General features: G+C 45.2%; 106 protein-coding genes and 1 riboswitch (1 of these 107 only partly in view). Of the genes, 39 read left to right on the forward strand and 67 right to left on the reverse strand.

The window, feature by feature from the left end:
- Positions 1–1,280, forward strand: partial view of a translocation/assembly module TamB domain-containing protein gene (locus tag L5L91_RS00230; protein WP_263235347.1) — the 3' portion only. It extends 2,710 nt beyond the left edge of the window; only the last 1,280 of its 3,990 coding nucleotides appear in the window; its start codon lies off the left edge, out of view; its stop codon occupies positions 1,278–1,280.
- Positions 1,281–1,471: 191 nt separating this feature from the next.
- On the opposite strand, the gene rplY is transcribed toward L5L91_RS00230, so the two are convergent.
- Complete coding sequence (gene rplY / locus L5L91_RS00235) at positions 1,472–1,759, reverse strand: 50S ribosomal protein L25 (protein ID WP_028760163.1); 288 nt, start codon at positions 1,757–1,759, stop codon at positions 1,472–1,474.
- Positions 1,760–2,062: 303 nt separating this feature from the next.
- Here rplY and L5L91_RS00240 point away from each other — a divergent pair, with 303 nt between their 5' ends.
- The gene (locus tag L5L91_RS00240; RefSeq protein WP_106650352.1) at positions 2,063–2,494 is read left to right on the forward strand and encodes a hypothetical protein; all 432 of its coding nucleotides are present in this window, start codon (positions 2,063–2,065) and stop codon (positions 2,492–2,494) included.
- Here L5L91_RS00240 and L5L91_RS00245 read toward each other — a convergent pair.
- The 10 genes from L5L91_RS00245 to L5L91_RS00290 form a co-directional block, all read right to left on the reverse strand.
- Positions 2,445–2,993, reverse strand: coding sequence for a DUF882 domain-containing protein (locus tag L5L91_RS00245; RefSeq protein ID WP_028760165.1), 549 nt, complete (start codon positions 2,991–2,993; stop codon positions 2,445–2,447). The genes L5L91_RS00240 and L5L91_RS00245 overlap by 50 nt on opposite strands.
- A gap of 154 nt (positions 2,994–3,147) precedes the next feature.
- On the reverse strand, positions 3,148–4,626 hold the full coding sequence (locus L5L91_RS00250; protein ID WP_411568913.1) for a L,D-transpeptidase family protein: 1,479 nt from the start codon (positions 4,624–4,626) through the stop codon (positions 3,148–3,150).
- 324 nt (positions 4,627–4,950) lie between these two features.
- The gene (mdoH, locus tag L5L91_RS00255) at positions 4,951–7,134 is read right to left on the reverse strand and encodes a glucans biosynthesis glucosyltransferase MdoH (RefSeq protein WP_105252289.1); all 2,184 of its coding nucleotides are present in this window, start codon (positions 7,132–7,134) and stop codon (positions 4,951–4,953) included.
- Between the two features lie 23 nt (positions 7,135–7,157).
- A complete protein-coding gene (locus L5L91_RS00260; protein ID WP_049821716.1) occupies positions 7,158–8,786 on the reverse strand; it encodes a glucan biosynthesis protein G in 1,629 nt (542 codons plus the stop codon).
- A 490-nt stretch (positions 8,787–9,276) separates the two neighbouring features.
- A complete protein-coding gene (locus L5L91_RS00265) occupies positions 9,277–10,674 on the reverse strand; it encodes an ATP-binding protein (RefSeq protein WP_173245233.1) in 1,398 nt (465 codons plus the stop codon).
- 84 nt (positions 10,675–10,758) lie between these two features.
- Positions 10,759–11,418, reverse strand: a complete 660-nt coding sequence (locus L5L91_RS00270; RefSeq protein WP_028760171.1) for a response regulator transcription factor — start codon at positions 11,416–11,418, stop codon at positions 10,759–10,761.
- Between the two features lie 20 nt (positions 11,419–11,438).
- Positions 11,439–12,347, reverse strand: a complete 909-nt coding sequence (locus L5L91_RS00275) for an FAD:protein FMN transferase (protein ID WP_263178587.1) — start codon at positions 12,345–12,347, stop codon at positions 11,439–11,441.
- A gap of 130 nt (positions 12,348–12,477) precedes the next feature.
- Positions 12,478–13,797 carry a DUF3570 domain-containing protein gene (locus L5L91_RS00280; RefSeq protein ID WP_263235351.1) on the reverse strand — a complete coding sequence of 440 codons (1,320 nt, stop codon included), beginning with the start codon at positions 13,795–13,797 and terminating at the stop codon, positions 12,478–12,480.
- A 164-nt stretch (positions 13,798–13,961) separates the two neighbouring features.
- Positions 13,962–14,180, reverse strand: a complete 219-nt coding sequence (locus tag L5L91_RS00285; RefSeq protein ID WP_028760174.1) for a DUF4266 domain-containing protein — start codon at positions 14,178–14,180, stop codon at positions 13,962–13,964.
- 3 nt (positions 14,181–14,183) lie between these two features.
- Positions 14,184–14,651, reverse strand: coding sequence for a TlpA disulfide reductase family protein (locus tag L5L91_RS00290; protein ID WP_263235353.1), 468 nt, complete (start codon positions 14,649–14,651; stop codon positions 14,184–14,186).
- A 384-nt stretch (positions 14,652–15,035) separates the two neighbouring features.
- Between L5L91_RS00290 and hyaA the strand changes: the two genes are divergently transcribed.
- The 11 genes from hyaA to hypA all read left to right on the forward strand — a co-directional run bounded on the left by hyaA (position 15,036) and on the right by hypA (position 27,364).
- Positions 15,036–16,172 (forward strand): nickel-dependent hydrogenase small subunit, encoded by a 1,137-nt coding sequence (gene hyaA / locus L5L91_RS00295; RefSeq protein WP_263235355.1) that lies wholly within the window; start codon positions 15,036–15,038, stop codon positions 16,170–16,172.
- A gap of 3 nt (positions 16,173–16,175) precedes the next feature.
- Positions 16,176–17,879 (forward strand): nickel-dependent hydrogenase large subunit, encoded by a 1,704-nt coding sequence (gene hyaB / locus L5L91_RS00300; protein WP_028760177.1) that lies wholly within the window; start codon positions 16,176–16,178, stop codon positions 17,877–17,879.
- 19 nt (positions 17,880–17,898) lie between these two features.
- The gene (gene cybH, locus L5L91_RS00305; RefSeq protein ID WP_263235357.1) at positions 17,899–18,573 is read left to right on the forward strand and encodes a Ni/Fe-hydrogenase, b-type cytochrome subunit; all 675 of its coding nucleotides are present in this window, start codon (positions 17,899–17,901) and stop codon (positions 18,571–18,573) included.
- Between the two features lie 7 nt (positions 18,574–18,580).
- On the forward strand, positions 18,581–19,138 hold the full coding sequence (locus L5L91_RS00310) for a HyaD/HybD family hydrogenase maturation endopeptidase (protein ID WP_105252281.1): 558 nt from the start codon (positions 18,581–18,583) through the stop codon (positions 19,136–19,138).
- A 3-nt stretch (positions 19,139–19,141) separates the two neighbouring features.
- Complete coding sequence (locus tag L5L91_RS00315) at positions 19,142–21,058, forward strand: NiFe hydrogenase (RefSeq protein WP_263235360.1); 1,917 nt, start codon at positions 19,142–19,144, stop codon at positions 21,056–21,058.
- The gene (gene hypF / locus L5L91_RS00320; protein ID WP_411569324.1) at positions 21,051–23,570 is read left to right on the forward strand and encodes a carbamoyltransferase HypF; all 2,520 of its coding nucleotides are present in this window, start codon (positions 21,051–21,053) and stop codon (positions 23,568–23,570) included. Before L5L91_RS00315 ends, hypF begins: the two co-directional genes overlap by 8 nt.
- A gap of 187 nt (positions 23,571–23,757) precedes the next feature.
- Complete coding sequence (gene hypB / locus L5L91_RS00325; protein ID WP_263235366.1) at positions 23,758–24,555, forward strand: hydrogenase nickel incorporation protein HypB; 798 nt, start codon at positions 23,758–23,760, stop codon at positions 24,553–24,555.
- Positions 24,555–24,800 carry a HypC/HybG/HupF family hydrogenase formation chaperone gene (locus tag L5L91_RS00330; RefSeq protein WP_028760183.1) on the forward strand — a complete coding sequence of 82 codons (246 nt, stop codon included), beginning with the start codon at positions 24,555–24,557 and terminating at the stop codon, positions 24,798–24,800. The genes hypB and L5L91_RS00330 overlap by 1 nt, the downstream gene beginning before the upstream one ends.
- Positions 24,801–24,862: 62 nt before the next feature.
- Entirely contained in the window at positions 24,863–26,002 is a 1,140-nt protein-coding gene (gene hypD / locus L5L91_RS00335) for a hydrogenase formation protein HypD (RefSeq protein ID WP_263181845.1), read from the forward strand.
- Positions 25,995–27,011, forward strand: a complete 1,017-nt coding sequence (hypE, locus tag L5L91_RS00340; protein WP_028760185.1) for a hydrogenase expression/formation protein HypE — start codon at positions 25,995–25,997, stop codon at positions 27,009–27,011. The genes hypD and hypE overlap by 8 nt, the downstream gene beginning before the upstream one ends.
- Positions 27,011–27,364 (forward strand): hydrogenase maturation nickel metallochaperone HypA, encoded by a 354-nt coding sequence (gene hypA, locus L5L91_RS00345; RefSeq protein WP_168824038.1) that lies wholly within the window; start codon positions 27,011–27,013, stop codon positions 27,362–27,364. The genes hypE and hypA overlap by 1 nt, the downstream gene beginning before the upstream one ends.
- Before the next feature lie 153 nt (positions 27,365–27,517).
- On the opposite strand, the gene lpxM is transcribed toward hypA, so the two are convergent.
- The 4 genes from lpxM to pheS form a co-directional block, all read right to left on the reverse strand.
- Positions 27,518–28,456, reverse strand: a complete 939-nt coding sequence (gene lpxM / locus L5L91_RS00350) for a lauroyl-Kdo(2)-lipid IV(A) myristoyltransferase (RefSeq protein ID WP_263160942.1) — start codon at positions 28,454–28,456, stop codon at positions 27,518–27,520.
- A gap of 104 nt (positions 28,457–28,560) precedes the next feature.
- Positions 28,561–28,857 (reverse strand): integration host factor subunit alpha, encoded by a 297-nt coding sequence (ihfA, locus tag L5L91_RS00355; RefSeq protein ID WP_006081370.1) that lies wholly within the window; start codon positions 28,855–28,857, stop codon positions 28,561–28,563.
- A 3-nt stretch (positions 28,858–28,860) separates the two neighbouring features.
- Positions 28,861–31,248, reverse strand: a complete 2,388-nt coding sequence (gene pheT / locus L5L91_RS00360) for a phenylalanine--tRNA ligase subunit beta (RefSeq protein ID WP_263235368.1) — start codon at positions 31,246–31,248, stop codon at positions 28,861–28,863.
- 15 nt (positions 31,249–31,263) lie between these two features.
- A complete protein-coding gene (gene pheS, locus L5L91_RS00365; RefSeq protein WP_006081368.1) occupies positions 31,264–32,247 on the reverse strand; it encodes a phenylalanine--tRNA ligase subunit alpha in 984 nt (327 codons plus the stop codon).
- A 469-nt stretch (positions 32,248–32,716) separates the two neighbouring features.
- On the opposite strand from pheS, the gene L5L91_RS00370 reads away from it, so the two are divergent.
- Complete coding sequence (locus L5L91_RS00370) at positions 32,717–34,237, forward strand: methyl-accepting chemotaxis protein (protein ID WP_105253108.1); 1,521 nt, start codon at positions 32,717–32,719, stop codon at positions 34,235–34,237.
- 174 nt (positions 34,238–34,411) lie between these two features.
- On the opposite strand, the gene L5L91_RS00375 is transcribed toward L5L91_RS00370, so the two are convergent.
- On the reverse strand, positions 34,412–34,852 hold the full coding sequence (locus tag L5L91_RS00375) for a YcgN family cysteine cluster protein (RefSeq protein WP_219250509.1): 441 nt from the start codon (positions 34,850–34,852) through the stop codon (positions 34,412–34,414).
- Between the two features lie 143 nt (positions 34,853–34,995).
- On the reverse strand, positions 34,996–35,274 hold the full coding sequence (locus L5L91_RS00380; protein WP_028760191.1) for a YcgL domain-containing protein: 279 nt from the start codon (positions 35,272–35,274) through the stop codon (positions 34,996–34,998).
- A 122-nt stretch (positions 35,275–35,396) separates the two neighbouring features.
- On the opposite strand from L5L91_RS00380, the gene minC reads away from it, so the two are divergent.
- The 3 genes from minC to minE are packed head-to-tail and all read left to right on the forward strand — an operon-like array spanning position 35,397 to position 37,159.
- Positions 35,397–36,062, forward strand: coding sequence for a septum site-determining protein MinC (gene minC, locus L5L91_RS00385; RefSeq protein WP_212599830.1), 666 nt, complete (start codon positions 35,397–35,399; stop codon positions 36,060–36,062).
- A gap of 27 nt (positions 36,063–36,089) precedes the next feature.
- A complete protein-coding gene (gene minD / locus L5L91_RS00390) occupies positions 36,090–36,899 on the forward strand; it encodes a septum site-determining protein MinD (protein WP_006086391.1) in 810 nt (269 codons plus the stop codon).
- A gap of 2 nt (positions 36,900–36,901) precedes the next feature.
- Positions 36,902–37,159 (forward strand): cell division topological specificity factor MinE, encoded by a 258-nt coding sequence (gene minE, locus L5L91_RS00395; RefSeq protein WP_028760193.1) that lies wholly within the window; start codon positions 36,902–36,904, stop codon positions 37,157–37,159.
- Between the two features lie 92 nt (positions 37,160–37,251).
- Here the strand turns inward: minE and rnd are convergent, their stop codons facing one another.
- The 7 genes from rnd to tsaB all read right to left on the reverse strand — a co-directional run bounded on the left by rnd (position 37,252) and on the right by tsaB (position 44,073).
- On the reverse strand, positions 37,252–38,361 hold the full coding sequence (gene rnd / locus L5L91_RS00400) for a ribonuclease D (RefSeq protein ID WP_212599829.1): 1,110 nt from the start codon (positions 38,359–38,361) through the stop codon (positions 37,252–37,254).
- Positions 38,362–38,431: 70 nt separating this feature from the next.
- Positions 38,432–40,105: a long-chain-fatty-acid--CoA ligase FadD gene (gene fadD, locus L5L91_RS00405; protein ID WP_263199047.1), complete on the reverse strand. Its 1,674-nt coding sequence runs from the start codon at positions 40,103–40,105 to the stop codon at positions 38,432–38,434.
- Positions 40,106–40,309: 204 nt separating this feature from the next.
- A complete protein-coding gene (locus L5L91_RS00410; protein WP_263235372.1) occupies positions 40,310–41,173 on the reverse strand; it encodes an alpha/beta fold hydrolase in 864 nt (287 codons plus the stop codon).
- A 21-nt stretch (positions 41,174–41,194) separates the two neighbouring features.
- A complete protein-coding gene (locus L5L91_RS00415) occupies positions 41,195–42,007 on the reverse strand; it encodes a class I SAM-dependent methyltransferase (RefSeq protein WP_263166453.1) in 813 nt (270 codons plus the stop codon).
- A 210-nt stretch (positions 42,008–42,217) separates the two neighbouring features.
- The gene (locus L5L91_RS00420; protein ID WP_263199053.1) at positions 42,218–42,946 is read right to left on the reverse strand and encodes a M50 family metallopeptidase; all 729 of its coding nucleotides are present in this window, start codon (positions 42,944–42,946) and stop codon (positions 42,218–42,220) included.
- Positions 42,939–43,253 carry a hypothetical protein gene (locus L5L91_RS00425; RefSeq protein ID WP_263199054.1) on the reverse strand — a complete coding sequence of 105 codons (315 nt, stop codon included), beginning with the start codon at positions 43,251–43,253 and terminating at the stop codon, positions 42,939–42,941. Before L5L91_RS00425 ends, L5L91_RS00420 begins: the two co-directional genes overlap by 8 nt.
- Positions 43,254–43,359: 106 nt before the next feature.
- Positions 43,360–44,073 (reverse strand): tRNA (adenosine(37)-N6)-threonylcarbamoyltransferase complex dimerization subunit type 1 TsaB, encoded by a 714-nt coding sequence (gene tsaB / locus L5L91_RS00430; protein ID WP_263199055.1) that lies wholly within the window; start codon positions 44,071–44,073, stop codon positions 43,360–43,362.
- A gap of 351 nt (positions 44,074–44,424) precedes the next feature.
- Between tsaB and hemB the strand changes: the two genes are divergently transcribed.
- Positions 44,425–45,408, forward strand: a complete 984-nt coding sequence (gene hemB, locus L5L91_RS00435) for a porphobilinogen synthase (RefSeq protein WP_263235374.1) — start codon at positions 44,425–44,427, stop codon at positions 45,406–45,408.
- Between the two features lie 149 nt (positions 45,409–45,557).
- Here hemB and L5L91_RS00440 read toward each other — a convergent pair whose 3' ends face one another.
- Entirely contained in the window at positions 45,558–46,463 is a 906-nt protein-coding gene (locus tag L5L91_RS00440) for a bifunctional methionine sulfoxide reductase B/A protein (protein WP_263160931.1), read from the reverse strand.
- 325 nt (positions 46,464–46,788) lie between these two features.
- Between L5L91_RS00440 and L5L91_RS00445 the strand changes: the two genes are divergently transcribed.
- Both L5L91_RS00445 and ylqF read left to right on the forward strand, forming a co-directional pair.
- Positions 46,789–47,628 carry an isopenicillin N synthase family dioxygenase gene (locus tag L5L91_RS00445; protein WP_263181839.1) on the forward strand — a complete coding sequence of 280 codons (840 nt, stop codon included), beginning with the start codon at positions 46,789–46,791 and terminating at the stop codon, positions 47,626–47,628.
- A 150-nt stretch (positions 47,629–47,778) separates the two neighbouring features.
- Positions 47,779–48,720: a ribosome biogenesis GTPase YlqF gene (gene ylqF, locus L5L91_RS00450; RefSeq protein WP_011919190.1), complete on the forward strand. Its 942-nt coding sequence runs from the start codon at positions 47,779–47,781 to the stop codon at positions 48,718–48,720.
- A 301-nt stretch (positions 48,721–49,021) separates the two neighbouring features.
- On the opposite strand, the gene L5L91_RS00455 is transcribed toward ylqF, so the two are convergent.
- The 6 genes from L5L91_RS00455 to L5L91_RS00480 all read right to left on the reverse strand — a co-directional run bounded on the left by L5L91_RS00455 (position 49,022) and on the right by L5L91_RS00480 (position 56,488).
- The gene (locus tag L5L91_RS00455; RefSeq protein ID WP_263138280.1) at positions 49,022–49,399 is read right to left on the reverse strand and encodes an SH3 domain-containing protein; all 378 of its coding nucleotides are present in this window, start codon (positions 49,397–49,399) and stop codon (positions 49,022–49,024) included.
- Between the two features lie 334 nt (positions 49,400–49,733).
- Positions 49,734–51,722 (reverse strand): GMC family oxidoreductase, encoded by a 1,989-nt coding sequence (locus L5L91_RS00460; RefSeq protein ID WP_263138279.1) that lies wholly within the window; start codon positions 51,720–51,722, stop codon positions 49,734–49,736.
- The gene (locus tag L5L91_RS00465) at positions 51,719–52,249 is read right to left on the reverse strand and encodes a hypothetical protein (protein ID WP_219250513.1); all 531 of its coding nucleotides are present in this window, start codon (positions 52,247–52,249) and stop codon (positions 51,719–51,721) included. The genes L5L91_RS00460 and L5L91_RS00465 overlap by 4 nt, the downstream gene beginning before the upstream one ends.
- A gap of 19 nt (positions 52,250–52,268) precedes the next feature.
- Entirely contained in the window at positions 52,269–53,585 is a 1,317-nt protein-coding gene (locus tag L5L91_RS00470; protein ID WP_263235376.1) for a hypothetical protein, read from the reverse strand.
- Positions 53,586–54,574: 989 nt separating this feature from the next.
- Positions 54,575–55,042, reverse strand: coding sequence for a GNAT family N-acetyltransferase (locus tag L5L91_RS00475; RefSeq protein WP_028760209.1), 468 nt, complete (start codon positions 55,040–55,042; stop codon positions 54,575–54,577).
- A 516-nt stretch (positions 55,043–55,558) separates the two neighbouring features.
- Positions 55,559–56,488: a DNA ligase gene (locus L5L91_RS00480; protein WP_263163072.1), complete on the reverse strand. Its 930-nt coding sequence runs from the start codon at positions 56,486–56,488 to the stop codon at positions 55,559–55,561.
- Between the two features lie 280 nt (positions 56,489–56,768).
- Between L5L91_RS00480 and L5L91_RS00485 the strand changes: the two genes are divergently transcribed.
- Positions 56,769–57,140: a diacylglycerol kinase gene (locus L5L91_RS00485; RefSeq protein ID WP_028760259.1), complete on the forward strand. Its 372-nt coding sequence runs from the start codon at positions 56,769–56,771 to the stop codon at positions 57,138–57,140.
- A gap of 10 nt (positions 57,141–57,150) precedes the next feature.
- Here the strand turns inward: L5L91_RS00485 and hdfR are convergent, their stop codons facing one another.
- Positions 57,151–58,020 carry an HTH-type transcriptional regulator HdfR gene (gene hdfR / locus L5L91_RS00490; RefSeq protein WP_212599819.1) on the reverse strand — a complete coding sequence of 290 codons (870 nt, stop codon included), beginning with the start codon at positions 58,018–58,020 and terminating at the stop codon, positions 57,151–57,153.
- A 108-nt stretch (positions 58,021–58,128) separates the two neighbouring features.
- Here hdfR and L5L91_RS00495 point away from each other — a divergent pair, with 108 nt between their 5' ends.
- The 3 genes from L5L91_RS00495 (at position 58,129) to L5L91_RS00505 (ending at position 60,837) form a co-directional block, all read left to right on the forward strand.
- Complete coding sequence (locus tag L5L91_RS00495) at positions 58,129–58,578, forward strand: DUF413 domain-containing protein (protein ID WP_028760261.1); 450 nt, start codon at positions 58,129–58,131, stop codon at positions 58,576–58,578.
- A gap of 20 nt (positions 58,579–58,598) precedes the next feature.
- A complete protein-coding gene (locus L5L91_RS00500; RefSeq protein ID WP_113941500.1) occupies positions 58,599–59,600 on the forward strand; it encodes a RimK family alpha-L-glutamate ligase in 1,002 nt (333 codons plus the stop codon).
- A 373-nt stretch (positions 59,601–59,973) separates the two neighbouring features.
- Positions 59,974–60,837: a hypothetical protein gene (locus L5L91_RS00505; protein ID WP_028760263.1), complete on the forward strand. Its 864-nt coding sequence runs from the start codon at positions 59,974–59,976 to the stop codon at positions 60,835–60,837.
- Between the two features lie 139 nt (positions 60,838–60,976).
- On the opposite strand, the gene L5L91_RS00510 is transcribed toward L5L91_RS00505, so the two are convergent.
- Entirely contained in the window at positions 60,977–62,599 is a 1,623-nt protein-coding gene (locus L5L91_RS00510; protein ID WP_263163074.1) for a M28 family metallopeptidase, read from the reverse strand.
- 210 nt (positions 62,600–62,809) lie between these two features.
- Here L5L91_RS00510 and L5L91_RS00515 point away from each other — a divergent pair, with 210 nt between their 5' ends.
- Positions 62,810–63,835 (forward strand): GGDEF domain-containing protein, encoded by a 1,026-nt coding sequence (locus L5L91_RS00515; protein ID WP_263235378.1) that lies wholly within the window; start codon positions 62,810–62,812, stop codon positions 63,833–63,835.
- Between the two features lie 105 nt (positions 63,836–63,940).
- On the opposite strand, the gene L5L91_RS00520 is transcribed toward L5L91_RS00515, so the two are convergent.
- The 3 genes from L5L91_RS00520 to pdsO all read right to left on the reverse strand — a co-directional run bounded on the left by L5L91_RS00520 (position 63,941) and on the right by pdsO (position 67,895).
- Entirely contained in the window at positions 63,941–64,648 is a 708-nt protein-coding gene (locus L5L91_RS00520) for a class GN sortase (RefSeq protein WP_263163076.1), read from the reverse strand.
- A gap of 10 nt (positions 64,649–64,658) precedes the next feature.
- Positions 64,659–66,977: a marine proteobacterial sortase target protein gene (locus tag L5L91_RS00525; RefSeq protein WP_263235380.1), complete on the reverse strand. Its 2,319-nt coding sequence runs from the start codon at positions 66,975–66,977 to the stop codon at positions 64,659–64,661.
- An 87-nt stretch (positions 66,978–67,064) separates the two neighbouring features.
- Entirely contained in the window at positions 67,065–67,895 is an 831-nt protein-coding gene (gene pdsO, locus L5L91_RS00530) for a sortase-associated OmpA-like protein PdsO (protein WP_263235383.1), read from the reverse strand.
- 258 nt (positions 67,896–68,153) lie between these two features.
- On the opposite strand from pdsO, the gene pdsR reads away from it, so the two are divergent.
- The 3 genes from pdsR (at position 68,154) to L5L91_RS00545 (ending at position 72,528) form a co-directional block, all read left to right on the forward strand.
- Positions 68,154–68,846 carry a proteobacterial dedicated sortase system response regulator gene (pdsR, locus tag L5L91_RS00535; RefSeq protein ID WP_006081337.1) on the forward strand — a complete coding sequence of 231 codons (693 nt, stop codon included), beginning with the start codon at positions 68,154–68,156 and terminating at the stop codon, positions 68,844–68,846.
- A gap of 93 nt (positions 68,847–68,939) precedes the next feature.
- Positions 68,940–71,099 (forward strand): proteobacterial dedicated sortase system histidine kinase, encoded by a 2,160-nt coding sequence (pdsS, locus tag L5L91_RS00540; RefSeq protein ID WP_263235385.1) that lies wholly within the window; start codon positions 68,940–68,942, stop codon positions 71,097–71,099.
- Positions 71,100–71,328: 229 nt separating this feature from the next.
- A complete protein-coding gene (locus L5L91_RS00545) occupies positions 71,329–72,528 on the forward strand; it encodes a cystathionine beta-lyase (RefSeq protein ID WP_263163080.1) in 1,200 nt (399 codons plus the stop codon).
- 183 nt (positions 72,529–72,711) lie between these two features.
- On the opposite strand, the gene L5L91_RS00550 is transcribed toward L5L91_RS00545, so the two are convergent.
- Both L5L91_RS00550 and yegD read right to left on the reverse strand, forming a co-directional pair.
- Positions 72,712–73,200 carry a CreA family protein gene (locus L5L91_RS00550; RefSeq protein WP_131525552.1) on the reverse strand — a complete coding sequence of 163 codons (489 nt, stop codon included), beginning with the start codon at positions 73,198–73,200 and terminating at the stop codon, positions 72,712–72,714.
- Positions 73,201–73,245: 45 nt separating this feature from the next.
- Positions 73,246–74,712: a molecular chaperone gene (gene yegD / locus L5L91_RS00555; RefSeq protein ID WP_263235390.1), complete on the reverse strand. Its 1,467-nt coding sequence runs from the start codon at positions 74,710–74,712 to the stop codon at positions 73,246–73,248.
- A 376-nt stretch (positions 74,713–75,088) separates the two neighbouring features.
- Here yegD and ppk1 point away from each other — a divergent pair, with 376 nt between their 5' ends.
- The 6 genes from ppk1 (at position 75,089) to atcC (ending at position 81,751) form a co-directional block, all read left to right on the forward strand.
- Positions 75,089–77,260, forward strand: a complete 2,172-nt coding sequence (gene ppk1, locus L5L91_RS00560) for a polyphosphate kinase 1 (protein ID WP_028760273.1) — start codon at positions 75,089–75,091, stop codon at positions 77,258–77,260.
- Between the two features lie 42 nt (positions 77,261–77,302).
- The gene (ppx, locus tag L5L91_RS00565) at positions 77,303–78,847 is read left to right on the forward strand and encodes an exopolyphosphatase (protein WP_028760274.1); all 1,545 of its coding nucleotides are present in this window, start codon (positions 77,303–77,305) and stop codon (positions 78,845–78,847) included.
- 402 nt (positions 78,848–79,249) lie between these two features.
- The gene (locus L5L91_RS00570; RefSeq protein WP_006081330.1) at positions 79,250–79,534 is read left to right on the forward strand and encodes a J domain-containing protein; all 285 of its coding nucleotides are present in this window, start codon (positions 79,250–79,252) and stop codon (positions 79,532–79,534) included.
- A 23-nt stretch (positions 79,535–79,557) separates the two neighbouring features.
- Complete coding sequence (gene atcA / locus L5L91_RS00575; protein ID WP_115015148.1) at positions 79,558–80,085, forward strand: cold adaptation protein AtcA; 528 nt, start codon at positions 79,558–79,560, stop codon at positions 80,083–80,085.
- Positions 80,085–80,843, forward strand: a complete 759-nt coding sequence (atcB, locus tag L5L91_RS00580) for a cold adaptation protein AtcB (protein ID WP_263235394.1) — start codon at positions 80,085–80,087, stop codon at positions 80,841–80,843. Before atcA ends, atcB begins: the two co-directional genes overlap by 1 nt.
- Positions 80,844–80,854: 11 nt before the next feature.
- Entirely contained in the window at positions 80,855–81,751 is an 897-nt protein-coding gene (atcC, locus tag L5L91_RS00585; RefSeq protein WP_263235396.1) for a cold adaptation protein AtcC, read from the forward strand.
- 197 nt (positions 81,752–81,948) lie between these two features.
- On the opposite strand, the gene L5L91_RS00590 is transcribed toward atcC, so the two are convergent.
- Both L5L91_RS00590 and L5L91_RS00595 read right to left on the reverse strand, forming a co-directional pair.
- Positions 81,949–82,341 (reverse strand): DUF6678 family protein, encoded by a 393-nt coding sequence (locus L5L91_RS00590; protein WP_263235398.1) that lies wholly within the window; start codon positions 82,339–82,341, stop codon positions 81,949–81,951.
- A 689-nt stretch (positions 82,342–83,030) separates the two neighbouring features.
- A complete protein-coding gene (locus L5L91_RS00595; RefSeq protein ID WP_263163089.1) occupies positions 83,031–84,347 on the reverse strand; it encodes a hemolysin family protein in 1,317 nt (438 codons plus the stop codon).
- Positions 84,348–85,090: 743 nt separating this feature from the next.
- Here L5L91_RS00595 and L5L91_RS00600 point away from each other — a divergent pair.
- Complete coding sequence (locus L5L91_RS00600; RefSeq protein WP_028760280.1) at positions 85,091–85,333, forward strand: thioredoxin family protein; 243 nt, start codon at positions 85,091–85,093, stop codon at positions 85,331–85,333.
- Between the two features lie 706 nt (positions 85,334–86,039).
- On the opposite strand, the gene L5L91_RS00605 is transcribed toward L5L91_RS00600, so the two are convergent.
- The 4 genes from L5L91_RS00605 to L5L91_RS00620 form a co-directional block, all read right to left on the reverse strand.
- Positions 86,040–88,874: an ExeM/NucH family extracellular endonuclease gene (locus tag L5L91_RS00605; protein WP_263163091.1), complete on the reverse strand. Its 2,835-nt coding sequence runs from the start codon at positions 88,872–88,874 to the stop codon at positions 86,040–86,042.
- 283 nt (positions 88,875–89,157) lie between these two features.
- Entirely contained in the window at positions 89,158–89,673 is a 516-nt protein-coding gene (locus L5L91_RS00610; protein WP_173496570.1) for a GDYXXLXY domain-containing protein, read from the reverse strand.
- Positions 89,674–89,684: 11 nt separating this feature from the next.
- Entirely contained in the window at positions 89,685–90,848 is a 1,164-nt protein-coding gene (locus tag L5L91_RS00615) for a DUF4401 domain-containing protein (protein ID WP_263235400.1), read from the reverse strand.
- Positions 90,835–91,932 carry a DUF2157 domain-containing protein gene (locus L5L91_RS00620; protein ID WP_263235402.1) on the reverse strand — a complete coding sequence of 366 codons (1,098 nt, stop codon included), beginning with the start codon at positions 91,930–91,932 and terminating at the stop codon, positions 90,835–90,837. The genes L5L91_RS00615 and L5L91_RS00620 overlap by 14 nt, the downstream gene beginning before the upstream one ends.
- 137 nt (positions 91,933–92,069) lie before the next feature.
- On the opposite strand from L5L91_RS00620, the gene L5L91_RS00625 reads away from it, so the two are divergent.
- Positions 92,070–92,885, forward strand: coding sequence for a substrate-binding periplasmic protein (locus L5L91_RS00625; protein WP_263235405.1), 816 nt, complete (start codon positions 92,070–92,072; stop codon positions 92,883–92,885).
- Positions 92,886–92,952: 67 nt separating this feature from the next.
- On the opposite strand, the gene L5L91_RS00630 is transcribed toward L5L91_RS00625, so the two are convergent.
- The 13 genes from L5L91_RS00630 to L5L91_RS00690 form a co-directional block, all read right to left on the reverse strand.
- Positions 92,953–93,348 (reverse strand): hypothetical protein, encoded by a 396-nt coding sequence (locus tag L5L91_RS00630; protein ID WP_105252761.1) that lies wholly within the window; start codon positions 93,346–93,348, stop codon positions 92,953–92,955.
- A 328-nt stretch (positions 93,349–93,676) separates the two neighbouring features.
- Entirely contained in the window at positions 93,677–94,081 is a 405-nt protein-coding gene (locus tag L5L91_RS00635; protein ID WP_105252762.1) for a hypothetical protein, read from the reverse strand.
- A gap of 32 nt (positions 94,082–94,113) precedes the next feature.
- Positions 94,114–94,578 (reverse strand): GNAT family N-acetyltransferase, encoded by a 465-nt coding sequence (locus tag L5L91_RS00640; protein WP_028760288.1) that lies wholly within the window; start codon positions 94,576–94,578, stop codon positions 94,114–94,116.
- Positions 94,579–94,597: 19 nt separating this feature from the next.
- Positions 94,598–95,203 (reverse strand): GNAT family N-acetyltransferase, encoded by a 606-nt coding sequence (locus L5L91_RS00645; RefSeq protein WP_198572706.1) that lies wholly within the window; start codon positions 95,201–95,203, stop codon positions 94,598–94,600.
- Positions 95,204–95,599: 396 nt separating this feature from the next.
- Positions 95,600–96,223, reverse strand: a complete 624-nt coding sequence (locus tag L5L91_RS00650) for a 2OG-Fe(II) oxygenase (protein ID WP_173496565.1) — start codon at positions 96,221–96,223, stop codon at positions 95,600–95,602.
- A 193-nt stretch (positions 96,224–96,416) separates the two neighbouring features.
- The gene (locus tag L5L91_RS00655; RefSeq protein WP_263185969.1) at positions 96,417–96,914 is read right to left on the reverse strand and encodes a GNAT family N-acetyltransferase; all 498 of its coding nucleotides are present in this window, start codon (positions 96,912–96,914) and stop codon (positions 96,417–96,419) included.
- A 30-nt stretch (positions 96,915–96,944) separates the two neighbouring features.
- Positions 96,945–97,493 (reverse strand): NAD(P)H nitroreductase, encoded by a 549-nt coding sequence (locus tag L5L91_RS00660; protein WP_263185968.1) that lies wholly within the window; start codon positions 97,491–97,493, stop codon positions 96,945–96,947.
- A 185-nt stretch (positions 97,494–97,678) separates the two neighbouring features.
- Complete coding sequence (locus L5L91_RS00665) at positions 97,679–98,272, reverse strand: DoxX family protein (RefSeq protein ID WP_263185967.1); 594 nt, start codon at positions 98,270–98,272, stop codon at positions 97,679–97,681.
- An 81-nt stretch (positions 98,273–98,353) separates the two neighbouring features.
- The gene (locus L5L91_RS00670; RefSeq protein ID WP_263235407.1) at positions 98,354–99,211 is read right to left on the reverse strand and encodes a DUF6279 family lipoprotein; all 858 of its coding nucleotides are present in this window, start codon (positions 99,209–99,211) and stop codon (positions 98,354–98,356) included.
- A gap of 193 nt (positions 99,212–99,404) precedes the next feature.
- Positions 99,405–100,517 carry a phosphotransferase gene (locus L5L91_RS00675; protein ID WP_263235411.1) on the reverse strand — a complete coding sequence of 371 codons (1,113 nt, stop codon included), beginning with the start codon at positions 100,515–100,517 and terminating at the stop codon, positions 99,405–99,407.
- Positions 100,517–101,170 (reverse strand): nicotinamide riboside transporter PnuC, encoded by a 654-nt coding sequence (gene pnuC, locus L5L91_RS00680; RefSeq protein WP_173245362.1) that lies wholly within the window; start codon positions 101,168–101,170, stop codon positions 100,517–100,519. Before pnuC ends, L5L91_RS00675 begins: the two co-directional genes overlap by 1 nt.
- 46 nt (positions 101,171–101,216) lie before the next feature.
- Complete coding sequence (locus L5L91_RS00685; RefSeq protein WP_028760297.1) at positions 101,217–101,477, reverse strand: hypothetical protein; 261 nt, start codon at positions 101,475–101,477, stop codon at positions 101,217–101,219.
- Between the two features lie 97 nt (positions 101,478–101,574).
- Entirely contained in the window at positions 101,575–103,794 is a 2,220-nt protein-coding gene (locus L5L91_RS00690; RefSeq protein ID WP_263235416.1) for a TonB-dependent receptor, read from the reverse strand.
- A gap of 54 nt (positions 103,795–103,848) precedes the next feature.
- A riboswitch (TPP riboswitch) is annotated at positions 103,849–103,987 on the reverse strand.
- Positions 103,988–104,184: 197 nt separating this feature from the next.
- Here L5L91_RS00690 and L5L91_RS00695 point away from each other — a divergent pair.
- Entirely contained in the window at positions 104,185–104,865 is a 681-nt protein-coding gene (locus L5L91_RS00695; RefSeq protein WP_012196926.1) for a Crp/Fnr family transcriptional regulator, read from the forward strand.
- 67 nt (positions 104,866–104,932) lie between these two features.
- Here L5L91_RS00695 and tsgA read toward each other — a convergent pair whose 3' ends face one another.
- The 6 genes from tsgA to hinT all read right to left on the reverse strand — a co-directional run bounded on the left by tsgA (position 104,933) and on the right by hinT (position 109,093).
- Positions 104,933–106,108: an MFS transporter TsgA gene (tsgA, locus tag L5L91_RS00700; protein WP_263235420.1), complete on the reverse strand. Its 1,176-nt coding sequence runs from the start codon at positions 106,106–106,108 to the stop codon at positions 104,933–104,935.
- 50 nt (positions 106,109–106,158) lie between these two features.
- The gene (gene deoD / locus L5L91_RS00705) at positions 106,159–106,863 is read right to left on the reverse strand and encodes a purine-nucleoside phosphorylase (RefSeq protein ID WP_012196924.1); all 705 of its coding nucleotides are present in this window, start codon (positions 106,861–106,863) and stop codon (positions 106,159–106,161) included.
- 300 nt (positions 106,864–107,163) lie between these two features.
- The gene (locus L5L91_RS00710; protein ID WP_263138248.1) at positions 107,164–107,559 is read right to left on the reverse strand and encodes a YcfL family protein; all 396 of its coding nucleotides are present in this window, start codon (positions 107,557–107,559) and stop codon (positions 107,164–107,166) included.
- A gap of 169 nt (positions 107,560–107,728) precedes the next feature.
- Positions 107,729–108,226 carry a PaaI family thioesterase gene (locus L5L91_RS00715; protein WP_168823948.1) on the reverse strand — a complete coding sequence of 166 codons (498 nt, stop codon included), beginning with the start codon at positions 108,224–108,226 and terminating at the stop codon, positions 107,729–107,731.
- The gene (locus L5L91_RS00720; protein ID WP_263163108.1) at positions 108,213–108,740 is read right to left on the reverse strand and encodes a PaaI family thioesterase; all 528 of its coding nucleotides are present in this window, start codon (positions 108,738–108,740) and stop codon (positions 108,213–108,215) included. The genes L5L91_RS00715 and L5L91_RS00720 overlap by 14 nt, the downstream gene beginning before the upstream one ends.
- Positions 108,737–109,093: a purine nucleoside phosphoramidase gene (gene hinT, locus L5L91_RS00725; RefSeq protein ID WP_263163110.1), complete on the reverse strand. Its 357-nt coding sequence runs from the start codon at positions 109,091–109,093 to the stop codon at positions 108,737–108,739. The genes L5L91_RS00720 and hinT overlap by 4 nt, the downstream gene beginning before the upstream one ends.
- Before the next feature lie 144 nt (positions 109,094–109,237).
- Here hinT and L5L91_RS00730 point away from each other — a divergent pair, with 144 nt between their 5' ends.
- Positions 109,238–111,004, forward strand: coding sequence for a M61 family metallopeptidase (locus L5L91_RS00730; RefSeq protein WP_263235422.1), 1,767 nt, complete (start codon positions 109,238–109,240; stop codon positions 111,002–111,004).
- Positions 111,005–111,121: 117 nt separating this feature from the next.
- Here the strand turns inward: L5L91_RS00730 and L5L91_RS00735 are convergent, their stop codons facing one another.
- Positions 111,122–111,757: a LuxR C-terminal-related transcriptional regulator gene (locus L5L91_RS00735; protein ID WP_028760305.1), complete on the reverse strand. Its 636-nt coding sequence runs from the start codon at positions 111,755–111,757 to the stop codon at positions 111,122–111,124.
- A gap of 297 nt (positions 111,758–112,054) precedes the next feature.
- Between L5L91_RS00735 and L5L91_RS00740 the strand changes: the two genes are divergently transcribed.
- Positions 112,055–112,801, forward strand: a complete 747-nt coding sequence (locus L5L91_RS00740) for a cytochrome b/b6 domain-containing protein (protein WP_263235424.1) — start codon at positions 112,055–112,057, stop codon at positions 112,799–112,801.
- 98 nt (positions 112,802–112,899) lie between these two features.
- Here L5L91_RS00740 and cctA read toward each other — a convergent pair whose 3' ends face one another.
- The 3 genes from cctA to L5L91_RS00755 all read right to left on the reverse strand — a co-directional run bounded on the left by cctA (position 112,900) and on the right by L5L91_RS00755 (position 115,301).
- Positions 112,900–113,250 carry a tetraheme c-type cytochrome CctA gene (gene cctA, locus L5L91_RS00745; RefSeq protein WP_105252823.1) on the reverse strand — a complete coding sequence of 117 codons (351 nt, stop codon included), beginning with the start codon at positions 113,248–113,250 and terminating at the stop codon, positions 112,900–112,902.
- Positions 113,251–113,760: 510 nt separating this feature from the next.
- The gene (locus tag L5L91_RS00750) at positions 113,761–114,843 is read right to left on the reverse strand and encodes an AI-2E family transporter (protein WP_263235426.1); all 1,083 of its coding nucleotides are present in this window, start codon (positions 114,841–114,843) and stop codon (positions 113,761–113,763) included.
- A 224-nt stretch (positions 114,844–115,067) separates the two neighbouring features.
- A complete protein-coding gene (locus L5L91_RS00755) occupies positions 115,068–115,301 on the reverse strand; it encodes a sulfurtransferase TusA family protein (protein ID WP_263175986.1) in 234 nt (77 codons plus the stop codon).
- Between the last annotated feature and the right edge of the window lie 42 nt (positions 115,302–115,343).

The raw sequence follows: 115,343 nt of genomic DNA on the forward strand, positions 1-115,343 counted from the left end.
CAGGTTATGCCAATATCAAGCAAATCAACTTGCAGCCACTTGGGGAGTTTTTCCCTCAATTAAATACAGTGCAAGGTTTGCTGACGAGTCAACTTAACTTTGCGGGTAGCCTAGATGCGCCTGAAGTATCGGGGAGCATGGCCTTAACTGAGGGCGCCTTAGCCCTAACAGCAAACCCAACATTAATCGACAAAATTGACATGTCGATGTCATTTGCGGGTCAACAAGCGCAGCTTAAGGGACGCTGGATGATGGGCAATGGTTTAGGCAGAGTGAATGGTCAACTGCAATGGCCCCAAGGTCAATTTAGTGGCGAGTTAGCCCTCGAAGGCGATAAGCTCGCCGTGATCCAACCGCCACTGGCTATTCTCGATGTCTCCCCCGATATCAACTTAACCTTCAACAGTAAGCAACTGGCAGTAAAAGGAAAAATAGCTGTGCCTTCGGGCAACATTAAAATTGTGCCATTAGCGGAAGGCGGTGTCGCAGCCTCCGAAGACGTGGTATTTGACGATTCCATTGCCGCCACTCAGCCTAAAACTAGCCCCTACGCCATCGTTGCAGATCTGAATATCAGTGTGGGGAACGAACTCAGAATTGATGGTATGGGCCTCAAAGGTAAACTCCAAGGGACCTTAAAGCTACAGCAGCAAGCTTTCCGTCCTCCTTTGCTCTTCGGTAATATCAAAGTCAATCAAGGTAGCTACAAGTTTATGGGCCAAACCCTAAAAATCCGCACTGGTGAAGTGCAATTTGTGGGGCCAACGTCATTACCAAACCTGAATATTGAAGCAATACGGGAAATTAAGACTGAAGACTTAGTGGCAGGTGTACGCGTCACAGGCACGCCATCACGCCCAGTAGTGACCTTATTCTCCAATCCCGCCAAAGAGCAGGCCGAAATCTTGTCTTACATTATCAAAGGCAGTGGCTTTAACAGCGCCAACAATGAGCAAAATAACTCGCTGATGATGGGCGCGGCACTCGGTTTAGGTTCACAAGTGGGCGGCGGCGCAATTAACAACCTAGGGAATACCGCGACAGGACTCATTGAAGAGTTTGGTTTCTCTAACGTGCAACTCGACACTAATGATGAAGGGCGTGTGGCGATCAGTGGCTTTATCGGCGATAACTTAATGGTGAAATACGGAGTAGGTGTATTTAACCCTGGTTACGAAATGACAGTCAGGTATTACTTGCTCTCACAACTCTATCTAGAAACCGTGTCAGGCACTTTAGGCCAATCACTTGATATCTATTACAACTTCAATATCAAGTAACCATATGAATACCAAGATATTGACACTACAAAATTAGCATCCAATCACTCTAACCAAACAATCTCAAAATACGGGTTACAGTATGTTGAGGTTGTTTGGGTAAAGCCTAAGTGTCTACCCATAAATACAAACAACTAAAAATTAGTCACAAAAAAAGCGCCCTTAGGCGCTTTTTGCTTCAGTTACGACAATTAAGCGTAAACGAAGTCAACATGTTCAATGATTGGCTTGAACACGTGGCGTTGCATAGCTTGTGCACGAACACCCACTTCTTTACCATCAACAACGATAGTCAGAGTAGAAGTGTAGAAGTCAGCATTAGCTTGAATGTTAATGATATCTTTGTGATCAAAAACAATAGAAACTGGCTCTTTGCCTTGGCCATAAATAACAGCAGGTACTTTACCAGCATGGCGTAGGCGGCGGCTCGAACCTTTCCCTATTTCAGTGCGGGTTTGTGCTTGGATAGTGTAAGACATGTGTTTCTCACTTAAATTTAGAGTAAAAAGTTGCCGGCATTTTCGACCAATGACGGCTCATATAAAGCGCGCGAATACTAACATAGATACCCAAGGCACACAAGAATACCGCAAGCCCTCTATTTATCGGCTTCAGCGTTAGCAAAACAGACCGCTATTTATCAAATTGAGGAACTTGTATCTTGGCTGTTACGGCAGAGAAAAGGCTTTGATCTCAAACAAAAAACACGAGATCTAGATCACACTGGGAAATTGAGAAGCCTGTTAAGCTCGGGCAAATTTCGATAACTGCTGTGTCAAAAAATGCGTCATGCGCTATACCAGTTACAACAAGAAAATAGACTTTCATGCCAACTGGCCCGTGAACTCGTCTCTCTTATCGAAACCGTTCCTTATCAGCAAAATACCCTCGAATTAAAATTCTTAGAATTGCTTGCCTGTACCCAACAAAAAAACCGCAGCTTGATCTTACTTATGCAAATTATTGAGTCCGTCGATATTGAGTCGCAGAGGCAAAGACAATATCAATTTTCACAACGTCTCAGCCTATTGATCTGTGATTGGCAACAACATAGAGAAATGAACAAACTCAATCAACAATTTATCCCGCTGCTCAGACATTACTTGATCGAATCGCAAGCCTTGGAACAAGATTTTTATCAGCAGATCCAACAACAGATCATTGCTACCAGTGCCTTACCGGACCACAATCGACGTGCACAAAGCCAGAATTAGGATAATAACCCACACCACCGAGTTTCAGGGATAAAGCCGCTTCTCTGAGGGTTTTTAGTTTAACGCTAGGGATCGCTATGTCCATCGCCATGCCGCGCATGTGATAACTCTTCTTAGCAACTCCGCCACTGTGGCTCACGAGCATGGCATTGGTTTTTGGTGAACGGTAACCGGAAATCACATGGATTTCATCATTGGTATTCAAGGTTGTTTTGAGTGAGTGGAGTAAATCAAATAAGCGCTTATCCATAGGCGCTGCCACATTCTGACGATGATCCCGCAGCAAATGATTAAAATTGTCTAACACCTTGCTCTGATAATGACCATCTACCCAATAACTACCGTCATCACGCTCGCCAGTATGACGATTAAACAAACTTAACTCGCGGATCCCTTTGGTTGAACGGCTGGCAACCGCTTTTGAGGGAATAAAGGAACATAATGCCACACCACTAAGGCCTAACAATAACTGCCTACGGGCAGGACATATTAAAGTCACATGATCACCTTTTGTATGCTTTTTGGTCACTAGTAAGGCAAATTATACTGAATAAGCCCTAAGATCAAGTTTTGCCAACCCCATTCTGAGTAGGATTTCAAAATGCCAAGCGAGTTCAGATGCTTATCTTGCTCAACTTTACAGCACAAAAACGTTAATGTTGTTCCAAAACCGTGGCAGGCACAGCATTCGTCAGCTCAGGTTCCAAATCATAAATGTCGCGACGGTATTGCTCCTGCCCACTATCGTCTAACCATGCAGTCCAGTAAACCAGATGCACGGGCAACTTTTCGGAAAGTGAAAACCACTGAGGTTCAGTAATACCAGGGGCTAACTTGTCCCATAAACGTTTGTCTTTTACTAAATGCTCTTTAAACCACTGGGCTAATTCAGTGGCTTTTTCAATACGAATACACCCAGATGATAGTGCCCTATCGTCCTTTTTAAAGAGACTTGGCTCAGAAGTTCCATGTAAATAGACACTGAAACTGTTATCAAAGTGAAACTTATATTTACCTAATGCATTCTTCGCCCCAGGGCGTTGTACAAGCTGATAGGGAAACGAAGCGCTGGCTAAGGCCTGCCATTCCTCTGGCATGCGTTGTACCCGTTGACCGTTATAATCGTACACATCAAATTGACGTTCATTAAGATAATGACCATTTCGCTGAATTTGCGGCAGAATGTCCCGCCGTAAAATGCTGCTAGGCACTCGCCAACTAGGGTTAAGCACCACGCTAGAAATCTGACTGTCCAAAATCGGTGTTTGCCGAGAAGATTTACCCACAATGACCTTGGAACTTAACACTGGCGTACCATTATCGACCAACGTCATCTCAAAAGCGGGCACATTAATCAGCAAATAACTCGGCTCTAATTTACGTTCAAACACTCTTTGTCGAATAGTGTTTTTAGCTAATAGTACCGCCCTCGCCCTTGGCGATTGGTTCACCCAAAATAAGGTCTGCTTACCTATCACCCCGTCCTGTTTTAGCCCATGCTTTTGCTGAAAGCGCTTAATGCCAATCATAAGTTCTTCGGTATAAACTTGATTCACTCTAGGCTCAGTGGCTAAGTCTCCCAATATCCACATACGCTTTGCTATGGTATCAACGATCTGATGACTCATTCCTAAGGTTAACTTTTCATCTAGCACTAAAGTTTCCCATGGTTCAATTGTGTCCAATTGCACTAAATGGGCGATTTGCTTAAGCACCCTTTGATATTGGGGATCCACTGGAATAACGGATGAAACCGTCCCTGGGGCTCCAGCGTTGTTACATTCAGCGGATGTCATCACATAATGCCAGTAACCGGTAACATCAGCTTGGATTCGTACTAAATCAGCAGTAGATAAGGTATTAGGAGAAAGTGTTAAGTCACGATAATGCTGGCCAAATACTGGATTAACGCCGGCGAGATCCAATAGCAACACCTCTGGCACTAAGGCCGCAAGCGGCAGCACAGCAGTAAGATCTTCAGCTTTACCCTCAAGATTTGGCTGCGCAGCAATACTCGAATTTGATGTCAGGGATTGAGCGCCATCAGCTGCACTTACCTTTGGCACTAAAATTATTGGAATACAGAAAAAAAGACTGAGTAATAGTTGCGCTAGATAACGCCTCGTCGGCATCGGGTTAATCTGCAATGCTTTCAAGTTCGCGATGTGGAACTCCTGCTCTATCAATTCGAGTTCTCTCACGTTTAGCGTTACACGCATGGATGGGGGCAAATAGCGAATGATCTTTTTCAATATCATAAATACTCCCTTAGCTATTTTTAAGGTCACCTGAGAGCCAGCGGTTATATCAGTTAACAACACTGTTATATGACTATTCCATGGAGATCAATTAATTACTAGGGGTTAACTCCAGATAATGAAAAGAAAAATGCCACTGAGGTCGTCAGTGGCATTGATATCAAACAAACTCGCATAAATATGCTGAGCAAGTGCTCGTTAGCAAAAAGACACGAGATCTTCTTCGACAAATTGCTCTGGTAATTTCTGTAGGCTACGTAACATCAAAGGATTTGCCAACACCATCGCCATTTCTTGACGATTGAGTAAAGCTAATGCGCTCTGTTGACAACGAGCTTCATGCACCTTCACATGCACTATGGCTTCCATCGCTTCAATTGGTGTACCCGCAGCACGCAAAGGCTGTTTATCCACCATGGCTAAATGCAATTCCATCAACGCAGGGTCTTTAAGTACCTGTGCTAACGTCCAAGGCTCAGCAATGTGTCTTTGGTAAGCGGCGCGCGCTTCTTGCGCTTGCAGACAAATTTGCGCAGGGTTACGTTCTTCTGGTGTTGCAAGAATACCAGCACGCTTGAACACTTCGCCAATTTTAACTGAACCTGTCCATGCCGAAATAGGCACAGCAATCCACAGACCGATCAACGCCGGACTCATCCAAGCTAACAAAGTCAAAGAATCCAAAATAGCCGCATAACCTAACATCACACCTGCCAGCATATGCCAGCGGTGACGATAGATTAACGTCATCCAAGGCATACTGCCGTCATCACGACGTTGCGGCGACCAACCACTGTCCCGCCCCATCAGAATTGACATCACAGCACCACAATGGATAAACATCATGATAGGTGCAATCAGCGCTGAAAGTATGACCTCAAAGATCACACTGAATATCGCTTTAATTCGACCACCAACACTGCGAGCAAACTCACCGTCTTTAAGCAGCAACAAGACCCCGAATACTTTAGGGCCAAACAAAACCCCCATAGTAATGTAGAACAATCTTAATGCCCTATCCGAGTCCATGATGGGCCAAGTCGGGAACAGTGAAAATTGATCGGTGAAATATTCAGGTCGAATAAAGTGTGCCTGCAAAGCCAACATCAAACCGGTCAAAATCAACATCAACCAGAAAGGAGATGACAAATAAGCCATGATACCCGTCAGTAAATGTAAACGGCTTACCCAGTGCAAACCTTTAGTCGGCAAAATACGCGAATGCTGCAAGTTACCTTGGCACCAGCGGCGATCACGCACGGCTAAGTCGATAATCGACGGTGGACATTCTTCGTATGAACCCGGTAAGTCATAGGCAATGACCACACTCCAGCCAGCACGGCGGATCAGCGCAGCTTCAACAAAGTCATGGCTCATGATATGACCACCAAAAGGTGGCTTACCCTTAAGGTTGGGTAATCCAGCCGCGGTCATAAAGGCTTCGGTGCGGATAATGGCGTTGTGGCCCCAGAAGTTACCTTCTTTTTGTACCCACCAGCCTAAACCGGTACCAATTACGGGACCATAAATGCGCGCTGCAAATTGCTGTAAACGGGCCATTAAAGTGGTGCCATTGATCAACGACGGAATCGTTTGGATCAAACCCGCATCAGGATCGGCCTGCATGCGCTGAGCTAAGCCAGTGATGGTTGAAGACTCCATCAAACTGTCGGCATCAAGCACTAACAAGTGATCATAACGCGACCCCCAACGACGGCAAAAATCGGCTACGTTACCCGCTTTACGGGCGACGTTTTTACGACGGCGACGGTAATACACCCGCGAATGCTTATGGGTTTCTTGACGTAGCACCAGAAATGCCTGCTCTTCGAGTAAAGCAATATCGGGATCGGTAGTATCACTTAAGATAAACCAATCAAAAGCATGACCATGACCCGTTTGCGACAAGGTTTCAGCCATCACTGAAACCGCCGAGAATACCCTATCAGGAGATTCATTATAGGTCGGCATCAAAATCGCGGTGCGCGTATGCAGTTCAGTCACTTGCAAATCTTTTGCCCGCGGTTTTCGCAGTAAAATTAAAAAACCTGCAATACCGCTACAAAACGCCAAAGCAATCCAGCAGAAGTTAACCGCAAACAGCACTAGCACTAAATATTCCAGAGGAGTAATTCCGCCAATGCTAAATACCGCCCCCATTTCATAGATAGCAAACAAAGATAATAATAAAGCCCCACCCACCACAAACACACGACGGTAGGTACGCGAGCGTACCCCATCAGCCACAGTGCTACGGCGAGGGAATCCCTCTGGCATCTTACTTAAATTTTGGGGTTCCATAGCGCCAGGCCGTTCATTTGGCATAGCACTACCACCCACGAGGACTTCCGTCTCGAGTACCGAGTTATCGGATACAGTCATATCATGTTGCTCCGTCATGAACCTTACAGCGTCCAGCGATAGAGCCAGGTTTCAACCTGACGAGGAGTTGGGAACTTAAGTTCAGCGCGCAGTTCGATAAGATCTTTATCTTCTGGCTCTAATTCAAAAGCTAAGCGATAGCCATTTTTAGCGGCATTACGGGCAATCACCACATTTGTGACCACACCACCAGAAGCTTCAACTTTAGCGACTGGCATTTCATCTGTCATCGGACCTTCAACTTGATAGTCGACCACAAATAAACGTCTTGGAGTCGCCTTAGCAATATCGGCACGACCACTGGCAGAGCGAGAAATATGTACGGCACCGACTTTCGCAGCAGGTTCTTCACCCCAACTCATGCGATAGGCAAAATGAAATTCACCGCCAGCAGGAATAGGCTGACGTGGTTTCCAATAACTAACAATGTTGTCATGAATTTCAGACTCTGTCGGAATTTCAGTCAACACCACTGAACCTTGCCCCCAATTACCCACAGGCTCAATCCATAGGCTTGGGCGACGTTCGTAATGGGCTTCTAAATCTTGATATGACGCATAGTCACGCTCACGTTGGATCAGACCAAATCCCTGAGGCGAATTGTCAGAAAACGCACTGACTTGTAACTGACGTGGATTAGCTAATGGGCGCCATAAATGCTCACCACGACCATTTAACATCAATAAACCATCAGAATCATGTACTTCAGGTCTAAAATCATCGGTGTCGTGACGACCATTGAGTGAATGTAAGAACATGCTAGTGCTTGGTGCTAAACCGACTTTGCTCAGCTCAACACGAGGAAACAGTGTCGCTTCTACATCAATCAAGGTGTTATCACCGGGACGGACAGAGAAAGTATAGGCACCTGCTACGCTTGGGCTATCTAACAAGGCATGCACAACAATCAAGTTGCTGTCATTGTGTGGACGCTCAACCCAGAAGGCGCGAAATATCGGGAATTCTTCCCCTTCAGCGTCAGCCGTTTTTAACGCCAAACCACGGGAAGATAAGCCATAGGCGTTACCTTTACCTAAAGCGCGGAAATAACTCGCACCTTGGAATACCATAAGCTCGTCAAATACACCATTCGTATTCAATTGGTTATGAATACGAAATCCTGAGTAGCCAATGTCATCATTCGGCAGCGCTTGAGTAATCACTTCACCCGCAGTGAAATATTTAGGCTCATAAGCTAAGTGCGTTGCATTCTGACCTTCTACAATCGCAATCTCGATCAGATCTTGAAAATAGAAACCACGGTGGAACATTTGCATTTGAAATGGCACGCCCTGATCACGCCAAATAGACGCAGTCGGGTTAAAACGAATATCTCTGTACTCATCGTATGACAGTTTAGCAAGGCCAGCTGGCAAAGGATCTTTGAGGGTCACATAAGGTTTCGCTGCCAAACGTTTTGCAATCTTCACGACAGTTTCGCTATCAAAAGCGCCTGTCTTAGTGAATCTGATTTGATTTTTTGTACTGGGCTGAGAAATCACTTTCGGTGGAGTAACCACAGGAACTGCCTCGGCGGGTTTTGTCTCTTCAGCGTACGCGACACCAGACAGGGCGACTACAGCGCCTAGCGTCAGTGAACATATGAGTGACGAATAAGGTTTGGACGATGGGCAACGCAACAAGCTAACCATAGATAGGTAACCTAAAAAATAAACTAAGAAATCAATGTTTTTTATGTATACAGTGAATTTTTTTCACTCTGATTTAGGGATGAAAAAAAACAGTTGCTTACATATCGCGAAAGATATCAGAAGGAGAAAAAAACTCATAAATAAAGATGCAGTTAACCCCTTCTACACAATACTATTTGAGAATAAGCTTATACCAAAAATGAATATTAAAATAACATTATCATGCTTATTTCTGTTTTCAAAGTTACAAAAACAAATTAAGTGATCCAAATGCTACATTATTGAAAGTAAAATGAGCCTTTTTACGCCTCAACTAAGTGTTGATGATCTTAGATGAAATATCACAATAAGCGAATCAATCCGTTGGTAAGCCTAAGGATTAACACTAAGACAGCAGGAAAATTCAAAATTTTACCCGCTTAAATGTATCAAAACAACTGAGCTGATGTCACTGAAACTGCGGATCTATTTTAACATTTCATTGCCTGAACTATTTTGGCAAAAAAAGTGTCACAGATAATCCACCTTGATCCCTAGGCGCAATCACTAAACGACCTTGGTGCAATTCTATGATGTGATAGCAGATAGACAAACCTAATCCCGCGCCTATGCCTTCATTTTCATTCACACGATAAAAACGTTCTGTCGCATTGGCAATCTGCGGCTCTGTCATGCCTTGGCCTCGATCCGCGACACAAATACAGATTTCATCATCCAAAGCATGGGCCGACACTGAAATTTCCGATTCCTGTGGGCTGTATTTACAGGCATTTTCGATAATATTCTTCAGTACAAGTAGCAAATAAAAACGATCACAGGTCACCGTTAGATTGGATGCGATATCGATATTCCATTCATAATCAGTGATTTGTGGCATTAATTGATTAAGCGCATCTTCGACCATAGGCAAAATGGCGTGGGATGACACATTAAGCTCATTAATCGAGTCCACCCTTGCTAATACGAGTAATTGTTCAACGGTATGACTCATGTGCACTACGCCAGCATCTATCGCAGCTAAATGGAATTTCTGCTGCGGGTCATCATCAATCAGACTCTCTAAGCCATGTTGATGTAATTTAATCACAGATAATGGCGTTTTAAGCTCATGGGCCGCATCGGCGCTAAAACGACGCTCACGGGCAATAAATCGCGCGATACTATTGATATATAAGTTCAATGCGCGCCGAACAGGGACTAATTCTTTAGGCAATGACATAGTCAACGGGGTCAAATCGTTGGGCGCACGTCCAATTAATTCTCTTTCAAAGGTTTTTAATGGCCGAAACAAGAGATAAAACAAGAAGCTAACAATAATTAATGTTAAAGGCACTACCATTAAAGGCACGATAACGGCGTTATGCATGATTTGCGATACGAGCTCTTGGCGTACTTCATCCTGTTGAGCAGTGACAATCCAAACATGATTTTTAACCGAAAAAAAACTGAACACATGCCAGAGTTCTCCTTCGAACACTTTCTTATGATAGCCCTGTACGAATCGACTGATAGGTTGATGACCAATATTATCCGATAAAACTAAGGCTTCCCCCGCCTCACTCCAGATTTGAAACGCCAATTTATGCTCATAGGCCAGTTTCAGCGCATCGGCCTTTTCGGCAAAGGAACTGATCTGGCTATCGGGAACGTGGAGCACTTGGGGTATGACGAGATCCTGAGCTGTTGCATTGGGCTCAGTATGATAGAACAACTCCAACATTTTAGCGGTTTGGAGCATTTGCGCATCGAAGAGTTCTTCGATTTGATGCTTAGAATCCCGAGTACTTAACCAGCTAGATACAGCGACGGATACTGAAATACCTGACAAAATTAATAATGTCAGTACCAAACGCAGTGAATACACATCTAGCCCCTTTAATCGAATCACTTCTTTTTCCTAACGACTATGCTTCAAGTCATCACTGCGTTATCAGTACCCACAAACGTGGAGCTTGTTATTTAACTCTTCAAATTAATTTATTTCAATCAAGGTATAGCCTATTCCACGCACGGTTTTGATTAATTCATTGGCAAGTTTTTTGCGCAGATGGTGGATATGCACTTCTATTGAATTACTGCCGACTTCATCCCAGCCATAGGTTAACTGTTCTAACTGGCTGCGGGTCAATACACGCCCTGCCGACTGAGCGAGTTCGAGCAGTAATTGAAATTCACGCCGTGAAAGCAGCACATTTTGATCGCGAAAGGTCACTTCACGGGTATTTAAATCAATGCAAAGCGCACCAATAATCAAACTGTTGTGATCGAGCCCATACTGACGCCTGACGATGGCACGAATGCGCGCGGCTAGTTCACGCACATCAAAAGGTTTACCGAGATAATCATCGGCGCCCATGTCTAAACATTCGAGCTTAGTGTCAAAATCCGTATTAGCGGTCAGAACTATTGTGGGAATTGACACTCCCTGCTGGCGCCAAGCTTTAAGTAACTCTTTACCATTACCGTCAGGCAATCCCAGATCGAGCACTATGGCACTGAAGCTTTCATTTTTAACCCCCAGCAAGGCTTGCTGATAACTATTAAGGTGATCAACTTGCATGCCAAGCTTTGCCAAACTCAAGCAAATCCCTTGGGCTAATAACTCATTGTCTTCAACCAACATAATACGCATTCAATGTCCTTAACTGAGCCCTAACGGAAAATACTGAACTTAACATCTTGTTGCTGTAAAAAATCTTCCGCGTCTCGCCCCTGCAGCATAGCCATAGTGGCGAGCATACCTGCAGTCACGCAGTTTGGCCCTAACACAGTCACAGAGCGCGGCGCATGGATAACGGGATAGCCAGTGCGTGGGTCAACAATATGGCCGTAACGCTTTCCATCGACTTCAAAAAATCGCCGCGTATCGCCACTGGTCGCTAATGCACCCTGACTAATCGCTAGTACACTCGCAGCATGATCGAGGTGTCGTGGGTCTTCAATTCCCACTTGCCATGGCGTCACTTTGGACACAGGACAAGCGATATCACCGCCAAAATTCACTAACACTGGAATGTCTGGATAACATTCGGCTAACTCATAGGCGACTCTGTCGACCGCATATTCTTTTGCGATACCACCAAAATCCAATTTCATACCTGTTGGCATCTCAATATGGCGCGAATCAAACTCGATGTGCTCAAACCCCACTAAGGCTTTCGCGGCAAGTATGCGGCCATGTTCGGGTAATTGGGCTTTGGGATCAAAGCGCCACAGTTCCATTAACGGCCCAGCAGAAATATCAAAGAGTCCATCACTGAGCTGAAAACATTGTTTAGCAAAAGCCAATAACTGCCAGGTTTCTTCATCGATAAGCTGCTTATGACCATTGGCATGGTTTAATTGCCACAGACAATTCTGCGCGATAAAGCGACTGTACTTATGTTCGATACGCAGCGCCTCAGTGACAGCCATGTCCAACATATCGTCAGCAATATCGAGTTGATCACATGCTATGAGTATTTCACAGGGACTCGCCATGGCCCTAAATTCGCCCACATAACCCCAATCACGGCGCTGCAACGAATAAGGAGCGGTCTTTAGCGACGATGTCGACATCATAAATCACCTCTTCACATGGCATCCCACTGGGATTGCGATTGAATAAGTTCAGGGGCAAATTGAGTATGGGTAGCTAAGCTACCCATACAGTTTAACGCCTTGCTATCTGAGCCAGTAGCATTATTTCGTATTAAAAAGAATAACTAAACTGTGCTGTAATTGCCTTCTGAGTCGGAAACAGATCGAAGTTTTGCAGCTCTCCAGGAATCGTAGCGCCGTTATTTTTCGGATCCTGTTGGTAATACTCTAAGCGATACGACATTTCATGACCGCCCGATAATCTATGGCCAAATTTAACCCCAATCGTATAAGCCGACATATCACCGATACGATAATCGGCACTGGCAAACTCAGGCAGTGGCGTATCCGCCATCAAGAAAGGTTGATAGAAGTTAGCCGCAGTTTGTTGGTAATAGCGCAGATGTAATTGACCATAGAAATTGCCGGTAAAGTAATACCGATAATGGGTTTCTAAGGTATGTGATGTGAGGTCCCAGTCATCGGTATTATAACGATAGGAAAAATCCACCACACCCGCATCTAATGCGCCTTTAGTCATCACGTAAAAACTGTGCTTCAAGCGCGAATCGGGGCGGCTCTCATACAATAAATCCTGAGTAATGCCGTTGTTATCCACCACACTGAGCACCTTGTAGGGATCCGTTAAATAACCATTCACACTCGACAAGCCGTAATTGGCTTGCAACAACCAGCGCTGACTAAGCACTTGGGTGATACCTAACATCACATCCGCGGTCTGCTTATTATCACTGCCACCTTGACGGGTCGCATCGAATGCGCTGCGATAAGCTTCCTCACTGGTGAAGTTATCGCGAATGACCATCGAAGATAAATCCACCGGACGACCGCCAACGGGGTCAACCACATCGAAACTATAAGCCGTACCTAAAAATAAAGTGGTGTTGTCTTTATTAAACCCTCGCTCAATTCCGGCATTGATGCCCATTGACATATAATCAAACTCTTTCGAGCCATATGCGCCAACATTGAGTTTCCAATCTGGTGTTAGCACTTCACTCCAACCGACATTGGCTTGTACGCGAGTATCGTGAAAGGTGTCATCTAACGGCGTTTCCCCCGCTGAAACATGATATTGACCATTACCAGATGGTCGAGTAAACGTTTGGCTAGAACTTTGGGCCACGGCGCCCGATGCTGAAGGCCCCGTTAGACTATCAACCACGAGTTTGAGATCCAGCACACTGTCATCGCCAAAGGCTTTTTGCGCTGTGCCTATAGCTTCGATGGCTTGTACTCTATCTTGCTCACCGTAATACATTAACGCAGCATCGATCTTCCAGTCGTCAGCTTTTTTAGATAATTCAGTCGCATGGCCACTTGTTGCAAACAGTCCACAACTGGCTAATGCGAGAGCACCCGCTATCTGCTTCGATTGTCTTGTATTTATTGGGTTCTTTTTTTGGGTCATAGCTGACAACACCTGTAGGTCACTTCCATCTATTCAATACCGCGGGATTTCGCCCCAGATTTTAGAACATCTGCTCGTCACATTTGTTTTAGTACGTCTGTTCATTACATCTGTGCGTTACATTTATTCGTTACATCTAAGGACAAATAACACCAACGGAGAGTTTAGTTACAGCCACATCCACCACCGGCAAATGCACGACCGCCGCTACTGCCTTCTTTACTAAAATAAATATGATCATCGAGTGCTAAGTCGAGCTTTTCACTGTCGAGCGCCATATCGCTGCGGGCCAGCTGGCCTTTCTCCCACGGCTGCACCCCTAAACTTGAACATCCACTCAAACCTATGATGAGCGTTACTGCGACTAATGCGGGTTTAAGCATAAATTACTCCTTCAGTAAATTGACGAGTTCTTGCTCGTATTCAGCGGTTTTATCGGCATAAAAGCCAACATGATGCTGTACTAACTGACCTTGACGATTGAACATAAAACTGCTCGGCATGCCCAGCAAATCGAAACTGCGAGCGACATCACCTTCGGGGTTAAAACGCACTGAAAAATTGGCAGGGACTTGTTTTAAGAATTCCTGGGCTAACTCGTTATCTGTATCTAGGTTGATTGCCACGACAGCTAATCCCTGATCTTGATACTTTTTTTGTATTTCATTCATCCAAGGAAACGATTTACGGCAAGGGCCACACCAGGATGCCCAAAAATCGACATAAACGACTTTACCTTTAAACTCACTCAGGGAAACGGCTTGGTTTTGCGCGTTAAACACTTGGTGATCCAACGACGGCGCGGCTTGTACGCCTGCGACCAATAAACTGAGTAACAATAATATTTTCTTCATAGCATATTCCGCATTAACGATTACGTTCGAATCTATTAACTGAATCTTAAGGTTTTCTTAAACAAGCTTATATAAGTTTAATTAACCTGCTCGCCCAGACTCACCACGCGAATGAACCATAATTATCAGCATCGCCTTAATCACATGAGTGCTGATTAAGTGACCGATTTCATCCAAAATGACAAATGTGAGACATTTTGTCCCATTAGGAAAAGTGAAATTAGATCTGCGTCATGTTAATTAAATGTCAAAATCAGTTCGGTCACATCTCTTAAAAATTCTTGATATACATCAATAATCTTTACACTCCAACGGCCTAAACTGACACTGTCAATTATGTAAACCCTTACCAATTTACATTTAAATAACAAAAAAGGTTGACCCATGGACACACATGCAGCCCTATATGAACAGGGAAAGGCGCGCTTAGATGCGTTACGCCAATTCGCTCCCCGTCAACAACAATCGCTGATTGAAAAAATGCAACAGCACGGCATTAGTCGCCGTGATTTTATGAAGTGGAGTGCCATGGTGACGAGCATGCTCGCATTACCCCTCCCCTTTAGTAACTTAGTGGCCGAAGCTGCCGAATTAGCCGATCGTGTACCCTTAATCTGGTTACATATGGCCGAATGTACTGGCTGCTCCGAATCTTTAATTCGTACCGATACCCCCAATCTAGACTCACTGATTTTCGATCATATTTCCTTGGAATATCACGAAACCTTAATGGCTGCAGCGGGTTGGCAAGCCGAAGAAAACCTCGAATATGCACTCGAAACCTACAAGGGCCGCTATTTACTGGCCGTTGAAGGGGCGATTCCGACTGCAAATAACGGCAGTTTCTTAACTGTGGGTTGTAAAGGCCACACAGGGTTAGAAATCATCAAGCATGCTGCAGAAGGCGCCGCCGCGATTATCTCTGTTGGCACTTGTGCGGCGTTTGGTGGGGTGCAAGCCGCTTATCCAAACCCAACGGGGGCTAAAGGCGTGCATGAAGTGGTCAGTAAACCCGTGATTAACTTAGGCGGTTGCCCACCGAGTGAAAAGAACATAGTCGGCACTTTGATGTACTTCATCATGTTCGGAAAATTACCTGCGCTAGATATGTTTAATAGACCTAAATGGGCTTACGGCGCACGGGTACACGATAACTGTGAACGCCGCGGCCGCTTCGATGCTGGTGAATTCGTTGAAGAATTTGGCGATCACGGTGCGAAAGAAGGCTACTGCCTTTATAAAGTCGGTTGTAAAGGCCCTTACACCTACAACAACTGCCCAACCGAGCGCTTTAACCATCACACTAGCTGGCCAGTACTCGCTGGACACGGTTGTATGGGTTGCTCAGAACCTAACTTCTGGGACGATATGGCTGACTTTGAAAAACCCCTTGGCCGTCAACTCCTCCATGGATTGGATGCGACCGCAGATACTATTGGTGCGGTGATTTTAGGCGCGACTGTGGTGGGCATTGGAGCCCATGCCGTTGCCAGTATTTTTGCCAAACCGCTGGAGGAATAACCCATGAGCAAGCGCGTTGTTATCGACCCTATCACACGTATCGAGGGTCACTTACGTATCGAAGTCGAAGTTGATGAAAATAACGTCATCAACAAGGCTTGGTCATCCTCCACACTTTGGCGCGGTATTGAAGTCATTCTCAAAGGCCGCACGCCTATGGATGTTGGCCTTATTGTGCAACGTATCTGTGGCGTATGTACCTATTCCCACTACCGCTGCGGTACTGAGGCGGTTGAAAATGCGTTAGGAATTCAAATTCCATTGAACGCAAGATACTTACGTTCATTAATGCAAACCTCTTTATACATGCACGACCATATTGTCCATTTTTACCATCTACACGGCTTAGATTGGGTTGATGTGGTTTCTGCACTGAGCGCCGATCCTGCTAAAGCGGCACAAGTTGCCCTGAAATACACAGACCATCCCATAGCGGCGGGTGAAGGTGATTTAAAAGCGGTACAAGAAAGAGTTAAAGGCTTTGTCGAAACGGGAAAATTAGGTCCATTTGCCAACGCTTATTGGGGCAATGGCACCTATAAATTTACCCCAGAGCAAAACCTTATCGCGCTATCTCACTACCTTAAAGCGCTTGAAGTACAACGTGTTGCGGCAGAGATGCTTGCCATTTTTGGTGGCAAATCACCACATCCACAATCCGTTGTTGTCGGTGGTGTGACTTCGGTGCGCGACATGCTCAGCCCTGCTCGCCTGCAGGAATGGAAGCAAAAACATGCGACAGTAACTGACTTTATTCTGCGTGCCTATCAAGCAGATATCGTGATGGCGGCCGAAGCCTTTGGAACTGAACCTAGCGTGTTGGGCGGCGTAAACGTGAAAAACTTCATGGCGACCGATGACTTTGTGTTAGCCAATGGCGAATACATGTTTAATCAAGGCGTGATCATGAATGGCGACCTTGCCGGCGTCAGTGATGTGAATCCAGATCTGATTGCCGAAGACGTCAGCCACGCTTGGTATAGCGCCGATGCGCCGCAGCATCCCTATGACGGTACAACGATTCCTAATTACACTGGTTTTGTTGAACGCGACACTGTCTACGGCAAATTGCCAACACTGGATGGTGATGGCAAATACTCATGGGTGAAATCTCCCCGTTATCAAGGTGAACCTGTCGAAGTGGGTCCACTCGCTTGCCTATTGGTGAGTTATGCCCGCGGTAACAAGGTGGTCGTGGATTCGGTCAATGGCCTGCTCGCTCGCACAGGTCTACCCGTAGCGGCTCTATTTACCACTTTAGGTCGCACTGCAGCCCGTATGTTACAGACAGTCATCGTCGCCCAAGAAGGGTTAAAAACCTTTGATGCGCTGCTGACGAATATCCAGTCCGATGAATCTACCTATGTAAAACCTAATATTGATCCAAATAAAGAGTATGTAGGTCACGCCATGATCGAGGCGCCACGCGGCATGTTAAGCCACTGGATCCGCATTAAAAATGGAGTGATTGAGAACTATCAAGCCGTGGTACCGACGACCTGGAACGCAGGTCCTGTGGATGCCAACGGTAAAATGGGTCCCTATGAAGCCTCTTTAATTGGCTTGAAACTGGAAGATCCTACTAAGCCCCTTGAGGTGATACGTATTATTCACTCATTTGACCCTTGCATGGCGTGTTCTGTACACGTGATGGATTTCAAAGGCCAAGCATTGAGCGAGTTCCGTGTCAGTCCCAATGGTCAATAATCGAGGGAGGGAACGCAAAATGAACCATTCTGCAACCCGCATTCGGACACTGATTTTTAGTCCGGCAATACGGATTTATCACTGGCTCAGAGCACTGTCAATTCTGGTGCTAGTGATCACCGGATTCTATATTGCTTGGCCGTTTCTGGTGGCGCCTGAAAGTACGGACGTACTCGTACAAGGCTGGATCCGCTTCGCTCATCTGATTTGCGGTTTTGTACTAACCGCAATCACCTTAGTCCGCTTCTACCTGTATTTTTTCAGCCGAAGCGACATTGAGCGGCGCTCATTTCGCGATGTGATGAGTGTAAAAAGTTGGATCACTCAGCTGAAATCCTACTTATGGATGGGGCACTTACATAAAGCCGGTGTCTATGGACCGCTGCAATTTGTGACTTATGTAGCAATCTCACTGGTCGCTCTTGTGATATGTATAACGGGTCTGGTGTTGTATGCCAATGTGTATCACCAAGGTTTAGGTGGCATGCTTTGGGGCAGCGCCGCTTGGATCACGGCACAAATGGGTGGGCTAGCACAAGTTAGGATTTGGCATCACTACCTCACTTGGGCATTTGTTATCTTTGTGGTTATCCACGTCTATATGGCGGTTTGGTCAGGGATACGCTTCAAACATAACTCAGTTGACTCGATTGTCTCTGGCTACGACTACCCAAAGCCAGACTCACACCACTAGGAGTCCAATGAAGATATTGCTACTCGGTATTGGCAATGTCCTGTACGCCGATGAAGGCATCGGCGTACATTTTGTCAATTATATAGCTGATAATTATCAGTTTACCCATGAGTCCCACCAGCTAACGCTGCTCGATGGCGGCACCTTGGCTCAGGGACTTATCCCTATTATTTGCCAATACGATTATTTAATCGTGGTCGATACAGTTAATGCCAATGGCGTAGAAGCGGGCGAGGTCTATTTCTTCGATTTTGATAAAGCGCCGAAGGAAATCGACTGGCAAGGCAGCGCCCATGAAGTCGAAATGCTGCAAACCCTCAATATGATGGAAATGGTTGGCGACAGACCTAAGACCTTTGTGCTGGGCGTCACCCCAACCGTGCTCGAACCTATGGTGCTAGGCTTGACCCCTAAAGTCGCCGCCGCGGTACCTTTAATGGAATCAAGCTTGTTATCCCACTTAGCCTCCCTTGGGTTCACTGCGACGCGTGTTGCCGAGCATAGTATCGACTCGCTGATCCCTGACTCTTATAAACGTGGCGTTACTACTGGTGAAAGTATATAGAAGATGAAAAACATCAGATTTGATTTTACCTGCTCACGTCAGGTGCCTTTGTACACGCATTTATGTAATCAATATCTAAATTACGATGAGCTAAATATCAGCATAGGCTGTGATGGTCAACATAGCTCAGGTCAATATAGTGCTGGCCAACATGACTTTGGCCCTCAAAGCTATTTTATTGAAGCTCAGGGCGAGCAAAACCAACTAGAACAATTGGCCGATGCCATTGCCGCGGACTTTTTGATTTCCGCTTGGTTGATTGACTCTAGTATTAAAGTCATCGACGAGCCCCAAGGCAGTAAAACCTTACTGCCCTTTCCACAGTCTGGATCCAACCAAGCCATAGTGCCTTTTTGTCAGCATTGTTATCCGTTGATTGGCGATAATCAGTCGGCTAAATTTGGCACACTCGATTTAATTTGCCCTTGCTGCAAGGGCGAAACACAATTAACGTCCGCACAAAAAGCGTTAACCTTGTCAGATATTAAAGCCATGGCACAGGGACTGCTGACACAAGGCCCACTGATATTAGCGGCCGCCGATAATCTGCAAATCAGCCTGACACCGTTTGAGCAGCCTTTAAGCGAGCGGCCACAACTGTTAATTTGTAATCCCAATACGCTGAACGCCCATTTTTGTCTGAACGATGCGCAGGTGCTCGCGCTTTCGAGTATTGAAAAGCCACTTATCTGCGCGAGACCCACGCAAGAACACGACAAACTCAGCGCGCCGCTGTACGACATTTGCTTTGCCTACAGCCGAGTGATCTTAGTGCTCGGGGAAGTATTACGACAAAAAGGGGTCGATTGGGTTTACATTAAAGGGCCGCATAATAGGCCGAAGCTAGCGTGGGTCGATGGTGCTTGGGCACAAATCGCCAGTCACGATTTAAGCTCTACACAGGTTCAAACCAAGCACTTTATCGCTCCAGAACCCTTAAGGGAAAAAGTCAGTTTTCACGGCTATCAAGCCCAATGGCAAGCGGCGAAACGTTCACGATCGCACCAAGGCGAACTGAGTGTGGCAGTATTGACTCAAGTACCGTCAAGTGAAGACAGTGATATTCATTGCACCAGTATGCTAAGCGATAATAATCAAAATACAGTCAACACAGAAAATCACACCCTTGCAGACGCAGCGCTATTCAGTGCGCTGCTCAACGGTAAGTTTACCAGTCATAAACAGGCAAAAAATGCCGCGGTCATTTACTTAAGCCATACCCACGCCAGTCAAATTGTCACCTGCGATAATAAGGGCGACACTGAACTTTTCTTTGCCTTGCCCGAGCTGCCCGATAACGGTTACGAAATCTTCCATCAACTGGACAGCAGTCCACAAAAAGCCGTAGCGCAAAAATTTAAGAGCCTGTTCCCCGAAGATTACCTAAAACTTTTAAGCCTAAAGCTTCACGGCAGACAGGATAACTTACAAAGCCTGTGGGCAATTGCCGCCATATTAATTGGCCTTAATACCCAAGAAGGGACTCAAAGCCAAGCAAGGCTCAGCGATGCACTCATGGCCGCCGCCATGCGCTACCACGGTGCTAATGCACCGCGTATCGATTATCCGCTGACCAAAGGTGAAGCCCACCGCAGCCTAAATTGGTGTAAAACCTTAGGCACTGTCTTAAGTTTTCGTATTGCGGGTAATGACGATCCGAGTCAGCTCGCCTTTGCAATGCAAGACTCACTGGCGGACTATTTATCTAACTGGATCGAGCATATCGATTTAAATATCGGCGTGCACAATATAGCCTTAGCGGGCAATGAATTAATCAATGAAACCCTGTGCAAACGCATCAGCTTGCGCTTAGGCAAAAACTTTCCATTGGTGATCAATCGCAGCCTAGATTTAGACGGCGATAACCTAGCCGTTGGTGCACTTTACGTTAAGCAGCGACAACTAAATGCCCATGATTAGGAGGCCAAAAGTTAAGTCACAACGCATGAAGCCACATAGGCATAATAGTCGCCACAAAAAGCACAGTGACCTGCAGATAAAACGAAGGCTGGCATTGGAATACCTTGTCCACAAGGGAGCCACGTTAAAGCGTTGTCAGTTGCACGTCACTGGCATTGTACAAGGGGTGGGATTTCGCCCCTTTGTCTATCGTTATGCCCTTGAGTTTCAACTGACGGGTACTGTGCTTAACAATGCCAAGGGCGTGACCATTGAGCTGCAAGGTAATGATGAAAACCTCACTCGCTTTATCACTGTACTCAATACCACTCCACCACCACTCGCCCGTATCGACAATATCAGCCAAATACCACTGCCGATTTTATTAAGCGAAACCACGTTTGAGATTATAAAAAGCGACAGCCATGAGGACGATGACCCAAGTTCACCGATAGGTGCACTGGTGGCGGTATCGGCAGATAAAAGTACCTGCCAAGATTGCTTGCACGACATGCATAATCCTGATGATCGCCACTTTGGCTATGCCTTTACCAACTGCACTAACTGTGGCCCTCGATACACGATTATCAATGCTTTACCCTATGATAGACACAACACCGCCATGGCCGATTTTGACATGTGTCCCGAGTGCGCCAAAGAATATCAAAACCCACTCGACCGCCGCTACCATGCCCAGCCCGTGAGCTGCCCCGCCTGTGGCCCCAGACTCAGTTTAAAAACACCGCAAGGGGAATACATCCTTCCCAGTGCCTCAAATGTCAGCACACCTGAATTGAGTACGGACCTTGCGGTACTGACAGCAGCGGCTGACAGATTACGCCAAGGGCAAATTCTGGCAATTAAAGGATTGGGTGGATTTCACTTAATCTGTGATGCCCGAAGTGACAATGCCGTCAACGCACTCCGGCTGCGAAAACAGCGCCAAGCCAAGCCGCTAGCGGTGATGATGGCGGATATCACCATGGCGCAACACTATGTCACAGGGACGGATGCCGAGTGGCGAGTGCTGAGTTCGCAGGAAAGGCCCATAGTGCTGATGAGCAGCCGAAGCGAGCATGATCTCAGCTTAGCTGTCGCCCCCAATCTGAATAAACTCGGGGTATTTTTACCCTACACACCGCTACATCATTTGCTATTAGGTCTCTTCAAAGGGCCATTAGTTGCAACCAGCGCCAATGTTTCCGGTGAACCTATCATCACTGATTGTGATGAGCTTATTAGTCACTTAAGCCATGTGGTGGATGCGATAGTCGATCATAATCGGCCGATTATTAATGGCTGTGATGACAGTGTGGTGCAAGTGATCCAGCCACAACTGGATTCCTCCGCAGAGGTGCAAGTATTGCGCCTCGCCCGCGGCTATGCACCGTTAAGTTTCCCCTTAGAGATACCGCTGACCCAATCAATTTTGGCCGTGGGCGCACAACAAAAAAATGCCATCGCCTTAGGCTTTGGCAATAATGTGTTTTTAAGTCCCCATATTGGCGATTTATTCAGTGTCAGCGCCGAGCAGTATTTTGAGCGCACCTTAGCCACTTTTGCTCGGTTGTATCACTTTACGCCAAATATTATTATTCGCGATAAACACCCAGATTATGCCCCTTCGCGCTGGGCTGGAATGCACTCAAACTCGAGTGTAAAACTCAGCGATACCAGTCAAAATCAATGTTTATCGGTGCAACACCACCATGCCCATGTGCTCAGCGTAATGGCGGTTAATCAATATCGAGATCCCGTATTGGGCTTTAGTTTTGACGGTACTGGGCTTGGCGACGATGGCAGTTTATGGGGCGGTGAAGTGCTATTAACTACGCTCGATAAAGCGCAGCGACTGGCCCATTTTGAGCCCATAGCCCTGCTAGGCGGCGAGCAAGCCATTAAGCAACCCGTGAGGTTGTTACTGGCATTATTATTCGAGCAAATGAGCCTCGATGCTGTACTCGCATTGCAATTACCTATATTAAACAACATGCGCCCAAACACTCTGACTAACTTACATAAGATCTGGCAGAACGGCAGTGCGATAAAAACCTCCTCTGTCGGACGACTGTTCGATGCCCTCGCCTGCGCCTTAGGCTTAATCGAAACCACACTGTTTGAAGGTCAAGCGGGCATGGCGATAGAAGCCGCGGCCAATCGCGCCGATGCATTAGCCCTTGAAGTCATTTCGCTTAACTTACCTCTTGACATCGACCAGTGGCGAAGCAGTGAGATGTTCAAGCAAATTGTTGAATTGATTACAGCACAACCGCTAACAGACAATAGATGCTATGCCATCGCCCGCGCCTTTTTACACACCTTAGGTGATGCTATTTGTGATTATGCTGCCCAGTATCAACACCTCCCAACCGTGCTCTGCGGTGGCGTATTTCAAAATAAATATCTATTGGAATACTGCCTGAGCAAACTCAGCGCCCAAGGAAATAAAGTGTTATCCAGTAAACAGATACCCATCAATGATGGCGGCATCGCCCTAGGCCAACTTTGGTATGGCATTCATCAGAGTCAATAACCTGACTTATTTGATAAGCCATGATGTTCGCTCGCCATTTTTATCCCCATAAACCTGACGAACATCAAAGATCCGTAGCGCAATTTGTATCACACTCAACATTAGCGTAACCAAATTAACGATTCGTACATCAATCATTATTTGTCAGGCAAAGTCCTTGTACTCTGCCGATACAAGGAGAGGTAAAATGTGTAAAGACTGCGGCTGCTCCCTTACCCGCCACGACCATGATCATCTAGGCGCGCATGCCCATAGCCATGAGCATAATCATGACCATTCACATACTCATGAGCATAGCCATCAAGAGTTACACACAAATCCTCAGTTAAACGATAAAAAAACCTTGTCAGTCATCCACAAAATTTTAGATAAAAATGATGTCGAAGCTGGACATAACCGCGCCCACTTTGAGGCACATAATATTACTGCCTTCAACATCATGAGTAGCCCAGGCAGCGGTAAAACTACCCTATTAGAAAATCTCAAAGAATACACCAAGCTCAATTATGCGGTGATCGAAGGCGACTTAGAAACCTCCCGCGATGCCGACCGCTTAATCGCGAAAGGCATTACGGCCTATCAAATTCAAACGGGCTCTGCCTGTCACCTTGACGCCTTTATGGTACACGGTGCCCTGCATCACTTACCACTTGATGGACTGGATATTTGCTTTGTTGAAAACGTCGGCAACCTTGTCTGCCCAGCCAGTTATGACGTAGGTACCCACAAAAATATCGTGCTGCTGTCCGTGCCAGAAGGCGATGATAAGATTGAGAAATATCCCGTGATGTTCCGCCGCGCCGATGTAGTATTTATCACTAAGTGCGATCTACTGCCCTATTTTGATTTCAAGCTAGACGAAGCCAGAGAACAGCTTAAAAAACTCAATCCAGCAACTCAAATCATTGAAGTCTCCATCAAAGATGGCGACTCCATGCAGGCTGTGGCCGCTTGGCTTAAAGACAATATTCGAGGTGCACAATAATGTGCTTGTCCATACCTTCCCAAGTGGTGGCGGTCGATATTGAACGCCAGAGTGTCACGGTCGATACCTTAGGCGTGCGCCGCGATGTCAGCAGTCATTTAATGAATGAGCCACTGGAGATTGGTGACTATGTGCTGATCCATATTGGCTTTGTGATGAACAAAATCGATAAGGAAGATGCGCAGCAAAGCATTGACCTATACAAAGAAATCGTCACTAAACTCGAAAACGAAGCCATACACTGACCATCAGTAGTGCAGGATTAAGTCGCAAGGCGCACCCCTATCGAGTGCACCGAGGAAAGAGCATGCTTGAACTAAAACACCTCTATCAAGGCTTTCGCGATCCCCAAACGATTGCCAATTTAGCGCGGGATATTCAGTTAACCGCTAAATTAGTTAAGCAACCAATCAATATCATGGAAGTCTGTGGCGGTCATACTCACACTATTATGAAATACGGCTTACTGGATTTACTGCCTGATAATATTGAGTTTATCCACGGTCCAGGTTGTCCAGTGTGCATTATGCCTAAAGAGCGCATCGACCAAGCCGCGGCGCTTGCCTCCCAAGAAAATGTTATTCTTGTGACGCTGGGCGATATGATCCGCGTGCCCGGTTCTCAAGGCTCTTTAGCCAGTTTTAGGGCCAAGGGCTGCGATATTCGCCCAATTTACGATCCCTTAGATACGCTCAAAATTGCCCGCGACAATCCCGATAAAACCGTAGTGTTCTTCGCCATTGGCTTTGAAACGTCAACTCCAATGACAGCAATTTTGTTACAACTGGCCGAACAAGAAAAACTCGAAAATCTACTGTTTCATATCAATCATGTATTAGTGCCACCCGCAATTGATGCCGTAATGCACGACCCAAAAGCCAGAGTGAACGCCTTTATCGGCCCCGCCCATGTGAGCGTGATCAGCGGCGCAAAAATCTATCGCAGCACAGTCGAAAACTATGGCACGCCCGTGGTTGTCGCAGGATTTGAGCCCGTCGATGTGATGGAGTCGATTTTACGGATTGTGCGCCAAAAAGCCGCAGGTAAAGCTGAGCTCGATATCCAATACAGCCGCGCAGTATCGGAGGACGGCAACCTCACGGCGCAGGCCAAAGTAAATCAATTCTTCAATGTCAGACCGCAATTTCGCTGGCGTGGCCTAGGCCCAATCCCCAATTCAGCGCTGCAGCTTAAACCCGAATATGCCCACAGAGACGCCGAACTGCGCTTTAAAGACCGCCTACCTGTGAAGGAAATTGACGATCATAAAGCCTGCCAGTGCGGCGATATACTTCGTGGGCTTGCTAAACCAAAGGACTGTAAAGTTTTTGGCCGCGGCTGCAATCCCGAAACGCCCTTAGGCAGTTGCATGGTCAGCTCCGAAGGTGCCTGCAATGCCTATTACCGCTATCAAGGTATCGATATCAAGGAGCCACATCATGGCTGATACGCTTAAAGATAAATCCATTCAACTCAGCCACGGCGGTGGCGGCAAAGAAATGAATAAACTGATCCGTGATCTGTTTTTTGCCGAGTTTGATAACCCAATCCTTCGCAGCGAAGAAGACGCTGCCAAACTCGATTTGCACGGTGCCAACGCCTTTACCACAGACTCTTTCACCGTATCCCCTTTATTTTTTGCCGGTGGTGATATCGGCAAGCTTGCCATCGCAGGCACAGTCAACGATCTCGCTATGATGGGCGCAGAACCTCAGTATTTGAGTTGTAGTGTGATCATCGAAGAAGGCTTTTCTATCAAGGATTTAACGACGATTGTCCGCAGTATGGCGAAAGAATTAAAACACAGTGGTGCACGGATAGTCTGCGGCGACACTAAAGTCGTACCCAAGGGGTGCGCCGATGGTTTATTTATTAATACCTCAGGCATTGGTCGTATCTTGCGTCCCAATATTTCCGCGGCGAATGTCACCGTGGGCGATGCCATTATTGTCTCCCGTGATATTGGCTGCCACGGTGCAGCGATTTTAATGGCACGTGAAGGACTCACACTCGAATCGGCATTGCAAAGTGACTGCGCGACGCTCTGGCCCATAGTCGAGCAATTAATCGCCGCCAATATTCCCATTCATGCGATGCGCGATGCGACTCGCGGCGGCTTATCGGCGGTGCTCAACGAATGGGCTGTCGCCTCCAATGTTGGCATCACAGTGAATGAAGCCAGTATTCCCGTCAGCGATGAAGTCAAAGGTCTGTGCGAACTCTATGGTTTCGAAGCCATGGATCTTGCCAACGAAGGCACTTTCATTCTCGCCGTTCCCAACGACATCGCCTTAGGTGCGCTCGAGATCATGCAACGCTTTGGGCGCTGTGAGCATGCAGCGATAATCGGCACTGTGAGTGAAGATTTAGTGGGGAAAGTCGTACTAAGAACGCCTTGGAATACTAAGCGTTATCTCGATCTTCCCCAAGGTGAACTGCTGCCAAGGATTTGCTGATGCACGAATATTCGATTGTGAGTGCCCTGATTGAGCAATGCGAACAGCACGCTCAGGCCAATCATGCCGATAAAATCACCCGAGTGGATATCAAACTGGGAGTCATGAGCGGGGTTGAACCTAGCCTGCTGCAAACGGCCTTCGATACGTTTAAGCTCGATGGGATTTGCAAAGAAGCCCTACTCAATATGCAAATTCAGCCACTAGTGATACTTTGCCAAGACTGCCAGACTGAATCCGTACTGAGTGAGCGCACGGTCGTCTGCCCTGCGTGTCAAAGCTTTCGTACTCGCGTACTCGATGGCGAAGATATGTTACTGATGCAACTTGAGATGGAACAGAACGAGGATTAATCATCCACGATACGCATGGTTAACGACAGCGCTATTGATAAAACGCTCTATAAATAAAGAATGCTCAATAAAGAACGCTCTTCAACACAAAAATGGCTTCGAGCAATCAGCGCTCAAAGCCATTTTAAACCACACTATTTCAGTCACGCTACATCAGTTGTAGATAGAAACTTCACCCTCTGGGCGCGTCTTGAGCAACCGCAGGAACCACATATACTGCTCTGGGTAAGCTAAGATAACTTGCTCGACCACTTTGTTCAGTGCCAACGCTTCGTTTTCTTTGCCCACCATGTCTTCCGGCGCAACGGCCGTCATCACAGTGAGATCAAATTGGCGTGACGTTTGGTTGTAGCCAATCTTTACTGGCAACACTTGGGCATTCCCTGCCTGCGCTAAACGCCCAACAACAGGTAGCGTTGCCTTCACTGTGCCTAAAAAAGGCGCAAACACGCTTTGTTCAGGACCTAAGTCTTCATCGGGAAGATAAAAGAAACTGTTACCGCGCTTAAGCTCGGCCAATAGTGCCCGAATGCCCGCCTCGCGCATATACACATGGCCACCACAACTGCTGCGTACACGATTACTAAACCAATTAAATAAGCCGTTTTTATGGGCTTTGGCCATAGTCACCATAGGCAACTCAAGGTTAAGGCGTAAACCAGCATAATCGATAGGCCACACATGGGGCATGATAAAAATGATCGGCTGCCCCGCAGCCTGCGCTTTAGTCACATGTTCAAAGCCGATTAAATTAACTCGACGACGTAAATGCGCTTTTGAGCGCACCAGCAATTCGCCCTGTGCTAACAACACCAAAACGAAGTTTTGCACGTTCTCACGGATTAACACTTCAATCTCGGCGGCAGATTGTTCAGGAAAGCACGCCCTTAAGTTGGCTCTCGCAACGCTAATAGGCTTTTTGGCAATTGGCATCACTATTTTTGCCAATAATCTTGCAATAGGATCACGCAGCCATGCGGGCATGAGTCCGAAAATTACTAATAGACCAATCACTAACCAAGTGGCCCAGTATCTAGGGTGTAATAAGGCGAGTTTAAAACGACGGTCAAAATGTTTGGGCTGTCTTGACAAAGAATTCACCTCAGACAGTGGATAAAAACAATGGAGATATTGCACGAAAAAATAAACAGGAAAGCCACTCTCTAAGGAGTGGCTTTCCCATCAAACAAACGAAATTACTTACCCGTGTTTGCTGCTTCTACACGAGTTTTCAGCTTTTGGCCGGGACGGAAAGTCACGACACGACGAGCAGAAATGGGGATATCTTCGCCTGTTTTTGGGTTCCTTCCCGGTCTTTGATTCTTGTCCCTAAGGTCAAAGTTGCCAAAGCCAGATAACTTGACCTGCTCACCACTTTCAAGTGCGCCCCGAATCTCTTCAAAGAACGACTCAACCATCTCTTTGGCGACACGTTTGTTCATTCCGAGTGTTTCAAAAAGATGTTCTGCCATTTCGGCTTTGGTAAGTGCCATACTTTAATCCCTCAACGATGCGTTGAACTCGGACTTAAGGGCAGAAACGACTGAACCAACGGTCTCAGCAATCTCTTTTTCCTCAAGCGTACGAGTAGTGTCTTGTAATGTAAGTGCTATCGCCAGGCTCTTCTTGCCGGGTTCAACACCTTTACCTAAGTATACATCGAACAAGTTTATGCCAACCAACTGATTTTCGCCAACTTTTCTTATCAATTTCATTACATCACCTGCAGATACACTCTCATCTACTACGACTGCGATGTCACGACGATTAGCTGGAAACTTAGATACAGCTTGGGCTAGCGGCAAACTGGTATGCAATAAAGCATCCAATTCCAACTCAAAAACGATGGTTTTACCATTGAGTCCAAAAGGCTTCTCCAAACTAGGATGGATTGCACCTATATGACCGATCACTCGATCATTTCTCAATATTTCAGCACATTGCCCCGGATGGAGAGCAGAATGCGTCGCTCCTCTAAAGCTAAATTCTGATGCGGAAACTGTCAAGCCGATAATTGCTTCTAAATCACCTTTAAGGTCGAAAAAATCAACAGTTTTCGATTCCATAGCCCAATGTTCATCATTTTGGAGCCCAGTAATGACACAAGCGAGCATTGCTTGCTGTCTTACACCGGATTCTGCATTGATATCAGGAACAAAGCGCAGGCCAGTTTCAAAAAGTCTCACGCGACTCTGTTGACGACTTTGGTTGTAGCCAACGGCGGCCAATAAACCGGTGAACATTGACAGGCGCATGGCCGACATTTCACTGGAAATTGGGTTTGGTAACACCATAGCGTCTAAACCAGGGTGAACCAGATTTTGCAGTTTTGGATCGACAAAGCTGTAGGTTACCGCTTCTTGGAAACCACGAGCGACCAATAAGGCACGCACGCGTTTTAGGCTTAAGTCAGATTCTTTATGATCTGACATACGCAGTGCGGCAACAGGCGCCGTATTCGGGATATTGTTATAACCGTAAATACGGGCAACTTCTTCGATCAAATCTTCTTCAATCGCCATATCAAAACGATAAGTCGCGGTAGTGACCTGCCAACTATCTTGGCCAACAACCACACTAAAACCTAAACGTTGTAGGATTTCAACGACATCGCTATCAGGTACATGGTGACCTAAAATTCGATCTAACTTGCTGCGACGTAAAACGATTTGTGCAGGTTTGGGTAAATCAGCCTCTGATTTAGCCTCAACTACAGGGCCAGCTTCACCGCCACAGATATCCAGAACTAAACGCGTAGCACGGTCGATAACCTTGTGTTGCATCTCAGGGTCAACACCACGCTCAAAGCGGTGTGATGAATCTGTATGCAAACCTAAACGACGTGACTTACCCATAATGGCAAGCGGCGCGAAGAACGCACATTCAAGCAGTATGTCTTGGGTCGTGTCGCTCACGCCTGAGTATTCGCCACCAAACACGCCGGCAAGGGCTAATGGACGCGCATCATCGGCGATCACTAAGGTATCGCATGGAATCGTGACTTCGCTGCCATCAAGCAGAGTGATTTTCTCTTCGCCAGTGCCTAAACGCACTTGGATATCGCCCGTTAACTTGGCAAGATCGAAAGCGTGCATAGGTTGACCGAATTCAATCAACACAAAGTTAGTGATGTCTACGATAGGATCGATAGAGCGAATACCGCTACGACGCAGTTTTTCCTGCATCCATAATGGCGTAGGCGCTTTCACATTGACGTTTTTAACCACACGGCCTAAGTAACGTGGACACGCTGCAGGCGCGTTAACGTTAATCGTGACCTGTGCATCTGTCGTTGGCGTGACGGCTTGCCACTGTGGCTCAACCACTGTTTGGCGGTTTAACACGCCCACTTCACGGGCAAGACCTGCCATACCTAAGCAATCGGCACGGTTAGCCGTTAAATCCACATCAATAACGGCATCATTAAGTTGCAGATAATCACGGATGTCAGTGCCTAATGGCGCGTCCAATGGTAATTCGATGATGCCATCGCTTTCGACGTTGATGCCAAGCTCGCTGTACGAACACAACATGCCTTCTGATGGCATGCCACGCAGCTTGGCTTTCTTGATTTTGAAATCGCCAGGTAATACGGCGCCAACCATAGCCACGGCCACTTTAAGACCCTGACGGCAGTTTGGTGCACCGCAGACGATATCGATAAGTTCGCTACCACCAACGTTGATTTTGGTCACGCGCAGTTTATCGGCATCGGGATGCTGACCACACTCCACCACTTCACCAATCACGACACCGCTAAAATCGGCAGCCACGGCTTCAACGTCATCGACTTCGAGACCGGCCATAGTGATCTGGTGGGATAATGCTTCACGGCTGACTGAAGGGTTTACCCATTCACGAAGCCAAGATTCGCTAAATTTCATGCTATTACAGCTCCGTTATTTAAATTGCTTCAGGAAACGTAGGTCGTTTTCGAAAAACGCACGTAAATCGTTTACGCCGTAACGCAACATAGTTAAGCGCTCGACACCCATACCAAAAGCAAAACCAGAGTATTTTTCTGGATCTATGCCAACGCTGCGCAGCACATTCGGATGTACCATACCGCAGCCAAGCACTTCTAGCCATTTACCATTTTTGCCCATCACGTCCACTTCCGCTGAAGGTTCAGTGAATGGGAAGTAAGATGGACGGAAACGCACTTGCAGATCTTCTTCGAAGAAGTTACGCAGGAAGTCATGCAAAATGCCTTTCAATTCGGCAAAGTTCACATGCTCATCAACCAAAAGCCCTTCCACTTGGTGGAACATAGGCGTGTGAGTTTGGTCGTAATCGTTACGATAAACACGGCCCGGAGAAATAATGCGTAATGGTGGCTTTTCAGTTTCCATAGTACGAATTTGCACGCCCGAAGTTTGGGTACGCAGCATCAGTTTAGGATTGAAATAAAAGGTATCATGATCAGCACGCGCAGGATGGTGCTCAGAGATATTCAGTGCGTCGAAATTGTGGAAATCATCTTCAATTTCAGGGCCCTGCTTTACCGAGAACCCTAATTCCCCGAAAAAGGTTTCGATGCGCTCAATGGTTCGAGTCACAGGATGTAACCCACCGATCTCTTGGGTGCGGCCTGGCAAAGTCACATCAATCTTTTCAGCGATTAATTTGGCTTCCAATTCCGAACTCTTCAGACCATCGATGCGCTCAGTTAATTTTTGTTGAATCGCCTGTTTAGCATCATTGACCGCTTGGCCAAAGGCTGGCTTTTCTTCAGGGCTTAAGCTACCCATCATTTTCATCATGTCGGTGATCTTACCTTTCTTACCAAGGTAATCGACACGGATATCATCCAGTGCTTTTAGATCACTGGCCTGGTCAATAATGACTAAGGCTTGTTCTACGATCTCAGTTAACTGCTGCATTTTCTCTTCCACTGCATAGTCGCGCTTGATAAACAAGTGCTATGGGCGCCAAACTTTCAGGCTATTTGGGTGCTCAGGTTATCGGGCGTTAATGCCAGACGCTTTGCTAGCTATAACGAAATAAAAGGATAGAAATTTTACGCGAGCGAGCGGCATATTACTAGGGCTTATTGGGGGTTTTTATCATGCAAATTCATGTGTTACCCCAGTTCAGAGCCTGAGTTTTGCTCAAGGGGAAACCCAAACCTCGATTCTGACGTAAACAACTTCCGCTTTCAGCCACTAGCAGCACTTGTAACTAAACTGTAAACTCACATCTGTACCTTGCCAAAATTGCAGCAAACAACACAATAATGACTGCAATTAGACTACATTAACCATATAAATTATTACAAAACAGAAAACTATAAAGTCTATGGCAAACTGACCGATATAAATTCGGTTTATGGCCCATTTTATCGAGGCACTCATGAAAGAAGTAAAATTTCGCTGGATAGATCAATATCTTATCCATATGACCTTAAAAACTAAATTCGCTATTCTCTCTATCGTTCCTATGTTGATGATTGTTGGACTGGCGCTTTTCCTAGATAACCAATCCCAGCAAACCTTAATTCAAGGACAGCTCAACAGTCTGCAAAATGCTTCACAACAAATCAACCAAGTCACTGGCAGCTTATATAACAAACTACCAGAGCAAGAACGCCAAACTATCCTTAATCAACTTAGTCGCGAAATTGAAGGTAATGTCAGCATTGTTTCGGTAAATGAAGCCGATAGCAAAGCCCAATCCATCGCTCGCAGTGGTGGTGGTATTGATGATAGCGGTAAGCAACCTAGAGCTGTGAGTCGCGTTAACGATCAAAACCTGATCACGATTATTCCCCTAGACAGCAAAGAAATTGATGCCTTGCTCGCCAACGATAACCTGCTGGTTTATGGCCTAATGGCGGCACTCTTGTTTGTGCTATTTTTGTTCAGCTATTACATTTCAACCTTCGTAGGCGGCGCACTTTATACGACAGTGATGGCATTAAAACGGGCCGCATCGGGTGATTTAACGGGGCGTTTAAACTTCTTCGAAGTAAAAGACGAGTTCAGTATCTTAGCCATCAGCATAGATACCTTAGTAGAACGTCAACATACCTTAGTCAAGCAAATCGCAGAATCGACCGCTAAAATACGCGAAGTTGTATCATCGTTTCGTAGCACAGCGCAGCAAGGTCAATCCTTGGCGGTAAACCAGAGACAACATCTGGACTCCTTAGCGACGGCAATGGAAGAAATGACTGCCGCAGTGAAAGAAGTTGCCCGCAATGCCGAACAATCCTCAGCCGAAACCCAAGAAGCCAATCAACAGGTTAGCGCAGGCGGGAAAGATATTGAAACCACAGTTAAGGCCATCGATGTGTTATCGGATGAAATCTCCGCGGCCTCAAATGCGGTAGGTGTACTCAATGACAACGCCAGTAAAATTGATGAAGTGGTGTCAACCATTAATGCGATTTCCCAGCAAACCAACCTACTGGCCCTCAACGCGGCAATTGAAGCGGCGCGCGCCGGTGAACAAGGTCGTGGCTTTGCAGTGGTGGCCGATGAAGTACGTACTTTAGCGGGGAGAACTCAGGCCGCAACGGTTGAAATCAAAACCATGATCGAATCACTTCAATCGGGTACTCGCAATCTGACACAAGTGATGTCGCGTACTGTGAATCAAGCCAATGAAGGTAAACAACACGTACTGCAAACGGGTAAAGACTTAGAGTTTATCGCCCACCACAGCAACAAAGTGTTTGAAATGAGTGTGCTAATTGCGACCTCGGCCGAAGAGCAGTCGGCAGTGGCCAACGAGATTGCGACTAACTTAATGGAAATTCGCAACCAATCACACGATGTGGAGCAATCGGCCAACCAGTCGGTTTCAGGTTGTGATGAGCTGCAAGCAACAGCTGGTCAACTTGATCAGTTGATGGTGGGATTAAAAATCTAGTTGCGCATTATTTGATGGAATTTAAATTCACTTAACACCCAAAATGCACAAGGGAGCGATAATCGCTCCCTTGTTGTTTTCATTCTGACGGTCACTTTCCAATCAACAAGTGTCGTTTCAATTAATAAGTTAATTTTCAATCGATAACGCTACGGCAAAATGAATTCACGTCTGTTAATCCACGTCTTTAAGTGGCCATAGCACGATATGATCTTCAATATCCTTCACGCGTCTTTCATCCACCACCTTGCCTTGGATCGACATACCCGCTAAATGCATCGCTTCTTTGGAGCCTGTGAGCAGCGGGTGCCAGCTCGGTAGCTCACGCCCTGCCGCTAGGCGGCGATAGGCACAACTGTCGGGCAACCAAGTTAACTCATGGATATTATCAATCGTGATCACTGTACATTGGGGGACATGGGTGAAACGGTCACTGTAATGCAGACAGCCTGCCGTTTGATGATCGAGCAAAAGGCAAGCTGCATTAGTGTAATACAAGTCTTCGGTTTCATCATCTATCAACTTGTTTAAACAACATTTACCACAACCGTCACACAGGGATTCCCACTCGGTTGTGCTCATCTGCGCTAATGTTTTACTCTGCCAAAATGCCATGATTAACTATATCTTCTTAATAAAAAACCCGCTCAATGCGGGCTATTTTACACTAATTTGTCGTCAGATACGCAATGCCACTGAGATTAACGAGTGTGGTTTGACGCGCCAGAGCTCATTAGCAGCGTCTTGATGCTACCAAGTTAATCTTTGATCCCAAGACTTAGCTTATGCTCAGCCAATAAATTCACCTGAGGTGGCGGAATTTGTAAATAAAAGCCATTTTCTGCCATGGCTGCTCTGACTTTATGTATATCTGCCATTCCTAACGCGTCGCGTTTAGCGATAGGAAACACCATCACCAACTTTGGCACGCCAAACATTTCCATCAAAGGCACTGGAACATCGTCAAAACAATCTCTTTTCTTCACAAATAAATAAGTATCAGCCTTTCGGCTACTTTTATAAACGGCACATAGCATAAGAATCAAATATCCAATAGTTCAAACTTGCCAGTCAATGGGGCACACTATAACATGGTCGCCTAGTAATTTAATTGTAAAATCAGCGAACCGACTGATGATTTCTGGAGAATAGTGCCGGGATGTCAAAACCTAGCTTAGAGTTAAAAGGCGCTTCTTTTACTCTTTCAGTGCTTCATATTAATAGCAGCGATTTACAAGCTGTCATGACTGAATTAGACCATAAGTTGGCACAGGCTCCTCAGTTTTTTCTGGGTGCTCCTTTAGTCGTCAATCTGAGTGCCATTCAGCACGACAGCTTGAATTTAAGTGCGTTAAAGGATCTGCTGATCTCACGTCAATTAGTGATTGTTGGTATAACGGGCGCGACAACTGTACTCAGTAAACAAGCAAAAGACTTAGGCCTTGCCATAGTCAAAGCGGGAAAACAGAGCAGTACCCCGCCGCCGGCCCCGCGCCAAACTAAAATAGTGAAGCAAAATATTCGTTCAGGCCAACAAGTCTACGCAAAAAATGGTGATTTAATCATATTTGGTGCGGTAGGCAATGGCGCAGAAGTCATCGCAGATGGTAGCATTCATATCTATGGCGCATTACGAGGGAAAGCCATGGCAGGCGCCGCGGGCGATACCAGCGCCGTTATCATTGCCCACTCTCTGGAGGCCGAACTCGTTTCAATAGCAGGGCAATATTGGCTCGCTGAAAATCTACAACAACATAGCTTAGATAAAAGCGGCTGCATTCGCCTAAACGGTGAGTCGCTTATGGTTGAATCATTGCCCCTCTAAATGGCAGAACAAAGGATAGAGAGAAACATGGCACAAATTATTGTTGTCACTTCAGGTAAAGGCGGCGTAGGTAAAACCACATCGAGTGCTGCAATTGCGACCGGTCTTGCCATGCAAGGACACAAGACAGTCGTTATTGATTTCGATATAGGTTTACGAAACTTAGACTTGATCATGGGTTGCGAGCGTCGTGTTGTTTATGACTTCGTTAATGTGATCAATGGTGAAGCCAATTTAAATCAAGCGCTGATCAAAGATAAACGCTGCGATAAGTTATTCGTTTTACCCGCTTCACAGACCCGTGATAAAGATGCACTGACCAAAGAAGGTGTTGGCCGTGTTTTAGACGATTTGGCCAAAGACTTTGAGTTTATTCTGTGTGACTCTCCCGCTGGGATTGAGCAAGGCGCTATGATGGCACTGTATTTTGCCGATATCGCTATTGTGACCACTAACCCAGAAGTCAGCTCAGTACGCGACTCAGACCGTATTTTAGGTATGCTGCAAAGCAAATCACGCCGCGCAGAACTGAATCTAGAGCCGATAAAAGAATATTTACTCTTGACTCGTTATTCACCGAGCCGTGTAAAATCGGGCGAAATGTTGAGTGTCGACGATGTTCAAGAAATTCTGGCCATTGAGTTACTCGGCGTTATTCCTGAGTCACAATCTGTACTGAAAGCCTCTAACTCAGGCGTACCAGTGATTATCGACCAAGAAAGTGATGCAGGTTTAGCCTACAGTGATACAGTCGCACGCTTACTGGGTGAAGATGTACCAGTACGCTTTATTACGGAAGAAAAGAAAGGTTTCTTACAACGGATATTTGGTAGCTAATTATGTCTTTACTCGACTATTTCAAAAGCAAGAAAAAGCCTAGCACTGCGGTAATGGCAAAAGAGCGCCTACAGATCATCGTGGCTCATCAACGTGGACAAAGGGACACTCCCGATTATTTCCCACAGATGAAACAAGAGATCATTGCCGTTATTCGCAAATATGTGCCGATTTCTGATGATCAAGTTTCTGTGCAGTTAGATCAAAACGACGCCAACCTGTCGGTACTCGAGCTTAACGTCACTTTGCCTGACAGATAAGTCGATGACACAAAAAATGTCATCTTCAATTGAAGATGACATTTTGATGTGGATGTTTTTCAGCGATAGCTTCAAGTACGAAATATTAAGCACTAGACCTCAAGCTTTGCTAAAGCCTCAGTTGCCAATTCCCCTCGCCAACCGCATAACACTGCCGGTAAATCCCCTTGTTGCTTATCCCAACGCCATTGCAAAAACTCATGGATATGACGTTTAGAACCGAGCATTTCCTGCGGCACATCATGCTTTTCGCATAATTCGACCAAACAGCTTTTAATCGCTTTAAAGGCCGATTTGTAGCCTGATTTTAACGCCAATACATCCACTAACTCGGGTAAATTAACCAAATCCGCAGTTTGTAGCACACGTAATAAATCTTTGCCGTGGATGCGTTTTTCCTGTTCGGTCAAGTCATTGAGCTTAAACAAATCAGCCGAAGTTTTAGGTTGCTTCTTCGCTAATGCAATAAGACCATGATCTTTGATCACAAAACCTAAGGCTAAATCACGGACTAAAGCTTTTTCAAGGCGCCATTTGGCGAGTACTTTAAGGTAAGCCAATTGAATTTCAGTGAGTTGAAAAGCATTTTTCACTTTCAAATAGGCTGTATCAAGATCAGGATCGGCAAGCCTGCCCTGAGTCATCCTTTCCCCTTCCTCGTATAACCAAGCTAAACGCCCTTGGGCGCTGAGTTTCGCTTCCAGTTGAGGATAGAGCTGATACAAATACAGGACGTCATTGGCGGCGTAGATTAACTGGGCTTCCGTTAAAGGACGACGGATCCAATCTGTACGCGACTCACCTTTATCGATCACTTCACCAAGGCAAGTTTCAACTAACTTGGCATAACCCACACCGTGGCCCATACCACACAAAGAGGCGGCAATTTGGCTATCAAACAAAGGCGTAGGCTGACATTTACCGTAGTGCGCAAAAACTTCTAAGTCTTCACTGCAGGAATGCACTAGCTTAACGATATTCGGGTCCGATAACAGCGCCCAAAACTGGGCTAAATCAGGTAAAGCGACCGGATCAATCAAAGCTAAGGTTTTACCATCATAGGCTTGGATCAAACCTAACTTGGCATAATAAGTACGAGTACGAACAAACTCGGTATCTAACACGAGTATCTTACTCTGTTTATATTGGGCAACGAGGGCATTAAGGCTTGCTTCATCACTCACATATTGAAACGCTGACAAATTCTTCTCCAGATCCTGTGGGTCAATCACAGTCCATAAAAACAAAAGCCGGCAAATGCCGGCTTCAATCTTACGCGCGCTTAGCTTCGTCTCTAAGCTCTCGTCGCAAGATTTTACCCACGTTGGTTTTAGGTAACTCGTCCCTAAATTCTACCAGCTTCGGCACTTTATATCCCGTTAAATGAATACGGCAGTGCTTAATGATGTCTTCAGCGGTTAAAGATTTATCTTTTGCCACCACAAATACCTTCACTAACTCGCCACTGGCGTCGTTTGGCACACCAACGGCAGCCACTTCAATCACTTTGGGATGAAGTGCGACCACTTCTTCGACTTCGTTAGGGAATACGTTAAAGCCTGAGACTAAGATCATGTCTTTCTTACGGTCGACAATATAGAAAAAACCTTTCTCATCCATATAACCAATATCGCCCGTGGCTAACCAGCCGTCAGTGTCGATCACTTTGGCGGTTTCTTCAGGACGTTGCCAATAGCCTTTCATCACCTGAGGACCTTTACCAAACAGCTCGCCGGTTTCGCCTTGGGCTAATACCTTGCCGTCATCATTACGGATTTGGATCAGTGTCGAAGGGGCAGGAAAACCAATTGAACCGTTATAACCGTCTAAGTTATATGGACAACAGGTTAATAAGGGTGAGGCTTCCGTCAGACCATAACCTTCAAGTAAACGGGTTTTAGTAATGGTTTGCCATTTATCCGCCACGGCTTTTTGTACCGCCATGCCGCCACCGATAGAGAGTTTTAAGCGTGAGAAATCCAACTGGGAAAAATCATCACTGTTCACTAAAGCGTTAAATAAGGTATTCACCCCAGTTAATGCAGTGAAAGGATACTTTTTCAACTCAGCCACAAATCCTGGGATATCGCGAGGATTGGTGATGAGTAAATTCTGACTACCTTTGTGCAAAAACAGCAGGCAATTCACGGTCAAGGCGAAGATGTGATACAGCGGCAAGGCCGTTACGACAAACTCACTGCCATCGTTTAAAGCGGGAGAATATGCACCATCGGCCTGCAATACGTTTGCAACAATATTGCCATGGGTCAACATAGCGCCTTTAGAGACCCCAGTGGTGCCACCTGTGTATTGTAAAAATGCTAAGTCGTCGTTAGTGACTTCAGGTTTGATGTATTGCATGCGACGACCCGTTGATAAGGTATCGCGCATTGATAAAGCATGGGGTAAATTGTATTTTGGCACTAACTTCTTAATGTACTTCACCACAAAGTTCACTAAGGTGCGTTTTGGGGCACTTAATTGATCACCTAAACTGGTGATAATCACGCTTTCAACGGGAGTTTGATCGACCACTTCTTCTAAAGTGCGGGCGAAGTTTGACACCACCACAATGGCTTTGGCGCCAGAGTCAATCAACTGATGTTTAAGTTCGCGCGGTGTATAAAGTGGGTTAACGTTAACAACCACCATACCAGCACGCAAAACACCAAACAATGCAATGGGATACTGCAACAGGTTTGGCATCATCAAAGCGACACGGTCGCCCTTTTCAAGCTTTAATTCATTTTGTAAATACGCAGCGAATGCTCGGCTGCGTTCTTCCAATTTACGGTAGGTTAGCGTGGCACCCATGTTGATAAATGCAGGTTGATCTTCATACTTAGCCACCGCTGTCTCGAACATATCGACAAGCGATGAGTATTGTTCCACATTAATTTCAGCAGGCACATCTTCTGGCAAATGATTAATCCAAGGCTGATCCACTACTCTCTCCTAAATCCCCACAACTGCGGAAACAATATCCATACAAGCGTCAAGACTCGATAAATACCGAGTTAAAATACCGGCTTACATTTTATAGTTATTGATTTACTCGTCATAAATCATACGAGCGTTTTAATTTTGATCATCATCACATAAAAAAAACAAAAAACCTAGCGTCTTTTTTATACCCATATAAGCAACCTATTAAACGAATTTGCGGATCAAACGTGCAACGCCTTCGGCATTGTCCATATGCACATGATGATCGCCCTCAATTATGTGCTCAGACAAATGCTTAAACCACGTTCTGGCCTTAGGTATCGCGCTCTGCAACTGACTAAATCCCTGTTTGCCACAAATTAATAAGGTTTCGACATTGATGTCCTGCATCAAGGCATCAACTTGGGCGAAGGTTAATCGTTGGGGTGAATCTAATCTTAATCGAGGATCACTACGCCAACCTATGCCATCACCTTCGGGCTGCATATTACGATCGAGCAACAAACGACACCAAGGTTCGGCAAGTCCTGTTAAATGTGCCCTCGCCCGCACCGCAGTATCTATACTGTCGTAAATCTTTGCCTGCCCATGTTTCTGAGTTAAATACTTCTCATGCTGATAGAAGCTTTTTTTCAATCGCGCCTTAGCTTGCGTTGGCAACTCAGACAAGGGGCTTAACGCTTCAATCAATACCAGCTTGTTAACCTTTTCGGGAAACGTCGCCGTATAAGCTGAGGCAATAATACCGCCGAGCGAATGCCCAATCATTGCCGCTGGCTTTTGCGGTAATGCCGTTAACAACACGTCTAAATCATACAAATAATCAATCCAATGCAGCGGATAGTGTCCCGGCCTATGTGCAGAAGAGCCGTGTCCTGGCCAATCAATGGCGAGCACTTGATAATCGAGTAAATGCGCTGCTAAGGGTTCAAAACTGTTGGCGTTATCTAACCAACCATGTAAGGCAAGCAATAAAGGTTTATCCTTCGCCCCCCATAATCGGCCCGCGACCGTAATATGAGGTAATACAAATTCGATTTGATTTTTGGGGGCGAAAGATTGCCACATAATGCCTCTGATGTCAGGTAATTAAGATGATTTTTTGACAAATTTAAGTGTCATACGGTCACTTTCACCGATCGCTTGGTATTTTTCTTTATCGGTATCACCCAAGGCAAAAGAGGGCGGTAGCGTCCAAACACCTTTGGCGTAATCTTTCGTATCTTTGGGGTTCGCATTGATTTCTGCACTTTCAACTAAGGTAAAACCTGCTTTTTTGGCTAAAGCAACCATAGCTGCTTGATCCATATAGCCAGTGCTGAAGTTCATTCCTTCGTTAGCTCTATGCTCTACCACGCCAAAGATACCGCCGTCCTTCAACACTTTATAAGACGCAGCAAACACGTTTTCCAACTGATCTGTTGATGCCCAGTTATGTAGATTTCGGAAGGTTAATACCAGATCAGCACTACCATCAGCGCCTAAATCCATCTTATGTGGAGGATCGAAGGTAACAATCTTAGCATTGCCCATGACGTCTTTATTGGCCGTCATCCACGTAGCATACTTAGTACCCGCGTTCGCGCGATAACGATTTCCGGGAGTATCTGTTGCAGGAGCTGTTTCGAAACTGGCTGCGATATATTGGCCCTCTTTAGCAAGATAAGGCCCTAATATTTCACTGTACCAGCCATTACCCGGCCAGAGTTCAATCACAGTCTGTTTTGGGGTAATGCCAAAAAAAGTTAAGGTTTCAGCGGGATGACGATAAACGTCACGACTGGCATTTTTAGCCTGACGAAAATCGCTTTTTAAGACTTTATCTAAGCTTTCATCGGCATAGGTAACACTCGAACATAAACCAGCAAGCAGCAGACTGGCAACTAAGGTGACTTTTTTCATTGTAATTCTCCATGGATACCGAAGGCTTAACCTAGCAGCCAATGGCCAAAAATCCAAGGAATAGAAGTCGGAAAACTAAGCTTTAAGCGACATAAGTGGTTATAGCTCAAAGTGATGAGCAAAATCACCTTTACCTAAATCAACAAAGTTCAAAGCAGAAAAAAGATGGGGGAAACACTAGACGACTGAGACATTAAACAAGCTTGAGAACTAACGACTTGCGGCATTATCTACGCGGCGCCACGCAAAATACAAAGCGCAGGCACTGGTTAATAACCATAATCCCACCCAAATCCACGCGGGGATCCAAGAGCGCTCGGCCAACATAACTGCATCACCTTGACCATCAAGCCCGAGCAACACAGTCGGACTCGCAAGTGCATTAAGCATGATCATCAAGCCAATAATACGCAAAAACTGAGTCAACATTTTGTTTTGACTGAGTTTAAGCGGTAACAACAAAATAATAGTCAGCACAGCTAAAATCGCTAACGTGAGAATATCCCTGCCCCAAAGCAAGCCGCTTAGCACCACTAAAGCACCTAGCAAGGCAAAACTCACGCGGATCCCCTTTGGCCAAGTCGCTAATAAATAGATTAAATATCCCCAACAGGCCGCGCCAAAATACCCAGCAAAGCCAATAAACATCGGCGAGCCACCTTGGCTAAAACAAAATCCGGCGCCGTTTGGAAACAACTGAATATGGCTGACCACGCCCGAGCTTAAAATCGTTGCAATGCCGTGGGACAATTCATGGAAATAGCTTTCAAGCCATTTAAACGGCACGCTTAAATAGGGAATGCGAGTGATGAGTAACGCCACCACCAGCTCGATGATAAACAAGCCACGGCTTGGTACACCGCTGGCGGCTAAACCTGTTAATTTAGAAGAGGAAAATCGCGAGGTTGAACTAGAAGACGTTTTTTGATGCTCAAGCATACAAGTCCACACCCACCATTTGCTGAATTTCATCGCGTTTGGCGGCATGTTGAGTTTGTAAATATTGGGCTATCGCCCCCTGATGGCCACGCGTATCTTGCTCATACTCGAGGTGGACGCCGAGCCTTGACTGTAAATTTCCCGCTGCGCTTTTACTTTTAGGCTGAGTTTCTAAACTAAGGGTTTCAACGGCATCTTGCTCAATCACTGGGCGTGACGATTCAGGCGCAGTCAGCCCCTGAGCGATAGCGGGTCTATTACTCGCTACAGCATTCGTCAAACTCATTTGATTCACATTAACTTGCATCAAGAAGCCTTAAGTTTGCACTATCCATCGTTAAGCCATTCATCGTAAAGAATGCTTAGTATCAGTTGCCTGAGATTCTATCGCAGATACTCAAGCAAAGAACAGCTTATTCACGGCCGGGTAACTTTTTCCATGTGACTGTATCACGTAAATACACAGGTTCAAGCTCATCGACCGAGGTTGTCAGTCCAGCTTTTATGCCTGCTTCAGCCAATATCAGCATAGCCTTTGCATCGGGATATTTCACGGCCTCGAGAGCTAAAATCCCCTTGCCGAGTGCCAGCAAATCGGGATAAGCATCAAAACCTGTGCCGCAGCCCACAATTGGCGCTTGAGTATCGAGCTGAAGTTGTACGTCCGCAGGTGAACTAACTACTTCTTTACCGACAAGCGTTGCAATACCGTCAACGGCCACAAACTGGCCCCAATACACTTCGCCCATGCGCGCATCAATGGTGCACAAAACTTGCTCGGCTTGATGCTGGCTAATCGCCATTTGTGCCATTGCCGCTAAGGTTGAAATACCAATCACAGGCAAATCTAACCCCAGTGCCAGACCTTGCGTCATGCTAGTGCAGATGCGGATCCCCGTAAAACTGCCAGGGCCTCGTCCGTAAGCAATCGCAGTCACTTTATCTAAGCGAATGCCCGCTTGCTTGAGCACTGAATCGACCATAGGCAGCAGACGTTGACTGTGTTCACGCGGCGCATCGGCAAGTTCAGCATAAATCTGACCTTGGTATTGCAGCGCAGCTGAGCAGGATTCGGTACAAGTGTCTAAGGCAAGAATACAAGCAGAGTGTTCATGTGTTATTGTCATTTCAAAACCGGATTAGCGGGCAAGATTTCGCATCAAATTTACATAATCTGTATTGCGCGAATATGCCATGAGAAAACTGGCGCAAATAATAACATCAAATGCCCGAAAACAAAGGGCTAAGCAAGCAACTCAGCTAAAATAGCGCCCTCATGATATTCAGTCGCAAATCTGGACGAGATGAATTTATGTGATCTAAGTCAATGTTCAATAAACTCATTAATGAATATAGCTCGCTTGGGGAAACTTTTTCAACTTTGATTGTCAGAGCAGAAAAGTAAGGGGCGAATTTATCCCTTGCCATTCCCTTAGTATTGTACGATTGCTTTAACCCGCCTTAGATAAGGACATTTCATGTTAAACACGCCTCCATTGCGTCGCTTAAGACGCTTACGTAATTCAGAAGCAATGCGCGATCTGCTGCGCGAAACCCATATTTCACTGAGCGATCTTATCCATCCCCTGTTCATTGAAGAGCACATCACCCATGCCGTGCCCATCTCCACGCTACCTGGCATCAGCCGCTTACCTGAGAGCGCACTGGCGGATGAAGTTCGCGAGCTTTACGCCCTTGGGATCCGTTATGTGATGCCCTTTGGGATTTCCCACACTAAGGATGATAAGGGCAGCGATACATGGGACGACAATGGTTTACTCGCCCGTATGGTTCGCACCATTAAAGCTACCGTGCCTGAGATGATGGTGATCCCCGACATTTGTTTTTGTGAATACACAGATCACGGCCATTGCGGCGTCGTACACAATAATGAAGTCTGCAACGACCTCACCGTCGAAAATTTAGTTAAGCAATCGATAACGGCCGCCAAAGCTGGCGCCGATATGTTAGCACCATCGGCCATGATGGACGGTCAAGTGAAAGCCATTCGCCAAGGGCTCGATGCCGCAGGTTTTGAACATGTGGCGATTCTGGCCCACTCGGCAAAATTCGCCTCTTCTTTTTACGGTCCTTTTAGAGCCGCGGTTGATTGTGAACTCAGCGGAAATCGCAAGGGATATCAACTGGATTATGCTAATGTTCGTCAAGCCCTGTTAGAAGCTTCATTAGATGAAGCCGAAGGCGCCGATATCCTGATGGTTAAACCCGGCACCCCCTACTTAGATGTGCTCAGCCGTTTAAGACAAGAAACCCACTTGCCACTCGCCGCCTATCAAGTCGGCGGTGAATATGCGGGCATTAAATTTGCAGCCCTTGCGGGCGCGTTGGATGAGCGTGCTGTGGTGACAGAAACGTTTATCGGCTTAAAGCGGGCGGGTGCAGATTTGATTGTCAGCTATTACACCAAACAATACGCCCAATGGTTAACTGAAAGCCGATAGTTGCGTCGGTAGCGAATCAAAAGTTACGCTAATCGTTAAACCGATAGCTAAGCGGCTTGTTAAGAGAACAACTAGGTTTTGCACTTTAGAAACCCCATAAAAAACGCCACCTTTATCGGTGGCGTTTTTGTATTTAACACCCTATTCACTTAAACCTTCTGCAATCTTGCAAACAAGGCTTTTACTTTTTCGACTTTAGGACGCACGACCATCTGACAATAGGGCTGCTCACCGTGTAAAGCGAAGTAGTCATTGTGATAATTTTCAGCGGGATAAAAAGTATCAAACGCTGAAACTTGGGTCACTATCGGCGCATCAAAAACCTTGGCTGCTGCTAACTGAGTCAGCATAGCGGTAGTTTGCTCTATCTGCTCAGCATTATGGGTAAACACCACGGAGCGATATTGTGGCCCCTTATCATTACCTTGGCGATTAAGCGTGGTCGGATCATGGCTCTCAAAAAAGACCTGTAATAACGTCGTAAAATCAATTTCCTCAGGGTTGAACTCGATATGCACAACTTCTGCATGGCCGGTTTGGCCCGAGCAAACAGATTTATAATCGGCATCATGGGCTTCGCCGCCGACATAACCTGAAGTGACATTCACCACGCCCTTTAGGCTTTTAAAAATCGCTTCGACGCACCAAAAACACCCAGCACCCAAAGTCGCAAAGTGATTCGGTGCTGGTTCAACAGCATCATCCATCCCTTTGAACACCATAGAAACTGAGTTAACACAGTGACGGATATTGTTAGGTGTTAACATTTCACCTTCAAAGACATGCCCCAAGTGACCGCCGCACTGGCTACAAACAATTTCAGTTCTGCGGCCGTCGGCGTCTATGTGGCGGGTTACAGCGCCGGCAATTTCATCATCGAAGGCTGGCCAGCCACAATGGGCATTAAATTTATGCTCAGAGCGATACAAGGGGGCATGGCATTTTTTGCATAAATACAAACCCTTAGCATCGTGTTCATAATACTCACCACTAAAGGGGCGTTCAGTGCCTTTCTCTTCGATAACATAGCGTTCAAAATCGGTCAGTTTATTCATATTAATGCCCTTTCGACTCACGTCGTTGTGTATTTCGATATTCTTTGATTAAGAAGCTGATTTATAAGGAAGCCAACATAAGACCCACTCCAAGCAAGATTTCTTGCACTCGGCTTCAAAATGCGGCTGGTGACTAAAATCTTACCACTCAAGTAAGTACTAATATAAGTGCTCATATTAAGTGCTCATATAAGCGACTGCATAAATGACGGAAAATACGGCAGTTGATCCAGATCACAGTCGCTGAGTATTTGCACCCACATCAGCGCACGGCTACACTTGCAGCGGGTCAAATTACAACTAAATATAACAAGTAGAAACCAAAATGAAATTAGAAACCATTGATTACCGCGCTGAAGACAGTGCCCAGCAATTCGTTGAATCACTTCGGGAAACTGGCTTTGGTGTTTTATCTAATCATCCGATTGATAAGCGCTTAGTTGAAGACATCTACACCGAGTGGCAAGCCTTTTTTAATTCAGAAGCCAAAAACGACTATATGTTTAAAAAAGAAACCCACGACGGTTTCTTCCCTGCATCGATTTCTGAAACCGCCAAAGGCAACACAGTCAAAGACATTAAAGAGTACTACCACGTGTACCCTTGGGGCCGTATTCCCGATTCACTGCGTGCCAATATTCTCGCCTATTACGATAAAGCCAACGCACTGGCTGCAGAACTATTAGAGTGGATCGAAACATACTCACCAGAAGACGTAAAAGCCAAGTTTTCGATGCCATTGCCAGAAATGATCGCCAACAGCCAAAAAACCTTGCTGCGCATTCTGCATTACCCGCCGATGACGGGCAGTGAAGAAATGGGCGCCATTCGCGCCGCGGCACATGAAGATATCAACCTGATCACAGTGTTACCTGCAGCCAATGAGCCTGGATTGCAAGTGAAAGCCAAAGATGGCACTTGGTTAGATGTCCCAAGCGATTTTGGCAACATTATCATCAATATCGGTGACATGTTACAGGAAGCCTCTGGCGGCTATTTCCCATCGACGTCACACCGCGTCATCAATCCTGAAGGTACGGATAAAACCAAGTCACGGATCTCTTTGCCGTTATTTTTACATCCAAACCCTACTGTAGTGCTATCGGATCGCTATACCGCCGACAGTTATCTGATGGAAAGATTGCGCGAACTTGGGGTGATCTAAACCTTAATTCAGCCTATTAATCTCAGTGACAATCGCAAGAGACAGTCAAGGATTAAGCGATTAAAGCGCCTTAGGGCGCTTTTTTTATGACATTCGCCACCTTCAAGGTAGAATAGCCGTTCTTTAAGTTATTTAGGACAAGGCGTTATCATGGCAATTCAGTGGTATCCGGGGCATATGCACAAGGCACGCAAGGAGATTGAAGAGGCAATGCCTCAGGTCGATCTTGTTATCGAAGTGCTGGACGCGCGTATTCCCTACAGTAGCGAAAACCCCATGGTGGCTCAGCTTCGAGGCGACAAACCTTGTATCAAACTGCTCAATAAATCTGATCTGGCCGATCCAGAGATCACCGCACAATGGATTGAATACTTAGAGCGTGAGCAAGGCGTCAAAGCCACGGCGATCACGACACTGCAAGCGGCAATGGTGAAAAAAATCCCTGATCTCTGCCGTAAACTAGTGCCAAGTCGTGATAAAACCGAAAAAGACATTCGCACTATGATCATGGGAATACCCAACGTTGGGAAATCTACCATCATCAATACCTTAGCTGGCCGTGTTATCGCCAAAACCGGTAACGAACCTGCGGTAACCAAAACCCAGCAACGGATCAATTTACGTAACGGTATCGTGCTGTCGGATACCCCAGGTATTTTATGGCCCAAAGTGGATAACGAAGCGAGCAGCTATCGCCTTGCCGTCACTGGCGCGATTAAAGATACGGCGATGGAATATGAAGATGTGGCCCTGTTCGCCGCCAAGTATTTCTTAACCGCTTATCCAAAAGAGATTTGTGAGCGCTATAACTTAAGTGAATTACCAAAGGATGATGTTGCACTTCTCGAGGAAATCGGCCGTAAACGTGGAGCGCTACGTCCCGGTGGTCGCATCGATATGCACAAGGCATCAGAGTTATTACTGCATGAATATCGCTCGGGGAAAATAGGCTTACTCTCGCTAGAAACGCCTGCGATGGCAGAGCTTGAAAAGATTGAAGTCGCCCGTATCATGGCCGAAAAAGAAGCAGAGAAAGAAGCCAAATTGGCAGCAGAGAGACTTAAACGTTCAGGCAAACGTCATAACGACTAGTCAGCCCGCCACTCTGCATTTGGAATATAAGGCGCAGAGTTTGTTAAAGACGTTAAAGACAAGACGCTGATGACTTTTATATTCCAGCTTATGGCGCTCATTCATCAAGTTTAAAGTTAAAGCCAGTATATTGAATATACTGGCTTTTTATTATCAGAAACGGAAAGCTTGTGCTAAAAAACACTTTTACGCCAATGACTTCTGCGTGCCAGATATAAGCTCTCAATATCCGCCAGTCATCATCCTCTTGGCACAATACACCAAGGAGCCATCTTGGATTTGACTGCACAGCAAAGATGCTTTAGTCGCGGGATAGATCTACCACTTCTTTCAAGTTTTCTAATGGTACCCACCCTGATTCTTCACTGACAGCTTTTATACACCATACCCAGCCATTCAACATTCGTGTGCCAATGAGTTGTTCCCCTTCATGCACATTAAGTTCTCTTGCCGTATAGTCCTCAAGCGCCAGCCCGTTGGAATTTTTTAGGCGCTGAATCACTTGACCAGGAACCCAACCAGCATCTTGCCCTGGCGTAGTGCAAAGGAACCAGAGATCCCAGCCTTCAGGACCTGCATATTTTTCTCCAACGATAAGAGGATCACCTTTTTTGAACGTAATGGGGTTAGGAAACTCACTTTCATGTGGATTGACAACGATATATTTCTTAGTAGTCATGTATTCAGCTAACCTTTTGATAAATATTCGTAAAAATTAACTTTGTTCGCTTATTAAAGCACGCCCAATTAACGCTCGGTTTGAGTGAAACTTATCAGTTTTCTATCAGACATACTATCCGACAACACACGCATGCACAGTTTTCAAACTAATTATCAGCATAAAAAAACTGTAATATTTTGATTTTAAATACGATGACAATAAACTGCATTGTGAGTAGGAAAATGCCAGTTAGCATAATATGAAGGTATATTCAGTTAGCCAAAAACCGCGCCAATTTGCACGCGGTTTTCAATGGAAATTAACAGCAAGCTAATGAATAATTACAACTTTTTTAACTTATTTTAAGGTCTTCCAAAACATGATCTGCAGCCTGGAATGCCAACGCTGCCAAAGTGAGGGTTGGATTACCCGTTGCAACTGTTGGAAACACTCCGCTACCGACTAAAAACAGATTGCTATGGTCCCAAGATTGCTGACGAGGATTCACCACCGACGTATCTCTGCAGTCCCCCATTCGATACGTCCCCACAATGTGTCCAGCACCGTAAAACGTAAAATTATGGCCCTGATATTCAAAATTATTCGACGTTACTTGACTCTTATCACCATAAAATACCGGCGCAGGCGGAGCCTTGGTATATTCCCGCGCATCAAGGGCGTCAAAGAGTTTGGTCGAAATATCTTTAGCCGACACGAACGCATTGCGCACATAATCCTCGCGTACACGATAGGTTAATTTGGGGCGCGGCAAACCTAAGTTATCTTTCAGCGTCTCCGACAACTCGACACGGTTTTCCGGATCAGGTAATTGTTCAATTAAATAGCCCATACGAATTTGCCGTGTGTAAATACCATTCAAGGTATTCACCAGTGAGGCACCAAATAAGGCGCTATTCGCAGACATGGCGGGATCAAACCGTAATGGAATCCCCTGCTGATTGACAGAATCCCCATTTAATTGCGAATTATTTTGCCCAAATACAAAATCAGCTAAGGTCGTGAATGGATCATTTGCTGCCCACTGCCAACCTTCATTGCCGATTTCAATACGATAGGCGGCACGGTCTTTACGAAAGGCGCCATCACGTAAACTTTCTATACCCGCAGTAGATAAAGGCCCCCGAAAACCATAGACAGGATCTTTCGCCAGACCCCAGGCCAAATACATAATGTGATCCATCAAATTACGCCCCACTTGATCGCTATGGTTGGCGACGCCGTTCGGACAGGCTTTATTACGTTTAGACATGAGCAATAATTTAGGCGTCTCAATCGCGTGAGCTGCAATCACATATTTTTTACCCGTAACGGTACCGCCGCCCGTCGCTATCCCTCCGTGAGTTTGATAGGTCACATAATCAATACCAACAACATCCTTTGTATTTTCATCCACTTGAACATTTGTCGCAACATGACGATAAAACACATCAACATTGCCGGTTTGCAATGCTCGCCCGAGCGTCACAGTAGCATCGTATTTGGCTTGGATTGGGCAAATAGGAATACAATTTGTATTCCCCGCACATTGACGGCGTTCACCTGGTAATGAATTGCGCCCCTGGGGGGTTGGCGTAACCGACAATTGAACATTGTCATACACCATATCGCTCACCGCTTGTTCATATTGTAGATCGACTAAAGATGAAACAATGCCAGGCATGGGATAATCGTAATTCGACCCATAAACACCATCTGGTGAAACATTAAAGCCGCGATAAAGCTGATCCATCGCCTCTTTGTCACCGGCGACGCCAATCTCATTGGTCGCCTGTTCATAGTAAGGAACCAGCGCCTGATAAAATTGTTTTCCACCGGGCCAATCCACACCCTGCTTATACTGGGTTTGCAACTCAAAATCATTGGGCAATAAATGCAAACTGGTTCCTAGCCAATGCCAAGTTGTGCCGCCGCCAATACGCTCATAGGAACTCGCAAAAGCAAACTTTGCTTCAGGGCTGTCAGGTTTCAAATGCTCTGGTTGCGGCGTGTAATCGAAATAACATTGCTTTGGATTGCGCCATGCGCCAATTTGCAACACGGTATAACGCGGCACATTTTCCTTCGCAGGATCAGGCAGCCCGAGTGGATTATCCGCCGTCGATGCCGCTGGATTTTGCGTGGTTGGAGGATAAGGTGACTCTGGTGTTTTGGCATTGGCTTTAAAAAAGGTTTCCATGTAACCACTGCGGTCAACAGGCACTTCCTGCCCTGCTTCGAGGATTAATACTTTTTTCCCCGCCATCCCCAATTGATAAGCCATGATAGAGCCGGCAATACCTGATCCCACAATAATGACATCGTAATTGGTTTGAGTGCTCATACTGCACCTCCTTGATGACCCGTATATGCCGACAGTGCAGCGGGTGGTTTCGCCCAATAGCCATAGCGATAATTTGAATCCCCCATCGGATGAGCCTGCATAACTTGCCAGACTAAACCTGTGGTATAACTTTTAGCCGAAATCATATCGCTAACCGTGGTTTCCGGCTCTGTATCCGTCGCGGGAATAATGGTTGGCCATGCACCTGAGTACCACATAAAAATCAATTTACGACAGGCCAACACAAAATTAGCCCCGTTGTCTGGCACCAGCATTTGCGTGCCAATTTGTTGATCTGATAATTGCTGCGCTTTTAACGCCGCAAATTTTTGCAGAATAGTTGTAACTAAAGTTAGGTCCTTCGATTCTTCGGTTATTTTTTGCGTAAACACGGCTAAGTATTCGGATTTAATATCCACGGGATCCAATGTAGGGGCAATAATACTGGTAGCAAAGCCGGTTAATACCGCGCTCAAACCAATAAAATTATTCATAGTATCGGCAGTCGCGCCTGTAATATCAGTCATGATGAGTTCCTTTCGTAAATTATTGCGCGCGTTGCAGCAAGTAAGTGAAATCTGCAAAATTACCGTTAGTGGTTGCCGCATTATTGTGACAAGCCATACAGCTGCTTGATGTTTGCTTTACCGAACCTTGGATATAAGTTTCGAGCGTGGTGTTCGCTAAAAATGAGGGAGCAGGCACGCCCGTTGGATCGGTGGGATTTTTGGCATCGGTAGGCCATTGCGTGCTGATCAATTCGTAGTTCTTCCATACCGATCCCGGCACGACAGCGTCGAGTGCAGCGTGATAACTGGCATTTAAGGCTTTAGCATCGGCAGTGATAGGAATAACGCGTTCAACTTGAGTTGGTTTAGTGTGCGGGTTTGCCGGATCCCACGGGCGTACTGGGGGTTCATTCACTTTGCAGTCAGTACATTTAGCATCGTAAAAATTATATGCCGACAATGATGCTGACTCACCTTGGGTTGGCGCATTAGCAACATGCTCAAAGGTAGACCAAATCCATTGTGGTTCGTCTGCGGTTTTGTGGGCAATGTGAAACCCCACTAACCCGACTTGCTCAAGCGCACACGCGGGCTTGACCCCGTGCTGCTCTTCGGGATTGTTATAAACTAGCGCGTAAGTTGTATAGTAATTCGTCGCATCAAACTTGCCGCCCATTTTTATCCATGAGGCCTTAAGCATGATAGAACCTACCTGCCCGGTTTTACTGTCGCTCGCGGTAAAGTCGACATCGGCATTAAACTGTTTCTGTCCTTTTTTACTGTAAAGGTTATTGTCCAAAATAAAATTGAACATAGTTTCATTGGTTAATATTTCATAACGGGTATAAAGCCCGTTTTGATCAATCAATGGACCCGTTGTAAAAGGCTCGCCACTTTCATCCAACACATTCGGGGTCTTCCCTACTTGCGTTAAATAAATAGTCCCTTCAGGAATGGACTTGGGATCAATACTTTTGCAAACATCCGGCACATTATTGGACTGATCCCACCCAGGTGGTTTTACGCCATCGGGTAAAAAAATATCTCGGCTTTCCTTCCAATGCAGCCACACGACTGGCTGGTTAGTTTTTTGCCCAATGGTAGACATGGTATTGGGTGTACCATCGGCATTGGCTGGCCAGTTAAGTGCAATAAACGATTGCCAAGAAAAATCATCAAAATCATGTTGTAGGCTTTCGAGTGAGAACGGGGGTTTTGCTGTGATTTCCAGTGGCATAACAGGGCTTAACGTGGGTAGCGTTATAGCTGTTTTTGTCTCTACTGGTGCTTCTGCATGTACAGCAGCACTCATACACAAAAAAAGCGTACTGTAGCTAAAAGATTTGATAGACATGAAATTAACTCTCCTTGTTATTGGGACTTATTCAATGCTTAAAACGTTACAACTCCACTTTCTTTAACGACTTAAAATCAGGGCTTTCACAACACCCGCCACTGCAGGCGTGATGGCACGATACAAATAGCGTACAAGACTTGACCTCAACCAAATTCAAATAAATGGGTTTGGATATTAAAATTGAAGTTTGCTGTTTTGATCGCAGTCTCTGGCTTACTGAGCCGGTCTGAACAGATTGATACGGATAAATATTAACGTCTTTCATTGAAATTCCTTTTCATGATTGCGTTTTATCACGATACCTTGAGTCTAGATTATTCATTGATGATCACCTCAAATGAAACCTAGTTATCTCAGTGGAAGGGTTAAACACTCCTGTGTTCCCGTAGTGAAAATAATTCTATTCTGCAGAAAGAAAAGTAACCTTCTGAAAATATTCCATGTTAAAAGATTGTTTACGTTTCACTTATTGTCAAGCGTGAGGCAGGAGGTTTATTTTATTTGCAAAAAAGCTCGCCGCACGACACGACGATAACAGCGGTAAAAAGCATAATGTAATATCAAGAGTTCAACATTGATCTGAAGTCTGCAAGGACCAAGCGTGGACAAGAACTGACTAAGCGATCGTAAAATCGGTCGCAACCACGTGCGGCCTATTCTTATTTAGTAGCCATTGATTCAACAATATCTGTTAACGTTTGGAAGATTTCGACTCATTTTCATCATTAGATTCTGTAAAGAGTAAACTCAGCATCTGATTATATGGCCCTGCTAGTGACTTTAAATAAGCACTTTGACTGAAACAGAACACAACTTGTTCTTACTGTTGAAACAGGAAATCTATTTTCTTGTACTGACGAAAACTCTAAGATTAAAAATGATGCCATTTGGGGATGCTTTGACCTACTTAGGTAGCCCTGTGAAATATGATCATATCGTTCCACTTGCTTCCCACAATTGAGCCGCAGTGTACCTTCACAAACTTGTTATTCACCGATGTTTGTGCCCATAACCAATACATTTATACCTTTATAATTCACTTGTTCTATAGGCTTAAACCCATGATGTAAGTACAAACCTCCAGTTAAATCTTCTGTTTGAAGATATAATTTTTTCACACCTATTTTATGTGCTAGCGATATTATCTCTTTCACAAGTTTTGAGGCGACACCCTGTCCCCTAGCCTGCTGAGTGACGTAAACACCACCAAGCCAAAATTCAAATTCTGGGTATATGTCCATTTCTCGAATTTTTAGCTCTGCTGAACCAGCAAGAACACCATTTACTTTTCCAATGATCAGAATAGGCGCGGTATCTCGATTTATTGATGCAGAGACTTTTTCAACGACTTCCTCCTTGGTATAGCTACCATTGTCTTGGCACCATTCGTTGAAATACCAACTAGCTACCGTGTCTATCGCAGAGGGATTATCGGCAAGTAATGAAATTTCCATATATGTCCTTAGATGTACAACGATTTGATTTTCTTTATGAACAACATCTTACCAACTTAACCTTGCAAGGCAAGCAGCCCACAACCATTGATGTTTGTAGTCAAACTATACTGGGATTTCCACTGACTTTGATTGCTGTTCCGATAATCTCACCACGCCAGACCTAAAATACTATATTGCTAATTGAATCGCCTCCCATTAATGAAGCACAGTCAAACTCGACCGCAACGGGTTACCGTGTTTCGACGTTCACATCCTCAATAAATCTTGGCAGTGGCTTCATATTGTCAAACCGCCATAAGTAAAACATCAGTTTGTTATCCTTATTCCTTACAAAATCGCGATTGTCATCAGCACTACAACCTACATCAAAGTTATGCAATCCATCTGAGCTGGATTAGCGCTCAGTGCAAACACGACTCCGCCATCGCTTTTGTACGCAGTATCAGCACAGCTCGCGGCAGGCTTAATAGACAGCAAGCAAAGTTATATCTATTAATAACGTTATGATGATGTTTACTTTGCGGTGGCTTTACTACTTGATTCGACATCACTGCGTGCCCGCAGGAAACTGGCAAACCGCGGTAAACCGTTAACGGTAAGCCCAAGGTATTTATAGGTGATGATAGTGCCCACTGCGGGGGGATGTTGGCGCTCTGCGAGACTAAAACCTGTGCCAATACTAAAAATTCGGCCGTCTGGCGTTTGCACTTTTAATGCGCCCATCTGCCCTGCAAATTGACCTTTACCAGGGATATAAGCGATAACAGTAGCTTCAGCATCATAATAAGGTTTTAGCTTCATCAAATGAGGATTGCGGCCACTGATATAAGTCGCAGAACTGCGATGCAGCATCAAGCCTTCGGCGCCTTTTGCAACTAAGGCATCGAGTTTTTGATACAGGGCTTCAAGGCTTTCTACTTGGAACTGCACTATGACTTCAAGATAATTCGATTTGCCACTCAGTTCAGTCAGCGCAAATTGATAGCGATGCTGAAAGTCGCCACTCGCCTTGGGGACATCGAACACCATAAATCGCACTTTGCGCCAATCATCATCCTTAGCCGAAGTTTGTCGAACTAAACTCGACATCGCTTCAAACTGGCCTCGCCCAAGCCATAATTCACCATCGAGGGGATAATTCGGAAAATTCGCAGTAAACCAAATGGGTGCGGCGATGGCATTTCCCTGCCGAGTGAATAATTCCTTGCCATTCCAGTAACCTCGAACCCCGTCGAGTTTCTCACTAATCAAAAAATTTTGAATATTAATATCTTGCGAAGTTCGAGTCGCATCAAACTCGGTAGCAAGTTGTATGGCAGGAGGTGAGGTGTGTGCGTTAACCGAAAGAGCTAAACCGCAAAGTATGAGCAAGCTGAGCTTAAAAGCACTAAAACGGATGAAATGATTAAATGTTAAATTTCGTAACGGGTTTGTATGAGTCATTCCCTTGCCCACGCTGCAATATATCCTTCATCAAGCTTAGGCCGCACGGCTAAAGTTGCACTAAAATAACCGCAAAAGTCACTAACTCCCTAAGTTAACAACGAATGTTGATGATCAAATTTGCTCAGTTAATTGTTTATGCACTTTTCATCTCAGGCTATACTGCGGCCAAATTTATGACTCAGTCAAATGTTAACAAAGACAACAGTAGGGTTTATTCCCCACTGTTTTGAATGAGCAGAACCTCAGCGCTTTGTCGCTAACGTCAATTGGAAACACTATGAAACCAGCCAATAATCACGGTATTAAGCGCATATTCAGAGCGACGGGATTTTCGATGAAGGGCCTAAAGGCCGCTTGGATCCACGAAGCCGCCTTCAGACAGGAATTAATCTTGACGATCGTCATGTTACCCGTAGCCTTATGGGTTGATATCAGCACTATTGAACGCCTTATGCTGATTTTCACGTTGTTTATCGTGTTGATTGTTGAGCTATTAAACTCGGCAATTGAAGCTGTGGTTGACCGTGTCGGCAGTGAAATACACCCGTTAAGTGGCCAAGCCAAGGACATTGCCTCGGCTGCCGTCTTTATGAGTCTTGCGCTTTGTGGATTAACTTGGCTGGTTGTATTAACGCCGCTAGTGCTTTAATTCTTAGTTTCTAAACCGTCGCATGAACAACCATTGAGCCATCGTCCCTTAAAAAGTCAATGGCTTGTTTGATCTGGGCTAAGCGGTCATTCTCAGCCCAATACGCAAGATACACATTTCGTGAAATGGCATTCGCGCCGCTGACGAGATGCAATTCGCCGCCGCGCAATGCATGTTGCACTAGATGCTCAGGTAAAAATGCGCAGCCGCCATTATTCAAGATGAAATCTAACGCAATACGTGCTGAACTCGTGTGCAGCGTTGGCACTGGCAGCGAGGCATATTCCTGCGCGTGAACAATATTGAACGCCGTACCCCAATCGACTTTTACATATTGCCCCGGCACAACCGCTTTTACCGTTTGACCTTTTAAGCTCGACACCAACAACAAATTAATTTGCCCCAGTTGTACTATCTCAAATTGATCAAGCTTTGGCGGATCGAATGAAATCGCAATATCTAAGGTGCGATCCATTAGCTGACGCGTCATTGCATTCGCGGGTAGCACTTCGGTGCGCAACGCCACGCCTGGTAAACCGACATGCAATCCCTGTAAATAACCTTGCAAGTAAGCGTCCCAAATATTCGGCCCTGCACCAATGGCAAGCTGCGTTGTCTGTAACTGGCTGAGGGAAACATCTTGCTTAGCCCGCTCCCATGCTGTTAACACCGCTTCGGCATGACCAAGCATACGTTCGCCTGCTGGCGTGGGCTGAATATTATTACGTTGCCGTTCAAATAAGGCGACACCCAAAATGCTCTCAAGCTGTTTCACCCTAAAACTCACAGCGCTTCGGGTGAGATAAAGATTCTCAGCCGCTTTACCAAAATGGCGAGTACGGGAGACTTCGAGAAAGGTTTTTAGTAAATCGGTATCCATAAAAATTCTTGACCAACATAGGCAAATTTTTTTGATTTATAAATCAATAATACTAGCCAATACTCCAGTTGCAAATCTTTGTATATCAAAAACTAGAGGGTATCTGCCATGTCTGAACAGTCTTTTTTTAACGCTAACAAGGGTTCTGAGACGTTTAACGGCTCAGTTGCTGCCAGTTTTGTCTCTCAAAAACGTTTCTACGACGACGCTAATTTCCCCAAAGGCTTTAAACGAAGCGGCGATTTTACCAATAAAGAAGCTGAACTCCTTGAATTGCATGGTCATGCGATGAAGAATTTAGCGGAAGGAAAAACGCTGCCTTGCACCTCTGATGAAGCCCAATTTGTTGAAGTCGCCAAAGGAAATATCGCGCCCAGTAGCTTGTTAGAGCAGATCTGGGTAAAGTATCGCAGGCTCGCCATGGGGAAACCCTTTTATGCCGTGGTTGGTACAGTGCATTTGCCTGCAACCAAGCCCGAGATAGAAATAGAGGCTGAGGCTGTATTTGATATTGAAGATGATGTTCAGGATGAACCTGAACCCGAGGATAAAGAATGAAGATTAAGGTTTGCTACTAAATGCGTGGTTGGATTTTATATAAAGAAACCGCGACTCAGCTAAAACCTGAATGGTATGAAATTGAGCGTCTACTGGCGGCAGCAAAAGCCGATAACATAGAGTTGGAAGTTTACGCACCTGATGAATTTGATCTGACTGTCACCAGAGAAGATAACAAGAGTATTTTATTGAATGGGCAAGCCGTCGAGCTGCCCGATTTTATCATTCCGCGAATGGGCTCAGGCACGACCTACTTTGCTTTAGCCATTATTCGTCACTTAGAAAGATTAGGGGTATATTGCCTCAATCCATCTAAAGCCATTGAAATCGTTAAAGACAAGTTATTCTCCCAACAATTGTTGGCCGAGAAAAATCTGCCTACGCCTAAAACCATGTTGGTTAAGTTCCCCGTCGATATCGCCCTCGTAGAACGTCATCTCGGTTTTCCTGTGGTGATAAAAACACTTTCTGGCTCACAGGGCAGTGGTGTGTTTTTATCCCATAAGGCGCGTGAATTTGACGATTTAATGCAGTTGATTGAAGCGACCAATAAAAATGCTAACATCATTCTGCAAGAGTTTATCGCTAACAGTCATGGGCGCGATCTACGCGTATTCACTATTGGTGGTCGTGTGGCGGGTTGCTATGAAAGACGTGGTCAAGAAGACAGCTTCAAAGCCAATGTCAGTGCCGGTGGTTCAGCGCGTCCATTTCAGATCACTCCTGAAATTGAATGGCTTGCCACCCAAACAGCCAATATCCTCGATCTTGATGTTGCAGGTATCGATTTATTGTTTGATAACGGCCATTACAAAATTTGTGAGGCTAACTCATCTCCAGGGTTTGAGGGCTTAGAGTCCTGTTTGAATGTGGATATTGCCGCGCAAATTTTGCATTTTATTCGCATCCGTTTAGGCATGTTTAATAAAGATGAACCAAGTAGCCCAAAAATCGTGGCTGATAGCGTAGAGGCTGAGACTTCTACCCCGTCACCTCTATCGTCCTCTATCGAGACGAAATAGAAGTACTAGGACATATCAATATCTAGCGGGATCGTACCGCTAGATATTCTCAATATCGATGATTCTCCACCATGTTTGTGTCTATATCCATTTGTATCTCGCCCCATCCAACACAACAATCCTAAAGCCGTTCAGGAAGCACTTGCCCTTAGTCTTTCAATCCACAATTGATGTGATCGCTCACTCAAATTTCATTCAACCTCACGAGAACCAGCTCTACTTTTGTTTTGAATCACAATTTTTTGCATTTTTCAAAACATTTTGTTCACATTAAAAAATTTGCTGTTAAACTCCAAATGTTGTTTTTTTATGGCACTAAATTCTGACCTTATCGCTAAACATAATAAGAATAATGCAGGAGTCACTCCTTAACATGTCGATCCGCCTATTACCCCTAATCATAGCGTCACTGCTCAGCACTCAAGTGCAAGCCGATGATTTTACTATTCAGTTAGGCGGCTTTTATTCGCAATCAGACACCAATATGGAAGTCACTAACCCTATTTCGGGTAATAATTTCACTTTAGATTATGAGTCCGATCTACAACTTGCAGAAAACGAATTTTTACCCTTTATCGAGTTAAATTATCACTTTAACGAACGGCACAATATCTACCTAGACTGGAAACAGCTTCATCGTAACGCCGAAACCCAAGCCTTAACCAAACCCTTCCAGCTCGAGATTAACGACACCATTTACGATATCAAAGCAGGCGGTAATCTAAATTCAACCTTAAACATTGATGTACTGCGCTTCGGCTATGGCTATGATGTATTTCAAGGCAGTAACTATGATGTCGGTCTATCACTTGGTTTACATACTATGTTTATCAAGACAGGTTTTGAAGGGGTGATTGGTGTTTGCGCTTCATCGGAATTACTCAATAATGTCTGCGGTAGCCAAGCAATTCCGCGCATTGTTGACGAAAATGTCACTGCGCCACTGCCCGACATTGGCATATATGGTCAGTATGAATTTGTTCCCGGTTGGCAAATCACCAGCCATGCACAGTATTTCTATATCAAACTCAATGATGTCAAAGGCGAACTGGTTGATATTAAAGTGGGGGTTAATGCACAAATCACCCCAAACTGGCGTATGAGCGTGGCCTATAACTACTATAAAGTTGACGTTGATATCGCCCAAAATTCGCCGAATAAAGATACTCAAATCGCCGATTACAACATCTATTACAATTTTATTGGCCCTATGCTTTCTATCAGTTATTCCTTTTAATTTTAATGCTATAAAAAATCTCTTCCCATATTGTATTAAACACCCCTTCTCGCTCAAACAGTTGCCCGAACCCTGGCCCAAATTAGTGCTAAAAAATAAGGGCGCCTACTGGACGCCCTCATGATCCAACCCATTAAACCTATTTACGGCCATCCTGCTCACGTTTGGCTTTAAAGTCTGATGATTCAAGCCAATGGGGCCAATCTGAACCATTCGCTAAGGTGGTTATCATACTGGCGATCAAGTCTAGGTCTTGACTCACCCCCTCCAACGTCCAATTTGGATCATAATCATCGGCTCCTTGGTGATATTTATGCGCAATATAGTCAGGATCTGTATCCCCAAGACTCATAAATAACAATCCTGGTACACCTTGCTGGGCCAGCGCAAAATGGTCTGATCTAAACATCAATCCATTCTGTGGTCTTGGATCCGCTTTTACCGAACGGTCTTGGACTTTGGCGGCTTTATCTAAGTATTGCTCCAACTCAGATACCCCTTCCCCATAGCGCAAAATGTAATCCACGCCTTTATTTACATTCATGCCATCGATATTTAAAAAGGCGACGATATTTTTGGTTGGCACACTGGGATGCTGAGCAAAATGCTGTGCACCAATCAGACCCGTTTCTTCTGCAGTAAAGGCACTGAAGAGCACCGAGCGATCCAGTGCCGCCGTGCTAGCCTGCTGTTTGAAGTAACGCGCTAACGCTAAAACCCCCGCCACACCGCTGGCATTATCGACCGCACCGTTTAAAATCTCTGACTTACCGTCTTCAATCACAGTGCCAAGGTGATCCCAATGGGCATGCATCATCACCACTTCGTCGGGGCGCGTTTTACCGGGCAGTAAGGCCGCGACGTTATGGGACTCGGCGCGTTCAATTTTATTGTTTAACGTGAGCTGCGCGCTCAGCTTAAGTGGGATAGCCTTAAAGTTTGGCTTGGCTGCTTGCTGTTTTAAGGTATCAAAATCCAATCCCGCTTTGGCAAAGATTTTTTGTGCGGTTTCGTGCTGAACCCAGCCCATCACGCCCACTTGACCTTGGTTATTATTGGCATCGACCAGAGTAAACTTAGTCCCTATGTTGGAGTTTTGCACCACTCCCCAGCCATAGGCGGCTGGCGCGGTTTCATGGACAATAAACACGGCCTCAGCGCCTTGACGCGCCGCTTCCTCATATTTATAAGTCCAGCGACCATAATAGGTCATAGCATTACCTTTAAATATTGTTGGATCTTGGGTCGCAAAGCCGGGGTCATTCACGAGTACGATGACCGTTTTGCCTTTTACATCTAGCCCTTGATAATCATTCCAGCCATATTCGGGTGCATTGATACCATAGCCAACAAATACCACATCGCTTTTATTCAGGCTCACGGTGTCGGCGATTCTTTGGGTTCTCGCAGTAAACTCACTACCATTAGCAAACTTCAGCCCACCGATATCAAGCTGCATGTTTTGATCGGCACTAATTTGCGCCAAAGGAACCGCCTGTAAATAGCTATCGCCAAATCCGGGTTTGAGACCCATATCTTTAAATGCTGTCACTAAATAGTCTAAAGTTAACGTCTCACCTTCAGACAAGGGCGCGCGTCCCCCAAAAGCATCGCTCGCTAAGGTTTTCACATCGGTTCGGTATTGCACGAGATCGAGACTTTTCACAAATGCCGTTTCAGCAAAGACAGGTAATGAAATAGTGGCCAACAGACTTGTGGTTATGATTAAATTTTTCACAACTTTCTCCCAAGTTATTATCATTATTTGGTTTTAAGGATAGACTTTACCATATCATCTTTAATTTATGATGGAAGTCTTAGCGCAAACGGAGTCGCTGCATCCAAGAGTAAACGGTAATCATGTCTCCATCTGACCGATATTCTTGTCGTTGACCTAAATCTGACTGCAACAGAATAAAAAATAGCGAAAATTTTAAAATATCCGTGCATTTTCATTAAGTAAGGTAACAATATGTCGCTAGAGTTATTACAAGCCGCTGCACTGAACCTCAAAAAAGCAGTGCCTCTGATGCTCAAACATAAAATTCCGACTACACCCGTTAACTATGCGCTTTGGTACACTTATGTTGGTGAACAAAATCCCGAATTAAATCAACAACTCGATACTGTAATTGCCCAATACAACACTTGCCCTCCTGTCAGTAGCGAAATCTTGTATCGCCAATATGTTGCCGACCCAGTTGAACTCGATGTCAGAGAAATGCGCCAAAATCTGGATGCTATGGTGACTGAGCTTTCCCAATCACTCAAAGATACCAATCTAGATGCCAATGACTTCCAGTCGCGTATCGAAAGTAATTTTGAAAAGCTCAACCGCATCGAAGACGAAGGCTTTAGCGTCGAACAAGTACTCGATCTGGTCCGCAGCTTAGTGAAAGAGTCGGACAATATTCGCTCGAGCACAGAGTTCTTTACCGGTCAGCTGCAGAAGGCTCAAACCGAAATAGACGCACTAAAGAAAAAACTTGAACAAACAGAAAAAGACGTTCTCTACGATGCACTGACGGGCTGCTTTAATCGCCGCGCCTTTGACACTGATTTTGCAGGAATGATAGCCCAAGCCCCCTTAGGCACTTGTGTGATCTTGGCCGATATCGACCATTTTAAAGTGTTTAACGACACCTATGGCCACCAGCTCGGCGACCAAGTGTTACGCGCCGTGGCAAAACGGCTACAGGAATCCTGCCGCGATAGCACGAAACTGTATCGTTTTGGTGGTGAAGAATTTGCGATTATTGTCCCTAAAAGTCAGCTACGTATCGCAAGGCAACTGGCCGAAGCTATGCGCCGTGGACTCGAAAAACTCAGTTTAAAAGACAGACGCAAAGACGAACGCATCAATAATATCAGTGCTTCCTTTGGCGTCGCCCAATGGCAAGAAAAACAAACGGGTATGCAATTGATTGAAGCGGCAGACAAATTACTTTATGAAGCCAAACGCTTAGGACGAAATCGTGTGCTGCCTATCAGTAACTGATGGTTATAACTTAGCCTGAAGCCGATAATTCAGCTTCAGGCTAAGATGATTAACAAAAGAGCATTTTTTTGAAAGCTATATGAAGGATTTAAATTAGATTTCAGATTAATGTTTGAAACTGCGAGAAACAGTTCCAATATTTCCTTGCACGCCACTCCCTATTGAAACGGATGCATTCGTACCGTGTGTTTCCATCGACTCATTTTCGACGGGGATCGCCTGCACCACAAACCGCAGTTCAGCACCGCCTTGAAGTGAATCGAAGGGATAACACGTAATTAACGTTAAGCGATTATCATCGGATGGCGCCATAAAGTGAGTTTCTGTTTCATGTACGACCTGAGTCGCCACCACTTCATAAATAATGTGATTGCCTTTAAGCGTTTGTAACGATAATCGACGCCCCACGGCCATGCCATTGAGTATCGCAAAATGCGTATCCCTGTGGCCGGCAATCACAGTATTGCCTTTTTGCCCCGCTGGCGCACTGGACAACACCAGACTCGGACCAAAGGCCAAATTTCGCCCAGAAGCCCCCGCAAGAACATATAAACTGTCATTAAGCTCTGCTTCAATATTGTTGTTCGCCGCCACTTGCTCACGATGAATAGACAGCTTTGCCACGGGATAGGTATCCGCCCATGACCAAGGTTTATGGGATTGGCCATCAACCAAGGTTTTAGTCCACGCCTGTTCAATCAAATACTGGGCAAAGTGTGCTTTAGCTTGCATATAGAGTCCCTTTCCTAACAATGTTGCGCCAATTAAAAATAATCCCACCACTAAAAATCGCTGTGTTCTGCTTTTGCTCATCGCGCTTAACTCATCGTTCACTGGTAAGTGCCACCAAGGCCGCCTTCTCTTCCCGTCTTTGTCGAACAATCGATCCAGTAAGAATCAAGGCGAGTAGCAAGGTCAGCGCACCTAATAACATATCCAAACGGCTTGACGTCGCGGTTTGCGGCAAGGCGCCAAAAGGTTGCCAACCTAAGGGCAAGTGCTGACGAACCACGGCATCACGGCTCATTGCAGTTGAATCAATTGGGGTTAAGTCCACCGCCACTAAGCTGGTATAGGCGCTGACTAAGTGATAATTCATTGATAAGGCCGTCACTTGCTGTTTGACCTTGTCATCATTCGCGCCATTTTTACTCAACTCCAATGCACCAATCTGTTTACGCGCCCACAGCAAATCTAAACCCGCACCTTGATGGGTCATCAATCCTGCGGAGTTGTCCTGCAGCGAGAGCGACTGTTGCCAGTTTTGATGCCCTTGGCGTCCTGAAATCACTAACTCCTGTGGCTCACGGGCGCTGCGCTTTAGACTCACGAGCACTGGCTCACCGCGGTACAGATCGGCAATCGGTGATGGCCAGTAATCGGGCACACTGCCATCATCAAAACGCACTTGAATATCGGTTAACACTGGATATTGAATTTTGCTGAGTAAGGCGCTGATCTTCTCATCGACTTCATCCACTTTGCCAATATAGGTAAAAGTGCCACGACCGAGTTCAGCCGCCCTTTGCATAAAGTGAGAATTAGGCGCCGAACCTATACCGACAGTAAATAGTCGGCTTTCACCTATTTGATAACGGATCAAATCAAATAACGCTTGTTCATTGCCCACAGAGCCGTCGGTCATAAAGATCACTTGGCGCAAAGGCTGCGTTGCATCAAGCGATACACTGCCCAAGGATTTTGGCAAGGCAGCGTCCAGTGCTAACGCCATTTCAGTGCCACCATCGGCCTGTAAACGGCTCACAAATTGACGGGCCCGTGACAAATTCGACGAGGTCGCCGGTAATGACACTGTTGAGAACTGAGACAAACTGGAGTTAAATTCGATAATGTTAAAACTGTCCTCCGGCTTCAGTCCTTTTAACGCGTATAACAGTGCATTTTTAGCTTGAACGATAGAATCCCCCGCCATAGAGCCCGAAGTATCAATCACTAAAATTAATTCACGGGGCAAACTCGGCTGAGTACTCTTTTCAACCTTAGGAGGCAACACCATGACGAGACTGTAATTATCATCATTTACGCCGCTGGCTTTACTTGTATCAAGTGTATCCTGAGACAGATTTTCGCCATCGAGCTTATGGGTTTTACCTTGCTGATTAAACACCCAAGCCATTGGGCTAGTGCCCTGCTGTACTCGCCATTGCAGCACAAAATCCCGATTAGCGGGCACACGTTGCGCCAGCGATACATCGACCGCGCCGCTGTTGCCTTGCTTGAGTTTGATGTCATGGTAAGGACTCTCAATGGACGCCTTATCAACCCCCTTTGCGAGTAAGACTTGAATGTCTGCCTTCAGCACAGGATCGCGTCCACTGGCGCCGTCCCGCACTGGTGCCACAATCCGGTCAGCATCAAACACCTGCGAACTTGTCACTCGGCTTGATTGGCGCACCTGTGCCATAGGATCATGTGAGTCGCTAGCACTTGAATCCGATGTTAATCCCGGAATATAACGGGGCGCGACCACCAGCGGAAAACGTAAACTAAACAAACCATCTTCATATTTAATGGTCTCCTGATAACTGATTTCTACAATCAGCTCCTCTTGAGGTGCTAGGTTTGCGACTTCGGTCGTAAACATATTAGGCCGCTCTTGGCTCACTAAGCTGGCACGTTTACCTTCAGCTTTCGCTTGCTCAAAAATCTGCTTGGCATCGGCCTTAGGATGAATTTGCCCTTCGATCACTCTCTGGCCTATATGTAATCGCAACGAATCCACCGCAGCCTCATTGGGCAGCGGGAACAAATATTGCCCATTCAACACAAATTCAGTGTTGTTGCGAAAAACCTGTTTCACGCTCACGCGATTACTTAAGCCAGAGACTTGCATCGACACTTGTGTATCGAGCGGCAAAGATGGCTCCCAAGCACCGCTCGGCTGGCGATAAAGCAACAGCCCCTGCGTGATATCATCGTAATTAATGATGTGTGACTCTGCCGTTCTGTGAGCACTATGTTGCCCGACCAATGCCGAAGCCATATTCTGTGGCGCAGACAATGTGCTGGTACTATTCGGCGAAGCTAATGCCACAAAGGGCAAACCCCAACACACGGCGGCACTGATCAGCAATACCGCTACCGCTTCACTCACTTCTTTTACCCTTTTCCCTGTGATCATCACAAAGGCTTCCTCTATTAACAAATATGAACTGATGTTGGTTGTCGTTAATATGAACGACGTTAAATGGACTGCTTAAATTGACCGCTAGTCAGCAGCGTGCCTGGCCGTCAAGGCCAAATGAGGCTGTAGTGTTAATGTCACGCGGCGGTCGAACACATCCGATTCTCTGTCTTGGTCGGCTTGCAAAGGCGATAAAGCGCCAAAGGCTTGAGTGGTCATACGCTCGGCAGTGACGCCTTGCTTAATCAGGTAGCCACGCACCTCCAGTAGACGCTGCTCAGAAAGGGCTTGGTTGTAACTCTCATCACCACGGCGGTCGGCATAGCCCTTCAGATCAAGATTGAGTTCTGGTGACAAATTCATCACCTCAGCCACATCATCTAATTGAGGCAAAAAATGCGATTCAACCTCAGAGGAACCGGTACGAAACTGTACGCTAAGCCCCAAGGCGAGTTCACTGAGCAATTGACGTTGCGCTGACAGCAACTCATCAAGCTCTTGCTGCGCCTTGGTATATTCGCTCGCCCGTTTTTCGGCAGCTTGCTGTTTTACACTCCACTCGGATAACTGGGACTCTTGTAAATGGATCTGTCTTTGCTGAACGTGCAGTGTGTCTGTATCGCTGACTGATTTGCCTATTAAGGTGCCTGTGAACGCACCAATAATGGCCCCCACTGGACCACCGACTAACGCCCCCACTAAGGCTCCACCACCGAGGCCAATGAGGGCTTCCGGTTGTTCGTCCTCGCTTGCGTATTCGTCATCCATCGCTATACCGCTTGCATAGGCATCATTTTCTAGGGTGAGGTCTTGTCCTATCACTTGGTTTTGCAGTGAAACCCGCGCCGACACACTGGCTATAGGTGCGCTTAATAAACTCAAAACCAATAGATTAATTAGTGTCTTTTTCATCATCTCATTCCTTTTTGATTATTAGCTGAGCTTGGACTCGTACCTGAAGCAATCCACTCAACACCACATCAGGTCAAACGGGTACAAAACTGAATGGGGCTATTAAACACAAGTGGAATGGCATGAGCAGGGATGGAAAATGGCAATACAACTATCAATTGTGGCAACAAAATGGCAATTGCATTTGTGGCCTTTTTTCTCGGGTAAAATCCTGTATAGTCACGAAAACTTACTCCCCAAAGTCAATAGGAATACGGCTCTATGAAGCGTATCGCCATAGTGGAAGATGAAGCAGCCATTCGCGAGAATTACAAGGACGTGCTGCAACAACACGGTTACAGCGTGCAAACCTATGCCGACAGACCATCGGCCATGTTGGCCTTTAATACTCGTTTACCGGATTTAGCCATTATCGACATCGGCTTAGGTAATGAAATTGACGGCGGCTTTATGCTATGTCAGTCATTGCGCGCCATGTCGAGCACGCTGCCGATCATCTTTTTAACCGCCCGTGACAGTGACTTTGATACTGTGTGTGGCCTGCGTTTAGGCGCCGATGATTACTTGAGTAAAGAAGTGAGTTTTCCCCATTTAACCGCACGCTTAGCCGCATTGTTTCGACGTTCTGAACTTGCGGCCAGCCAAACGGCGCAGGAAAACTTGCTCGAACGTGGCCCACTGACCATTGATGCCAACCGCATGCAAGTCTATTGGAACCAGTTACCAATCGAGCTTACCGTGACCGAATTTTGGATGGTGCATGCGTTAGCCAAACATCCAGGCCATGTACGCAGTCGCCATGAATTAATGCAAGAGGCTAAAATCTTTGTCGATGACAGCACTATCACCTCCCATGTGAAACGCATTCGCAAAAAGTTTATCGCTACCGCGCCAGAGTTTGATTGTATTGATACTGTCTATGGTATGGGTTATCGCTGGGACAGCTTAGCCTGATCTATGGCTTAACCAACCTTTAAGCGCGCGGCGTTGAACCAGATAACCTTGGATGAATGAACTTTTAAACCCATTAATGCTGATCCCTAACTTATGACACGTTTCCCCTTTGGTCTACGCACTAAAGTCATCGGCCTTAGCCTGTTCTTGCTCTGCCTACCTTGGCTGGGGTACCAATATGTGTGGGAAATGGAAAAGTATCTTCGCCACGGACAAGAACGCACCTTAGAAGGCACTACTCAAGCACTGGCCACCGCGCTGCACGAGCGGCCGAAATTGTTCGATGGGCAAGCAAGTTTTTTAAAGCAAGTGGAAAAAAGCCGCGATCTATACGCCTATCCACTGGCGGGGGCGATTTTGCTCGACGGCAAACTCAACGAATGGCAGGAATATCAGCACAGATTTATCCAATACGGTGAGGCGCACCAAATTATGCGTGCCGATCCGAACGCCCCCCTGACCTTAAGCTTTACCCACATGGTCGGACAATACGATGGTTATCTGTATGCTTTTTTTCAAGTCATTGATCCAAGAGTGGTACTGCGGGGTAAAAATGCCCTAAGTGTCGATAGAAACGATCATCTCTCGATTGCGACACTCGCGCCCGACAATAAATTCAAACGCTATATCGTTGCCACGACTCAACCCGGCTGGATCAGCGCCTTCGAATTACCCGCTAATCCTAAGCAAACTGTGCCCGTCACACCTGAGGTGCGTATCCAAGGACAATGGGCGACGACAGATGTGGGCTACAATGTCGAGCTGCGTATTCCCTTAGACATGGTCGGCAGCAAACTCGGATTTGCCATTGCCGATGTCAACGACAGCAAATACCGTGATGTGGCTGCAGTTGTCGGCACCTCGGCCTTAGATACGGTCGACAATCTCGGCACTGTGCTGGTACCATCACCGGAAATTGAAAGTATTATCAAAGGCATGAGCCACTATAGCTCACGTATTTGGGTGGTCGATAAACACGGTCGCGTACTGGCAAAATCCGGCGACATTCGCGCTAATGACAGTGTATGGACCCGCACCTTAGAAGATGAAAAGAGCACCGCGCTGTGGGATACCTTCAAGCGTGATTATCTGCATCCGCTGTACTATAAAATTCTCACAAAACCGCCCAAAGACTTTATTGATTCCTTACAAGATTCCACCGAGCTTGACGGCAGTCATATCCAAAAAGCCCTCGGGGGTCAGCAAAGTTCGACTTGGCGGTTAACCCCAGACAACAAAGCTGTGGTACTCGCCGCCGCGAGCCCCATTTGGATTGATAACAATGTGATGGGTGCCGTCGTCGCCGAAGAAACCACCCACGGAATTAGAACTCTACGCAACCGAGCGCTAGAAAAGCTCTTTAACGTGATTTTGACCATAATGAGTATGGGCACCTTGGCGCTGTTCTTCTTCGCCTCGAGTATTTCTAACCGCATTCGTAAATTGCGCGATGAAGCCGAAAATGCCATCGACAGCCAAGGCCGTGTGCGTAATCACCTCAAACCGTCGAAAGCTCGGGATGAAATTGGCGATCTGTCCCGTAGCTTCTCTAGCATTGTGGGGCGACTGGGTCAGTACACTCACTATCTAGAAAACATGTCGTCGCGCCTGTCCCATGAGTTACGTACGCCCGTGGCTGTGGTGCGTTCATCCCTTGAGCATTTAAACCTGCAGACCTTAGATAAAGACACGCAAAAATATGTCGACCGCGCCCAAGAAGGTGTCAGCCGCTTAAGTATGATTTTAAACAACATGAGCGAGGCAACACGCCTAGAGCAGAGTTTAACGCAGGCCGATATCACTAAGTTCCCACTCTCCCAAGTGGTCAGCGGTTGTATGCAAGGTTATCAAATGACCTATCCAGAACAAGGCTTTAGTGTGAAAGTGCCCGAGCAACCACTGATGATGCAAGGTGTGCCAGAATATATCGCCCAGTTAATGGACAAACTTATCGCCAACGCCATTGAGTTTTGCCATAAAGACAGTGCTATCGAAGTCACGCTCACCCAAGTGGGTAAGCAAGCAACTCTGCTTATCAGCAACTTAGGACCTGAACTGCCCATTGATATGTCGGAGCAGATTTTCGATTCCATGGTGTCGGTGCGGATAAATCAAGCCCAAGATAAACCCCACCTAGGCTTAGGTCTGTATATCGCGCGATTGGTCGCCGAGTTCCACCAAGGACAAATCCTTGCCCGTAATCGCAGCGAACATAATGGTGTGGATATCCTTGTTACCTTACCTTTAAATTAAGAACATACGGGCTTTAAGTTAAGCGTGTTACAGCTTTTAAGCCCTGCGTCATAATCTCAACAGCTAAAATACAGGAGGCCAATAACATGAGCCAAACTCATCACGCGCCTCCTGTCATTTATGCGGGCAGATGCTAAGATGACCGCCATAACAATCGATAAGAAACGCCAATTATTCTCCCAAATTGTTCAACCTATTCGTTCAACCTAAATGCCAAGGTAATGATCCAATGACAGATAAACATCATCAAGCCACCCAAATCGTCAGCTTAGGTCGAGACAAAAAATGGACCAAAGGCGTGATCAATCCGCCCGTCTTTCGCGCTTCGACTATCGTCTTCGAAACCATGGATGAAATGCGCCACGCCGCGAAAAATAAGACCAATGGCGAGATGTTTTATGGCCGCCGTGGCACCCCAACCCATTTTGCCTTTCAGGCCGCGATTGCCGAACTAGAAGGCGGCGTCGGTACGGCGCTGTATCCTTCTGGCGCTGCGGCGATCAGTGCGGCGCTACTGTCATTTTTAAAAACGGGCGATCACCTGTTAATGGTTGATAGCGTGTATGAGCCAACGCGGGATCTGTGCACCCATATTCTCGGCGGTTTTGGTATCGAAACCACTTACTACGATCCGCTGATTGGCGCAGGCATTCGCGACCTCATTCGCCCCAATACTAAGGTACTGTTTTTAGAGTCTCCGGGTTCCATCACCATGGAAGTGCAAGATGTACCGACCTTGTGCCGCATCGCCCACGAACATGGGCTGATCACTATGCTGGACAACACTTGGGCCTCGCCCATCAATAGCAAACCCTTTGAAATGGGTGTAGATATCTCAATTCAAGCGGCGACCAAATACATCGTCGGTCACTCGGATGTGATGATAGGCACGGCCACGGCCAACGAAAAATACTGGCCACAATTACGTGAACACAGTTATTTAATGGGACAAACCACATCGCCAGACGATGTGTACCTTGCTGCCCGCGGCCTACGTACCTTAGGCGTGCGTATGGCGCAACATGAAAAAAATGCACTGCAAGTAGCCAACTGGTTGAAAAATCGGCCAGAAGTCGATCATCTACGTCATCCCGCGTTTGATACATGCCCTGGGCACGAATTCTTTAAACGCGACTTTAGTGCCTCCAACGGCTTGTTCTCCTTTATCTTAAAACAGGGCGATGCCGATGCCGTCACCGCACTGGTTGAAAATATGAGTCACTTTAAGATGGGCTTTTCTTGGGGCGGCTACGAGAGTTTAATCCTCGGCATTTTCGGCATTGAAAAAATCCGCTCAGCGACTCAATGGAATGCGAGCAAACCTTTGATCCGTTTACATATTGGTTTAGAAGATCCCGCTGATTTAATCGCCGATCTCAGTGCTGGGTTTGAACGCTTTAACGCAGTATTGGCGGCCAAAGCTAAGTAACAATATTTAATGTGCTAAGTGCTAAGTGCTAAGTGCTAAGTGCTAAGTGCTAGCAGAATATAAAAAGGGGCGGAATAAATATTCCGCCCCTTCTCTTATCGATACTGACACAAATACGAATGTTTACTGCAATATCATTATGCTTATAGCAAATAAACCGCTAAACCATAAACTCTAGGGTGATTAATTCGCTTTCGTTCCAATGCTTAATGCAGGATCGACCCAAGCCGCAGAGCCATAAAGCGGCACTGTTGAGAGCGCATGTTTATGGCTGCCATTGGTCTCTTTCGTCGAATAGGACAAATACAACAGAGTCTGATTTTGTGCATCATAAATCCGGCGCACTTTTAATGACTTAAATAAAATACTCAGGGATTCAGTGAAAATCACTTCGCCGTGTTTCCCCATGTCTATCTTCGCCAGATCGGCCGCAGTAATTGGCCCAGTTTGACGGCAACTGATCCCCATATCGGACGGATCAGCAAAATCTAAATTGGCTTCGATACGACTGATATGGCAAGTCACCCCAGGTATTTTAGGATCGTTTTTAGCATCAATAATCACATCTTTAGTGGTAAAAAGCCCTAAGCTCACCTTACCCACATCGTCACCACAACCTGCAAGCAATAGACCTACAGAGGCCGCAAACGCACACTTCAACAGAGTTTTCATTCATACATCCTTTTACATTAGTGCTGATATGCTAGCGCTTATATATTAATGCGTAGCGAATAGCTTTTGTGCCCAGCGGGTTAATCCGGCTGTCACAGAGCCAAAGTGATCGCCGACCACGACCGGAATATCGGGATAAATACCAACGATTTTCGCATAAATCGCAGGGCTACGTGCCGTACCACCCGTCACGTAAATCACATCGGGTTTGCACTCTGCTTCAGCGGATAAATCCTCTGTTGCTGAGCGGTTTACCGCGACATTTGTTGCAGCCAAAGTTTTTGCAGCTTGCGCGAGCGCTTGGTGCATCAGGGCTTCCACTTTCGTCAGCGACGGCTCAATGGCATTTTCAAACAATTCACGACTCACACCCGCGTGCAGCGCCGCTTCGATAAAATCCAGATTAACATCTGTATTATCGGTATCTGACAGCGCAATTTTCGCACGCTCGGCTTGGCGAACCAGTTGATAGCTTAACTGCTGCTGTTGCACCTTTAACAATCGCTTCAGTAACTGTGGCTGCTCGGCTTCTTTAACCAATTCATCAATCAATTTACGGCTACTTAAGGTACTGAATTCTCGCTGGGCGCTAATATCATTCACTGCGACCGCATTCCAAAATGTTTTACTGGGCATAGGTTTGCCATTGATCATCAAGGAACCTAAACCAAAGTGCGGCATAAAGGCATTCATTGCAAGGGCGATATCGAGATCGTTACCGCCGATCCGCTGGCCGCTGTGACCGAGGAAATCTTCACTGCGATCTGCTTTTTGTTTATGGGCTGGGCCCATTTTGACAACAGAGCAGTCCGTTGTACCGCCGCCTACGTCGACGACCAATACCGTTTTGTTGTCGGTCAAGGTCGCTTCATAATCCATCCCCGCCGCTAACGGCTCGAACAGAAAATCAACGTCAATAAAACCCGCGCGTTTTGCCGCTAAGGTCAAAATGGCTTCGGCCTGACGGTTACTCTCTTCTCCGCCTATGCCTTGAAAGTTCACCGGACGACCAATAATCGCATGGGTGATCATCGCAGTGCTCCCCTGATTAACAAGGTCCTTTTCAACTAACACAGATTCGGCGCGCACTTTAATGTGCTGCATCATCAGGGTAACAATATCTTCAAACAGGGCCACTTGTTCGGGTCTAAGCCCTGTCGCGCCTAAAAAGGATTTTGGCGAACGGACATAGAATCCCTCCTCCGGCATCTCTAAATACGCGCTCACCGCCTGCTCGCCAACAAATACAGCCTGAACATCGGCATCGAGATCTAACTCATGGCGCACCATACGGGCGCGACTCAATTGCGCGGCGCGCTTTTTGGCGTAATCGGCTTTCAATTCAGTGGGAAGACCACGATAAACCGCCTCGGCGATCAGTTCCCTGTCCATCGCGTATAAGGTCGAAGGCAAATAAGCTGATTGCTCTGATAACGCCAATAACTGCACACCATCATCCAGCATGATCCCTACGGCGCAGTTAGCACTACCATAATCAAATCCAACAAACATACCTTTTACTCCCGCGATAAAAAAGCCGAGCAAGATAACATAGTTTGCGATAATGCCCAAGGAGTTAACACTGACGGATTTATTCTCAAGGAAGCCGCGCTTGCACAGTTTCTCAAGGCTTAAATCGCAGTAACGCGAACAGAATTTAAGCTCAATCCAAGATGATCATCATAAGGTCATATTTCTGTCACACTCGTCATCAAGTTGACATATTTCCCTCGTATCTTTATCCCAGATAAATCCCAGACTGATTTTGGCGTGTACGCAATATTTATCATTGAAATTCCTTCACTTGTCGGCAGTAAATCTGATTGCACAACGGCGGATGAATGCTATTGTATATTGCGCCATGACGCTTGCTTAAAGGAGCTGTGCAGTGTCCCCGAATACCGATAAACTTTCGATTGATAAAGAACTCTCTTGGTTGTCTTTTAATGAGCGGGTATTGCAAGAAGCCTGCGATCACAATGTTCCCTTAGTGGAGCGAGTCCGCTTTTTAGGGATATTTTCCAATAACATGGATGAGTTTTTTAGGGTGCGTGTGGCTGCGGTCAGACGCTCCATTTTACTCTCATCCCTGCAGGAAGGTCGCAGCAACAGCCGCCATTTAATGGCCAAGATCCAATCGAAAGTGATGGCATTGCAAGAAAGGTTTGATGGCATATACACGGATTTAATGCGCGAACTTGTGCGTCGTAATATTTTGTTAATCAATGAGAAACAATTAAGCGAGTTCCACAGCGACTGGCTGAAAAAGCATTTTAGAGACCATTTCAAACGCCATATCGCGCCGCTTATGGTCAATAATAATCGCGATCTGATCAAGCAAATCAACGACGACGCCACCTATTTGTGTGTGTGTTTGTTCACTAAGGCGCGTCGCCAATACGCCTTAGTCGAAGTGCCGACTAAAAATGTACCGCGATTTATCGAACTCCCAGCCGAAAAGAGTAAAGCGAAAAAATATCTGATTTTATTAGATAATATTATTCGCCACTGCGTAGATGAACTCTTTGGTCCCTTCTTCGAGTACGATGCTATCGAAGTGTATTCGATGAAATTAACCCGCGATGCCGATTTTGATATCACTGACGAGCTTGAACAAACCCAGCTTGAGAAAATGACCAAGGGATTGAAAAAACGTCTTACCGCCGAGCCTGTACGCTTAGTGTACGACAAAGAAATGCCTGAACACATGTTAGTGATGCTCAAAGAAAACCTGAACATCAGCTCGACTGAATGTTTGATCCCAGGCGGGCGTTACCACAGCTTTAAAGACTTTATCGCCTTCCCCAACCCGAGCCGCGACTACCTCGAAAACGAAAAACTACCGGCGCTCAATAGTGCAGGTTTTGGCCGCAGTGCCAACAGTTTCGATGCGATTCGGATGGGCGATATCATGCTCAATTATCCGTACCATAAGTTTTCCCACTTTACCGAAATGGTGCGCCAAGCGGCCTACGATCCGGCGGTGCGCTTTATTCGAATTAATTTATATCGAGTGGCGAAAAAATCCCATGTAATGCAATCGCTTATAGATGCAGTGAAGAACGGCAAACAAGTCACCGCCGTAATTGAACTCAGGGCCAGATTCGATGAGCAATCCAACATCGAATGGACCCGCATCTTGGCCGAAGCGGGCGTCAAAGTTCACCACGGTATCACCAGCTTAAAAGTGCATTCCAAGTTGTGCTTGATTGGCCGCGAAGAACAAGGGGAAATCAAACTCTATTGTCACGTCGGCTCAGGCAACTTTAACGAAGGCACGGCGCGGGTCTACACTGACTTGTCGCTGTTCACCGCTAATCAAGAAATTGCCCGAGAAGTAGAGCAAGTATTTGACTTGATTGAACATCCGTATCGCCGCGATAATTTCCAGCATTTAATTGTGTCGCCCTACGATGCCAGACAAAAACTGAGCCATTTAATTGATAATGAAATCGTTAATGCCCAGAGCCATATGAAGGCGGCGATTACCTTAAAATTAAATAACTTACTCGATGAATCCTTGGTCCAAAAACTCTATGAGGCTTCAGCCGCTGGGGTCAAAATTAAGTTACTTATTCGCGGCATGTGTTCGCTTATCCCGCAAATTCCGGGGATCAGCGACAACATCGAAGTCTATAGTATCGTCGACCGATTCCTCGAACACTCACGAGTGATGCTGTTCCACGCGGGTGGAGAGAACAAACTCTTTATCTGCTCCGCCGACTGGATGAGCCGCAACATAGATAATCGCGTTGAAGTGAGTGTGCCGATTTATGATCTGCGCCTAAAACAGATGATAATGGATATTTTATCCTTACAGTTCAATGACAACACTAAAGCACGTGTCATCAACAAGGAACAAAGTAATCCTTATCGGAATCGCGGTAACAAACGAAAAGTGCGTTCTCAAATTGCCATTTATCAATATCTGATTAATTATGAGAAGCGCCAACTGCAAGAATTTAATGCCTTACGTATGTCCACCCATGAGGGTGACGCTGAGCGAGAAGTGAAAACTCAGCCTGACATAACACCTGAGTTACGGGCCAAAGCCAGCTAATCGCTGGCTTTATATCGCTTTGATTGCCTAAGGATAATCCGATTGGTAACCACATATTCGCACACACAGTCACATGCTACGCCCAGCAATGTACTCGCAAACTCTAAATCGCGCCACTTTGTCGCCATCGATATGGGGTCGAACAGTTTTCATCTGGTCATTGCCCGCGAGCAAGATGGCAGTTTGCAGATTTTACATAAAGAAAAACAACAGGTTCAGCTCGCCACTGGGCTCAATGCGCAAAATATTCTCGACAATGACGCCATAGAACGTGGTCTCAATTGTTTGCGGGATTTTAACCAACGATTTTCCAATCTCGACCAAGCTCAAGTACGATTAGTCGCCACCCACACTCTGAGAATTGCCAAAAACCGCGATCAGTTTATCGAGGCTGCACTCGCCATCATGCCCTATCCGGTGGAGGTCATTTCGGGCCATGAAGAAGCGCGTTTGATTTATAACGGTATTGCACAAAGCCAAGTGCTAGGGAAAAGTAATTTAGTCATCGATATCGGTGGTGGTTCTACCGAAGTGGTGATCGGCCAGAAAAATACCCCAACTCAGTTATCTAGCCTGCGCTGCGGTTGTGTGAGTTTTAATGAGCGTTTCTTTATTGATGGGCTCATCACCCCTGCCTCATTTCGCGATGCCCAAAGTGCCGCCGATAAGCAGTTCGCGTCGCTCTCAAAGGAATATTTCGCGGGCGGCTGGGAACTCACCTTGGGTAGCTCAGGCACAGTGAAAGCCATCTGCGAAGCAATTCAAGAAGAGCACGGCGATGAAACCATCACGCTGCCACGACTCAAACAGCTCAAAATCAAGTTGATCAAATGTGGCCATATTAGCCAAATCCAATTTGCCAACGTCGATGATAAACGCATTCCCTTAGTGCCTGCCGGACTTGCCATTTTGATCAGCTTTTTTAGGCGCTTACCAATTCAAAAACTTGAGTTTAGCCCAGGCGCACTGCGTGAAGGCGTACTCTATGAACTGGCAAAGATTGGTCAATATCAGGATATTCGCCACCGCACCGTCGACAGTATTGCCCAGCTTTATCATATCGATATGGCCCACGCCGCTAAGGTACGCGACACTGCGATGGCCTTGTTTGAACAGGTCGCCGACGAATGGCAATTAAGGCCCCATGCGCGCTTGCTCGCCTATAGCGCGACTTTACATGAAATCGGATTACACATTAATTCAAAATCCCTGCACAAACACGGCGGTTACATTATCAGTAACAGTGACTTACCTGGGTTTAGCGAAGCCTTGCAGCTGGATTTAGCACGACTTATCACCAATCACAGAAAAAAGCCTAACGAATTAATGCTGGCTGAGCTCGATCCCAACCATAAGCTCACACTCAATCGCCTGCTCTGCCTGCTTAGGCTTGCTGTCTTGCTCAATCTTGGCCGTATCGCTAAGACGCTGACCTTAGATCATATTAAAGTGATCCCCGATGGACTCATGCTAGTACTACCGAGCCATAAGCGGAAAATCAGCTTGTTTATGAAAGATTTACAGCGAGAACAAAAACAAATGCTCACCCTTGGAATGAACCTGCGTTTAGTGTCTAGTCTGACTTAGCGGTTACGGCGTTAGCTCAGCCTAACGTGGCCGAGGCGAGTGTGGGTTAGCTCTGTGTGAATGCGTTTAGCGAGGATTCGGCACTGTTCGGCGCTAAAATATTGCCCTTAATCGAGGGCCATTATCTCGCCTAAAACAAGGTTAAGTTAGCTGTCAATCTGGCTAGGTAACCGGATTTCAACAGCATAGCGGTAGACTTAATCTATGCGCCACAACAGATTAAAGTTTAAAGGATTTTTAACCCTTCACTAAAGCACAAATTCCTGCTCGCGCGTTTGCCGCTGAGTGGGAATTTCTGCTATCATCCACGGCTGACTAATCATAATTCCACGAATTTAAAGATAATCAGAGTCAAACCCTTTTTATCTCGCGATATCAGCCCCATCGCCTGCAGGTACAAGTATGATTAACCACTTTAGTGTGCTTGGTATAAAACCCAGTGCCAAAGAAGACGACATTAAAAAAGCCTATCGACGGCTGTCAAACAAATATCATCCCGACAAGTTGTTAGGCGCCTCGGAAGAGGAAAAGCAGCAAGCCGCCGTACAACTTGAACGCGTTAAAAATGCTTATGATGTGTTGTCCGATCCTAAGCGACGAAATGCGTTTATCAAAGATTTCAATAACGTCATAGTGACCGATCCCGCGAGCGCCATGCGCGAGCTGTGGGATCAATTTTATCCTTGAGCGTTTTCTAGAGTAAGTGCCAAATGGTCAAAAAACTGAATATCTCACGCATTAATGAGCTAAAAAATAATGCCTACGACAATATCGAGTCCTACGACGATCCCGATACACCTAAAGCGCTAGAGCAATTTACTAGCCAAATCAAAAAGGTGTTAGAAGCCGATCCTAAGATGCTCGATACTGTGCCTGAGTACCTGCCTGTCGCGCTTTACGGTCGAATTAAGTTTCCCGCCGAAGCCAAACTCAAGTGGGCACATTGGATAAACACGGCAACTCAACCCGAGTGGGATGAGTTTAAAGTCACGATTGGCTTTAACAATGCTGATTTACCTTTAGTGTTAGCCGTGCGTGGTTACTCGGAAACCTTACTGATTGAAAGCTGCGCCGTGCTGTATTTACTTGAAACTCAAGGTAAAGCAACGCCAGCAGCAAAACATCACGACGATGAAGATGATGACAACGATTATGTTGGCACCTCAGATAACGACGATGATGATGAAGGCGAAGAGGAAGATGGCTACTACGATCACTACGATGATGAGGACCGCTAATGAACACTAGTCTCATTGAGATTACCGTCGCCGAAATTAAAGAGTTGGCGGACGTAGAGCCAAAACAAGCGAGCAAACGCTTTGAAATCATTGCAAATACCATGAGCGACGAGCAATTAGTCGAAGTTATCGAACACATGGATATCGTCACGCTGACGCAAATCAACAGTCACCATGATATCTCTTGCCCTTCGATCATGTCTGAACTCATGACCCCGGAACAAATTCGCGACATCGTCTGTCAGCAACCTTTGTACTGGGAAGAAAAAATCAAAAACAATGCCGAAGAACTTATTCAGCATACCTTTGATTTTTTGACCTATTTAATTCGCATTCAAGATAGCGAAGAAAAGCAAACTGCGATTCTAGAATGTATCGCCGAAGATCCTGCGGGCCTCTTCTACCTGTCGATCCCTTTCATCGAAATGATGTTAGGCGAAAAGCATGAAGATGAAGACGGCTACACAGATCTCTATGATGACGAAGAAGACACTGAAACCATCGGCTACGACAGCCGCGTTGCCAGTGAAGATGCACACAGCCTCAGCATAGACGACCCACGCAGCCTAATGGCCTTGATCCACGAGCTCGCGCCCGATGTTGAAAAAGCCATTAAGAGTCTGCTGCGTAACGAAAGCTCAGGTTGGGAAATGATCATCAGCAAGTTTGTCAACGAGCTGGTTATTCAAGCCAAAGAGAAAAACCAAGTGACGGATGAATACGCTGAAGTCGATAATATGTTTAGCTTTTTGGATTAAGGAATTATTTGATGCAACTGGTACTGCGTGATGTAGATCAAGGACCCTACCTGAGCAAGGTATTGATCCAAGGCCAAGCAGACGAAACGCTGAGCGGTGAACAGCTGTCACAAATCAAATCCAAAGCCATTTTGATGAGCCTCAAACTGGCCGATAAGTTTTACAACAAGTACAAAATGCACCTGCTCGAACAAGCAGCGCACGATGTCATTGGTGTGGTGAGTCTTGGTTTGATGGAGTTATCAAACCAGAATTCGCAGCAGGCAATACGCCTGTTGATCACCGCCGATGGCGTAGTCAAATGCTTTCAAAAAGGCTGGAGCATGCTCAGCACTGTCAGCAAGCACAAACTCGTCAACGGCAAGTCACTGTACGGCGATGTCGACAAGTTCTTGCTTGAACAAGTGTCTAGCCCGCCAGATGCAGAAGAATGGTTAGGCTATGAAGCCTATCAAGATGCCCTGCTTGAGCATCAACGCCAACAGTCAATTGCAGCCCTATTGGAACAGTTTTACGCGCAATCGAGCTATGATCCGCTAGATTTTCTCAATCTAGAGAGTGTATTAGCCGAAGCGGTACTGTATCGATTGTTGTTTGATGGCGCCAAAGTCAGACAGGATTTGAAAAAGCGTATCGGCAAAATCACCTTAAAAGAGGAATGGTTTACCCGTGAGCATATCGAATTGGAAACCCAGAAAGCGTTAGCAGAATTACCCGCAGAACTCGCTGAAACCATCAGTAAAGATCTCGGTAAAAACTTTGTCCCCGCCCTACTGCGTACCCTGCACTTTGCGAAAAGCTACCGCGAACTCTTACTCAGCGACGCTTCACCCGAGCGCTTAGAAAGATTCGAACATAAAGAAGGTCTCGTCGGCCTCCTCGGCTGGCCACTCTACATAGTACTTTGATCGGTACTTTAATCAGTAATGTGTTCAGTAGGTTAACGAGTACTTGAGTCGCTTAAAAATGAGTGCTTTATTGAAAAATAAAGCACTTTTTTAATGTCTTTTGTCTCTATGCTCAATCCCAACAATCAGTATTGACGTCTCAGTTTTGAGTGGTTTTAGCTTGAAAATAAGTAACTTACAGAGATAAAACTCTTCAGTTAGATAAATTCTGGAGATTCATCCCTCCTCAGATAACCCCAAATCCGAAACATACCATTTTCTATCGAATAAGGAATTGAATATTGGGCTAATTGTGCGCTTACAACATCAGAAAAGTCCGTCACTCGATCCGCCACTAATCTGCCTAGCCATTCTCTTTTGAATGGATCAACTTCTAACCACTCAATGGTTTCTGCTATTTCAAGTAACTCGTGCCACCACACGGCAGTAAAACCTGCATTAGGGTTTTCATCATAAATCAATTTGTATCGCACATAGGGCATAAAGTCTTCAGATCCATTTAATGCCTTTTCAAGCTCGCACCACTTTGTTTTATTCATTACAGACGAAAGCTGATGCTCGTTCACATACTTCAAAACTTCAGAATTCATTTTTTAGTGTCCCAAGCGACTCAGTGAAAAACTAAATGATATAGCTTTAATAGATATATATTGCCAATAAAAACTAATTAATATGACAGATAAAATGATGGGTAATAAATTAGGCCAGCCATTTTAAACCGTGGAGCGCTTATTGGTTTGACCTACTCATATTGGCTTGCCATCGTATTGCTCGTCGACAGGGTGAATAGAAGCCTAGGGATTCTAAGTTTATGAACGAGGGCCATGGAGAGCGAACGGTCGTATCGCAAATCACCACGGCTCACCTTTCGAGCATTCGCGTAACCTGTAGGTTTAAAAGGCATACGTAACATACTTTTGGACAAAACCTTGTTAGATAATTCACTCTGCTTAGTCAGATTCGGATTAGCTATTCTATTAGTAACGTCTCTGTTGACTGTAAATTAATCAACTCTCGATATTACTAGTCGGAATAGGCATAGCAGGGACATGAGATTTGATTAATCTCAAGGGAAAAAAGCGCCCCAGAATAGCTGCAAACGGGGCATTGGGGATAGCGTGAATCAGTCTGATGTAGAGTGATTCACGGGCACGATTTTTAGTTAAACAACCATGAGGGAATCTATGGCTAATGCTCGACTCACCGAGCAGATTTAGTTGGTCGCTCTTTAGACGTGTTTTTTGCACTAAAGCTGACAACTACTATGCTTTTGAATTTATCAATCAACAAATATAGATTCTTCTGAAGAATCAGCATCAGGTAACATTTGGGCAAGGACTTTATCTACCCTTTTACCGTCCATATCCATAATTTCGAGTCGCCAACCTGCAACTTCAACAATATCTGTGGTTTGAGGTATTTTCCCTAATTCATACATTAAAAATCCATTTAGCGTTTGATAACGCCCATCCTCTTCATTTGGCAATTGCTTTATACCTAAAGCGTCTTTTAGGTCAAAAATAGGGATTAGACCATCTAGTAATAATGAGCCATCTTCCCTTTTTATCACCATCTGATCATTCACATCTTCCTGTAAAAACTCACCAGTCAGTGCATCCATCATATCTTGAAGCGTTACCAGCCCTTTCAAATCACCATATTCATCAACAACAAACACCATCTGCGAGCCTGTAGTACGAAAATGCTCAAGTAACTCCATTCCAGATAAGCTGTTGGGTACAAAGTTACAATTCTTAACGAGATCCACCAGTTCTAAACGTTCACCCGCGATAGACTGTGAAAGGAGTTGTTTAGCTGAAATAATACCCACCATATCATCAACATTGTTACGACAAACAGGAAATCGTGAGTGAGGAGACTGCATAACAGTTCGCAGATTTACATCAAGAGGCAGGTTTAAGTCGAGAAATACAATATCAGACCGTGGCACCATCAATGAAGAAATAGTACGTTCATCTAATCGAAAAACGTTTTTAACCATCGCATGTTCATTGTGCTCAATCACCCCAGCAGATGAGCCTTCCTGCAACATTGCCTGAATATCTTCCTGAGTCACATTGTCGTCAAGTCTATGCGAAAATCCCATTAGACGCATAAGAGCATGAGTTGAACCGGATAACATCCATACAAATGGTTTGGTTGCTATTGCTAGAAATACCATTGGTTTAGCCATTAGACAGGCAATACTTTCCGCACTGACTTGACCAATTCGCTTGGGAACTAACTCACCAATGACAATTGACACATAAGTGACAATGATAACTACTAGAACGGTTGAAAAGATGTTGGTTAAATCTGGACTTAGACCAAAAGTCTGAAGCCAAAGTGACAAAGGTTCGGCGAGGATGGATTCACCAAATATTCCGTTTAAGATCCCTATTGATGTTATGCCTATTTGCACAGTTGACAAGAATTGCGTTGGATCTTCTGCCAGTTTGAGCGCTGCTTTAGCAGTGCTGCTACCGCCATGAGCAAGGGCTGTTAGCCGTGACTTGCGAGCAGTCACAATGGCGATTTCCGACATAGCAAATAAGCCATTTAACACAATCAAACCAATAAGAATAAAAATTTCCATAGTCGTGGCTCTGGGTTCCGCTTTAAGTTGAACAAGAAAAAATGAATAGACAATTGATACTGAAACTCAATGAGCTCAGCTAAATATCGAAAGATAGCTTAGATACAACTCATGAAATAATCTTCTTAAAAAACAAAAGAATATAACGAAATGACCTTTCCCAGAACGGGCTTGGGGTATGATTTGAAATTCTCAGAACAAACCATCTACTACCTGCTATCAACTTTTTGATTAGCCGTGTATTTGATTGTGTAGAAAGTTGTCTTAACTCATTGAAATAAATGGAAAGACAATGTTTATTGATAATGGCTGCAACAACTGAAGTTACAGCGTATCGTCGGTGAGGGTCCATAATCCTACATAAAAAAGTGATAGTAATTCGCATATTAAACGAAAAGAGGGAGTTGTAAAGTATTAGTAATTAACATAATTAGTACGGATACTTAAGCTCTAATATTAAAAAATTATAGCTTAAGTGTATGAGTAGCGAAGACTACTTAGGTCATCAGTTGTACGGAATACTTACGTTTTTACCTTAATTAAGCACACTAAGATTAACAAAAATTTAAGAAAAACACCTAAATTTTAATGAAGCTCTAGTTGATTAGAATAAAACCAAAAGGCATAGTGCGCACATAGATTTTAACCGTTATCGCATTAAAGTGAATTTTTGCAAAGTGTCCTTATCCTATCTCCAATAACAGTGGCACTGAGTGAATGATCCATTTTGTGAGAGTGTAAAAATGCTATACATAAAAATTTTGGGCAATGGATGCACAAAATGCACAAGTACAGCAGCGTTAATCACTACTATAGCGACTAATCGTGGCATCAGTATTAACTTGATTATGGAGTCAAATCCAGAAGTGATGATGGACTATAGAGTGGTGAGCTCACCAGCGGTTGTTATTAACGAAAGATTAATGCATTGGGGCTCTACTCCCCAACCATACATGGTTGAATCATGGCTAAACATTTTGCGCTGAATTGCTGCACTATTACTGCTCAATAAATCAACAGGTTACTTTCTTGTTTTATCGTCACCTCAGATCCCAATTAACGTTCTATACATATAGAAAAAAAGAAAAATCACACGTTATTTGTTGATTTGTTGATTTGTTGATTTGTTGCCTTATTTTTCCAGAATAGCTGTAAGCACAACAATACTCATTAACAAAGGCCGGTCAATATCCAAACTTGATACGACGAGTCTACTGGTTTCAATTAAGAATGGAGCAGAAGTGCTTTAACCCAAAGCTAACGCCGAATACTAGATTTTGCTCCCGAGAATCACTTCAAAGTCTGATCAACTGTAACGGTTTATGCAATCCCTGATGGTCAGGCCTTACTTTTTGGTAGTCATTACTTTATGTATCTCAAATTATCAGACAAAAAATGGCTGAACTTCAAGCTGTGGTAAACTTTGGGGCATTAGCTTTTCAGCTAATCGAACAACGATAGGGTTAATGAGGATTGTCATTGTTGCACCTGTAACCTTCTAAAACAGGGATATTTTATTAGAGCCCTCAGGGATACTTCTTGTTAAATACAGAGGCGGCGAGTCACTGGGGAAACAATGACAATTGATGCGTCACAACTGACGACAACTTTACCTTGCTTTTAGGCAAAAACAAAAGCCCGCGGCTGCGGGCTTGGCGTCACTTTAAATATCAGCGGAATAAAAGGACTGGCTTAACGGTAAGTCAGCGTTGTGGTATCCGTTAACTTGTCGTTATCTTTAACGGTCAGTTCAACAGTGTGTTGTCCACGGCGGGCAAGGCGCAGTACCACTTGACCGTTAGCGCGAGTACCATTGTCGAACGTCCACTTATGTTGCTTGATCACACCATCGGTATCATAGCTAGTCGAGATAAACATATCGACGAACAGTAAATTGATACGCTGAATTTGCGCAACGGGTGGTTGTTTCACGTTATCAGCAACCACTGTCACCATTTGCGACGTGCTATGGGTTAGGCCGTCGTTATCAGTCACAGTTAGCGTGACCAGATACTCACCGCTTTGGCTGTAACTGTGAGTCACTACCTCACCCACTGCGGCAGTGTTATCACCAAAGCTCCACTCGGCTGACACGATTTGTCCGTCGCTGTCGGTTGAAGTGGATGTCAGTTGCACCGCAGCGCCATTCACCACTTGAGTGAAACTGGCCACTGGCGCGACTTTTTCCACTTCGAGCAAGAGTGAAATCACCACAGGATCGTGATCCGATGAGCGATAAGCATCACTTGCGAATAAGTCTTGGATTTGAGCAGGCGTCTTAAACTCTTCGTTGTAATCCAATACACGTGGTTCGTCGGTATTGATATGCCACTGCGTCACATCCACCACTTTATCCAGCAGGGCAGCGTTTGCTAAAGCATGGTCCAACTGACCCGATTCAGCCGAGAACACATAGGAATAAGGATTTGGCTTTTCAAGTTTGGCAAACAGCTCACTAAAGCCTGCATTACCTAAAGCCGTTAATGGATCTTCCTTCGCATAGGCGTTCAAATCACCAATCAGCAGCACGCCTTGATCTGGATATTGCTCGCTAATCCATTGACCTGCAGCCGTCGCCGCACGGGTACGAGTGATATTACAGTTGCCTTGACCGTCGTTAAGATCAGGTTCGCCCGCACATTCACTGCCCTTAGATTTAAGGTGATTAACCGCAACAACCACGCCTTCTTCACTGCCGTTCACGCTAAAGGCTTGCGTCAGCATTGGACGGTTTTTGCTATCGTCAAACAGGGGCTGTTGATCGCTATCTAATGGCGAATTCGCACCGGATAAAATACGCGCAGCACCCTGCGGCGTGACTTTATCACTGCGATAAATCAAGCCGACTGTGATGGCATCGGTACCAATCGCATTCATGCCTGTTGGCGCGATATAAGCGTAACGCGCTTCACCCACAGCAGCATTCAAACCTGCGACTAAATCAGCAATGGCTGAATTGGCGCCAAAGCCATCGTTCTCGATTTCCATCAAACCGAATACGTCGGCACTAATGCCCACCATGGCGCTGACAATCTTCGCCTTTTGACGCTCAAACTCGCTTAAGGTATTGGCACCACGCGCGGTTGGGAAACCTGCACCTTGGCCATCACCATTGAAGTAGTTAAGCACGTTAAAGCTAGCGACTTTTAGATTACCCCCCTCAACCAATGTGGGCGCAACTGGGCGTGGGTTTTCCGCCACAAAGTTCACCGTTTCGATTGGCATAATGCGATACAGATTAAAGCCATAGTGCATTACACCCGTAAGCGATGTGGCTTTATCGCCTACACGCACTGTGTTTGATGCGCTCAAACCAGGAGCGGGGAATTGCACAGGATCAGGATTCTGCGCCGTTAAACCGTCATCCAATAAAATACTGTCACGTTGGTTGGCAGCACTCACCGCTAGCGCATCCGCGCCTGGTGCAGCCACCTGCGTACCAATAAAGTGGCGCTGACTGCCTAATGAAATCTCGCCATAACGACCGAGGTTATAGACTTCATTCACCACTAAATCTTGGCTAAAACGAACACGCATGCCCTCAAAGGGCTCAAAATCATCACTGCTGTTAACAGGTAAGGCCACTAGCGCGGCCTTTGGTAACGTTTGTCCTGTAGCACACAACTTGTGTTCTGATAAAGTCGTTAGTTCAGTTAAGCCTTGATATTCAGTGACTTTAGCTTTTAAACGAATACGATCGCCCGCCACATAAGCTGTGGGCGCAGTGCCGGTATATACAAACACACCTTCCGAGGTTTGGGGATCGCTATCGGCTTCGTTATCGGCCATTTGTACAAAAATGCCCTTAAGACCTGCTTCTTGATTACTGACGACAACCGCCTCAACCACTAAAGTTTGACCATTGAGAGGGCTAGCAGCGCCCGCGCCTTGAAGCGCATGAATTGCTGTGGCCTCTTCGCCGCACACTAAAGAGCTTGGTGGAGGATCGACTGGATCGGTTGGCGTACCCGCACTGAACTTACCAAGATCAGAAACATCGTCCTTCGCAAAACCTAGCCAAGTGCTAAAGCTTACTGCATCGGTACTGATAGGATCGGCAATCAGCAGATCAGGATTACGGCGCAGGGTATTATCTTGAGTGGAGAGATCACCACTGCCCCACTCGGCACCGGGATCAACACCGACTTGGCCTAAACTATCAATGACTTGATTTTGATAGGTCAGTTCAATCGCATCGTCGCCGTTAAAGAAGCTGGCGGTACTTTGTTGATTTGTAACCGCAAGGATATCGGCAGAAGAGTCATTATCGGCAACCACATAAGTCGCCCCCGCCGCTAATGAGCCAGTGAGCGCAATGGTCGTGCCGACGTTTGTGCTGCCATTAAAATAGAAGCGCAATTGGTATTGGCTTAAATCAATAACGCCCGCGGTTGGGTTATACAGTTCGATAGCTTTATTATTGCTGCTGCCTTCGACATATTCAGAAATGATCAAATTATCCGCGCCATGGGCAAGCCCACAAACGCTGCTGATGGCTAACGCCAGCACAGTTTTAGTGTTAAACATTGAGACCCCTAAATGTATTGTTTTAATATTTGGTATTTAATTGATGCGCTTAGATGCTTCAAGGTGATGTCACCTCGAAGACTGACGATACTATAGGCGGCCAAGGTTACAAATTGGTTGCATCAAAGTTGCAACTTAAGGTGGATATTATTCGTGCGATTTAGCGATCAGAACTAGGAAGAAAGCAGTACGGGAGATGTTGGCCGCACTACACAGTGCGGCCAGAGATAAATCGAGGTTAATCAAGTAAGCAGAACCAATGGATGACAATTCTGACACAGGGTTATAAGGGCTGAAGCTTTTCATCGAGTAAACTGACGAGCAGCAACTCACCTTGCAAATTCACTCTAAACTCACCGTATTTAGCTGCACTAAAATGATCGGCTTGTCCTTCTTCAAAGAAAAAACTGTTCGATGCGAGCTTAATTTGATTACCACGGACACGAAACTGCACTCGTAATTGATCTTTACCGAGTGCTTGGTCGGTATAAAAGTCTACAAAACGCGCCACTTTTTGCCCATCAACAGCCAGTAATAACTGGCCCTGCATTTGTTGCGGCGCTAAGGCGCTACGCACATCGCGCGCAATGGCATATTCAAGCGCCATGTAATCACCCTGCATTAATGAGCGCGGATCGACCGGTGCTAATGCAAAACGCACCACTTGGCCGTGATTAAGCAGTTGTTCGAATTTGAAAATGCGCCAATTCACGCCAGCGAGAATCGCAACAGTCGTGAACAGTACTATGCCCAGCGCCCATTTATGTGGGGCCGACAGTTTTCCCTTCACATTGCCCATCACATTTCCCATCACATAGTCTCCTTGGCATTTTCATCGGCAGGAAATAACCGCCACATCACTAACCTTGCCACCAACAGCAAGGCGCCTAAGCCCATCAAATAACCAGATTTAAGTAACAGAGTCGTCTCTAGGGAATAATAATACCCGCTGACAAATAACAGCGCCGACACCATTCCCATACCTTTCAACCAAGACTCGTTGCAATAATGACCAAGCAAGATCAATAGAATAGCCGTTGATAAACCCTGCATAGGTAAGGATAAACCGCTAACGATGACTAAACCGATAACACACCCTAGCGCCGCTGGTGAGCTTAGTGATTGCTGGCGCTCGCGCAAGATTGTCACCAATAAAAATCCGCAAATAGCGAAAATAATCAACAGATGAGTCAGTGTCAGCCACAGGCTTTGCTGCCAAGGGCTAAATAAGGCTTCAAAAATACTGTCCATACTAAAAGCGTGCATCAACTGCAACGAAAGCAACGCGAGTGCAAAACCATAGATGAGCATCCGAGCCCTGCGATAATGACACCCGAACTGATTGATATTTAATAACACTAGACTAATGACTACGGCAAAAAGGCTTGGGCTAAAATTGAGCAGTTCAAATTTTGCCATCAGGCCAATCACGCACCAACTTAAGCAAAAAGCGAATACAAACTGGGCTAGCCCGTGGGCAATCAAGCCCCACAGTACCAATGTAATACCCGCCATACAGAGATACCATGTGAGGCTAAAATCATTGTTAATTAAATCAAATAATCCCCATGCCACACTGATCAAACCACTCAAACAGGCGGCAAAAGCAAATTGTTCAATAAAAATCTGTTGCCGCGGTAAAAAATACAGCCCAATCCCCAAGGCTAAATAGGTTAAGCCGATAAATAAAATGACATCTTCTTCAACATGCTCAAAAATGGCACCAAACACTGCCATCATGAAGCTCAATAAAAACAACGCCGCTATCCAAGCAGCAAACGCCTGCATAGTGGCAATATACCAAGGGATATCATGGTCTTCTGGCATTTGAGCTGCACTAACATTGCCTTCGGCATACAAAGCTTGCCAGAGTTTGATTAGACTTAACTCACTCGAAGCGTCGATTGACGTAACACTATCAGTGCAGGGTCGAGTGATCATTTCGCTATCCTGTAAACCATTATTGTTGCTCATGAACATCTCCCACGCCCACGCTCCCTTGGGTGGCGATTCCTACAAACTGTGGTTTAAGTTTCCGGCTTAGCTCCCTCAACCAAATACTCAAACCTGTGCTTGCCAAAATGATATAAAGCCCAATAAACAAAAATCCACCTATGGGGTCATTATCCTCAAACATCAGCTTTATCAGTAACGCGGCGCCTACGGCAATCAGGCTAAAACCGCCCAAGGCCAAGGGATATATGCGTGGTAATCTATAACGAAAAATAACGAATCCGAATATCAGATGGGCAAAATAACCACAGAAGATCCCAGTGCTGAAGCTATCGCGTTCAAGGAAATCGTCGAAAATAAGCCAAGTGATTAACCAAGTAAAACAACCCATAGCAAACAATGAACAGGCATATTCAAGGATTGGCGCATGCCAGCGCCCCGCGACTTTGTGGTCTAAAAGTACAAAAGCATAATAGATAACTAAATTCAAACAGATAAAGATCAGCAATTGTCCTTGAGCGCCCCAAAATAATCCCCAGAAATGGGAAAAGGAATCCAGAAATATCCCTATGCTAAGGTTTAGCAGTCCCACCAGCAACAGCCACAAACCATCAAATCCCGCCACCCAAGCAAAGGGTAAGATAACGAATGCCCATAGCGCGAATAACTGCCAAGGATCGGCGCCCGTTTGATAGGTTTGCCCAACTAACGCTAATAAGCCACCAACTAACACACTTGCGGCCAGTAGCACGCCATTGGCGCTCGTCGCACCAAAAGTGCTGTCTTTACGATAAGAACTAACAGGGGAATAAATGTTGGCACGATAATAGAGCCAAGCAAATGCGCTGATAGCGAGTATTATCGCCACTTCAATCAGTCCAAATTTGGCAAATCGCCCCAAAGATTGCCAATTATAGGCAAAGAAAAAAATCACCCCACAGGCAAAACTTAACGCACCGAACCAGAGTAATAAATGAGCGATTAAGCGACGCCAACTCGACCCATCAGGCAAGACTGTCACCTGTCGATAAAGCTTATTCGCCTGCTCTTGCGTGATATGTCCCTGTTCAACCCAACCACACACTTGAGATTTTATCTTGCTCAATGTGAAATCTCCCTCATCCTGTTTGCGCTAGCTTACTATGACAGATTTAAAATTCGCACTTTATCGACAGCATTGAACAAATTAAATTGTGTATACTTGTAAAAAATCATTCATGCTAAAAATAACAAGGGGTGACTATGATATTGAGCCAGTTGTGTCGTCTACTCTTTTGTTTAGCCTTAAGCATTAGCGCATTTACTGCGGCTATCGCCCAAGATAAAGTTCAGTCGCCAGCGATTCCCGAGTCAATTCCGACAATTCATGTCGGTGGTTATCAATTTGCTCCCTATGTCCATCAACAACAAGACGGCCGTTACACAGGTCTCACACTCGATATCATTAATGCATTAAATCAAGTACAACAAGAAGTGGTCTTTAAATTTGCCGTCACCAGTATTGAGCACAGATATAAAGCCTATTCCTTAGGTCGCTTCGACATGATGCTCTTTGAGAATCCCGCTTGGGGATGGCAAAAAATAGCGACTCAGTTTATTCCGCTACATATGATAGATGGTGAAGTCTTTATTGCACTTAAAACTAAAGCTCATAACCAAAGCTATTTCAAAAACTTAACCAACAAGTCAATTGCGTTCATCAAAGGATATCACTACCAGTTTGCCCACTTTGAAACCGATGCGAACACGCTGGCAAAGCATTTTCGTCCCTTGTTCGTCAGTCACAATAACGCCTCTATCGAAAGCATTCTGCGTGGACGCGCCGACATAGCACCCGTGACTAACTCTTACTTACAGTATTATTTAAAGGTTCATCCAGACGAGAGGAAATTACTTTTAATATCAGATGAATGGGACCAAAAATACGCCAATGGTATTTTACTCAACCCCAGTTCACAGCTCGATAGCAAAAGGCTCTCACACTGGATTGAACTGCTCATCAATAATGGTAAACTCGCTGAACTCGCCGCCCAATACGGTATTCAATTAACCCCATAATTCGCTGTTTATTTTTTCAAACTCTTACGCTTCAATCGCGATGATTTATCAAGTTCTCATGAGCAATTTACGCGGCAGACAAGAGTGGCCCTAGCATAGCCAAAATACCAATGAGCAAGAAAATCAGCGCTTGCACTATGATCATCTGGCCACTATTTGGTGGACTCAGAGTGGCAATGTAAAACTGCCAAATCGCAAAGATCCCGTAGTTCATCCCGAGGAATAGCAACAGGCTAAAGGCATACATCCCAGGGATCACCTTTAGTGCACAGGCTAAAAGTGCAGCCGTTGAAACCACAAAAAATACCGATTGGCAGTGAAATAAGCACAGTAGCATTTGCTTGCTTTGCTGTGACACATTTGCCTTCAAGAGTGGCGCCAATAAAACCCGCTTACCATAGATTAAATGGTACCCACAGACTCCAGCACTCAAAACAGTCGCTGCCATTATTGTTAATACCATAGTGCTCCCATTTAGTACTCATATTTGATTATCTTTGAATATCGTAAACTGAACTAAGAATTTAAAACTGGGGAGAATTTAAAACCAAGGCTTAAATACTTGACCATGTAACTAGGACCCTAAAAACTGCGGTTGAGTTTCAGCCGAGCGAAAATAAGCAACATGGTTCTAAGCCCCTAAACCAAACGGAGCTAAAATCTATGGGAAAACCGACTCAATATGAATGACCCCATCAGCTCCTTAGTGCTTGTACTTTAAATCAAAAAAGGAGCCATCAGGCTCCTTCTCTTCACAATCCGTAAACGATGATCCTGACTAAAACCTACGATTACATAGTCGCCATAGTCCAATAATTTAAACGCTTTTGTGGATCGGCTAACAGGTTTTTACATTCTTCTTTATATTTACCCATTAACGCACCTAAGTTGCTTGACCCACCTAAGCTTTCGATTTGACGGGCTTTAGCATCGGCAACCGCTTGAGTGACCTCAGCTTCAGAGCTGTATTTCTTAGCTAAATTCTCAGACTCAATTTTAGAACTTTTTAAACGCTCACCCACGGCCTGCATTTGCGGTGCATTCATCGCGCCAATGGCTTCTGAGCTAATTTGATAGTAAGCGGCACATTCAATGGCTTCTTTACTAAACGCTTTTTCTGCTTCATCAGCCCAAACTGCAGTACTGGCACTTAAGACTAAACCACCTAATACTAACGTTTTTACCTGAGTTAACATGTTACTTTTCCTTTTAATCGCCATAAATAAACCTACTCAAGCCCTCGGTGGAGCTCAAGTTCGTAGATATAAAAATCTTGGTTACGCACAAACCCTAAACCTTCATACAAGCCCTGCGCGCGCTGGTTTTTTTGCTGTGTTTCTAACATCAAATAACTCATATTATGCGCTTTGGCATAACTGGCGGCCTGTAGCACTAACGCCCGCCCAATACCGACACATCGGGCATGTTGAGTCACATACACATCATTGAGGATCAACATAGGGGCCAAACGTAACGATGAAAAACTGGGATACATTTGAACAAAACCTAATCCAAGCCCTTGATTATCTTTGGCTATAAATATCACCGATGAGCCATCTGACACTCTTGAATGAATAAACTGCTCCGCAGCCGCGAGATCATCCCTACGCCCATAAAACTGTCGGTACTCATTGAATAACACTGCAACCTCATGGACATGAGTCACATCTACTCGAGTTATGATGCTTGCCATGGGCTTTTCCTATTTATCATTAGAGTGTTAGCGGTCGTTGTCGCAATCGAAATTGCAGACTGTTTTTCACCGTTGGCCACTCGGTATCAATAATGGAATACACCACGGTATCGCGGATCGTGCCGTCCTTAAGAATCTTATGATTTCGCAATACACCATCTTGCTTAGCGCCCAGTCTTGCAATAGCTTGTCTCGAAGCTTGGTTATGCCAATGAGTACGAAACTCAACGGCAATGGCGTCTAAGGTTTCAAAAGCAAAGGTCAATAACAGCAGTTTAGCTTCAGTATTAATCCCAGTGCGCTGGGCACGTTTAGCATACCAAGTGTATCCAATCTCAAGACGGCGATTATCAGACTCCCAGTTGCAAATTCGCGTGCATCCGACGATTTCCCCTGACACTCTATCCCGCACCGCAAAGGGAAAACTCTGGCCCTGCGCTTTTTCTTCGAGCGCTTTAGCCACATAGAGCTTCATCTCAGTTGGCTCAGGAACACTGGTAAACCATAAACGCCAAAGTTGACCATCTGTGACGGCGAGACTCAATGCCGCCACATGGGACAAAGATAAGGGCTCAAGTACAATATGCTCACCACTTAAACAACCTAAGTTATCTTCACAGCCCACAGTATCGCCTCCGTTAGATGATAGAAAAGTGTGTTGTAGCGCACGTTTTTATCTAGCCTAACATTAAACGAGAATAAAAAAACACCCTATTTTCAGCATGATTGGACAAATTCATTCCATTGTTGGCGGCTTAGATTACCTAAAGCTTAAGAGTGTAAAAAAATTTGAAAAAATGAGTAGAAGGTAGTTAAAACAGGTTGGAATAAATACTGCTGCGGAAGAACACGCCGTGATGGCCAATCAATATCCGAGAAATAGCCAATGACATTGCGCAGTCGCGATAAGTGATTGGTGATTGGTGATGACTATGACCAAAAGCGACAATCGAGAGCAAAAACACCTAAACCAGTGGGCAGCATTTAGGCGTTTGTTATCTGGTGAAGTTAAAAGCTAAAGTTAAAAGCCATGCACGCTGTTACTGACCCTAAACCAGCCCGCAATACTATTACGCTGGGCCAAGGTTTTGGTCACCTCATGGGGAAAACGCTCACTGAGGAAAATCACAAAATGGCCCATTTTAGGCGCGATGCGCTCAATCTCAATATCGGCTTCATCATAGATAATCAACTCACCACAATCTGCCGCTTTCCAGTCAGGATTTAAGAAAAACACTGTGGTTAAAATACGATTTTGGCTGCCTTTTAGCGCATCAACATGTTTTTTATAAAAGGCCCCAGGCTGATATACCGCATAGTGGCTTTCATAATCGAATAAGCCCATAAACAAGCGACGATTCAAGCCATTTTTGAGTTGTGTCATCAACTCAAGATACTGGGCATCAGGCTCATTTTGCTCTTCTAGCCACTGTATTCTGTCACGACGAATGTCTGGATTTAAGTGCTGTTCAGAACCTCGACCAATAGAGGCAGCTTTTAATTCATATATTTCAGTTGATTGAATTTTTTCCAATAGTACTTGGCTAATACAGAGAGGAACTAAGTCAGATAAAAAGATATAGCCTTTGTCTACCAAGGCATCAGCGATCACGTCCAGCATTGCTTCACTTAATTGCGAAACCATTATGCTACATCCAAAAAAGGGCTACGCTTTTGCTGTACTCAAGGGCTCAAGGAGGGATTAAGTGAGCCTGATTTTCGAGGGGCGTCGATAAGAGATATGATTGCCATATCTCAACGATAAATTTTGCGAAATTCTAGAATAAAGAAGACGGAATTACAATAAAATAAAAACCTATATAAACAACACGTTAACGTTAACCAAACAGTTCAACAGGCGCATCATGATCACTAAGCTGCAAACAACGCTCAAAGTGTAATCCAAGTTTGTTCAGCAAAGCTTTTGAAGCACTATTATGGCTGCTAACAATCGCGACAATACGCTCAATACCTAAACTTTTACCTAAGTCAAAAGCGGCTTTCGCGGCTTCGAATGCATAGCCCTTGCCCCAATATTGCGGCAAAAAAGCATAGCCTATATCTACATTGTCCAGTGTCGGCCGTTTGATTAAACCGCAGATGCCAACGGTGAATCCATTCTCGGCGAGCACTACAGCATAAAAACCAAAACCGCACTCGGCATAACTTTTCATCGGTCCATTGACGATATAATCCTTAGCCTGCACAAGTGTGCGTACTCCTCTATCCCCGATATTCTCTATAAAGCCTTGGCTATTGAGCAAGACTAACATAAAAGAAGCGTCGGCTGGGGTTAACTGCCGCAGGATGAGTCTAGGAGTACGCGCAACTTGCATAGAATTTCTCCACTAAAAAAGAGGGCGGATTTATAAATAACGGACGTACTGACTGCCGTCCTTTTGCGGTTTCTTAGGAGCAGTAACGGCTGGCGTACCCACATACAAAAAGCCGACGATTTGATCGTGTGGCTCAAGACCTAAAGCAACATTCACATTCGCATCAAAGGCAAAATCCCCTGTACGCCACACTGCACCTAAACCTAAGGCGAAGGCAGCCTGCTGCATCGCCATGGTCGCGCAACCCGCTGCAATAAGCTGTTCAAGTACGGGGACCTTGGAATGTTGCTGCGTTTTCGCCACGACAGTAATCACCATAGGCGCGCGCATTGGCATGCCCTTAGCTTTATTGACAAAATCCTCATCGGCGCCGCTCGCTTTCGCTGCCTCAACAAAGATATCAGCCAAAGTATCTAACCCTTTTCCTACGGCAATAATAAATTCCCATGGCGCTAGGGCGCCATGATCTGGCACACGAATGGCAGCATCTAAGATGATTTTTAATTGACTCGCATCTGGAGCAGGAGCAGTTAATCGTGGGGTTGATTGGCGAGTGAGTAAAAGTTCAATAGCGTCCAAGTTCTTATCCTAGTTCGATATAAATTGCGCTCAAGCATAGCAAATTGCTGACAAAGAGGCATAAAAAAATCCCACCGCTTGAGTGGGATTTAACTTGTTGAGTGCACTTAACATCGAGTGGGCTTCAAAATTAAATGCGCTTGAAAATCCGATGCAGTTAACAATTGGGCCCGCTTGAGAAAGACTTACTTAATCCCACAGCGCTTAGCGATGAAATAATCTAGGCTAGTGTAACGACCACCGCCTAAGGTAAAAAGCGCCAGCAACATAATAAAATAGGTGATCGCAAACTCAATACCATTATTAAGCACAGCAAAATCACCTGAACTGGTCAGCCAGTCATAGTTACCGTGCTCCTGCAATAACTCTTTGGCTTTTATCAGTTTATCCCCTGCTTCAAGCACTCTGTCGTTGGCTAGCCAAGAACTACCATCTGCAATCGCTAACCAGCCATTTGGCCAATGCACAGTCAATGCGGCGACCAACATAGTGACCATTAAAGGGATTGAAATCAGTCGCGTCGCGAGCCCAAGCAGTAACAAGATAGCGCCAAAGAACTCAGTTCCCGCCGCCAGTCCTGCCATTAACGCCGGCATTGGCAGACCTAAGCCCCAATCGGGATTGGCAAACCAAGCAACCGTATCTTCAAAGTGAGCGAGCTTGTTATAGCCTGCTTGCATCAACACAGGTGCAAGGTAAATCCTAAGGGCTAATGGCGCTAAGCCTTCGAAATAGCGGCTCATATTGAGTAGTTTCTGATAAAGGGATACGAGTGGCATAAGGTCTCAATTTAGTAGTTAGTAGGCTGATTTATTGGCTTGCAGGAATAGACCCTAGCAAGGCAATAAATCTTTCATGGCCTAGGCTTCTTTTTCAATCGCTTCTTGATTCAGTTCCTTGAGATCTTGAATGAGTCCACCTAACTTTTTATAAAAATGCTTAGACTGCTGCTCCGATAAGCTCGCATTCATCGCCAACAGCAAAGTCCCAAATGCCTCAGTATTTTTACGTAAAAACACTTTATGTTGCTCTGACTTAAGCTCATCGGGCTGCGTCATCAGCAAGGTTAAACGCTCGGTTAATAATGTTTTATCGGCGCGCTGACCCAGTGCAACCTCAAACTGGCGTAACCATTCGTGTCTGTACTCAAGCCACATATCTAAGGTGGATAAACGCTGTTGATTATATTGGTGAATAAGCACTTTTTGCTCCGCAGTTACACTTCCAAGCCAATCATCAAATTGGGTTTGAAGGTTTTCATCGGCATCTTTTTGTAACTGTTCAGGGGTTTTACCCGCAAATTCTTTAACGAGCTCCTGCTCTTCCTCCCGTAATTTTGTGAGGATCTGCTTCACCTGTTCATCGGACAAAGACATTATGATAGGTAGAAGCTCGGGCAAGGCGAACTCAAACAATCGAAACCAGTGCCGCTTAGCAATATTCACATGATCTGCCCATAGCACTGGCGTTAACGTATTGGTTTTTATGAGGCCTTCGACTTCGGTCAATTGCACCACATAATGAGCTAACTCTTTGGATTGGTGCCAAATGACAAATTTTTCAATGAGGGCATCGAATGCCTTTTGCTGAGATTTATCTAAGGTAACATAATCCTCTTGCTCCCAGCCGATGGCCCAGTCGAGGAAATGGTAACTGAATTTAGTAGAGCAGGCGCTTAAGCCTAAGAGACACACAAGTAGCATCACGCCTTTTTTCATACTGAATAATCCATCCTAGAATTGTTGCTAATAAGACGCTTGAGACCATATAAAGTTGCTTTTTATATCAAATAAGTTTGTCTAATAAAGGTTTTCAGTATGTTCTACCCGCATGTCTCACCAATCGCGCGGTCAATGCCATAAGGGAATGAACCATTATCATCAGATGGAAACTAAGCACACGCAATAATGACTATTTGGGGGTGATCAGCGGCCAGAAGCAATCAAAACAAGCAAGGTAGTCGGCGCTACGACTGGGTTCTGTTTGCGCTGCCATCAATAATGCCCAGTAGCAAGCAAATACCCAATACATGTCAATAGCGGCAGGCACTGCCGTTACGGCTTGTGCAGTAACATAAGGATGTCCACTCAGATACTGTTTCACCAACACACTTTGCTGATAGGGCGTTAACGCATGGGTCGCTAACACTACAGCCAACTCACACAGTGGATGCGACGCCGTCGCATACTCAAAATCGATACAACACAAGCGGTTATTTTTAAGTAACAAATTATGGGGATTAAGATCGCGATGGCAAAACTGCGGCTTGATTATGCAGGCTGCTAACTCATCACACCAATGTTTGATGTCGATTTGAATTGCAAGCAGCTTAGCCACCCGCTCATTCCAATCGTGAGTATTGCTATAACCAATATCACTACCCTGCTTCAATGGCACAGCTCGCCTTAATACTGGCTCACTAAATGTTGCAGAAGCCTGATAGGCAAGCATTTGCTGGTGATATTCCTGCCACTGCTCAGTGATACTAATAGCATAAGGCCCTGTAGGCAGATTGCGTAATTGCAGCAATAACGCCAATAGCAAACAATGGACTTGGTTAGGATGCGTTTCTTGTTCTGCTGTCGGATACTGTAAATAATTAAACGTCGATTGCCCCAACACAAAATCAGCAGCACTCGTTTGGCGCTCTAACGCTGGCCAGTGGATTAAGCCTTCGTTTTCAATATCGTCACTTTCAATATAATCACTTTCAATAAAATCACTGAGGTAATAACGCTCATCTTCGCTCACCCACAACAGTTCAGGAGCAAGTTTAGCTTGAGCCAATTGCTGCCAGTAAAAACGCTCCTGCTGGCGGTTGCAAAAACTGTCCGCCGCATCCGCATTCACCCGCAGCACATAACACCCTGTTGGCGTAGTGATCTTATAATTATGATTACTCAAGCCGCCCGCAAGCTCATGAATACTTAACACGTTAACTAGCCCAGCACTTTTGAGTATGGGGTAAAGTGCTTTGAATGGCTCGCCCACTGAGCGCTGCATCGAGGCGTTTATATCGAGCATTAACTGAGTAACTTCAAGGTATTAGCTTCACGGGCGTCGGCTAACGCGGTTCGCCACAGGAAATACCCCACGACCGCCAGACCCACATAAAGCACGAATAACAAGGATGTCAGCATCAAGCCTTTGCTGAGATAAAGGTAAATCGACACTATGTCGATAACTACCCAATAAAGCCAATTCTCAAGTACCTTTTTTGCCACTAAATAAGTCGTCATCACGGCGAAACAGGTTGTCGCCGCATCTAGATACGGGAATGCGGCTTGGGTATACGTCGCCATACCGTGACCAACCAAAAGCGAAATCACGCCCGTCGCTGCGATCAACTTTAAATGGGTTTTCAATGGCCAAGTGGTCACTTTTACGCCTTGATGCTTATCACCACCTTGGGTCCAGAGCCAATATCCATAGAGCGCCATAGCCATGTAATAGACGTTAAGCACAGACTCCATCAGTAGCGACACCTTCCAAAACAACACACTGTAAATGGCGGTACTGGCAAAGGCCGCCGCCCAGCACCACACACTGGCCTTCATCGCCAGCAGTAAATATGCCATCGCCAACAATACCGCGAGGGCTTCCCATACGGTCATCACATGGACTTCACCAAAGGCCGTATTAACGCTCTCGACCAAGGTTAACCATAAATCTGTCATAGTGTTGTTCTCATTGCCTATTTGTCGCTTACATGGCGGTCAATCATTATTCGCTGTGGGCTAAATTCAGCTCACCACCGATAAACTTACACACAAATACCGCCTTGCCCCACTTCTCATGGGCCGCTTGCATCTCGGTCGCTAGCATAGTCATCACATCTAAATAATCGCCGCACACTTGAGTTGCCATCGCATTAGTCACGCGCTCGATATTGGGATAGCTATCCACGCGGCCAATAAACCACTTGATAGGATCGAGGTAATTTTCATTAAAGGGATACATGCTAATTTCTGCGGTCAGTTTCATTTTAATTCCTTGATATTCTGAAGTAAGGCTGTAGCCCAAATACTGGGCTACAGTTCAGTTAACACTTAAATGATTATGCTCATTTTAAAATGAGCTATTACATAAACTTAACGTTAAAGGTTACGCCAATCTGACGCGGATCGCCGTAACGAATATATTGCTTTTCCGCCCAACCGTTATCTGGCTCATTGCCAAAATAGAAGCCACGCACACCGTATTCTTCATTAAACAGATTGCGTCCCCATAAATATGCCGACCAGGCGCTCGCCTCATAACCCACGCGGGCATTGACGATAGTGTAGGGTTCAGAGCGGGATTCATTGCTGTCTGAATAATAGAATTCACTCTTACCGCTAAGATTCAGGTTCGCAAACCAACCCGAATTAGCACGATAAGTCCCGCCAAGGCTGTAGGTAAGATGTGGAGAATGGGCTAGATCGCGGCCAGTTAAATCCACCTCAGTGCCATATTTGTCCTGATACTGGTAGTCACCGTAGGCCGTTTCTAACCAACCTAAGCTTGAGTAAACTTGCAGATTATCCGTGGCATACCAGGTTGCATCTAACTCAGCGCCATAGTTATTCGAACTGCCTGCATTTTCAGTGAACAAGATAAAACGCTGTGGTTTATCGGGATCTTGCTGTGATGCAGCCACCTGTTGATCTTGTCTGTCCATATAGAACAGCGCCAAATTAGTATCGATAAGTCCCGCTAACCAATGGGATTTAAGGCCGATTTCATAGTTATAGAGCGTCTCAGTACTAAACTCTTTTTTATCGTTCAATTCGACGGGCAAAGTCATGTTGAAACCGCCCGCCTTGTAGCCGCGTGCGACTCGGACATAAGCATTGTGTGAGTCGTTCAGCACTTTACTCACAGCAATATGACCACCCCACATGGTTTCGCTCGGGTCGAAATTATCGTTATTCGTATCAGAGTAATGGCTGTTGCGGCGCTCTAAACGTAGCCCCACAGATAAAGCATAATTTGAGCCAAAATCCGTATCAAGCTGGCCAAACAGTGCATAGTTTGTCGCCTCATACTCTGAGTCTAAGACTTCATCTAGCGAAGTATTGTACTCAGAATACAATTGGTTATCTTCTTTCAGATTCATGGCATACACACCAAGCAACCAATCAGTACTCTCTGCAAAAATACGGCCCTGCTCGGTAGAACTTAGGCGAAACTCTTGCGACGCGGTTTTACGCTGACCCGTTTTATCCCAAAAATAATCGTATTGACACGGCGCCAGATTGCCATTGTCATCATTGCATTGCTTAGAGGCCCAATATTCTGAGTTAGCCCAATCGCCATCGTAACTGTAATGGTGATCGGTATTCGCAAAAGAGGTTAACGAAGTTAATTCGAAGTTTTCTGCGCCAAAATAGGTCGCTTTAAAACCCGCGCCTGTGGTACGTTGGCTATCAACACCCGGTTGATCCGATGTTGTCTGGGTTGGTGAATTGGTTAAACTCCACACATCATAGCCATTATCAAAATCGGCATGCAGCACAGTTAAATCAAACTGCAAATCATCTGTCGCATACCAGCGCAGCTTAGCGCGGCCGCTGAATTCATCGCGACCATTGGTATCATCACGGTCTAAATACAGGTTATCGTGGTAACCATTTTGCTGGTGCTGCTGCATTGACACACGATAAAACAGCTTGCCAGAATCCGTTAATGGGCCCGAGCTAAACCCGCTAAAAGTGCGTAAATCATCATCGCCTAACGACACTTCGCCGCCATGCTCAAACACATCAGTTGGATCGTTACTCTTCAGATAAATCAATCCCGCTAAGGCATTCGCGCCGTAACGCGTCCCCTGCGGTCCACGAAGCACTTCGACCTGCTGTAAATCGTACATGCTCGACACCATACCAATACCGGATAAATCGATATCATCTATGATGTAACCCACGGAAGAATTAGGTGCGCCTTGGTATTGTTCCTGCTCCCCTACACCGCGAATTTGAAAATATTTCGGCCGCGAGCTTCCACCTGACCAGTTAAAATTGGCGATAGAATTAAGCAGATCTTCAAAGTGTTGCGCACTTTCATCTTGAATTTTTTGACTGTCGATAACGGTAATGCTGGAGGGCATTTTTTCTAAGCTTGAACTGCGAAAATCCGCCGTCACCACCATGACTTCCATCTCAGTGCTGGGATCGGGTTTATCGATAGCGTCGGTTTGTGCAAATGCAGCAGTGCTCAGCGCTGCGGCGATGGCTAACGCCAGCGGCGCTCGGGCTAAAAATAAGCTTGGCGATACGGTTGAAAATGGAGATTGATGGTTTGACGTTTTACGGTTTGACATAGGACCTCAAATATAATGTTTGAGATCCGGCAACGAATAAGCGATTCAGAAGTGTGCTGTTGATTGGCCCATTCCTACGCCGGTATTAGCCGGATCAGGTTCTAAGGGTTCGTCAGATGACATCTCAGTTTGCAGCCGTTAACGTTAAAATCAGAGTAACATTAATGCACAACAAACACCCCTTGGCGGGGCCTAGTATACATGACGGAAATAAAAAGTGGGCACTCTTATCTCTGCGATTCAATTAAATGTCGCGAAAACCACTGCCCTTCAGTTCGTATGATGAAAATATCTTTAGTAGTAGCCTAAATCCTTTCGTCCATTTGACCGCCTATCATGATAATGCTATAGAAGGTCGCAATTTCGAACACAGTAAGAGGACAATAGTCGATGCAGCTAAAACCTTTATCGAAAGGACGTTATAGCCAGCGATGGGAGCAAGACTATCCACTTATTGAAGCGGTTGTACTTAGCTGTATCAGCGAAATAAAAATGCTCAAAAAAGGCGCTCACCTCATGACGCAGGGGGAAGCGATGGCATCACTTGTATTGGTGAAGCAAGGTCGAGTATCACTCGGTCATACCGCGAGAAATGGTCGGTGTTTTCAATTAGGTACTATTGATTGTGATTCACAACTGTTTGGCGAAATGGAGTTCTTCACCCAGTACCACTGTCAACTAGACATTATTGCCAGTGAACCCTTAGAAATCATGTTGATTAGCGCTGAAAAACTGCAACATTGCCTCGGTCAACACCCTCAACTCGCGCTATTTTTCGCTAGTGCAATTGCGATTGACTACCAAGACACAGTGGATATTTTTACTCGGCGACTGCTCTATCCCATCAGTTATAACGTGGCATTTGATATTTATCATGAATACTTAAATGACTTGCCTGTAGATGGCTTTAGTAAACGCTATTTAGAGGCTGAACGATTTGGCACTACCGACCGAGTCTACCGTCGGGCGCTACAAAATCTTGAGGAACGAGGCTTAATTGAGCGGAAAAAAGATGGCATTCGGATTTGTGATCTCAACGCACTCAAGAAATTTGTTGAAGCAGGCATATAACCGCTTTCAACATAACCCACACTCGACTTAATTTAACAACCGAGTGTGGGATGGATGCACAGGTAAATTAACTTACCGATGGCGAGTGTTGTTCTATAGCTGGTTTCATCCGACTTGAAACGATCAATAGCATAAATATCGCTGCGTAAAGCAGAGGAATCACATACATCACTGTTTGTAATCCGATAATACGTTCAAAGAAAGAACTGATGGCTGGGCTAAACATCGCCCCTGCACTTCCGCTAATAAGAATATATGACACATTTTTGCTGCTGGCTTTTTTTACAAAAGACACGCCATAAGCAATAAATGCATTATAAAGAGCAGCACACACAAAACCATAACCATAGGTTAAATAAGCTATCCAATTAAGATTATTGGTACTGACAATGGCAGCGGTGATCACCATAGCTAAAGCAATAATACCAACTAAGAAATGGTGAATTTTTACACGCGTCACAATCACAGTCGAAATTAATGCACCAATTAGCGCAGCGGACCAATACTGGGTAATAATATTACCGGCATCTTCAAACGGAATATCAAATTTTTGTTTTACAAATAAAGGTGCCCAAGTTAAAAAAGTATATAAAGCCAGCATTCCTAAAAATAAACCAATACCTCCACTAATAATGCCGAGATTCCATTCAGACTGTTGTTTCTCTTGTGTTGTAGAAGATTGCTCACAAATAGAGAAATGAGTGAACAAGGTAATAATGACTGTACCGAACGCCACTAAACCTACGGCTAAATAGCTATAACTCCATGATAATGAACTTGTTAATGCATAAGTCGTTATTAATGGAAAAATAACGCCTGCAATATTAAACGTTGCATCTTGCACCACTAACATTGTGCTTTGTAATTTCTCTTGCCACACAGACACCACAATCGTACCAGTAATACATAGACCGATACCGCCACAAAAACCAATTAAGGTCATTGCTACCATCACAGCTTGTAGAGAACTGGTTAGATGTAAAGCCAGAGCAGAAAGAGCAACCAGACTGTAACTTATCAAGGTCATTCTTTTGATACCCATTTTTTCAATAAAGAAAAATGCTGCAATCGTTCCCGCGAGTGCACCGCCATTAAGCAATGAAAAAATTGATGCAACTTCGTTAACATTAGCGGCAAATTTCTCAGCTATGGGTTCAATCAACATCCCAAATTGGGTCGCAAAGCCCGCCATAATAAAATTGGCGAGAAAACTGATGGCTGTTAAAGTAATTTTATTATTCATTATGTCATTCCATAAGTGAAATGCTAAGGGTTCAAAGGATGGCTTTAAACCTAATTGAGGGCGGTTTCTAACGCGAGCTCGATCATATTATTAAAAGAGAGTTGGCGTTCTTCGGCCGTAGTTTCTTCACCGGTTAAACAATGATCCGATACCGTTAAAATGGCTAATGATTCGATACCTTGTTGGTGTGACAATCCATAAAGCCCCGCCACTTCCATATCAATACCTAATACCCCAAAACGTTCAAGTGCGGGGATCATATCTTCATCGGGATCGTAATAAAGATCACCACTAAAGATATTGCCAACTTTTACACTAATGCCTTTCTCATTCGCTGTTGTATAGGCTTTATGCAATAAAGAAAAGGTCGCAGAAGTTGCCATTTGGTAGCCACTACTACGCTTAGCGTTAGTAGGTGAATCCGTGCCTGCGGCTTGGGCTAAAATGACATCTCGCATTTGTACATGTTTTTGTGTTGCACCTAAACTGCCAATACGAATAATGCGTTTCACGCCAAAATAATTAATCAGCTCATGGCCATAGAGCACCATAGATGAAATACCCATACCATGACCCATAACGGAAATGCGCTGTCCTTGGTAAAAGCCCGTGTAACCAAGCATATTGCGAACATTCGTGACTTCTACGGCATCGGTAAGATAGGTTTCAGCGATATATTTAGCACGGAGTGGATCACCCGGCATAATAACAGTTTCAGCAAAATCAGTAGGTTGAGCATTAATATGAGCAGTCATCTTTCTATCCTCATGTGGTAATATGCTGATAGTAGTGCTCAATCACTGAATGTATTTAGGACTAAAGTCCGGATTTCACCTTGCCGTAAACCTTTTTGCTTAAAAATGGGTAATTTATCGCAACTTTCAATGTCAAAAAGACGAAAGCTAATAACATTTGAGTGACCTTAAGGTCATTGAAAGTTGATGTAAAACGAATAAAAAGGCTTACTCCTTAAAAGAAGTAAGCCATTTTAGAACGGGTTTAATATCAAAAAATCAATTAAACACGGAATAAACTAAACAGAAGCAAACTCAAGCTTAGTTTGAAAAGGTTTCACGCACGTATACATCAAATTTAACCACTTGGGCATTAGGTGCAACAGCGCCGACTTGCAATTGCTGTTTACCGTGTAATTTCACCGATTTCCAGCTGGTCGCTTCATCTTCGATAGTAAAGCCGCTGGCATCGTACCAAGTGAATTTATATTGCACACGCATATCGGACGAGGATTTACTAACAATCAACGCTGTACCCTGCACTAAATCACCGACTCGGCGTGCATCCACACTCTGTACCGCAATATCTCGAGCAAAGCTGGAATTATCGACGCGGGTTTCACCCAGTGAACTCACTGAAATCCCTGCGGTATGTGAGGCACAAGCACCTAAGGTAAGCGCTGCGGCCAGTAATAACCCTGTATAAACTTGTTTCATATATTTCTCCTAGTCACGCCACAAAATACGCAGCTAGCGCATCATTTCCCATTAAACGACAAACTAATCGAACAGTGCTGAACTCATGCTTAATAACATAGGCTAAATAAAGCATTCTCAATCTAAAATAGTGAATCAGTCATGCTTCATCAATCTAAACTTAATCAGATTAATCAATCAAAAAATGTGCCCGTGCCGTAGCAATAAGCTGCTTACGATTGGTTTGCCAACAATCAATATTCACGTTGGCGACTCGTCGACCCTGACGGGTAATACGACACTCAGCAAAACTATCCTTGTGCAGACCTGCACGTAAATAGTCGATTGAAAAATCAACGACTTTAGGCACCTTTGCCGTTTGCATAAATACCATTAACTGCACTATCGCTGACATTTCCATAAAGCCCGCAATCACGCCGCCATGAATAGCGGGCAACACAGGATTACCGATATTGTCGTCTTTAGCGGGCAATTTAAAAATCAGTTCATCACCAAAACGCTCCACCTTCATGCCAATAAATTTGGCATAGGGAACGTGCTCAAGTAAATGGCCAAAATCATTAAGTTCAGTGGCGCGTTTAACTATCCCTTGCACATCAATAGGCGCTTTAACCTGTGCGTTTTGAGTTGTACTGGCTGCATCTAGTATCGAATTATTTGCGCTCATCACTCTCTCCTATCGCAGGCACGGCTTCACCCATTAACGCTTGCCTAAAGGCATCACCGACCATTTCAGGACTTATCCGCATAAAAGAGCCGACGGCATGGGCGATGGGATCGTCAATACTGTCTTGATAAGCAATTGCACGGGTAAAGGCAATATTAGAAGACAACTTGTAGCATTCCGCAAATCCAAACACTGGCTTATGGGGCTTAGCGGGCTTCATGTAGTCCACCCGTAAATCGAGCGTAGGTGATATTTCTAATAATTTGAATTTATGGAAAATTGCGCTCACGACTGCACTGCCACACGCGGTATCCATTAAAGTAGTGATCACCCCACCATGGATAACACCGGTATCGGGATACCCAATTAATTCAGTGCTGTAGGGCAACTCAATCAACACATGGTGCTCACTCGCCTCCAATACGGTTAAACCGAGACGGCGACACTGAGCTAGTTGATCCACAAACCGCTGCGCCATTTGGGTCAGCGGGAAAAAATCCGAATTGACCTTCATTTGTCTTGGCTCAACATGGGCCCCAGAGGCTCCCCGCCCACAAGGTGGAAATGAATGTGATAGACTTCTTGTCCACCGTGTTGATTGCAGTTCATGATCAGTCGGTAGCCATCTTTAGCGATACCCGCTTCCGCCGCCAATTTAGCCGCAACCGTCATCATACGGCCAAGTACCGGCTCATCAGAGGCTTTCATGTCGTTCGCCGTTGGGATCAAATTATTCGGCACAATCAAAATATGCGTTGGCGCCTTAGGGGAAATGTCTCTAAAGGCAGTCACAAGTTCATCTTGATACAGAATATCCGCGGGAATTTCGCGACGAATAATTTTGCTGAAAATAGTTTCTTCGGCCATGGGGCGTCCTCCTTGGGTTAGTTGGCATAGTATACTAGCAATTCAATACTTTGTGTCTGCAGATATTTTGCTTTTCATTTGCCAGTTGCAGGCATTTTTGGCAGCATGGCCACCATTAAAACACTCAGGTTTTGCAGGATAAATATGATCCATTACCAGATAATCCCCGTCGATCCGAAAGCCCATTTATTCGCTGTCACTATGACATTATCACAACCCAAGCCAGTGCAGGTCTTTAGCCTACCCGCTTGGCTGCCAGGCAGTTACATGGTGCGCGACTTTGCCAAAAATATCATTGAACTCAAGGCACAAGATGCACAAGGCCAAACACTTAAGCTCACCCAACTAGATAAGCAAACTTGGTCGGTTGACAATAATAGCAGCGAAATTATTCTGACTTATCAAGTGTATGCTTGGGATCTGTCGGTGCGCACCGCGCATTTGGACATGACCCACGGCTTCTTTAACGGCAGTAGCGTGTTTTTATCTGCCCATGGTTTTGAAGACACTTTACATACCGTCTCTATAGAGCCACCAACAGAGCCAACATTAAGTGACTGGCACCTTGCTACCAGCATGACTCGCACCAGTGGTGACGATTTTGCCTTCGGCCAATTTTCAGCTAAAAGCTATGACGAGCTCATCGATCATCCGGTGGAAATGGGCTTATTCACCTTAGGGAGTTTTGATGCCTGTGGCGTGCGGCATGATATCGTACTCAATGGTCGCCACCGTGCTTGTATGCCAAGGCTCTGCCAAGATTTAAAGGCCATTTGTGAGTATCAGATTAACTTCTTTGGTACACCTGCACCGTTTAAGCGTTATTTGTTTATGACCACAATATTAGACAATGGCTTTGGCGGTTTAGAGCACAGAGCTTCTACTGCATTAATGTGTTCACGCAAAGACTTACCGCTGTCGCTAGATATGCCAATCAATAATGACTATCGCACTTATTTATCCCTGTGCAGCCACGAGTATTTCCACAGCTGGAACGTTAAGCGCATTAAGCCTGAATGCTTTTTACCCTATAAACTTGATGCAGAAACCTATACGCCACAATTATGGGCCTATGAAGGCATCACCTCCTATTACGATGACTTTCTTACCTATCGTGCAGGTCTGGTAGATGAACAAAGCTATTTAGATATGCTGAGTGAAACCTTCACCCGTGTCTATCGCAGCCAGGGACGCTTTAAACAAAGTGTTAAGGACTCAAGCTTTAATGCTTGGACTAAGTTCTACAAGCAGGATGAAAACGCACAAAATGCCATCATCAGTTATTACACTAAAGGGGCTCTGTTTGCGCTGTATTTAGATTTAACCCTGCGCAGCGAAACCCTGGGCAAATACAATCTCGACCATGTTATGCAGATTTTATGGCAGGAATATGCTCTGCAAGATAAAGGCACCACAGATACTTGCCATCAAGCCATCGTTGAACGACTACTTGGTCGTGATTGCCAAGATCTGTTTGCCTACTTAGATAGCACTGACGATATTCCGTTAGCGGCTTTACTCGCCGAATTTGGGGTCGACTTGAGTCTTCGAGCCAGTCAAGGTGCGCAGGATGTGGGCGGCGGGCAAACGAAAGGTTATGAGATTGCATTCGGCGCGAAAACCCAAGCAGCACCTATAGGATTAAAAATCGTGACTGTCATCCAAGGCAGCCCTGCACACCTTGCAGGGTTAAGTGCAGGTGATGTGTTAATTGCCGCGGATAACCTACAAGTCACAGGACAATTTGAGGCGCAGCAACAGCAATATCCGCTGGGTGAATCCTTGAATCTACATTGGTTTAGACGGGATGAATTGATGACGGGTGAGTTAACTATTGCTGCCGCGCCTAAGGATACTGTCGCCCTATCCATTCGTGACAAAAGCAAAATAGCGGCTTGGCTTGGACGTTAATAGACTTTCGGCTTAAGAACACTTTTGAGAAATAATAAAAGGGGCTTTAGCCCCTTTTATCTGAGATAAGACTTAACTTAAACGTATATCCGTTTGTATATCAATACTGATATCGACTTAAACCACCACATCGTGCAAATAGGTTTGTGCCCACGCAATCGCTTGACCACGGCTAGACACTCCAATTTTACGGAATACTCGGTACAAATGGGTTTTTATCGTGCTTTCACTGACAAACAACTGATTGGCGATATCTAAATTAGTACTTCCCGTCAACAATGCTTGTAATACTTCACGCTCACGGATAGTTAACGGTTCAGTGTCTTCGAACAACCCAAAATCATCATTTACCCCATTAATGAGCTGTATTGGGATGACCCTATGACCTCGTAAAATATTCGAGAGTCCCAGGCTTATTTCAGTTAAACCTGCATCGAGATAAAACACCCCTGCAGTTGTGGCAGCTTGCATTAAGAAACGTGCATCCACTTGTTTAGGGAACTGCAAATAGACAACTCGTACACTCGGTTGCTCACGGGCAAGTAAACGCTGAAATTGGTGGGCTTTTTGAAGATCAACAGTCGCTAAATCGATCACGACCATGGAGGCATTATTATCTTTGATTTTCTCACACATCTCATCTGGGCTGACTTGGGTCAACTTAACGAGAAACTCCTGCGGCCAACGTCCTGCGAGCAATTCCATCAATACTTGCGATCGTGACACTACAATCCAATGTAATATTTTGAACATCCTGCTCACTCCCTGTCTGGTTAACGATTATTCACTTTAAGGATCTAAGATCCTCCAAATACGACTTCAACATCCGTTCAATAGACTTCCAAGTCTACCGTGATCACGATATTAGCATTAGATAAAACAGATTAAAAAGACTTACGTAAAAAATATTTACCGTACGCAAATCAAAAACTTCTAACACTTTCGTTGACTACACTATCAATCAGAAGTCTTAATTGAAACTGAAAAAAGTTACTGAAATTTTAGGATAAAAGCGTAAGATCATACCAACACAAAAAATAAGGAAATTCCATGTCCAGCAGTAAGCCCACCGCTTTTGAAATAAAATCCTATCCTGTGTGGGACAAACCGACGCGATTATTTCATTGGATTAATGTCATTCTTGTACTCGCACTCATCTTAGTCGGTGGCATCATGATGTATCGCACTGAGCTAGGCATATCTGAGTTAACAGGTAAAATTGGCTTGAAAACTTTACACGTGTGCATAGGATATGCGTTTGCAATAAACCTCATCGTCCGCCTTGTGTGGGGTTTTATCGGTAACAAATATGCGCGTTTCAGCCACATGTTTCCCAATGCTAATAGCAAAAGCGAATTAATAGCTTATAAAACTGAATTAGCCGCGGGGAAAAATCCGCAGTATTTAGGTCATAACCCTAAAGGTAAATTTGCCGTGCTGACCATCATGTTGCTATTAGTGACCATAATGATCACTGGACTTTTACGTGCAGGTACAGATATTTATTATCCACCGCTAGGTAGTGCTGTACAAAGCTATCTTGCCGATACCGATGTCGAACCAACAAGCTTAAAACCCTATGATGCAACGGGTGTGAACGCAAAAAAAGCGGATGCACTTAAACCAATGAAAGGATTGGCAGGTCAAGTGCACGTCTATGCGGTTTATCTATTGTTACTGCTGATGTTATTACATGTATTCGCAGTGATTTATACTGAAGTAAAACGTCAACCAGGGATTATTTCAGCCATGTTTTCGGGTAAAAAAATCATCCTAGGCCAACCCAAAGATGAGTAATGAGTGACTTTAGTCATAAAAATAACGCCAGCTATTCGCTGGCGTTATTTATTTAGACATGAAGGTATATACCAACTTTTCTAAACGTATTTTTGAGATTATTTTTTCAGAACAGTTGCTGGGGTACGACCATCATCATGGCAACTTTCACAGGTAGGTTTTTGGCCGACATTCATATCATGTACCGCATGACAATCTGCACAGACTAAATTACCGTCATGTGGCTTATGCACAGCGTCCATTTCAGCATAGGTACCATGACAACTTTGGCACTGTGCAAATTCAAAGGCACCATCCGCAGAAGGTGTACCATCTTTATGACAGCTTTCGCATCCACCTGACTCAGCATGGAAATCAGACAATTTTTGATCTGCAGCAAATGCGGTTGGCGACAGCGCTAACGCTGCAAGACTTGCCCCGAAAAGCGCACTTAATAGTTTTTTGCTCACAATAGTATCCTCCAATGGCGATTGTCAGTGGAAATTCTTGTCAGGGTGACTTCCATCTCTCAACCAAAATAAATAGCACGACTCGATATAACTTAGCTAAGGATGAACGAATAAGCAAACCCAAACTAAGCGACACAACTTTATCAACATACTCAAGGGTAAAATGTGCGCTGCATCATGTAACCACATGCTTATATAAGAGTTTTACATCTACCTAACCTAGAGGCTACATAATGTAAATCCCTAAACTGGCAAGCGACAGAATAAATCCCCCTTAATCTAAAACTAAAAGCTCGATTCATGATGATACTTAAGACAAAGTGATAATAAAAAGGAATGACAATAAGTGAATGGGTACAGAGTACTAGACGAGGATGCTTTAAATAGTGAAGGCACAACATTCAACCAAAACGCCTCTGGCACTTAATTCAAATGCCAGAAGGAATTAGCGATAACGGTTAACTCGCCCACTATAACCAATGATACAAATAGCTATTAGACAGGTAGGCATCAACTCGCATCAAGTTTATTGTCAGCCTCAAGCTCTGTTTTAGGCCAAGCGTTAATCACGGCTTTGACTAACGATGCTAATGGAATGGCAAAGAATACTCCCCATACACCCCATAAACCGCCAAAGACTAAAACGGCCGCTATGATGATCACCGGATGCAAATCCACCGCATCGGAGAATAAAATAGGCACGAGTAAATTACCGTCGAGCGCCTGAATAATACCGTAACCCAACATTAAATAGCCAAATTCAGAACTAAAACCCCACTGAAAAAATGCCACTAGGGTGATAGGTAATGTAACTAAGGTTGCACCGACATAAGGGATCAATACCGATAACCCAGTTAACACACCGAGCAAAGCCGAATATCGCAGTCCCATCAAGGCAAACAAAATATAAGTTGCGACACCAACGACCACGATTTCGATCACTTTGCCACGAATGTAGTTAAAAATCTGTTGGTGCATTTCAAACCACACTTTACGCGCTAGCTGGCGATTTGCGGGAAAAAATCGCTTACTGCCGCGAATCAGTTGATCTTTATCTTTTAAAAAGAAAAACACCAGTAAGGGCACTAAAATCGCGTACACCATCAAGACGAGTAAAGAAGCTGAATAACCGATTAATTGCTTAGCAATATCCAACACATGTTGAGTATCGAGCAATTTTTTAAGCTCACCAACCATCAGATCTAACTGCTCTGGATTGATAAATCGTGGATATTGATTGATCAGCGTTTGTATTGTCAGCAGGCCTTTATCTATCATGCTAGGCAAGTCGGCAATTAAGCTAACACCTTGACGCCACACACTCGGAATTAAGCCAAATGTCAGTAAAACCACTATTCCCAAAAACAACACAATAACCAAGGACGCACCAGCGGTGCGATTAATCCCCAATTTAAGCATTTGCGCCACAGGCCATTCCAATAGAAATGCCAACACAAGAGCGACCAACAGCGGAGCAAGTAAACCTGCCGCAAAATAAATCACTAGCGCGAGCCCGACAAGAATAGCCATTAAGGTCACAGCTTGTGGATCACTAAAGCGCTCTTGATACCAACGAGAAAAAACAGTAAACATGGATCATTCCAATAGTGATGGTTGGCGAGGCTTCCCAAACGCTCAGGAAAGTTTATTTATCATGATGTTATTCGAGACTTTACTCAGTTAGACTTTCGCTTCTACACATCAGCTAAATCAAAAAAATACTGACAAGAGTAAACAACCTAGCCTGAGCGGCACTCTGGCTCAGAATGAGGCGCTTGATGCTAGTCTAAGAGGATTTAAACATAAAAATCCTCAATTTATCCCTGAGATAGATCAACTTTGGTGACCATCAAGGCTAACAGACTTGCATCATTACGCAACTCTTGCACGACATGCCCTTGTTTTTTTAAATATTGGGGAACATCTCGCCGCGAACCAGAGTCTGAGAGTAAGATATGCAACTGCTCACCATCTCGCATTGGCTTCAATGCAAGCTTCACTTTCACTAAGGGTACTGGACAACGAAAGAGCGTTAAATCAATAAAAATCATAATGAACTTGCTATAGACGAACTTGGGCCATTATCCTAAGTT

The sequence above is a fragment of the Shewanella sp. SM55 genome (assembly GCF_025654025.1).
Lineage (GTDB): Bacteria > Pseudomonadota > Gammaproteobacteria > Enterobacterales > Shewanellaceae > Shewanella > Shewanella oncorhynchi.

Coding starts and splice junctions, on each gene's coding strand:
- L5L91_RS00250 (WP_411568913.1), bottom strand. CDS start 4,626: ATGCCGACGAGGCGTTATCTAGCGCAACTATTACTCAGTCTTTTTTTC.
- L5L91_RS00720 (WP_263163108.1), bottom strand. CDS start 108,740: ATGAAGGTCAATTCGGATTTTTTCCCGCTGACCCAAATGGCGCAGCGG.
- L5L91_RS00475 (WP_028760209.1), bottom strand. CDS start 55,042: ATGGAAATTTCATTACTTGCCGATAATCCCTCTGCGATAGACACGGTA.
- L5L91_RS00635 (WP_105252762.1), bottom strand. CDS start 94,081: ATGTTAACTCAGGTAAAAACGTTAGTATTAGGTGGTTTAGTCTTAAGT.
- yegD (WP_263235390.1), bottom strand. CDS start 74,712: ATGTTTGTTGGATTTGATTATGGTAGTGCTAACTGCGCCGTAGGGATC.
- L5L91_RS00520 (WP_263163076.1), bottom strand. CDS start 64,648: ATGAGCAAAAGCAGAACACAGCGATTTTTAGTGGTGGGATTATTTTTA.
- L5L91_RS00455 (WP_263138280.1), bottom strand. CDS start 49,399: ATGACTACTAAGAAATATATCGTTGTCAATCCACATGAAAGTGAGTTT.
- L5L91_RS00445 (WP_263181839.1), top strand. CDS start 46,789: ATGAAATTAGAAACCATTGATTACCGCGCTGAAGACAGTGCCCAGCAA.
- L5L91_RS00240 (WP_106650352.1), top strand. CDS start 2,063: ATGCGTCATGCGCTATACCAGTTACAACAAGAAAATAGACTTTCATGC.
- atcA (WP_115015148.1), top strand. CDS start 79,558: ATGGTCAAAAAACTGAATATCTCACGCATTAATGAGCTAAAAAATAAT.
- L5L91_RS00755 (WP_263175986.1), bottom strand. CDS start 115,301: ATGATTTTTATTGATTTAACGCTCTTTCGTTGTCCAGTACCCTTAGTG.
- tsgA (WP_263235420.1), bottom strand. CDS start 106,108: ATGAATAATAAAATTACTTTAACAGCCATCAGTTTTCTCGCCAATTTT.
- hypF (WP_411569324.1), top strand. CDS start 21,051: ATGATTAGGAGGCCAAAAGTTAAGTCACAACGCATGAAGCCACATAGG.
- L5L91_RS00470 (WP_263235376.1), bottom strand. CDS start 53,585: ATGTCTATCAAATCTTTTAGCTACAGTACGCTTTTTTTGTGTATGAGT.
- L5L91_RS00735 (WP_028760305.1), bottom strand. CDS start 111,757: ATGTTCAAAATATTACATTGGATTGTAGTGTCACGATCGCAAGTATTG.
- hdfR (WP_212599819.1), bottom strand. CDS start 58,020: ATGGATACCGATTTACTAAAAACCTTTCTCGAAGTCTCCCGTACTCGC.
- L5L91_RS00315 (WP_263235360.1), top strand. CDS start 19,142: ATGAAAAACATCAGATTTGATTTTACCTGCTCACGTCAGGTGCCTTTG.
- L5L91_RS00375 (WP_219250509.1), bottom strand. CDS start 34,852: ATGGCATTTTGGCAGAGTAAAACATTAGCGCAGATGAGCACAACCGAG.
- L5L91_RS00495 (WP_028760261.1), top strand. CDS start 58,129: ATGTCTGAACAGTCTTTTTTTAACGCTAACAAGGGTTCTGAGACGTTT.
- L5L91_RS00380 (WP_028760191.1), bottom strand. CDS start 35,274: ATGCTATGTGCCGTTTATAAAAGTAGCCGAAAGGCTGATACTTATTTA.
- L5L91_RS00610 (WP_173496570.1), bottom strand. CDS start 89,673: ATGGGCAATGTGAAGGGAAAACTGTCGGCCCCACATAAATGGGCGCTG.
- minD (WP_006086391.1), top strand. CDS start 36,090: ATGGCACAAATTATTGTTGTCACTTCAGGTAAAGGCGGCGTAGGTAAA.
- ylqF (WP_011919190.1), top strand. CDS start 47,779: ATGGCAATTCAGTGGTATCCGGGGCATATGCACAAGGCACGCAAGGAG.
- L5L91_RS00710 (WP_263138248.1), bottom strand. CDS start 107,559: ATGAAACAAGTTTATACAGGGTTATTACTGGCCGCAGCGCTTACCTTA.
- L5L91_RS00275 (WP_263178587.1), bottom strand. CDS start 12,347: ATGATGTCGACATCGTCGCTAAAGACCGCTCCTTATTCGTTGCAGCGC.
- rplY (WP_028760163.1), bottom strand. CDS start 1,759: ATGTCTTACACTATCCAAGCACAAACCCGCACTGAAATAGGGAAAGGT.
- L5L91_RS00750 (WP_263235426.1), bottom strand. CDS start 114,843: ATGTTTACTGTTTTTTCTCGTTGGTATCAAGAGCGCTTTAGTGATCCA.
- L5L91_RS00420 (WP_263199053.1), bottom strand. CDS start 42,946: ATGCTTGAGCATCAAAAAACGTCTTCTAGTTCAACCTCGCGATTTTCC.
- L5L91_RS00545 (WP_263163080.1), top strand. CDS start 71,329: ATGACAGATAAACATCATCAAGCCACCCAAATCGTCAGCTTAGGTCGA.
- L5L91_RS00515 (WP_263235378.1), top strand. CDS start 62,810: ATGTCGCTAGAGTTATTACAAGCCGCTGCACTGAACCTCAAAAAAGCA.
- deoD (WP_012196924.1), bottom strand. CDS start 106,863: ATGACTGCTCATATTAATGCTCAACCTACTGATTTTGCTGAAACTGTT.
- L5L91_RS00695 (WP_012196926.1), top strand. CDS start 104,185: ATGCAGCTAAAACCTTTATCGAAAGGACGTTATAGCCAGCGATGGGAG.
- hypA (WP_168824038.1), top strand. CDS start 27,011: ATGCACGAATATTCGATTGTGAGTGCCCTGATTGAGCAATGCGAACAG.
- pheT (WP_263235368.1), bottom strand. CDS start 31,248: ATGAAATTTAGCGAATCTTGGCTTCGTGAATGGGTAAACCCTTCAGTC.
- L5L91_RS00260 (WP_049821716.1), bottom strand. CDS start 8,786: ATGGTTAGCTTGTTGCGTTGCCCATCGTCCAAACCTTATTCGTCACTC.
- atcC (WP_263235396.1), top strand. CDS start 80,855: ATGCAACTGGTACTGCGTGATGTAGATCAAGGACCCTACCTGAGCAAG.
- L5L91_RS00500 (WP_113941500.1), top strand. CDS start 58,599: ATGCGTGGTTGGATTTTATATAAAGAAACCGCGACTCAGCTAAAACCT.
- hemB (WP_263235374.1), top strand. CDS start 44,425: ATGTTAAACACGCCTCCATTGCGTCGCTTAAGACGCTTACGTAATTCA.
- minE (WP_028760193.1), top strand. CDS start 36,902: ATGTCTTTACTCGACTATTTCAAAAGCAAGAAAAAGCCTAGCACTGCG.
- L5L91_RS00480 (WP_263163072.1), bottom strand. CDS start 56,488: ATGACTCATACAAACCCGTTACGAAATTTAACATTTAATCATTTCATC.
- L5L91_RS00665 (WP_263185967.1), bottom strand. CDS start 98,272: ATGCCACTCGTATCCCTTTATCAGAAACTACTCAATATGAGCCGCTAT.
- L5L91_RS00270 (WP_028760171.1), bottom strand. CDS start 11,418: ATGCGTATTATGTTGGTTGAAGACAATGAGTTATTAGCCCAAGGGATT.
- hyaA (WP_263235355.1), top strand. CDS start 15,036: ATGGACACACATGCAGCCCTATATGAACAGGGAAAGGCGCGCTTAGAT.
- pnuC (WP_173245362.1), bottom strand. CDS start 101,170: ATGACAGATTTATGGTTAACCTTGGTCGAGAGCGTTAATACGGCCTTT.
- pheS (WP_006081368.1), bottom strand. CDS start 32,247: ATGCAGCAGTTAACTGAGATCGTAGAACAAGCCTTAGTCATTATTGAC.
- L5L91_RS00625 (WP_263235405.1), top strand. CDS start 92,070: ATGATATTGAGCCAGTTGTGTCGTCTACTCTTTTGTTTAGCCTTAAGC.
- L5L91_RS00650 (WP_173496565.1), bottom strand. CDS start 96,223: ATGGTTTCGCAATTAAGTGAAGCAATGCTGGACGTGATCGCTGATGCC.
- hyaB (WP_028760177.1), top strand. CDS start 16,176: ATGAGCAAGCGCGTTGTTATCGACCCTATCACACGTATCGAGGGTCAC.
- L5L91_RS00550 (WP_131525552.1), bottom strand. CDS start 73,200: ATGAAAACTCTGTTGAAGTGTGCGTTTGCGGCCTCTGTAGGTCTATTG.
- L5L91_RS00685 (WP_028760297.1), bottom strand. CDS start 101,477: ATGAAACTGACCGCAGAAATTAGCATGTATCCCTTTAATGAAAATTAC.
- L5L91_RS00690 (WP_263235416.1), bottom strand. CDS start 103,794: ATGTCAAACCGTAAAACGTCAAACCATCAATCTCCATTTTCAACCGTA.
- pdsO (WP_263235383.1), bottom strand. CDS start 67,895: ATGATGAAAAAGACACTAATTAATCTATTGGTTTTGAGTTTATTAAGC.
- L5L91_RS00310 (WP_105252281.1), top strand. CDS start 18,581: ATGAAGATATTGCTACTCGGTATTGGCAATGTCCTGTACGCCGATGAA.
- L5L91_RS00370 (WP_105253108.1), top strand. CDS start 32,717: ATGAAAGAAGTAAAATTTCGCTGGATAGATCAATATCTTATCCATATG.
- L5L91_RS00440 (WP_263160931.1), bottom strand. CDS start 46,463: ATGAATAAACTGACCGATTTTGAACGCTATGTTATCGAAGAGAAAGGC.
- L5L91_RS00510 (WP_263163074.1), bottom strand. CDS start 62,599: ATGATAATAACTTGGGAGAAAGTTGTGAAAAATTTAATCATAACCACA.
- L5L91_RS00465 (WP_219250513.1), bottom strand. CDS start 52,249: ATGACTGATATTACAGGCGCGACTGCCGATACTATGAATAATTTTATT.
- L5L91_RS00715 (WP_168823948.1), bottom strand. CDS start 108,226: ATGAGCGCAAATAATTCGATACTAGATGCAGCCAGTACAACTCAAAAC.
- L5L91_RS00525 (WP_263235380.1), bottom strand. CDS start 66,977: ATGATCACAGGGAAAAGGGTAAAAGAAGTGAGTGAAGCGGTAGCGGTA.
- hypE (WP_028760185.1), top strand. CDS start 25,995: ATGGCTGATACGCTTAAAGATAAATCCATTCAACTCAGCCACGGCGGT.
- L5L91_RS00670 (WP_263235407.1), bottom strand. CDS start 99,211: ATGAAAAAAGGCGTGATGCTACTTGTGTGTCTCTTAGGCTTAAGCGCC.
- L5L91_RS00410 (WP_263235372.1), bottom strand. CDS start 41,173: ATGTGGCAATCTTTCGCCCCCAAAAATCAAATCGAATTTGTATTACCT.
- L5L91_RS00600 (WP_028760280.1), top strand. CDS start 85,091: ATGCTATACATAAAAATTTTGGGCAATGGATGCACAAAATGCACAAGT.
- L5L91_RS00330 (WP_028760183.1), top strand. CDS start 24,555: ATGTGCTTGTCCATACCTTCCCAAGTGGTGGCGGTCGATATTGAACGC.
- L5L91_RS00505 (WP_028760263.1), top strand. CDS start 59,974: ATGTCGATCCGCCTATTACCCCTAATCATAGCGTCACTGCTCAGCACT.
- L5L91_RS00280 (WP_263235351.1), bottom strand. CDS start 13,797: ATGACCCAAAAAAAGAACCCAATAAATACAAGACAATCGAAGCAGATA.
- L5L91_RS00640 (WP_028760288.1), bottom strand. CDS start 94,578: ATGGCAAGCATCATAACTCGAGTAGATGTGACTCATGTCCATGAGGTT.
- L5L91_RS00570 (WP_006081330.1), top strand. CDS start 79,250: ATGATTAACCACTTTAGTGTGCTTGGTATAAAACCCAGTGCCAAAGAA.
- L5L91_RS00290 (WP_263235353.1), bottom strand. CDS start 14,651: ATGAAGAAAATATTATTGTTACTCAGTTTATTGGTCGCAGGCGTACAA.
- L5L91_RS00615 (WP_263235400.1), bottom strand. CDS start 90,848: ATGAGCAACAATAATGGTTTACAGGATAGCGAAATGATCACTCGACCC.
- L5L91_RS00485 (WP_028760259.1), top strand. CDS start 56,769: ATGAAACCAGCCAATAATCACGGTATTAAGCGCATATTCAGAGCGACG.
- hinT (WP_263163110.1), bottom strand. CDS start 109,093: ATGGCCGAAGAAACTATTTTCAGCAAAATTATTCGTCGCGAAATTCCC.
- ihfA (WP_006081370.1), bottom strand. CDS start 28,857: ATGGCACTTACCAAAGCCGAAATGGCAGAACATCTTTTTGAAACACTC.
- cybH (WP_263235357.1), top strand. CDS start 17,899: ATGAACCATTCTGCAACCCGCATTCGGACACTGATTTTTAGTCCGGCA.
- atcB (WP_263235394.1), top strand. CDS start 80,085: ATGAACACTAGTCTCATTGAGATTACCGTCGCCGAAATTAAAGAGTTG.
- L5L91_RS00285 (WP_028760174.1), bottom strand. CDS start 14,180: ATGCTTAAACCCGCATTAGTCGCAGTAACGCTCATCATAGGTTTGAGT.
- L5L91_RS00595 (WP_263163089.1), bottom strand. CDS start 84,347: ATGGAAATTTTTATTCTTATTGGTTTGATTGTGTTAAATGGCTTATTT.
- hypD (WP_263181845.1), top strand. CDS start 24,863: ATGCTTGAACTAAAACACCTCTATCAAGGCTTTCGCGATCCCCAAACG.
- minC (WP_212599830.1), top strand. CDS start 35,397: ATGTCAAAACCTAGCTTAGAGTTAAAAGGCGCTTCTTTTACTCTTTCA.
- hypB (WP_263235366.1), top strand. CDS start 23,758: ATGTGTAAAGACTGCGGCTGCTCCCTTACCCGCCACGACCATGATCAT.
- pdsS (WP_263235385.1), top strand. CDS start 68,940: ATGACACGTTTCCCCTTTGGTCTACGCACTAAAGTCATCGGCCTTAGC.
- L5L91_RS00630 (WP_105252761.1), bottom strand. CDS start 93,348: ATGGTATTAACAATAATGGCAGCGACTGTTTTGAGTGCTGGAGTCTGT.
- pdsR (WP_006081337.1), top strand. CDS start 68,154: ATGAAGCGTATCGCCATAGTGGAAGATGAAGCAGCCATTCGCGAGAAT.
- L5L91_RS00590 (WP_263235398.1), bottom strand. CDS start 82,341: ATGAATTCTGAAGTTTTGAAGTATGTGAACGAGCATCAGCTTTCGTCT.
- L5L91_RS00605 (WP_263163091.1), bottom strand. CDS start 88,874: ATGTTTAACACTAAAACTGTGCTGGCGTTAGCCATCAGCAGCGTTTGT.
- tsaB (WP_263199055.1), bottom strand. CDS start 44,073: ATGACAATAACACATGAACACTCTGCTTGTATTCTTGCCTTAGACACT.
- L5L91_RS00415 (WP_263166453.1), bottom strand. CDS start 42,007: ATGAAAAAAGTCACCTTAGTTGCCAGTCTGCTGCTTGCTGGTTTATGT.
- L5L91_RS00675 (WP_263235411.1), bottom strand. CDS start 100,517: ATGCTCGATATAAACGCCTCGATGCAGCGCTCAGTGGGCGAGCCATTC.
- mdoH (WP_105252289.1), bottom strand. CDS start 7,134: ATGACTGTATCCGATAACTCGGTACTCGAGACGGAAGTCCTCGTGGGT.
- L5L91_RS00460 (WP_263138279.1), bottom strand. CDS start 51,722: ATGAGCACTCAAACCAATTACGATGTCATTATTGTGGGATCAGGTATT.
- L5L91_RS00425 (WP_263199054.1), bottom strand. CDS start 43,253: ATGCAAGTTAATGTGAATCAAATGAGTTTGACGAATGCTGTAGCGAGT.
- L5L91_RS00655 (WP_263185969.1), bottom strand. CDS start 96,914: ATGCAAGTTGCGCGTACTCCTAGACTCATCCTGCGGCAGTTAACCCCA.
- L5L91_RS00730 (WP_263235422.1), top strand. CDS start 109,238: ATGATCCATTACCAGATAATCCCCGTCGATCCGAAAGCCCATTTATTC.
- L5L91_RS00740 (WP_263235424.1), top strand. CDS start 112,055: ATGTCCAGCAGTAAGCCCACCGCTTTTGAAATAAAATCCTATCCTGTG.